This window comes from Microbulbifer sp. SH-1, assembly GCF_011326135.1.
GTDB classification, from domain to species: Bacteria; Pseudomonadota; Gammaproteobacteria; order Pseudomonadales; family Cellvibrionaceae; genus Microbulbifer; species Microbulbifer harenosus.
Window position 1 is genome coordinate 1,086,745 of sequence record NZ_CP046948.1, and the last position, 115,343, is coordinate 1,202,087.

Consider the following 115,343-nt stretch of genomic DNA (forward strand, 5'->3'; position numbering starts at 1 on the left):
TCGTACTCAGTGCGATAGAAACGCTGGGGTCGTTTGAAATATTCCTGCTGGCGGTAGTAATCGGCGGGCTGATACAGATCCTGCTCGGCCTGCTGCGCGCTGGTGTTTTCGGCTATTTCTTTCCCTCATCCGTCATCAATGGAATGCTCACCGGTATCGGCATAATCATCGTGTTGAAGCAGATTCCGTACGCGTTCGGACTGGATGATGGCCTATCCATGAATGACGGCGTGCTTGCGTTGCTGGGAACGATGCATCTGGGTGTGCTGACTATTTTTGCGCTGTCGCTCGCGCTGTTGATTGCCTGGGAAACTCCGCTGGTAAAGCGTTCGCGCTGGCTGGCGATGGTGCCGGGCCCGGTGGTCGCGGTGCTTTCTTCGGTTGTGTTGTATGTATTGTTTCAAAGCTCCGAGAGCCTCGGGCTGAGCGAGTCACACCTTGTAAGTGTGCCGGTGGCCACCAGCTTCGATGAGTTTGTCGGCTTGTTCACACTGCCAGATTTTTCACAGCTGGATAATCCACTGGTGTGGACCGTGGCGGTAACCATTGCGGTCGTAGCGAGCCTCGAAACGCTGCTCAGCGTGGAAGCCATCGACAAGATGGATCCACTGAAGCGCACCACACCCACCAACCGCGAGCTGGTGGCGCAGGGGATGGGTAATTCCATTTCCGGCTTGATCGGCGGTCTGCCGGTAACCCAGGTCATTGTGCGCAGCTCGGTCAATTTACAGACCGGCGCGCGCTCGAAGGCGTCGACCATCTGCCACGGCATTCTGTTACTGGTGTGTGTGGCGACGCTACCCACCTGGCTCAATATGATTCCGCTCGGTGTTCTGGCTGCCGTGCTGATTCTCACGGGGTACAAGCTCGCCAAGCCGGCGCTGTTCCGCAAGGTTTGGGACAGCGGACTCGAGCAGTTCCTGCCGTTCATGATCACCGTGCTTGGCGTGGTGTTTACGGATTTGTTGACTGGCGTCGGTGTCGGTATGGTCGCGGCAATTTTTGCGCTGCTGCGGCGCAATTACCTCAACTCTCACTTCCTGCACAAGAAGCAGGATACGGAAGAGGGCGATCGCATCCGTATCAGAATGCAGCTGGCGGAAGAGGTGACCTTTCTTAACAAGGGTGCCATCCGCAAGGAGCTGAGTGAAATTCCGGACAACGCTCACGTGATTCTCGATAAACGCAATTGTGTATACGTGAATCACGATGTTGCAGAGACCATAGCCGACTTTATTGCCACGGCGTCTTCCCGCGGAATCGACGTTGATGTGATCGAGCGCAGAAATGTGGTGCCGATCTGGGATGTAAAAGACCTACGAGAAGTGGCGTAGACCTGGAGAAATCCGATTAGCTTTAAAAAAGGCCCTGGCTGCAATTGCAGCCAGGGCCTTTTTGATGGCCGAGATAACCATTCAGTGAATACAGGATCTGTAATCAGCGGTTCCAGTCGTCGGCATTTTCGCTGGGTTCGTGCTCGTTCAGGGTGAGATCCATACGCACATGCGGAATATCCGCTTCCATAAATTCTTCGCCGGTGACAGAAAAACCTGCTTTCTCGTAAAATGGCACGGCGTGAACCTGAGCATTGAGATATACATTTTTCTGCCCGGACACCCGGGCAAATTTGCAGATACGCTTCAGCAGCTCCAACCCGGCGCCGTGACCGCGTGCGTCCTTGAGGATCGCCATGCGGCCGATCTTGCCACCGCCGGTCAGGCGACCGGTGCCCACGGCCTTGTCGCTCTGGTAGACCAGAAAATGCTGGGCGCTTTCTTCCAGCTCATCCCACTCGAGATCCTCCGGGACCTGCTGCTCTTCCACGAACACTTTCTGGCGGATACCGCGGATAGTGTCCCGATCCGTCTGCCAGTCGGCGAGACGCACAAACAGAGTCATCAATCGCACTCCTCTTCATCATCCATGTCGTCTTCTTCGAGGAGCCCAGGGTAAATGAGACTGCCCTGGGAAACCAGCAGGTCAATCAGCGCGCCTTTGGCGGCGAGTTCGGGGTAGGCGTCTACATCACTCTGTGTCACCTCGCGGGACTCGCAGAGGCCTTCGGCAAATAACAGCGGGGTGGAGAAGGACTCGCCGTCCACGAACAGCGTTGCCGGATCGCGACAGAAAGCGCAGCGCGAGCCCGGATTCAGAATCAGGCCGCCACCATCGGCCAGCTCTTCGCGCCAGTCGTCAGCGGCGCCGGCATCCAGCGCAATGGTGTCTGGGTATTTGGCCTCGGTCATGATGGCGCCGAACCACTGGGCAATGTTTTGCGGTTGCTGCAGCCACGCCGCCAGTTGTCGCTGTACCCTCGCCACGGTCGCGCCGTCGATTTCCGCAGGGTTGGCCGGCAGACTCAGGTCGGCGTCGGTATAGCGATAGTGGTCGGGCAGTCCCGCGCCCAGCTCTGCGGCCAGATCCTCGAGCATGGTGCGCGCGGATGGCGCGCGGAAGCCGACGGAAATAGTGGTGCAGCCGCCTTCCGCAATCCCCCAGTGGCTGTACTGCGGTGGCAGGTAGAGCATGTCACCGGGCTCGAGCAGCCAGCTGGCCTCGGATTCGAATTCCCGCAGGATATTCAGTGGAGTGCCTTCTACCCGCGGGCTGCTGGCGTCCGCCTTGGGCCCCAAGTGCCAGCGTCGGTTACCCTCAGCCTGTAGCAGGAACACATCGTAGAAGTCGTAATGGGGGCCGACGCTGCCTTGATCGGCGGCGTAGCTGATCATGATGTCATCGAGACGCCAGTCGGGAATGAAGCGGAAATAATCCTTGAGCGAAGCCACTTCCGGAATCCACTGGTCCACCGCCTGTACCAGCAGCGTCCAGTGGGTTTTCGGCAGGGAAAAGAAGTCCTCTTCGGTAAACGGGCCGTTGCGCAGCTGCCAGGGACCGTCGATGCCGTGTTCCTCAATGAGGCGGGATTCGATCTGCTCTTCCAGCGCCATGCCGGCGAGTTCTTCGCCGGAAATAGGTGCCTCGAACCCGGGAAAGGCATTGCGGATCAGCAGTGGCTTTTTCTGCCAATACTCCCGCAGGAAGGTTTCTACCGGGATTTCTCCCAGGTGGGTCAGCGGTTCAACGGAGCGATTCACCGATGCCATCATGGAAGATCTCCCGGATCAAAAGGCGGAGCCAGAGTTTTATTCAGATATTTTTTGCTTGCTCAATGGCATTGCCAATGTAGTTGGCGGGGGTCATTTCTCGCAGCGCCTGTTTGGCATCTTCCGGCATGTCCAGGCCGTCGATGAATTTGGCCAGGGTTTCCTTGGTGATGCCCTGGCCGCGGGTCAGGGCCTTGAGCTTCTCGTAGGGTTCTTCGATGTTGTAACGGCGCATGACGGTCTGGATTGGCTCGGCGAGTACTTCCCAGGCGTTGTTCAGGTCTTCCTCAAGGCGCGCGCGGTTGATTTCCAGCTTGCTGAGGCCCTTCAGGGTGGCGGCATAGGCGATCACGGAGTAGCCGGCGCCCACGCCCATGTTGCGCAGTACGGTGGAGTCGGTGAGATCGCGCTGCCAGCGGGAAACCGGCAGTTTGGCAGCCAGATGCTGGAATACCGCGTTGGCGATGCCCAGGTTACCTTCGGAATTCTCAAAGTCGATGGGGTTGACCTTGTGCGGCATGGTGGAGGAACCCACTTCACCGGCGACGACTTTCTGCTTGAAGTAGCCAAGAGAGATGTAGCCCCAAATATCCCGGTCAAAGTCGATCAGGATGGTGTTGAAACGCGCGATGGCATCGAACAGTTCTGCAATGTAGTCGTGGGGTTCGATCTGGGTGGTGTAGGGGTTCCAGCTGAGGCCCAGTGAGGTCACGAATTCCTCCGCGTTCGCCTGCCAATCCACGTCCGGATAGGCAGACAGGTGAGCGTTGTAATTGCCTACGGCGCCATTGATCTTGCCGAGCAGCTCCACGTCACGTATCTGTTTGACCTGGCGGCGCAGGCGCGCGACCACGTTGGCCATCTCCTTGCCCACGGTGGTGGGGCTGGCAGTCTGGCCGTGGGTGCGTGACAGCATTGGCACATCGGCGAAGTTTTTCGCCAGGGTCGCGATCTCATTCACGATCTGGTTCATTGCCGGCAGCAGTACCTGATCGCGACCTGCGCGCAGCATCAGGGCGTGCGAGAGGTTGTTGATGTCTTCGGAGGTGCAGGCAAAGTGAATGAATTCGCTCACGGCGGCCAGTTGTTCGTCGCCTTTCACTTTTTCCTTGAGGAAATATTCCACCGCTTTCACATCGTGGTTGGTGGTGCGCTCGATTTCCTTGATGCGCTCGGCATCCTGCAGGGAGAACTGGCTGACAATATCGTCGAGGATCTGGTTGCTGTTACCAGTAAATGCCTGCACTTCCGCAATTTTGTCGTGGCGCGCCAGCTGTTGCAGCCAGCGCACTTCCACTTCCACGCGCGCGCGGATCAGGCCGTACTCACTGAAAATATCCCGCAGGGCCGCGGTTTTGCTTTCGTAGCGTCCATCAATGGGGGAAACCGCGGTAAGGGCGGATAGCTCGATGGTCATGGTGTGTCTCCGATATCAATATCAGCCGCTTGTGGGCACTTTCCCCGCGGCGGAAAAATAAAAATCAGTGTTCAAGGGTTTCGTACTTGGCCACCAGTGCATCCATGGCGGCAATCAGTTTCTTGCGCTGAAACAGCAGGTGCAGACGACGCCCGCCGAGCTGACGCCAGAGCATGGCGGAGCGCACACCGGCAAACAGCATGGTGCGGATCTGGTTGGCAATGCGCTGCTGTTGCAGGTAATTGAAATCTCCCAGCACCTGGATGCGGAAACGGAAGGTGCTCAGGGTGTCGCTGTAAATACTGGCGAGGTTTGCGTAGACGTTCTCGTGGCCGATGCCAAAGTGGTCGGTCTGGGTGCGGGCCTTCTCCAGGCGGCTGCCAATGATCGACAGCAGTCCGGGTTTTTTCGCCAGTTGGCGCTGAAGGTACAGGATCGAAAGCACATAGCGCAGGCAGTCGGTGTATTCCGGATGGCTGCGGGTGGCGAGCAGCTGGCGCGCGCCGCGCAGGCCCGCGAGCACTTTTTCCACGCCGCCGAAGACGTCCTCGGTGGTTTCGGGATTCTGCTGAAACAGGCTGAAGACAGCGGTTTCCATTTGCTCCGCCGGTGCGGTGCCGGTTTTGGCCAGCCGTTCCACCAGAATGGCCGCCTGGAAAACGCCGGCCAGCGCCAGTGCCTGATCTCGCCAGTTACTCAATTGTTGCTCCCTGCAGCTTGTTTGGTGTTTGCGATGTGCGGCTGTTCGATTTCACCGATGCCGGTCGCCTGCTCGATCACCGCGCCCCCCAGGCATATTTCACCTTGATAAATGACCACGGACTGGCCCGGTGTCACGGCGCGCTGAGGTCTGTCGAAGGCGATCACCAGATCGCCGCTGTCGCCGACGCTGACCAGGCAGTCCTGGTCTTCCTGCCGGTAGCGGGTTTTCGCTGCTGCGCGGAATTCACGTGCCGGCGGAGCGCCATTGATCCAGTGGGTCTGGGAAGCGGTGAGGCCTGTGGAGTAGAGCAGGGGGTGGTGCTTGCCCTGAGCCACGATCAGGACATTGCGCTCGAGATCCTTGCCCACCACATACCACGGCTGGTCGCCGGCACCTTTGACGCCGCCGATACCGAGCCCCTGGCGCTGGCCGATGGTGTGGTACATCAGGCCGCTGTGTTGCCCCATGACTTCGCCTTCGGGGGTCTGCATTTCTCCCGGTTGCGCCGGCAGGTACTGCTCCAGAAAATCCTTGAAGCGGCGCTCGCCAATAAAACAGATACCGGTGCTGTCTTTCTTGCTGTGGGTGATTAAACCGTGTTCTTCCGCAATGCGGCGCACTTCCGGTTTTTCCAGTTCGCCGATGGGAAACAGTGAGCGGGCAAATTCCGCTTCGCCCACAGCGTGCAGGAAGTAGCTCTGGTCCTTGTTGGCATCCAACCCTTTCAGCAGGTAGGTGCGGCCATTTTCATCCCTCCGGCGCGTGTAGTGGCCGGTGGCAATGGCGTCGGCACCGAGCATCCCGGCATACTCCAGGAACACCTTGAACTTGATTTCACGGTTGCACAGGATGTCGGGATTTGGTGTGCGTCCGGCTTTGTATTCCGCCAGGAAGTACTCGAACACGTTGTCCCAGTACTCGGCGGCGAAGTTGGCAGTGTGCAGTTTGATGCCGAGGCGGGCGCAGACCGCTTCCGCATCCGCCAGATCCTGCTTTGCCGTGCAGTATTCGGTGCCGTCGTCCTCGTCCCAATTCTTCATGAACAGGCCTTCCACCTCATAACCCTGCTGCATCAGGAGCAGGGCGGCCACCGAGGAGTCCACACCGCCGGACATACCGACGATGACTTTTCTGGGAGCATCTGCTAACTGGTCAATGGAGCTGGAGTGCACAGAGATATCCGAATCTGACATGGAATACCGGGTCATTACTACAGTGAGGGGCGCGACGGACTTTTCAACCCAAACGCCAAACCCCGAAAACGCCAAGTTTCGCGAAGCCCACCGAGGGGCGGAAAATGGGGGCGCATTTTACCTGCGAATCCGGTTGCTGACCAATCCGGAGAGGCAAGACTTGGTGCGCGCTCTGGGCGCGCAGCTAAAAAAATACGCGCCAGCTCCCTAACAGCCTAGCCGAACGGCTCGAAACCCTTTCCTCCGCGGTCCGATCACTACGTTTCAATCAGCGTTTGCGGCCCCGGTCGGGCCTGGATTTATAACTTCCAGGCCGCGCCGTGGGTCTGTTCTTGCGCTCAGGCTTAGCCGGCATCCGGGGGAGAGCGACCTCGACCTCCCGCTGTTCTCCGGGTTGCAGGCCATTGAGGTTCCAGCTGCCGACCGATTGTCGGATCAGGCGCAGGGTGGGGTGGCCAACGGCGGCCGTCATACGCCGCACCTGTCGATTGCGGCCCTCGGTAATCGTCAGTTCGATCCAGCTGGTGGGAATGGACTTGCGCTCCCGTATGGGAGGGATGCGGGCCCAGACATCCGGTTCGGCGATGACCTGCGCTTTCGCGGGTGCAGTGCGGCCGTCCTTCAGGTCGACTCCATGGCGCAGCATATATAGCGCCTCTTCGGTCACGTCACCTTCGACCTGTGCCCAATAGACTTTAGGCTGTTTGTGCGTCGGGTGTGCAATCTGGTGCTGCAGGCGGCCGTCGTCTGTGAGTAGCAATAACCCCTCGGAGTCGTAATCGAGCCGGCCGGCGGCGTAGACCCCGGGCGTCCTGATGTAATCCGCCAGAGTAGGGCGGCCCTCGGGGTCGGTGAACTGGCAGAGGACCCCGTAGGGCTTGTTAAGCAGAATAAGTCGACTCATGGGGGCTGTCTGGGGCGGACCTACGGCCTCGGTTGTAATGAAACTACAAAAATGGGTGGATGCTGATATAATCCCGCCGATTTTTAGCCGGCTCGGCGTATGCAACGGCGCAAACAATGGGCGGCAACCATGACCGGCAGTGGAAATTTCGGCGCATTATGCCGGTTTTCCCTGGAAAAAGCCGGGCGTTTAGTCAAAGAGTTACGGGAGTCAACTTAATGGGTCATATCCAAGTGCCGGCCAACGGCGAAAAAATCACAGTCAACGCAGATGGTTCTCTGAACGTACCGAGCAACCCGATCATTCCGTTTATCGAAGGTGACGGCATCGGCGTGGATATCACCCCGGTTATGATCAAAGTGATCGACGCCGCGGTCAGCAAGGCCTACGGCAGCGACAAATCCATCGCCTGGATGGAGATCTTCTGCGGCGAGAAAGCGGCTGAAACCTACAGCGGTGACTGGTTCCCGGCGGAAACCCTGGAAGCGATCAAAGATTACGTTGTCAGCATCAAAGGCCCGCTGACCACTCCCGTGGGCGGCGGCTTCCGCTCCCTGAACGTTGCCCTGCGTCAGGAGCTGGATCTGTATGTATGTCAGCGTCCGGTGCGCTGGTTCAGCGGTGTACCTTCTCCGGTGAAAGAGCCGAACAAGGTAGACATGGTGATCTTCCGTGAGAACTCCGAAGACATCTACGCCGGTATCGAATGGAAAGCAGGCACCGACGAAGCGAACAAGGTCATCAAATTCCTGCAGGAAGAGATGGGCGTGAAGAAGATCCGCTTCCCGGAAAACTGCGGTATCGGCGTTAAGCCGGTTTCCGAAGAGGGTACCAAGCGCCTGGTGCGCAAAGCCCTGCAGTACACCATTGATCAGGACCGCGACTCCCTGACCCTGGTGCACAAAGGCAACATCATGAAGTTCACCGAAGGTGCCTTCGCCGACTGGGGCTACGAAATTGCCCGCGAAGAGTTCGGCGCTCAGCCGATCGACGGCGGCCCCTGGTGCAGCTTCAAAAACCCGAACACCGGCAAGGAAATCGTGGTCAAGGATGTAATCGCCGACGCCATGCTGCAGCAGATCCTGCTGCGTCCGGCTGAGTACGACGTAATTGCCACCCTGAACCTGAACGGCGACTACCTGTCCGACGCACTGGCCGCGCAGGTAGGTGGTATCGGTATCGCTCCGGGTGCCAACCTGTCTGACGAAGTTGCCCTGTTCGAAGCCACTCACGGTACTGCACCGAAGTACGCCGGCCAGGACAAAGTTAACCCGGGCTCCTTGATCCTGTCCGCGGAAATGATGCTGCGTCACCTGGGCTGGAACGAAGCCGCCGAGCTGGTTATCAAAGGTATGGAAGGCGCGATCGAAGCGAAGACCGTTACCTATGATTTCGAGCGCCTGATGGATGGTGCCGAGCTGAAATCCTGCTCTGCCTTCGGTGAAGAGGTCATCAAGCACATGGCTTGATTGGTCGCTGACTGAAAAAAGCCCCGCATCGCAAGGTGCGGGGCTTTTTTTTTGCTTAGGGCATTTTTGCTTAGGTCACTGGATGTGGCACGAATGTGCCAGTGCTGGTACGTCAGGGACTTCCTGAGAGGATGGCTCAGTGGGCTCTCGCAGGGGTATTCTCGAAAATCCCTGGATTGTGCCTGGAGATTTTCCGATCAGGCAGGCCTGGTTTCCGGGACCCCCGCGCGGAGGTGTATTCCGGGTAGTGACGGGCCTATGCGCCCGATTTTTCACATTGCTATCAATCGAGTGCTTCTTCGGTCTCTTTCTCACGCACCGCGTGCGCCTGCGGTGCCGGCGCAGGTGTTCGGGGCGTGTTGGCCGTGGCGAGATTAATATTCGCTGCGTGATAGCCTTTATCGCCCTGAATGATATCGAAGATGACTTGCTGGCCGGCTTTCAGGGTACGGTAACCCTCCATCTGAATAGCCGAGTAATGCGCGAACAGATCCTCCCCGCCCTCATCGGCGAGAATAAATCCGTATCCCTTGGCGTTATTGAACCACTTGACGGTACCGGTAGGCATGGCGAAATCCCTCTAAATTGCCGGGGCGACTGCTGGCCGCCTAAAAATTTTCATTATTGTTATCGCGCTTCATGCGCTTCCTTATTCGCAATTCGCACAGAGTCATTTGTACGACTAAATGCTAGTGCTCTCTCATCCGCTTGGCGCGGGTAATACCTCTTGTAGCCAAGACCCTAGTAGTTGTCAAGCGAATCAGCGTTCCCAGACTGTGCCCACTGGCGTTTGGGGTTACAATGGCGTCTTACGATTTTCGCTACAGTGACTGATAGCAGCAAACCATTCCTGATTTGCCCCTGGTTAGAAGCGCCAGGGCGTCAGTACTGTGAACTAATTCCTGAAACCTGATTGACTTGCGCTATGGGAAAATCACAAATCATTAAACTACACTCGAACGATAGCGAGGGAGAGGACGGCTACCAATTTGGCGAGTCCGGTGGCGATACCGCGCTGGCCGAAGCCAGGCCGAGGCTCAAAAGACCACCGATGTACAAGGTGGTCATGCTCAATGACGACTACACACCAATGGAGTTTGTGGTCGAAGCGCTGGAGCTGTTCTTTTATGTAAACCGGGAGCGCGCCACTCAACTGATGTTGCAGGTGCACACTAAGGGAAAAGCGATCTGCGGTGTCTATACTCGGGATATAGCGGAAACAAAGGCCGCGCAGGTAAATCAGTTTGCTAGAGACCACGAGCATCCGCTGCTGTGTGAAATTGAAGCTGACGATGCCGATGAAAACGGCGAGGAGGGTTGAAATAGCAGTTCCGGCGCCTGTGTCCAGTAAGGCGTAAATTTCCCGGCCGTAGGGCGGAAAACATGAATACCGGGTGTTTAATTCCAACCCGGATGACATTGGCCAGTAAGGTTTGAGGTTCAGATGCTCAGCAAGGATTTAGAGGTAACGCTCAATCTAGCGTTTAAAGGTGCACGGGCGAAACGCCATGAGTTCATGACCGTAGAGCACCTTTTGCTGGCGCTGCTGGACAACGAATCCGCGGCGGATGTTCTGCATGCCTGCGGCGCGGATCTCAGTGCGCTGCGGCGGGAGCTACTTGAGTTTGTGGACTCGACCACCCCCTTGATTCCGGAGAATGACACGGAGCGCGAAACCCAGCCTACGCTCGGATTCCAGCGGGTGCTGCAGCGCGCGGTTTTTCACGTGCAGTCATCCGGAAAAAAAGAAGTGACCGGAGCCAATGTGCTGGTGGCGATTTTCTGTGAGCAGGAAAGTCAGGCGGTTTACTATCTGAAGCAACAGAGTGTGGCCCGAATTGATGTGGTGAACTACATCACCCACGGTATTTCCCGTGTCAGCTCTTCCGGCGGCAACAACACCCACCACAGCCCGGACCCCTCGCCGGAGCAGGTGGATGAAGATCTGGGCGCAACATCTGAAGCTGGTGGTTCCGATCCATTGGAAAGTTATGCTACCAATCTCAACCAGGAAGCAATTCTTGGCCGTATCGATCCGCTTGTCGGCCGTGCGCTGGAAGTGGAGCGTGTCACTCAGGTACTCGCGCGCCGCCGCAAGAACAATCCGCTATTGGTGGGGGAGTCCGGTGTCGGTAAGACCGCGATTGCGGAAGGGCTCGCCCGCCGTATCGTTGACGGCGAAGTGCCTGAGCCACTACAGAACAGCACCATTTACTCGCTGGATCTCGGCTCCCTGTTGGCGGGCACCAAGTATCGTGGTGACTTTGAGAAGCGCTTCAAGGCCCTGTTGGCGGAGCTGAAGAAGCGCGACCACGCGGTGCTGTTCATTGATGAAATTCACACCATCATTGGTGCGGGTGCCGCATCCGGTGGTGTTATGGATGCGTCGAACCTCCTGAAACCGCTGCTCTCCAGCGGCCAGATGCGCTGCATCGGTTCCACCACATTTAACGAATACCGCGGTATTTTTGAAAAAGACCGCGCACTGTCGCGCCGCTTTCAGAAAATCGACGTGCATGAACCTTCTGTCGAGGAAACCGTGCAGATCCTGCAGGGGCTGAAGTCCTGCTTTGAAGATCACCACAAAGTGCGCTTTACCGATGCTGCGCTGGAAGCCGCCGCGCAGTTGGCTAATCGCCACATTACCGAGCGCTTCCTGCCGGATAAGGCCATCGACGTGATTGACGAAGCCGGCGCCTACCAGGCGCTGCTGCCTGCCGACAAGCGCACCGATATTATCTCTGTTAGCGAGATTGAGCAGGTCGTGGCGAAAATGGCCCGAATTCCTGCCAAGAGCGTGTCCGCGTCCGACAAGGCGGCGCTGGCGAAGCTGGACGACAACCTGAAAATGGTCGTGTTCGGTCAGGATGTCGCCATTGAGGCGCTCAGTACGTCCATCAAGCTTGCCCGTGCCGGTCTCGGTGCGGAAGAGAAGCCCATAGGCTCCTTCCTGTTTGCTGGCCCCACTGGTGTGGGTAAAACCGAATTGTGCCGCCAGTTGGCGAAGGTCATGGGGATCGAGCTGATTCGCTTTGATATGTCTGAGTATATGGAGCGCCATACGGTTTCCCGCCTGATTGGTGCACCTCCCGGCTATGTGGGTTTTGATCAGGGTGGCTTATTGACAGATGCGGTCACCAAACACCCGCACAGTGTGGTTCTGCTCGATGAAATCGAGAAGGCGCACCCGGAAGTGTTCAATTTGTTGCTGCAAGTCATGGACCACGGCACCCTGACGGACAACAACGGCCGCAAGGCCGACTTCCGAAATGTGATCTTGATTATGACAACCAACGCCGGCGCGGAATTGATAAGCCGCCGCTCGATCGGGTTTGCCAATCAGGACCACACAAGCGACGGGATGGAAGAGATCAAGAAGCTCTTCACGCCCGAATTCAGAAACCGCCTGGATAGTATTATTCAGTTCGGCGCGCTGAGCATGGATGTGGTTAAAACCGTGGTGGACAAATTTGTCGTTGAGTTGCAGGCGCAGCTGGACGAGTCCAGAGTCACACTCGAGGTGGACAATGCGGCTCGTGAATGGCTCGCTGTTAACGGATACGACGAGAAAATGGGTGCGCGCCCAATGGCGCGCCTGATCCGCGAGAAGCTGCGCAAGCCACTCGCGGAGGCTGTGCTGTTTGGAGATCTTTCGGAAGAGGGCGGCAAGGTGGAAGTGACTGTGGAAAATGATCAGCTCAAAATCAACACCGCGGTGCCGGCGCTGCATTGACGCTGTTCTCCATCTGGGCAGGCTCCACAGGAAGAACTGCGCAACCAAAAAAGCCACCTTGAAGGTGGCTTTTTTGTTGTCCGGGTCTTTGCGCTTCAGGATTATCGGCGCGGGCCGGAGCGGTATTCAGCGGGCGCGGTAGGTGATTCGGCCTTTACTCAGATCGTAAGGTGTGAGTTCAACCTTGACCTTGTCACCGGTCAGGATGCGGATGTAGTTTTTGCGCATCTTGCCGGAAATGTGCGCGATTACCACATGTCCATTTTCCAGTTTTACTCGGAATGTGGTGTTGGGCAGGGTGTCGATCACCTCGCCTTCCATTTCAATGTAATCGTCTTTTGCCATGCGGCAGGAACCTTTGATTAATGTGTACTTGCTATTCCGCCAGATAATTATGGCTCGCAAAATTGAGCCCGGCGGTACGACGGGCGTGCATTTTGCACGAAAAGTGGCAGTACGCCAAGTGAAACCACGAGTGCGGCGGAAAAGGGGGAGGATCGTGATTGGGCCTCAGGGTTGCGCCCCGTCTGACTTGAGCGTCCAGCGCCCGCCCTGGAGTATCTCCAGGGGTTGGAACTGGCTCTTATACGCCATTTTCTGGCATGCCGCTATCCAATACCCGAGATACAGACTGGGCAGCCCCAGCCGGCGGGCCCATTCAATCTGGTAGAGAATGGAGTAACTGCCGAGACCACGCTTGATTTCGTCGGGATCGTAGAAGGTGTAAATGGCCGATACGCCGCCAGTCAGAACATCGGTGACCGCCGTCGCCAGCAGCTCTCCGCGCGCGCGGAATTCGAGATAGCGGGTGGTGCCCCATGCATTATTGAGGAAGCTGCGAAACTGCTCCCTGGAAGGGGGGTACATTTCGCCATCCGCATGGCGCTCTTCAATGTAGCGCGCGTACAAATCGTAGTGTTCGCCGGTGTCGATATCGTAACGGTGAAATACGTCCAGGTCGCGATTGCGTCGCCAGCAGCGGCGCTGGGCGCGGTTGGGAACAAACAGTTCCACCGGTACCCGTGCAGGAATGCAGGCCTGACAGTCGGTGCATTGAGGCCGATAGAGATAGTTGCCACTGCGGCGGAAGCCAAGTTCCGAGAGGCGGCTGTACAGTGGCTGATCTACCGGTATTTGCGGGTCGACGAATACGGTGGTGGCTTCCCGGTCATCCAGATAGCCGCATGGGTGAGGTAATGTGGCGAGCAGGCGCACGGAATCCAGCTGGGAATACTGGCTCATGCCCAGGGGCTTCCTGTAGTGGAGTCATATAGCGCGTGTTTTGCTGCCATTGTCGCTCTCTGTTATGTCGGCGTAACTAATTCAACTAGCGAGACCTGGAGTATCGGGCGGGGAGGACGGCGCCCAGCAAGTACCGTTAGACCTGGATTCGAGGGTAATTTGCCGACGTTAAAAACACAAACCGGCAGCTGGTCACTACGTGTCGAAGAGGGATGGTGACAGGACCGCAGGCCACGGATGAGGGAAATCCGGTTTATTCACTTCGGTCTCAAGGATTGCTTCGAACGATTCTCTGGGCACTTCTTCCGCACCGAGGCTCAGCAAATGCGGGTTGCTGACCTGGCAGTCGATCAAGCGGCAATCCCATTCGGCCAACTGTCGCACCAGATAGGCGAAGGCCACCTTGGAGGCATTGGTTGCATGGTGAAACATGGATTCACCAAAGAACATGCGCCCCACCGCGAGTCCGTACAGGCCTCCCACCAGCTCCCCATCCAGCCAGGTTTCCACAGAATGCGCGTGACCAAGACGATGCATGGTTGCATAGGCTTCCACTATGTCATCGGTGATCCAGGTGCCGGACTGCCCGGCGCGTGGGGTCGCAGCACAGTTGCGTACCACACGATCAAAGGCGCGGTCGAATGTGACCTGGTAGCGTCCCTGGCGGATCACCTTGCGCAGGCTGCGGCTGAAGGTCAGAGTTTGCGGGCGCACAATACAGCGGGGCGACGGAGACCACCAAAGGATCGGCTGGTCATCGGAAAACCATGGGAATATTCCCCGGCGGTAAGCCGCGAGTAGCCAGTCGGGCGTCAGATCACCCCCAACGGCCAACAGACCATTGGGGTCTGCAAGCGCCTTGGCTGTGTTTGGAAAGCCAATGCGCTCCGGGTCCAGCAGGGCAAGTATCTCGTCGGTACCTTGGCTCAAGGAAAGCCCCTGTCGGCGGTTTCGTTGTTGATGCGTTCAACATCCACGGAAGAAAAAGGCGGCTACACAGCCGCCTTTGCTGGAACCTGAGTGCAGGCTTATTGGGCGTCGAGATAGCGCTCCGCATCCAGCGCTGCCATGCAGCCGGTGCCGGCAGAGGTTACTGCCTGGCGGTAAATGTGATCGGACACGTCACCAGCGGCAAATACACCGGGGATGGAGGTTTGCGTTGCGTTGCCGTTGAGGCCGCTCTCCACCACGATGTAGCCGCCATTCATTTCCAGCTGGCCTTCGAAGATATCGGTGTTCGGTTTATGGCCGATGGCGATAAACACACCGGACACGTCCAGCTCTTTGGTTGAACCGTCCTGCACATTTTTCAGGCGCACGCCGGTCACTCCCGCGTCATCACCCAGTACTTCCTCAAGGGTATGGTGCCAGCAAAGTGTGATGTTGCCATTTTGCGCCTTTTCCATCAGGCGATCCTGCAGGATCTTTTCTGCACGCAGCGTATCGCGCCGGTGCACCAGGATTACTTCGCTTGCGATGTTGGATAGGTACAGGGCTTCTTCGACAGCGGTATTGCCTCCACCCACTACCACAACTTTCTGATCGCGATAAAAGAAGCCGTCGCAGGTGGCGCAGGCACTTACGCCGCGACCCTGAAAGGTCTGCTCAGAGGGAAGGCCGAGATACTGGGCGGAAGCGCCGGTAGCGATAATCAGCGCGTCGCAGGTGTAGGTCTCGTTACCCTTGAGGATAAAGGGGCGCTGCTTGAGGTCAACCTCGTGGATGTGATCGAAAAGAATATTGGTCTCGAAGCGCTCAGCGTGCTGCTGCATCTGCACCATCAGGTCTGGCCCCTGCAGATCGTGCACGCCACCCGGCCAGTTTTCCACTTCCGTGGTGGTGGTGAGCTGGCCTCCCTGCTGCATGCCGGTGATGACCACCGGTTTCAGGTTGGCGCGGGCCGCATAGATAGCCGCGGTATAACCGGCAGGGCCGGAGCCCAGAATAATCAGTCGGTGATGATTGCTCATGAAGGAACTCTCAATACTTCAATGTATAAAATTTGATCGCGAAAACAGCGCGCCAACGTCGCCGCGGTGGCCAATCATTACGGCGTCCGCGGGAGCAAGGCAATATGAATTGCGGCGAAATAATGGCTTAAACAGCAATATCGAGTCGCCGTTGGCAATATCAAGGTGCCGCCATCGATATACAGGTATGGCCGGCAAAAAACGCCCGCAATAATAGGGGAGGTGACCCGGTGAACCAAATAGTTTGGCCTTATTTATCTTATTGCGGGTCTTTATAGACTGAGTGAATGGTGGGCTGTGACGCTGTTTGCTCGCTTGGATACTGAGACAAGGCTGTCATCTAATTCATCTAGTTTTATGTTAGGAATGCCTTAAGAGCTAGATGTAAGTTATTGTTTTTAAGAGAAAATTTATAAGTTAAAGTGATTTGTTAACTGCGTGTGTGGTGGAAATTGCACCGGGGCTGTAGTACACAGAGTGCTGTAGTGAACCGGCACTGTCCGCGGTGACAACGCAAAAATTGACATTGTGTCGGCGCGCTTGATGCGAGACCGCAGTAAAATCCCGGCATCCGGCGCCAGGTGCGCTGCAAGATAAGTCGAGCGAGCTTCCACTGCCCGCGAAAATGAATATTGAGGTAAGCCATTGAAGGCTGAAAGCGAAACCGAGTCTGGTCCCGCCATTCCAGACTCACTCATGGCACGCATCCTGCGCGAGGGCGCATTGATAGCCCTGTTGGCGGGCGCGCTGCTGGTGGGTATCAGTCTGCTGAGTTACAGCCCTGGAGATCCGGGCTGGTCCCACACCGGTAGCGGTGGCGGTATCGACAATGCCATCGGCCCCACTGGCGCGTGGCTGGCGGATGTCTGCCTGTCGTTGTTGGGATGGATGGCCTATCTATTCCCGATTCTGATCGGCTGGCGTGCCTACCGTATTCTGCGCGACAAAAATGCGCGCTTCCACGGCCCACTGTTTGCGTTGCGGGTTGGCGGCCTGCTACTGCTGCTGGTGTCCGGAGCCGCCCTTGCCACACTGTGTTTTGCGCCATCGGCCGAGCCATTGCCATTCTCAAACGGCGGAATTGTAGGCACCTCGGTGTCAGGTTTCATGGAATCCGGTCTGGGCTATGTCGGTGCCACCATATTGCTGCTCGCCATGTTTGCCATTGGTGTAACCGTGTTTACCGGTATGTCGTGGCTAAAGCTGTTTGAAGATATCGGGCGCAGTGTGCTGTATGTGTTCAGTTGGATGGGGCAGCGCGTGGCACGCGCGCGCAAAGACCGAGAGGAGCAACGGGTTGCCCGCGAGGCGGTGATTGTGCGCAAAGCGGCGGTTGAAGAAGAAAAGCAGCGTACCGCAAAGCGCCAACCGCCGCAGATCGCGCCGGTGGCGCCGCCGCCAAAGCAGAGCCCGCGCGCGGTGAAGGAAAAACAGGGTGAGCTATTCAAGGGCCCGGTGACCGGCGATCTGCCACCGCTATCCCTGTTGGACGCTCCGGAAGCCAACAAAAAGGCCGGCTTCAGTCGCGAAGCCCTGGAGGCCCTTTCCCGCCTGCTGGAACTGAAACTAAAAGACTTCGGTGTGGTTGCTGAGGTTGTCTCGGTATTGCCAGGACCGGTGGTGACCCGATTTGAAATCCAGCCTGCCGCCGGGGTGAAAGTCAGCCGTATCACCAATCTGGCCAAAGACCTCGCGCGCTCCCTGGCCGTGATCAGTGTGCGGGTGGTTGAGGTAATCCCCGGAAAATCGGTCGTCGGGATCGAGATTCCCAATGAAAACCGGCAGATGGTACGCCTCTCGGAAGTATTGGGTTCGGAGCTCTATGAAAAGGCGGGGTCCGCGCTGACGCTGGCACTGGGGCACGACATCGCCGGCCAGCCGGTGGTGGCGGACCTGGCGAAAATGCCACACCTGCTGGTGGCTGGTACCACCGGTTCCGGTAAGTCCGTAGGCATCAACGTGATGCTGCTGAGCCTGTTGTACAAATCCACGCCGGATGAGGTCCGCCTGATTCTGGTGGATCCGAAAATGCTGGAACTCTCGGTGTACGAGGGTATTCCCCATTTGCTCACGCCGGTAATCACCGACATGAACGACGCCGCCAACGGCCTGCGCTGGTGTGTGGGGGAGATGGAGCGGCGCTACAAGTTGATGGCGGCGATGGGCGTGCGCAACCTGGCGGGTTTCAACCGTAAGGTGAAAGAGGCGATTGCCGCCGGCGAGCCGCTGATTGACCCGATCTGGCAGCCGGACCCTATGTCCAGTGTGCCAGAGGCAGAGCAGACTGCTCCGCACCTCAAACCGCTGCCCGCCATCGTGGTGGTGATCGACGAATTTGCCGACATGATGATGATTGTCGGCAAGAAGGTGGAGCAGTTGATTGCGCGGATCGCGCAGAAGGCCCGCGCCGCGGGCATCCACCTGTTGTTGGCTACCCAGCGCCCCTCCGTGGATGTGATTACCGGTCTGATCAAGGCCAACGTGCCCACGCGCATGGCGTTTCAGGTCTCCTCGAAGATCGATTCGCGCACCATTTTGGATCAGGGCGGCGCCGAACAGTTGCTCGGTCATGGCGACATGCTATATCTGCCGCCGGGTACAGCCCTCCCCGTAAGGGTGCACGGCGCCTTTGTGGATGACCACGAAGTGCACCAGGTTGTGGCAGACTGGTGTCGCCGCGGCGAGCCCGAGTTCATCGACGGCATCGTGGATGACTCCAACAACAGTATCCCGGTACCCGGTATGGCCACCGAGGGTGGCGAGGACGACCCGGAAACCGACGCGCTCTACGACGAGGCGGTCGCATTCGTGGCCAAATCCCGCAAGGCGTCCATTTCTTCCGTGCAGCGCCAACTGCGCATCGGCTACAATCGCGCCGCCCGCATGATTGAGGCGATGGAAGCGGCCGGTGTGGTCTCCGCCCAGCAACCGAATGGCAACCGCGAAGTGCTGGTGCCGGCGCCTTGAGTTTCCAATCAGCGAGCCAGGTTCAGTCCAGGTTCACCTGTCGAGGGCTAGGCTTTAGAGACTGGATCAGCAAATCTGGAACGCAACTATGAAATGCACATTTGGGAAACGCGCACTGGGCATTCTTTTTATCGCATTGGGGCTTGGCGTCGGCACGACCGGCGCAAGCGCGGACGCCAGTGACGAGCTGAGCCGCCTGCTGCAGCCCCTTGGCTCCATCTCCGGCGGGTTTCGGCAGACCCTAAAGGACCAAAACGGCAAAACCCTGCAAAAGAGCAGTGGCAACTTTTCCGTACAGCGCCCGGGGAAGCTTCGCTGGCAAACTGGCGAACCCTTTTCGCAATTGCTGGTGACCAATAACCAGAAGCTGTGGCTGTACGACCCGGATCTGGAGCAGGTGACCATACGTCCGGTGGACAATCGCATGAAGGAGACGCCCGCCCTGTTGCTTGGCGGGAAGGTGGAAGAAATCCGTGGTTCGTTCAGCGTGGAAAACAAGAAAGGGGCTTACTACCTGACCCCCAAGCGCGCCTCTGCGCCCTTTAAATCCATAGTGATCCGCTTTGATAGCAAGGGGTTGCCGGCGGCCATGACTGTGCGCGATGGCATGGGTCAAACCACCGACATTCAGTTCAATGGCATGCAGGCCAACCCGAAGCTGTCGTCTTCCATATTCAACTTCAAACCGCCGAAAGGGACCGACATCATCCGCGATGAATGATCTTTTCCAGGCGCCGCCCCGGCACCAGCCTCTGGCCGCGCGCATGCGGCCGCAATCTCTGGCCCACTATGTGGGCCAGACGCATTTATTGGGTCCCGGTAAGCCACTGCGCGAAGCGGTGGAGCGGGGGCAGCTGCACTCCATGGTGCTCTGGGGGCCGCCCGGTGTGGGTAAAACCACTTTCGCGCGCTTGCTCGCGGAAGAGTGCGACGTGCGCTTTGCCACCTTGTCGGCGGTTCTCGCCGGAGTAAAGGAAATCCGCCAGGCGGTTGCCGAGGCTGAGCAACACGCGGCCCAGTTCGGGCGCGGCACCATCCTGTTCGTGGACGAAGTGCATCGCTTCAACAAGGCCCAGCAGGATGCATTTTTACCGTACGTGGAGGAGGGCACGGTAACCTTTGTCGGCGCCACCACGGAAAACCCGTCGTTTGAACTGAACAATGCGCTGCTCTCCCGATGCCGGGTATATCTGCTGCGCAGTTTGAGCCAGGAAGAACTGGTCGGCCTGTTGCAGCGGGCCCTGTCGGAAGATGAGGAGTTGCGTACGCGCAACATCCAAATGACCCCGGAAGTGTTGGAACGCATTACCTTGAGCGCTGATGGCGACGCTCGCAGCGCGCTGAATCTTCTCGAAATCGCCTGCGACCTGTCGCGGGAAGAGGGGGGGCGCCAGGTTGTCGACGACGATGTTCTGGCGGAAGTGCTGAGCGCGGATGTACGACGCTTCGACAAGGGTGGGGATTACTTTTACGACCAGATTTCCGCACTGCACAAATCCGTGCGCGGCTCGGATCCGGACGCTGCGCTCTACTGGTTTGCGCGCATGATCGACGGCGGCTGCGATCCGTTGTATGTGGCCCGTCGGGTGGTGCGCATGGCGAGTGAGGATATCGGCAACGCCGATCCCCGCGCGCTGGAACTAGCGCTCAACGCCTGGGATGTGCAGGAACGCCTCGGCAGCCCGGAAGGGGAGTTGGCCATAGCCCAGGCCGTGGTGTATCTCGCCGTCGCAGCGAAAAGCAACGCCGTCTACAGCGCCTACAAACGGGTGTTGGCGGATATTCGCCGGGAGCCCAGCTATGACGTCCCGATTCATCTGCGCAATGCGCCCACCAAGCTCGCCAAAGAAATGGCCCACGGTGCCGAGTACCGCTACGCCCACGATGAGCCGGATGGGTTTGCCGCAGGGGAAAACTATTTCCCGGAGGCCATTTCCGGGCGCCGCTACTACCATCCGGTTAACCGCGGCCTGGAATTGAAGATCGAGGAGAAGCTCCAGCGCCTGCGCGCCTTGAACCAGGCGAGTCCCTTGCAGCGCTATTCGCCCGAGCGCGCACCGGATACGGATAAGACGTAGCGATATACACGGCGCAAGGGAATAAAAAAGCGCTAAAATCGTCGCCCACTGGCACCCAGAAACGTATCGGCCAGGGGAATAATTAAAGGGGAGTTCCATGCAGTGGATCGCAATTGCGCTGGGCGGCGCCATCGGAGCAATACTTCGGCATCTGGTCGCCATCTGGAGTTTTCCGGTATTTGAAAACCGGCTTCCCCTCGGGACGTTTATCGTCAACCTGGTCGGCTCCCTGCTGATCGGCGTCGCCTACGTGGCGATCGTGGAACGCGGCATGCTCGGGCACGAGTGGCGCCTGCTGATCATGACCGGCCTGTTCGGCGCACTCACCACTTTTTCTACCTTCTCGCTGGAAACCGTGCTGTTGTGGCACAATGGCCAGCCTTTAACGGCGCTGGCCTATATAGCGGTCAGCCTCCTGGCATGCTTGGCGGCCACCGCGGCCACCATCTCGCTGGGAATGAAATATCTGTAACGCGGTAATCAAACCACCATGCTCGATCCCAAACTGATTCGTACCCAACTCGACGACGTTGCAGCGGCGCTGGCCAAGCGCGGTGTGCAGCTGGACAAGGCAAAACTGGAACAGCTCGAAGAGCAGCGCAAGGAGCTGCAAGTGCGCACCGAAGCGCTGCAGAACGAGCGCAACAGCAAATCCAAGAACATCGGTCGTGCCAAGGCCAGTGGTGAGGATATTGCGCCGCTGCTGAAAGAAGTCGAATCCCTGGGCGGTCAGTTGACCGAAGCCAAGCAGGCACTGACCGAACTGCAGGAGCAGCTCGACGATATGCTGCTCGCGATTCCCAACCTGCCGCACGAATCCGTGCCGGAAGGCAAGGACGAGAGTGACAACGTGGAAGTGCGCCAGTGGGGCACACCGCGCAGTTTTGATTTCGAGGTGCGTGATCACGTCGACCTGGGTGCGCGGCTCAAAGGCCTGGATTTCGAAGTGGCGAGCAAGATTACCGGCTCGCGCTTTGCGGTGATGACCGGCCAGGTGGCAAAACTGCACCGCGCCTTGGCACAGTTCATGCTAGATCTACATATAGAAGAGCACGGCTACCAAGAAGCCAATGTGCCGGTCATTGTAAATAGCGATTCCCTGTACGGTACCTCGCAGCTGCCCAAGTTCGCCGAGGATCTGTTCAAACTGGAGGATGAGCGTGGTTTCTACCTCATCCCCACGGCAGAGGTGCCCCTGACAAACCTGTACCGCGACGAGATCGTCGACGCAGCTTCACTGCCACAGAAGTTTGTCAGCCACACCAACTGTTTTCGCTCCGAGGCCGGCTCACACGGGCGCGATACCCGCGGCATGATCCGGCAGCACCAGTTCGAGAAAGTTGAGCTGGTGTGGTTTGCCCACCCGGACCATTCCATGGACGCGCTCGAACAGCTCACCAGTCATGCGGAAAATGTTCTGCAGAAACTGAACCTGCCATACCGCACCGTGGTGCTGTGTGGCGGCGATATGGGTTTCGGTGCAACCAAAACCTATGACCTGGAAGTGTGGATTCCGTCCCAGGACAAGTACCGGGAAATCTCCTCCTGCTCACTGATGGGCGACTTCCAGGCCCGGCGTATGAAGGCCCGCTGGCGCAACCCGGAAACGGGCAAGCCGGAACTGCTGCACACCCTGAATGGATCCGGGCTTGCCGTGGGCCGTACGCTGATCGCGGTGCTGGAAAACTACCAACAGGCCGATGGTAGTATCGAGGTGCCGGAAGTACTGCGCCCCTACATGCGGGGTGCAACCAAGATCGGCTAAGCAGTATGGAATAAGACCTTGCGTTACCTGCCTCTCGCTTTTGATTTGAAAAACCGCCCCTGCCTGATTATCGGGGGCGGTTCCATCGCCACGCGCAAAGCGCGGTTACTGAATAAAGCGGAGGCCCGCCTGCTGGTGGTGGCTCCGGACATTACCGATGAGCTGCGCCAGCTGGTCCTTGCCAGCGGCGGTGAGTACATCGTCGGCCGTTACCGCAGTGACCTGCTGGGTCAGGCAGAGATGGTGGTCGCCGCCACTGCCGACAGCGACGTCAACGCACAGGTCTCCGCCGATGCCCGCGCCCGGCGTCTGCCGGTAAATGTGGTGGACTCTCCGGAACTCTGTACATTTACCTTCCCCTCCATTGTCGAGCGCGGCCCGCTGGCCATCGGCATCTCCAGCGGCGGTTCTGCGCCGGTGCTTACCCGCATGCTGCGGGCCCAGATTGAAACCCTGCTTTCACCCGGTCTCGGCCTGATCGCCGAGCTGTCCGGCCGGCTGCGCGACAGCGTTAAAGCCGCACTGCCGGAGGCCCAGCGCAAAGACTTCTGGCACTGGGTATTCAACGGCCCGGTGGTCGGGCAGATAGAGCGCGGCCACAAAGCCGAAGCGGAACAGGCGGTGCTGGATGAACTGCAGCGCTGGCAGGACAAACCTGCGCCGAGCGGCGAGGTGTATCTGGTCGGCGGCGGCCCCGGCGACCCCGACCTTCTCACCTTCCGCGCCCTGCGCCTGATGCAACAGGCAGACGTGGTGCTCTACGACAGGCTGGTTTCCACGGAAGTGCTGGAGCTGGTACGTCGCGACGCTGAGCGTATCTACGTTGGCAAAATGAAGCAGTTCCACTCGGTGCCCCAGGACGACATCAACCAACTGCTGGTGGATCTCGCGAAAGAGGGTAAAAAGGTGCTGCGTCTGAAGGGCGGCGATCCATTTGTATTCGGCCGCGGCGGCGAGGAGATCGACAAGCTGGCGGAAGCCGGTGTGCCATTCCAGGTGGTGCCAGGTATTACAGCCGCCATCGGCTGCTCGGCGTATTCCGGTATTCCGCTGACCCACCGGGACCATGCGCAGTCCGTACGTTTTATTACCGGCCACCTGAAAGAGGGGGATCTGGTGCTGCCGTGGGAAGAACTCATCACCAAAAACCAGACTCTGGTCTTCTATATGGGCCTGACAGGCCTTCCCACCATTTCCGAAAAACTGATTGCTCACGGCATGGATGCGGATACGCCGGCGGCGCTGGTGGAAAAGGGGACTACCCGCGATCAGCGGGTGATCGTCGGCACCATTGGCACCTTGCCGGAACTGGCGGAAACCCACAAAGTTGAAGCACCGGCGCTGACCATCATTGGTGGGGTAGTGACCTTGCGTGAGAGCCTGGGCTGGTACCAGTAACGCCCCCTTTAACCGAGCATACCGACCGGTCAGGTGCGAGACGCGCCGCTTGCTGACAACAACCCGTCCACTGGCAAACCCCACTCTATACTGTAGGAGTTGTTTGCCAGTGGTGGTTTTATGTTGTGGATACTGCTTCGATTTTATTGCACGCTTCTGGTGCGTGGCTTTATGCCCCGGGAGAGTGAAATTGCACTGCCCAACGAAGAAGACAGCCATCTGCGTCGCTATTCCCGCAAATACCGGGTTAAACGTAACTGGGTGAAGAACCTATGGATTGGCTCTTCACTGCTGATGATCTGCTTCCCGCTGTTGCCTTTTGTTCTCGGGCTGGGGCTGTTTACTTCGTTCCTGTCTTTCGCAATTCTCGACGAAACGGCCTGAACTGAATCTGGTGCCTTGTCGCTCGCGAAGTGGTGACCGAAATTTATTTCAGTGTTAACACATAGGCTTGGGACTGTTCAGAGAAGCTTGAGGGATTACCTTCAACCCAGTCCCGATGGCCATTGCCGAAAAACGGCGACAACGGATGCGCGCTCTGGCCGGTGGCCATGTGGAAGATTCCACGCTCCTCGTAACCGGGCGCTACCACCATGCGCTCGGACGCACCGTTGGTGGATGACTGGAAGCGCGGCATGTGGGAATCGCCCGGTAGATGGTCCTCTGGCATGGCAGTAAACCAATTCACTGCAGCCACTGCGCGTCCAAGCGGGTGCTGGATCTTGGCAGCGTTCTGCGCCCCCCATGTCTGTTTCTCAAAAGGCAAGCCGCCTTCGGACATTTCCTCCAACACCTTGTCCAATGCTGCCAGTTTTAATGCCTTCCAGGATCTGAACTCTGGATTTAACAGGTGCGTCGGTTCGTGGGCCAGCATTTCCCATGCCGGGTATTCCACTTGACGGTTGACCCGCCCGAACTCGAAATCCGGGCTATGGCGCTGCATATACGTCAGCACTGGCGCGGTAGCCAGGTCGATAAAGCGCAGGCGGAAATTGCGCACGATGCGATAACCCACAGAGTCGGCACTGGCACGGCCGCCCCAGTTGATCACCTGGTGGCGCACCTGATCGTAACCGTCGACCGTGGAGAGCAGGGCGCTCAGTTGCTCCTGCCAGCGCTCAAGAAATACCGCGCGGTCGTCAAGCTGGATATTCAGCAGATCCTGCTCGGTAAAACGCTCGCGGGCAAACAGGTCATCACGGATCTGTTGCTGGCGTGCGCCGAGGGCATAGCCCCCGTCTCCCATCACTTTGAGGTATTGACCGTCCATAGTGCGGGAGTTTGCTGTCCAGATCCGATGGGAGGGTGGATTGTAGACATGCGGCTGCTCTTCCAGCGAAAGGTACCCGTCCCAGTATGCGGTGCCATCGGCCCAGCTTATTGAACGACTGCCGTCGAGGCCCACCCGGCGGGGAATTGGCCCGGCCACGGTCCAACCGATATTGCCGTCCACATCACCAATCACAAAATTCTGGTGCGGGAGACCCAGCTCCGGTGCCAGGTTCATGGCATCACGCGTGCTTGCGGTGGTTTCCAGTTTCAGGATATTCATATTGGCGCCGCGAGGATCGTGGGCAACCCAGCGATAGGCGAGGGGAACACCCTTGTGGTTTTCGGCAACCACAGGACCCCAGATAGTCTTGCGCACTTCAAGCCGGACCGGCGGTTTACCTTTGATCGCGATCTGTTCCGCTGCTATTTCGAAATCCTGCCAGCCATCGGGGGTGCGGTACTGTTTGCCGTCGGCGGATACATCCAGCGGAATCAGATCACCCCAGTCCGCAGTGGTATTGGTAAAACCCCAGGCAACCCTGCCGTTGCTGCCGGCAACAACGATGGGTCCGCCGGGCAGGGTGGCGCCACGCATCACGAAGTCAGTGCCGGGCACATTCCAGCCCGCGCGGAACCAGATATTCGGTACCGTGATAGCGAGGTGCATATCGTCGGCCACGATCGCCGCGCCGTGTTCTGTGAGTGCGCCGCCGACTACCCAGTTGTTGCTGCCGAAGATCATGTCTTCGCTTTCCATCTTCTGCTGCGCCATCGGCTCGTTATCCTGAACCAGTGCGGCGATATGAGTTTCCGGTAGCGCCAGAGGTCCGCGGGCGTCACCAATCAGAGGCGCATCCCAGATGCCGCCCTTGGGTACAAAGAATTCGTAAAGGTCAGCGGGCAGCAGATCTGCCAGTGCGTTGTCGCGCAACTCGAAATCGCCGGTATTGCTCTGCAAGGTCAGGTACATACTGAAAATGGCCAGCAGACTGTCGGCGGGAATCCAGGGGCGGGGCTCTGTGCGGAGCAGGGCGTATTCCCAGGGCGTGGCACCAAGCTGTTCCAGGCCGTAGTTCACACCGGAAGCGTAGTGCTCAAGCACCTGCCGTTGCTCTACCGGCATGGCGGCGATGTTGCGCTCGGCGCGGGCGCGGAACTGGTGAATCCGGATTTCCTGGTCGTGAGAAAGTGCCGCTTCACCCACTAGCTCCGATAACTCACCGGCGGAGTTGCGGCGTAGCAGATCCATCTGGAAGAAACGCTCCTGAGCATGCAGGAAGCCCAGTGCAAATGCGCTGTCGTTGCGATTTTCTGCCGTAATGAAGGCGATACCCTGCTCGTCGCGAGCGATGCTTACCGGGTTATCCAGCTGACCGGTGTGCAGCTCTCCATCGAGGAGCGGCAGGCTCTGGCGCAGCCAGATCCAGGTGGCCGCAGCAACTAGCAATAAAAGGACAGCCAGGGCAGTCAGGCCCTTAATCAGGCGGGCCGGCCAGGGGGAAATATTCAACATCGGTGCTTCTCTCGGGAAAAATCCAGAATCGTTATTTTGGGACTTAATCGGTCTTCCATCTATTTGTGTTCCGGCATGCTTTTGCCATCCGCTCCCTGGTACAACGCCGAAAAGTGTCACCGAGTCTAGCAGCGCCATGCTGCGTAAACTGGTTACCGGCGGACCTGTTCTGGTCAGAATACAGTGCTTTGGTTAATTTTAGCGCCAATTTGGCGTTAAAAGCCTCGCAGTAATCATGTAGAACTGACTGGTCACTACAACAAAGTCACAACAAGCTTTTCTTGGGACACGGCTACCCGTAAGATGGCCGAACATAACTATCCATAACAACAATTTTCCATCACGCTTTTCATATAACTAGAACGCGAGGACGCGATGATGTACGACGCCGATCAGTCCGGTAAAAACCGGTTCTTCACCCTGTCCACCCTTTCTGCCGCCATCGCTGTAACTACAGCGCTAAGTGGCGCTGCATCCGCTGCTGAGATTGAAGAAGTAGTGGTAACCGCGCAGAAGCGCGCGGAAAACCTGCAGGATGTTCCCATTGCCATTTCCGCTTTCACCGGCGACAACATGAAAGCGATGGGCGTAAAGAATCTGACCGACCTGGGTAAATTTACCCCGGGTGTGGAAATGAATAATGACACCCCGCTGCAGCCCACCTACAGTATTCGCGGTATCGAAACTGGTGACTTCACCGTAGGTTCTGACCCCGCGGTGGCCGTGTATGTAGACGGCGTGTATACCGGCCGCGGCGCCGGCGCTGAAATCCCGCTGGCGGATATTGAGCGTGTCGAGGTACTCAAAGGCCCCCAGGGCACCCTGTTTGGCCGCAACGCCACCGGCGGCGCCATCCATATCATTTCCCAGAAGCCACAGGCAGATGACACCTCCGAGCTGAATCTGACCGCGGGCAATTACGGCCGTCAATCTTCCGACCTGCTGTTGAACCGTCAACTGAGTGACAATCTGTACGCTCGCTTCACCGCATCCACCAACCGTCGCGATTCCTTCGCCGACAATCTGGCCGGCGGTTTCGATACCGGCAATATCGACACTCAGACCTATCGCGCCTCTCTGCTGTGGGAGCCGAGTGCCAATACCGAAGTTCTGTGGCGCGCGGATTACGGCATCATGGACCAGGGCAGTGCCCTGCGTACTTCCATTGTCCCGTCACTGCAGGCGGAAGCGGGTGGTACCGATGTGTTTGGCGACTACGCACTGGACACACCGACCATCGAAGACCGCGACTCCTGGGGTACCTCTCTGTCTATTGTGCACGACTTCGAAAACGTAACCTTTACCTCCATTACTGCCTATCGCGGTTTTGACGCGCACCTGCAGCAGGACGAAGATGGCACTGCCAACCCTGATTACAAGTTTGGCTCAGCCAACTTTGACGAGCAGACCCAATTTTCCCAGGAATTCCGTCTGAATGGCGCCACCGACACGCTAAAGTGGACCTTGGGCGCATCCTACTCCCGCGAGGAGCTGGAGCACGTGACCGACGCCTACTTTACTCCTGGTTCGCTGGAATCGTTTGCAGTATATGAAGGTGTAAAGGAACAGGTCGACGTGCTTGGCCTTGAGTTGACTACAACTCAAATTGAAAACATGGCGTATCTGCAGCGACAGGCAATGATCGCCGGTGGAATGGAAGGAGCGGCCGTCGCCACATTTGTATACGATCTGATGGTGCAATCCGGACAGGCTGATGGACTTCTTCAGTCATTAGGTGCGCCTACTGGTGTTACCGCTTCAATGCTTAATCGTGACCAAATGATTGCTCAGCTCACTCCCGGCATCCGTGATTGGGTTATGAACGGAGAGGATTGGAACGAATCCGTCATCAATACCGGTGACTACCGCTCTGCAGCCATTTACGGTGACGCGACTTGGTCATTGACCGACAAGCTGGATCTGACGGTGGGTGCGCGTTACACCGCAGATGATAAAGATTTTTCAATTGCGAGTTCCTATCAAAATACCTTGCCTGTCTCGCTGGCTGGAGGCCTAGTAGATGTGATGGGCCCGAATGGTGTCGTACTTTTCCAGATGCCTCTGCCTTCGCTACCTTCTTGTGAGAGTGTGCAAAGCGCACCTTGTATTCCTGCAGAGCGCTTTGGAATGGCGTTCAACAACAACGGTATTGCCGACCTCAAGCAGAAGCTGAGCGATTCCTGGAGTGATGTATCTGGACGTATCGTAGTGGACTACCGTTGGAACGATGACGTGATGACCTTCGTGTCTCTTGCCGACGGTTTCAAGGCCGGTGGTTTCAACAGTTTCAGTGCGGCGCCCGGTATTGATCCGTCCTTCGATCAGGAAGACGTGACCAACCTTGAAATCGGCCTGAAGAGCAGCCTGTTTGACAATGCTGTGCGCTTCAATGCGTCGGTATTCGCCTACGATTACAAGAACCTGCAGCAATTGGATCTGGTAGGGGCACCCATCCCCAACTACTACCTGCGCAATGCCGATGCTGAAGGCCGCGGTGCGGAATTTGAAATCCAGTGGGCGGCAACCGATAACCTGTTTATTGCCGGTAACTACTCGTTCCTTGATACCGAATACACCCGCTACCAGATCATTGAGTCCATCGGTGAGACCGAAGAAGAACATTCTCGCGTAGGTCAGCCCCGCGTTGGCACCCCCGAGAACAAGTTCAACCTGATGGCCGAGTACAGCTGGGAGCTGGCTGCTGGTGGAGATATGTCTATTCGCGGCGACTACAACTGGACTGACGAGCGCGTGGGCTCCATCAGCGATCCGGCCCGTGTGATCCCGGATTACCAGCTGATGAACCTGCGCGCTGGCTGGAACAGTGCGTCCGACCGTTACTCCGCGGCACTGTGGGTGCAGAACGTCACCGACGAGGAAATTGCCGGTGGCTACGGCGGTACCGGTGCGGCCATCGGCGCCAGCCCGGCTTGGCGCTTCATGCCCCGCATGTACGGCGCAGACTTCACTGTTCGCTTCTGATTCTGGCATCGCGCCAGAAATAAGAGGGCCGGCACAATGCCGGCCCTTTTTTTGCCTCAAATTTACGTTGTTCGCATAACAGGAAAATTCCTGGCGTTGTTTACGTCGTCAATTCCTCTGTTCAGATGGGAATCCGCCACAATGGTTGTATGATCAAAGGCAGTTTTCGCAGTTGACCGGGCCAGAGGATGAGTTTGATTTCTGACACAGGTTCAGGGGTATACACCAATGTCGTGAGCGAGCAGGTGTTCGACGACACGAACCGGGATCTCTCACTGGATGAGCGCGCTGCGCTGATTGATCAATTCCACTGGGTCCGCCGCGAGACCGAAAGTCTCACCGATCCGCTCTCCGCGGAAGATATGCAACTGCAGTCCATGGCCGATACCAGCCCGAGCAAATGGCACCTGGCCCACACCAGCTGGTTTTTTGAAACCTTCCTTCTGCGTGATGCACTGCCTGGGTATCGGGTGTTTGATCAAAGTTTTCATCACATTTTCAATTCCTACTACAACTCCCTCGGCCAACCCTTTTCCCGTCCGCAACGTGGTCTGTTGTCGCGTCCATCCATCGAACAGGTATTTTCCTACCGCGCCCATATAGATCGGCATATCGAACAGTGGCTGATAGAGGAAGATGTGACTGCGGCCCAGGCCGAATTGCTCACTTTAGGTATCCATCACGAGCAGCAGCATCAGGAACTGTTGCTGACGGATATTAAACACGCGTTTTCCCAAAACCCTGTATACCCCGCTTATCGCGAAGATCTGGATCAATTCGCGGATGAAGTCGATGGCGGCACACCACTAGAGTGGTTACATGTACCCGAGGATCACTACACCCTCGGTAGCGATGGAGAGGGTTTCGGCTTTGACAGTTTCAGTTTTGACAACGAGGGGCCGGCACACCAGCGGTTCCAGCCGGCATTTCGCATAGCATCGCGACTGATCACCAACGGTGAGTATTTGGAGTTCCTGCAGGATGGCGGTTACCGCGAACCACGGTTGTGGCTTTCAGACGGTTGGAGTCATATCCAGCAAACAACGAAGCCTGGAGTTCAGCAGGCGCCGCTCTACTGGCGGGAAATCGACGGCGAGTGGTTTCAATTCACCCTTGCGGGCTTGCAGCCGCTGGACCTGAATGCACCTGTGTGCCATGTCAGTTTCTATGAGGCAGATGCCTATGCCAGTTGGGCTGGGCGGCGCCTGCCCACGGAATTCGAGTGGGAAATTGCCGCTTGGTTGCACAGCAAAAAAGACGCAGTGCAAACCGCCAATCTGTTGGAAAACAGGCGCTTCCAACCGGTTGCAGAATACCCAACGGATGAACGCGATGTGCAACTGCTTGGCAATCTATGGCAATGGACTGCAAGCGCTTATGCGCCATATCCCGGGTATCGCGCCAGTAGCGAGGCGGTGGGTGAGTACAACGGCAAATTCATGTGCAATCAGATGGTACTGCGAGGTGGCTCCTGCGTCACACCGCGCAGCCATATCCGTATCAGTTATCGAAACTTCTTTTATCCGCACCAGGCCTGGCAGTTTACCGGCATCCGTCTGGCGGGAGATGTCCAATGAACATGGCTATTATCAACGCTAATAGGGTAGTTCCGCTGAGTGGCGAAGACTTTCGCGGGCAGTTCGAGCGGGATGTTCTGGCGGGGCTGTCAGCCTCACAGAAAACCCTGCCATGTAAATATCTTTACGACGAAACCGGATCAAAACTATTTGAAGCCATCTGCGAACTTGATGACTATTACCTTACCCGTACTGAAGCAACAATTTTCGCGCGCAGCCTGCAAGACATGGCAGTTACACTGGGTGATAGCGTTATCCTGATTGAGCCTGGTGCCGGCAACTGCGAAAAAGCCGAGCCCTTACTTGAGGCAATGGATAATCCCAGAGCTTATTTTCCCTTGGATATCTCTTCTGAGATTCTTCTGGCCGCTCAACATCGTATACGACACCGGCTTCCAGATCTGGAGATTGTCCCAGTCATTGGTGACTTTACCAGTGGTGACGCGTGGAGCCGCCTTCCAGTATCCAATGCGCGTAAAGTCATCTTTTTCCCTGGTTCCACCATCGGCAATTTTACGCCCGAGCAGGCTCGAGACTTGCTCGAACGCTTTGCTGAGAACCTCGACTCCGGCGACGGCCTGCTTTTGGGCGCGGATCTGGTGAAAGACTCCGTGATATTGGAGCGCGCCTATCACGACAGCAATCACATCACCGAGGCTTTCAATAAAAACCTGTTAACCCGTATTAACAGCGAGCTGAACGGTGACTTCAACACGGATGCATTCGCTCACCGGGCGTTTTATCACAGCCTGCGCCAGCGGGTGGAAATGCATCTGGTAAGCCTGGTGGAGCAGCACGTTTCCGTGTCGGGCCGGCACTTCTCTTTCACAGAAGGTGAAACCATTCATACGGAGAACAGCCACAAATACACTTTGCCCGGGCTTCAGACACTATTGCGCGATACCGGATTTTCCCCCGAAAAATATTGGACTGACGATAAACAACACTATGCCATCTGCTATGCCCACGTCCGCTGACTGCATCGGATATTCCGCGCGGATTATTCTTCTCGCCAGTCTGTTGTTCCTTGCCGCATTGACCGGTGCGTGTAGTAATACTGGCAACTATGGCGCCGCAAAGGAAAATGGAGCAGGGCGGCCGGAAGACATTATCGTCTACAAGTCGCCATTCTGTTTGTGCTGCAAGGAGTGGATGACTCACCTACAGCAGAACAACTTTTCCGTAGGCAGTGATAACGGGCTGGACACAGCAGCCGTCAAGCAGCGCTGGGGTATTCCAGCCAGTATGCAGGGTTGCCACACCGGTGTTTGGCGCAATCAGTACGTATTTGAAGGCCACGTGCCCGCACGCCTGATCCGCAAGTTTCTCGCCAACCCGCCGAAAGACAGTATCGGCCTGTCGGTGCCGGGCATGCCGAAAGGCAGCCCTGGTATGTACCGTGGCGGCGAGTTTGAACCTTATGTGGTGTATCAGATTCAACGGGATGGGGAATACCGGTTTTACGAAAAGGTAACCGCACCCGAAGCCTCATAAGCACCATTAACGATTGATCCCAATGCCCTGCGGCGCTAGGCTTGCAGCCTGAATTCTCCCAAGCTTTTCTCGCCCGGCGGCAGTCATGATTTCTCCGTTCACACCGGCCATTGGCCTCGGCAACTGCCACCTCCAGACCATTTTTTCCCGGTTTCACCGGCCCGAGCCGTGGATTCGCACCCAGTGCCAATGGCTGGATACACCGGATGGCGACCGCCTGGCGCTACACACACCGGCACAGCTGGTAGATGACCCCGCACGGCCACTGGTGCTGATTTTGCACGGGCTCGAGGGCTCGGTGGAATCGCCCTATGCGCAGGGACTGATGCATTCGTTGCTGGCGCTGAGTTTCCAGGTTGCTGTAATGCATTTCCGCGGCTGCGGTGGTATCCCCAACCTGTTGCCGCGCGCCTATCACAGTGGCGACAGCGAAGACCCTCGCTGGGTCGCCATGCAATTGCGCAACCGCTATCCATCGACACCGCTGATGGCCGTCGGCTACTCTCTCGGTGGCAATGTATTGCTCAAGTGGCTGGGTGAAGACGGAGAGGGCAGTCCATTGACCGCGGCAGTCTCCGTATCCGCACCGTTGGATCTGCATCTCTCCAGCCGTCGAATGAACAGCGGCTTCTCTCGTGTTTACCAGAAGCACCTGCTCGATAGCCTGCGAGAAAGCCTCTCCCGCAAGGCGCTCGATCCAGAAATGGCCCGGCAGATGCCGCCGCTGAACGCACCACATGTCTTCAGTAACTTCCGCCACTTCGACGATCATTTCACCGCGCCACTGCACGGATTCTCGGGCGTTGACGACTACTACACCCGAGCCTCCAGCCGGCCGCTGCTGCGCAAGGTAGCCAAGCCCACATTATTGATCCACGCCATAGACGACCCGTTCGTCTGTCCATCCGCAGTGCCCGGCCCGTCAGATGTGAGTGACCAGGTGACGCTTGCCATCAGCCAAAGGGGAGGGCATGTGGGGTTCATCAGCGGTGCTCTGTGGAAACCGCACTACTGGCTGGAATCGGCAATTCCTGATTTCCTGTCGCAATTCCGGTGAGTGAAACTGTGTCGATTAGACGAGGGGTATAGCTGCCAAAGAACAGAACTTTCAAGTCTATGGTCGGTCAAACCTGTAAACTGCTGAAAGGCCTATGGTGCCGATGGACGTCAGCGCAGTAACCCCTTTTAATACCGGCAGCAGGACGCCCGATACTGTACGTCTGGCGATTGCTTTGGCTGTTGCGCTTAGCGTACATGCTATATTGATCGTCATTCCGATATCACAGAATCCACGCATTCCCAACGCTCCAGCGAACAATCGTTCGCCACTTGAAATTAGGTTAATGCGCAGCGCAAATACCAAAGCCAGAAAAAAGCCAAAGATCAACGCTCTTTCCGTGCCAAATAAAAGCCACAACGCAGAGAATTTCAAAACCGTCGAAGCGGAGCAAACTCCTGCTACCTCAACGCCCGATATAGAAGTGCAGAAAGGTTTAAAAGCTAATCTGCTATCTACTGAGACGGTGGTAAGTCAGTCCACCACCGAGCTAAAACCTGAGATTCATTCAGCGAGGCCCCTCAAGCCAACGGATCAACCGGCTGATTCCGGAGCCAAAAGCCGATCTACTGTATTCGACCCGGAATTGCGGAAAAAACTGGTTCACGAACGCAATAAGATTCAGAAATTCCACGCCAACGATGCAGCGTATATGACGGCCACGGGTAAGTTCGTACAACAGGGGGACCGCTGTTGGGATGTCGTGAAATTAGCGCCCGACGATGAGATCGGTGGCTCAGAGCAGTGGTTCAGAAGGAAATGTCCAATGAATGTTTCCAGGCCTTCATCGGATACTGACCGGCTGGCAGAAAAGTATGGTCTTCCCTAACTTGACATCACTTCGCCCCTCGATCTTCTCACTCTGTGCCCGAACGCGATTTTCTGTCTGAACATAAACGGTATCCGTGGTTGCCATGCTGGAGTGCCTAAGGTCTTCCGAGAGATCCTTGAGCGCGCGCCCGCGCTCAACTTCTAACTAAAGGAAGCAGCCACTCATCTAGCACCACCGAACGGCAGCACTTACTTCAATGGTGAACGGCATAGGCAGGCTCCGGGATGGAGGCATCAACATAAAATGACATGTACTGGCGAAATGCCTTGGTCACAGTCACATCCTGAAGAACAATTCGCTCAGAGTCAGGCTGTTTTGTAATTAATTTCACCAGGCTCAGATGGTAATTACCAGCGCGGTTGGCCTTCAGGTGTTCATCGATAATTCCGACGAGTTGTTCCGCAAGGATGTACTCAGTGCCCTCATTCAGAAAGGCATCTTTCAATGATGTTTTGAATTCTTCCCAGCTAGATAGGGCAACGGAAAGACGTTCAATGGCGTGAAAAATCTGTTCTCCTGTTGTCATAAAATCCCCCTCAAGAAAAGAGGGCGAATCCTACTGGAGAGCGCACTGTTTCCCCAGTGTTTCTGACGCCACAAACAGGAATTTAACGACAGTTTTTTAGTTCACACCTATATACATATTCATTAGGCGTAAAGTTGAGCGGCAGGTTTAGATTTTCACGCCAGTACTTTTCTATCTAGCGTGAAAACCGTTGTTACTTGACATCTCGGTCCTTGCCACTTTGTGCCCGCACGCGATTTTCTGTCTGAACATAAACGGTATCCGTGGTTGCCATGCTGGAGTGCCCAAGGTCTTCGGACAGATCCTTGAGCGCGCGCCCGCGTTCCACTTCCATGCTGGCGCCGGTGTGGCGTAGCCAGTGGGTTGAGGCTTCGCGCAGTTTCCTCGCATTGTCTTCGCCCTCTGCTTGTCGCATTTCGTCGTAAGCGCGGTCGAATACCTGCTGTACGATTCGAGCCAGCTGTCGTGCTGTCATACCGCCCTGGCCGCGTATTTTTTCTACGATAGGATAGTTTTCAGCCACGGAGGGCAGGGGGCTAAGACCTCGGTAATGGCGGTAGCGCTTGAGATACGGAATAAAACTGGGAGGCACGGTGATATCCCGTAGTTTGCGCCCTTTTCCGAATACTTTGAGCCACCAGTTACCGTCGGAATCCTGCCAGAAATGGCTCATTACCGGTGTCCAGTTATTGCGCTCAGACAGTTCAGAAATCCGCAAAAACAGTGTTTTCAGTGCACAAATAACAAACAGGCTGCGCTCATAAATCGGATCCTCATCGGCCATACTGAGTGCCACATCGAACACATATTGCCACTGGACCTCGGTCAGGCGGCGAATTTCCTTGACCTGCGCGTCCTTGATAAAGTATCGGCAGTCGGTTTTGGCGATCTGCGCGGGATTGCCGTACAGGTATTCCTCGTTCATTAGGTACTTGTAAAACGCGATAATGCCGGTAAATACGCCCGCGAGTGTCTGCTGTGACGGCCGGTATTTTTTCTTGTCTGGCTCGGATTCTGATGGTTGGCTGTTTTTCGGTAATTTGAGCCTATATGGTGCCCACGCCAGGTTCTGGACAAAGTGGCCATTGCTCAGCTGAAATTTTTCGTGGTTTGCCAGGCAAATCCAGTCGACCGGCGGTTGCCAGCAAAAGTCCGCATACTCCAGGATGTCCGCCTTGCGCAAACGATCCATTGGAGTTGCTTTTACTTGAAATAGCCACAGCAGGAAGCGCTCGGTCTCGTTGCGAAATCGCGTGAAAGTATGTTCGGATTTGTTGCGCCCGATATAGCTCAAAAATTCCTGCCCCCAAAGCCAGTGCGGCATCCACCAGGATTCGCCGGATTCTAGAAATGTCTTCAGCTCAGGGTAGTCATTGAAAAAGGTCTGATCCGGGTTCACCGGCTTGAAGCCTTTAAGCTCGGTGTAAGTTGGGTACAGCGGTACGGGTTTGGGGATAGCCATGCCTGGGTGCCTGAGCGGAAAAATTCATGAGAACCGTATTCTGGGTGCCCTCGCATACATTGTCAAACACTAAACAGTATTGGACATAGCAAAGGGTCTTGAATTGGTGCCTGATGCCTATCGTCCGCTAACCCCTCGCTACCCCCTCGCTAACCCCTCTCCGGTGCATGAGTATCAACACGGCTGGTTACTCATTGGTTGCAGCAGATAGACGAATGCGGATCTGCTTCTCAATCGCCGGCACTAGATGCCACTGTATCCTTGAGTGTGGTTGGTCTATTACTGAATATTCAAGTTCCAGTTTGAGGGTCTGACACCCCTGCGAATCCCTATGAGTCAGTATATATACCAGCAACACCGCGACGAGCACCTGGCTCGTCGCTATCGCGAGCACGACAGCGAGGCCGCAGATCATCTGACCCTTGCGGCTATGTGGCTTGTGGTACATATGACATACGCCAAGCATGTGTATACCGACGGTCGCCCCCTTGCCGCCAAAGACTTTAAAGCCGACCCCCAGGGGCATACGGGCGGTGCTCTGAATATGGTTCCAGGCTACATTGGCTACCTGGCGGCCAACGCATTATGTGGAATCACCCGCAGTTGGCTGATGGGCCAAGGGCATTGCGTTGCCGCTATCGATGCCTGCAATCTGCTGGTCGGAAATATGGAGAAGGCACATGCCGATCGCTACGACTGGAGCGACGCGGGGTTGTCTCGCTTCGTACAGGATTTTTACTCCTATGCGCTGAATGCCCAAGGGGGGCCAGCGTCACCGCTGGGCAGCCATGTCAATGTGAATACCGCCGGCGGAATTCTTGAGGGGGGCTATCTCGGGTTCGCCGAGTTGCAATATGTGCATATGCCCCTCCCCGGCGAGCAACTCGTGGCCTTTCTCAGTGATGGGGCGTTTGAGGAGCAGCGCGGCAGCGACTGGGCGCCGCGTTGGTGGCGCGCGGAGGATTGTGGGCTGGTGACGCCCATCATGATCGCCAATGGACGCCGCATCGAACAGCGCTCCAGTATGTTTCAACAGGGCGGCCCAGACTGGTTTGCCGCCCACCTGCGCCTCAACGGATTCGACCCGCTGCTCATTGATGGCACTGACCCCGCGGCCTTCGCCTGGGCGATCTTCGAGTCGGAAGAACGGTTACAGGGAAGCGCGGAAGCGATTGCCTGCGGTACTGCACGTTACCCGCTGCCGCTGCGGTATGTCATTGCCACCGCGCCCAAGGGGTTCGGCTTTCCCGGTGCCGGTACTAACCGCGCCCATGGCTTACCGCTGCAGGGAAATCCCGCCGACAACGCAGACGCCCGCAACGCCTTTAATCTGGGTGCAGAAAAACTGTATGTGGCGGCGCCTGTGCTGCAGAGCGCACTGCCCTACTTTCTCACTCACCAGGCACAGAGTCGGGTTCATGAAAAAGATCACCCTCTTGCACGCCGCAATGTCGTGCTTAAGCACTTGCCACAGCCCGAGTGGTGCCAGGTCAATGAAGTTCACTCACCAATGTCGGCACTGGACGCGTATTTTGTGGCACTCACCAAGGCTAACCCGGAGTTGCGTGTGCGCGTCGGCAATCCCGATGAGCTGCAAAGCAACCGCTTCCATTCTACCCTCGCGCATCTGCGCCATCGCGTGTTCGAGCCGGAGGAAGGGAACGACGAAGCGGTAAACGGATCAGTAATTACCGCACTCAATGAGGAGGCAGTGGCGTGCGCTGCGCTGGGTAACAAGGGAGGCATTAACCTGGTGGTCACCTATGAAGCCTTTGCGGTGAAAATGCTCGGCGTCATGCGCCAGCAGCTGATCTTTGCCCGCCATCAAAAAGAGGCGGGAACGCCACCGCGCTGGTTGTCGACACCGTTCCTGCTCAGCTCGCATACCTGGGAAAACGGCAAGAATGAACAGTCTCACCAAGACCCAACGCTGTGTGAGGCTCTGCTCAGCGAAATGTCAGATACCAGCGTGGTACGTTTTCCAGCCGATGCCAATAGTGCCGTTGCCGCGTTGGTGGACTGCTACCAACGGCAGGGCGAGCTGCACACACTAATCGTGCCGAAACAATCCCTGCCGGCATTGCTGGACAGTGAGCAGGCGCAGCAACTGGTGCAGGACGGTGCTCTTTTATTGCGGGGTGACAACCAGGCTACGGTGTGTCTGGTTGCTATCGGCGCCTACCAGTTCCAGCAATGCCAGATGGCGTGGCAGAGACTGGCAGACCGCGGACTCAAGGCGTCGCTGATTTACCTGATGGAGCCCGGACGCTTCCGCAGACATTTCCGTGACGCCTGGGAACGCCAGGCCGGTGCCAGTCCCACCCTGATCGCGCAGCTGTTTCCTGCATCTGTGAAGACAACACTAGTCGCGACTCACACTCGCCCGGAGGCCATATTCGGGCTGATTCCCATCCCGCCCGCACAGTGCCTGGTGCATGGCTATCGCAACCGCGGCGGCACTCTGGATACTGAGGGTATGCTGTTTACAAATAGTTGCAGTTGGTTGCACCTGCTGCAGTCGCTCGCTGATGCGCAACAAACGCCACTTACCAACTGGCTTGATCCATTAGAAATTGCAGCACTGAACGGAAGTGAAGATCCACGCCCGATGGTGCAATTCAACATCTGATTAAAGTGGAGTTCTTGTCTCGAACCCTGAGGGTGCTCGCGGGCAGCCGCTGCTGCCCGCGGGGTACAGATTAATTGGCTACGTAGAAGGACAGCATATACTTCCCTGCCCTACCACCCTGTCCGTTTTACACGTAACGCTGGTAGCTCCAGGTAAAACGAATAGCTTCGAGCGCTGCATCAGACTGATAGCCATCGATCCGTATGAGAGCGGCATTGACGCCCTGGGGAGCGAGAGCAATGAAATAGTTGCCTCCTGATCCTCCGGTTCCGATCTCCCGGCCCAGGTTGGTGCGAAAAACCAATTGGTTAATGGCGCCGCCGGCACCGCCAAAAGCGCCAACAATCGATTCATTCTCTTCCAGATCCCAACGGTGGCTCTCGCCACTGCTTGGGCTTCCATGCACCGGCCCGGGTTCGCCTCCGTAGATCATCTGGATTGAATCGATGAGATCACCGCTTCGTACAATAAGGCCTGTTACCGGCTCACCATGCGGGTCGTCACTGAATGCGGTATCTGATGGGTTGTTGTTCGAAAGGAGAAGGCTCTGGACCTCGTGGGTCTCCTGAGTGGGAATCAGCGTATTATCAGGGGCGAGGTATTTCCACAGTCGAACCGGTCCCAGCAGCGCATCGAGCTGGATTCTGTATTCATTCGCGACGTAAGCCCGGCGCCAGGCGAGTGCGTCATCTGCCCGGTCTCGCCCGGAATAAGACGGAGACTTGTAGTTGGCGGGAGGGTCCACGACATAGTAACTGCTACCTTCAGCCACTACGTCGATCTGATCTATTCGCCAGCTCATGGCTTCACTGGCTCCCTGGTTGGCCAGCCGGGTGAAGTTATCAATATGTTCGACAACCGACCTTTGGTGCATTTCAGGACTGGGGTCGGGATCACCATAGATATCTTCGTAAAAGAGAGCCTGCTCCCGGAGTACCAGCAACATAATGGTCCCCATGGGAACCATGAAGGTCAATGTGCTCGAGGGGTCTTCCTGGTCTATGAAATATGGGGCGTCTCCTCTCAACTCTGTTAACAGCGCCGAGAACAGGCTGCCTTTCTGGTCAGTGCCATAGTCTGTATGGTTATAAGCTACCAGGGAGCGGTAGAGTCCATTAAGGGTATTTTTCAAGTAGTCGGCTTTGTCTTGGTCAATCAGGCTGCTAAGCAGGGCATCTATATAGAGTTCAATGCTGTCCCATACTTCCATCGGCTCTTCCTGATTGGGCCACAAGGCTCCCACAAGACCTCTCAGCGCCGATCCTACTTCGGGAACCGACCCGGCTATTCCGGCAATCAATGACTCCATGGAAGCACTGGAACCTTGCGATTCAAGACTCAACAGGGTTTCCACATTCTCGCTATTGGGGACACTGGGCTTCCAGTCTTTGGGCTGCGCGTCGAATATTTCCAGGCTCTCCAGCGTAGACATCGCGAACCCGCTGTTGAAGTTTTGAATCAGGGAGTTGGGGCCGAGGCTGATCGGTGAGCCATCCAGATTCTGCTTGGGATAGAGCTTCACCCAGGTTGATGGCCCTGTAGTGAGTGACCAGGGAGCATTTGTTCCACCCCACAGGGAGAAAGTATCGGTGGAGCCGGGTCCGTTGATTCTTGTTGGGTTGTTGCTGCTGAATCGGGGGGCGCCATAGAAGCGCACCCAGCACTCTCCAGGGGCGTTGATATCGGACGCCGGCCAGGAGATTGGGCGCTGGTTAAAAAGGCGAAAACTGTTGGTGTTGTCGCCCATATTGTAATCGTCGAGGTTGGGAAGGTTTGAACCTGGGTAGACGCGCAATACATTACCTGTGTAATTCTTGCCTTGGTACAACTCCAGCCATCCAGAAGGACCGGTTTTCAGTGAATCTACCTGGTCATCCAATCCTTTATCCAAACCATTGGGGTTATTGAGTTCGTAGTCATCCATGTTGGGAACATCTATTGGCTCGTCAAACTTCAACGTGCCCTTTTCATAGTCGGGATTTTCCCAAAACTGAACCCAGGTATCAGAGTTTTCCATTCTGCCTTCTCCATGTTGGCATCGACGCTTGTTAATACAACTTGCGCCGAGCGGGCATCCTAAAAGGGATTCAGACGCCTTCGGGAGAAAATATACTTATTGAAATATATTTCACTATTTTCATCTAACCCCTAAGCATCGAAAGTGATTGATTCTGTACTAAAAAGCGGCCTTAAGTTCTCGAAAATCCTCAGGCGAAGACCGCTTGTGCTGGAGTCTATCAATACAAAAAAAATTTATAAATCAGAATTCAATCGCAGAAGGAAGGATGAATAGATTTTAAGAAAAAGTGTGAAAATCCGCGCCCGTCGGTGCTATTCGGTGCCTGATCGAATGCGCCTGCTCTCACCTCAATCTATGGCGCGCCGAGTACAGCCGCCATGATTGACCCATACTTACTCTCGAGTGCCCAGCGGGGCTGATTCGGGAAAGTGATTATGCAACTGATGGCGGGTGACCTTGCGATTGAGAAACTCGGGCTTGAGCATCTGAGAGAGGCTGCGGCGCTCGGCGCCCTGACAGATCAGGCAATTACGTACCTGATGGAGAAGGGAAAAATACATACTCTGCGCAAAGACGATGTCCTGATTGAATCCGGTAGCCCTTCCGGTTCCTTTTTTATCGTCCTCAAGGGCGCACTGGCCTATTACCAGACACTGGACAATGGCAGCCTCGAGTATATCTATGACTTCCACTTTGGTGAGGCGATCGGCTTCGTCAGCATGATCGCTTTGACACCATGGCCGGGAACAACCATTTCCAAGGACGACAGTCTGGTATTGGAGATCAACTCCGATCTGTTTTATCAGCTGCATTGCGAAATGCCCCTGGACTTTGGTGTGCTGCTGATCAATCTTTCCCGGGAGCTGGCGCGGAAGATTCTCAACCTTATTCAGATGGTGGGAGAGTTAAAGCGCAATGGTCATTGATCATTGCCTATGGAATGCTCCCACTCCTATTCAGACATAACATTCTCGCCGCGAACTTTCGCCTTAATCGCGTCGTGTGCAGCCTCCTGCTCGTGCAATAGTTTGCGGCGCAACATGGCGGCCTCGAAACGCTGCTTTTCAACCACTGTTTCTGGTTCGAGTGGCGGCACCGGGACCGGTTTGCCACTTTCGTCCAGCGCCACCATCGTGAAGTAGCAGCTGTTGGTATGGCGTACAACCCGCGTATGGATATCTTCCGTAATGACCTTGATACCCACTTCCATGGAAGTATTGCCGGTGTAGTTCACCGACGCGAGAAAGGTTACCAGCTCCCCAACATTGATCGGCTGGCGGAACATCACCCGATCCACCGATAGCGTTACCACGTATCTCCCAGCGTAACGGCTGGCACAGGCGTAGGCCACCTTGTCGAGGTACGAAAGAAGCTCGCCACCGTGAACCTTACCGGTGAAGTTCGCCATATCGGGCGTCATTAGCACGCTCATACTGAGCTGGTGATCGCGGGTGTGTTCCATGTGTGCAGTCCTTGATAGTGGTGTGGTGGAACTTAGAGCCAGTCGCCGTTATACCACCGGCGCCTGATTTGTGCGCACAAGCTGTATCAGCTGCCCCTCCAGTTCCGCTCTTTGTTGAATTGCTAGCTGGTGCTCTGCACTCAAAGACGCAAGTGCATCTCGCTGCCGCTTTATCTCACTTTCGAGCTTGTTACGGGCTTCGCGCTGGAGTTCCGATTCTCTGGCAAGAACCGCGTTGGTGTTCGACAGTATGGCGACCTGTTCACGCAGGTCCCCGCCTTCCGTCGTCACTTGCTGAAGCAACTCCTGTTGCTGGGCGAAACTCCGCTGCAACGACTCAAACTCTGCGCGATTTGTCGCGAGTGCCTGCTGTGTCCCTCGCAGTTCAGACAGCTGTTGTGCGAAATCCGCGCGCAGTTCTTCGATCTTCTGCTCCCGGTTGGCAATCCTCTCGCCGGCGAGCGCAAGCTGCTCGTTCAGGTTCGCGATCTGGTTGTTCAGTTGCCCGTTGGACTGGCGGAACTGGTCGCGCTCCTGCTGGCGATCATCTGCAGTGCGCTGCTGATAGTGCTCGAAGTGTTCGCGTACTGTGCGATTTTCCTGTTTGAGTTCGTCCAGGTCCGCCCGCAGCTCAGCGACCCGCGCACTGCCCTCTTCCCGTTGGTACTCACTTTTCGTCAGGGCTTTTTGTGTATCTTCCAGCGTTTTTCGCAGATTCCGGTTTTCTTCATCGGAGGATTGCAACTTTTGCTCCAGCTCTCGCAAGTTGTCGTTGCGCTCGTTGAGCGTATTGCGCAGCTGGGCAACTTCTCGCTGCACCTGCTCTACCGTTGTCGCGCATTCTTCACGCGCGGCATCCACCTTGCGGTCGGCCTCCTCCTGTACCCGCTGGTGCAGTGCTTTCAATGCATCCAGCAGGTCTTTTGGCAGGCCAGATGTATCGACCGAAGTGTCTCCGGTCTCGCTCTTCCAGCGTTTCAGCAGGGGGGCAATAGTGCTTTTGCTTCCAGTCCCGAGTTCCTCGCGCACGCGATCCACAGTTGGTTCATCGCCGCGGTGCCGGATGGATTCCGCCGCCTGGGCAATATCGAAGTAGCTGACGCCTGTGCGAGCCATCGGGACCCCTCGTATATCCGGACCGGATTAGTGTGAATATCGTTACGTATTACGTGTTACGTAATAATACATAATTTCTAGAATTATGGAACATCGTATGAACCTGTCTTATAACCTTCGATAATCAAACTTATCGTTCGTTATAGATTGCAGGTGTGAGAGAATGATGGCCATTCCGGTACAGATACCGCCGTTTCGCGAATGCCTCAAAGTATGAAAAAACAAGCACCAGACTCGCCGCGCAACACGCCTGCCAATTTACACAGCTCTGACTCCAGGGCGCTTGTATCCCGGGAAACTGTGCAGGCCTACCTGAATGCCGCCACCTCCGACAGCACCCGCAAGGCCTACCGGTCCGCAATCCGCCAGTTTGAAAAATGGGGCGGACGCTTGCCGACCGACAGTGAAACTCTGGTGCACTATCTGCTGAGCCGCGCGGAATCGCTCAACCCGCGCACGCTGGAACTGCACCTCACCGCCATCGGCCAGTGGCATCGCTACCAGGGCATCGCGAACCCGGTGTTGGAACCACTAGTACAGAAAACCATGAACGGCATCCGCCGGGTGCATGCCAGGCCCAAGCAGAAAGCCAAGGCGCTGCGCCTTGAACACATCGACGCAATGGCCCGCCACCTGCGCGCTCAAGCGGAGAGCAAAAAGAAGTACCGCGACCTGGCGCTGGTATTGATGGGCTTCTTCGGGGTATTCCGGCGCGGCGAACTGGTGGCGATCCGGGTGGAAGATCTGACATGGGAAGAAGAAGGACTGATCGTACGCCTGCCGCGATCCAAAACAGACCAGACCGGACAAGGGCTGTTGCGCGCCCTGCCCTTCGGCGCCAAAGTGGTTTGCCCGGGTACTGCGCTGAGAAACTGGCTAGATGCGGCCGGAATAAAAGAAGGGTCAGTGTTCCGTGCGGTCAACCGCTGGGATCAGGTACAGCAGAAGCCACTCAACGCCGGCGCCGTCAATCAACTGCTCAAACAACTTGGTAGCGAATGCGGTTTCGATTTTGTCGACAACCTCAGCAGCCACAGCTTCCGCCGCGGCCTTTCCACCTCGGCGGCGCGGGAAAAGGTGGAGTTTGAACTCATCAAGAAACAGGGCGGCTGGAAAAGTGACGCAACAGTGTGGGAGTACATCGAAGAGGGGCAGCGGCTTACCGATAACGCCGCGACGGTGCTGATGGAAAAGCTGGCGGCACTCTCTGAGGTCGATTAGGCATATCGCACAGCCGTTCGGGGGCGACAGCAATCGAATCAGCAGATTCTCGGCAGTTGCTCGCCCGGAAGCAGATCGAGCAGACGTTCGCAGCCGAGCAGGTTTCGCAGGATTACTTCCGGCCTGCCCGAGGTGCATACCTGCCCTATAGTCCGGCTGGCTGCGGAAACGGTATGGCGGCGCAGAATCTCCAACGCGGGTTGCTCCTGCTCCGGCGCCACAAAAACCGCGAAGCGCCCTTCATTGGCGACATACAACGGGTCGAGCCCCAACAGTTCGCAGGCACCTTCCACCGGTTCACTGACAGGCACCGCGCTCTCCTCAATCACAAACGAGGTGCTGCTTGTTTGCGACAGTTCGACCAGCGCCGTGGCAAGGCCACCGCGGGTGAGATCCCGCAGGCAGTGTACGCGTATGCCGGCTTGCAGCAGATCGCGCACCGGTGCATGGAGTGGCGCGCAATCGCTTTGCAGCTCGGTCTCGAACGCGAGACCTTCGCGGCTCGCCATCACCGCCATACCGTGGCGGCCGATATCGCCGGAAAGCAGTATCCGGTCTCCCGCGCGAATGGACGCGGGGCCGATCTGCCATTCGCGTTCCAGTACCCCGACACCGGCGGTATTGATGTAGAGCCCGTCACCCTTGCCCCGTTCCACCACCTTGGTGTCGCCAGTCACCAGCTGCACGCCGGATTGCGCCGCCGCACGTCCCATGGATGCCATGATGGTCGCCAGGGTGTTGAGTGGAAACCCCTCCTCCAGTATCAGGCTGCAGCTCAGATACAGAGGGCGGGCGCCGCTCATAGCCAGATCATTGACGGTGCCGAACACCGCCAACTCACCGATGTTGCCGCCGGGGAAAAACAGTGGCGAAACCACAAAGGAGTCGGTGGTAAACACCAGGCGCGCCCCACTGACAGGAAGCACGGCGGCATCGTGCATCTGGTCCAGCCAAGGGTTTTTGATGTGCGGGTAAATATAGTTCTGGAACAGATGCTGGCTAAGCGCACCGCCGCTGCCGTGTCCCAGGCGAATGGTTTCTTCGGTCTCCGCCGGAAGCGGGCATTCAATATTCATGGCTGGATTTCATCACTGGTGGCGATCTGGTTGCGGTAGCGGTAATAGGCGGCGCAGGGGCCTTCCGAGGACACCATGGGCGCCCCCAGAGGATGTTGAGGTTGGCAGCGGCCAGCAAAATGCGGACAGTCCGCGGGCTTTTTCCGTCCCTGCATGATCTCGCCGCTGATGCAGCCGCTGTCGTCACGGGTCACGGAACGCTCGCGGGCAAATATGTTTCCGGCATCCAGCCGGGAAAATTCCGCGCGCAGGCGCAAGCCACTGGCCGGAATTTCGCCAACACCGCGCCAGGACTGGGACGCTACCTCGAACACCTGCTGCAGCATGTCCTGCGCGCGCTGGTTCCCCGCGCGGGCGACGGCGCGCGCATACTGGTTTTGTACCCGGTGTTCCCCGCGCTCAAGTTGCCGTACACACATCAGAATGCCCTGCAGGATATCCAGCGGTTCAAAGCCTGTGACCACGATGGGCACCCGGAATGTGTCGGCAAGCGCGTGGTACTGCGCATAGCCGGTTACTACGCACACATGGCCGGCCGCCAGATAGCCCTGCACACGGGTATCGGCGGCGCCGCTGACCGCGGCAATCGCCGGTGGTACCAGAAACTGTGAGACCAGCAGGGAAAAGTTCTGTAGCCCCTGTTCGCGGGCCAGGAACGCCGCCATGGCGTTGGCAGGCGCGGTGGTTTCAAACCCGATGGCGAAGAACACGACCTTGCGCGTGGGATTCTGCCGGGCGATTTCCAGCGCGTGCAGCGGCGAGTAGACCATGCGCACATCACCGCCCTGCGCCTTGACCGCGAGCAGATCGCGCTTGCTGCCGGGGACCCTGAGCATGTCGCCAAAGGAACAAAAGATAACGTCAGGGCGCGCAGCGATTGCGAGTGCCTGGTCGATGATTTCAAGCGGCGTGACGCAAACCGGACAGCCCGGGCCGTGTACCAGCGCGATCTGGGTTGGCAGGAACTGCTGCAGGCCGTACTTGACGATAGCGTGGGTCTGCCCACCGCACACCTCCATGATGGTCCATGGACGCGTGGTGGTGCGCGCGATCTCCCGCGCAATCCGCTCGATGTCATTGCGCTGGCGGTATTCGTGCAAGAATTTCATTGGTTATTCCAGTTCATCCAGTTCCCCGATTTGGGCAAGGTATTCAAATACCCGCTGCGCTTCGCGCTCGTCGATCCGGCTGATGGCAAACCCGACATGCACGATCACGTAATCACCCACCTCGGCGTGCGGTACATAGGCAATATTGATGTCCTTGCAGATGCCGCCAAAACTGACGCGCGCCGTACGCTCCAGCGGAGAACCGTTGAGGACTTCCTCAATCCGGCCGGGGATTCCTAGACACACAGCGCACCTCCTTGGCCATATGCCTCTCTGCAATGTGCCATGCAACGCGCGTAATACAGCTGACCCAGGGCGATGCCGCCATCGTTCGGCGGCACCTTGCGATGGGAAAGGACCTGAAAGCCGTTCTGTCGCAAAAGCGCGGCGGTACTTTCCAGCAGACGCCTGTTCTGGAACACGCCTCCGGACAGGAATACATGCTGTTCACCGGCACGGTGCACTGCAGCCAGGGCCATGTGTGCAAGGGTAGTGTGAAATGCTGCGGCCCTGTCGGCGGAAGACGTAGGGTAATTTGGGGCGAGTAGTGACATTAGCAGCGGCTCCCAGTCCAGCGCAGCGGTTGTCTCTGCATCACCCTGGATCTGGAACGGGTAACACACATCGGTAACCGCTGGCTCCGCGGCGTACTCCACGGTCATGGCCGCCTGCCCTTCAAAGCTAACCGAATCCACCAGCCCGAGAATTGCCGCCACTGCGTCAAACAGCCGCCCCATACTTGAGCAACGTGGTGTATTGATGCCGCGTTCGAGCGCCGTGCGCACAATAGCCAACTCGCCGATGTCGAAAAGTTGCTGCAACCTTGGGTTGGAAAATGCCTTCTCGCCCAGGCATTCAAAGAGCAGCCCGGCGAGTACACGGCGCGGTTCACGAATCGCTTGCTCACCGCCGGGCAGCGGGAATTCCCGCAGGCGCGCAATGCGATTCACGCTGCCCTGGCCATTCCAGTGCAGGCATTCGCTGCCGTAAATGCGGCCACCGTCGCCAAAGCCGGTGCCATCCCAACAAATCCCCGCCGCAGCGCCACGAAACTGGTGCTCCGCCATGCAGGAAAAAAAGTGTGCAACATGGTGTTGTACCTGCATCGGAACCGCCGATCCTTCCCCGGCGTTGTGTGCATATCGATTGTGTGCGTGTTGGTTGTGAGCCCAGCGCGTCGATACATAACCAGGGTGTTGATCACACAACACGTTCTCCGGCTGCAAACCGTGAACATGTGCTATGTCGGCAATGGCGCGTTCAAACTGTTGCAGCGTAATGCGGTCTTGCAAGTCGCCAATATGGGGACTGAGGTAGGTGGTGTTGCCATGGCATACCGCCACGCAATTTTTAAGGTCTGCACCCAGCGCGAGCCACGGCTGTTCGTCCGCGGCGGCGTCCAACGGCAGAGCCAGACCAGCAGGAGCGTAGCCGCGCGCCCGCCGCAGCAGCACCGGTTGCCCGTCCATTACCCGCACAACAGAATCGTCCAGTGGGCGAAGAATGGCGCGGTCGTGAAGCAGAAAGCGGTCGGCAATGTTGCCGAGCCGGTGTATCGCCTCGTCGTTGTCAATGCAGATCGGCTCACCGGACAGGTTGCCGCTGGTGGCTACCACGGTTCGCTGCAGGGTCTGCAGCAACAAATGATGTAAGGGGGAACTGGGCAGCATGGCGCCGAGATCCGGATTTGCCGGCGCCACCGCGGCGCTGATCGATGCACGCGCTTCCGGTCTGGCCTTCAGCAGCAGGATCGGGCGCTGCGGGGAGCACAAACAAGATTCTTCCAGCTCGGAGATGAGACAGTCTGCGCGCAGGCGTTGAATATCCGGATACATCAGCGCGAACGGCTTGTGCGGGCGGCGTTTGCGCGCCCGCAGTTGTTCTACGGCAGCGGTATTAGCTGCGTCCACCAGTAACTGAATACCGCCGACGCCCTTTATCGCGACGATTTGACCCGTGGCAATGTCGGCGGCAGCCTGCATAAGCGCATCGTCTCCGCTAGCGAGAACATTGCCGAACTGATCCTGAAGCAGCAACCGTGGCCCGCAGTCCGCACAGGCAATGGGCTCGGCGTGAAAGCGCCGATCCGCAGGATTGTCGTATTCCCGCTGACAGGCCGCACACAGGTGGAACGGCTTCATGGCAGTGTGGGTGCGGTCGTAGGGCAAATGCTCAACAATACTGAAGCGCGGGCCACAGGCGGTACAGTTGATAAACGGATAGCGAAAGCGGCGATTGCCCGCATCGAAAAGTTCCCGCAGACAGTCGTCACAGGGGGCAAGATCCGGTGGAATCCCGGCCATCGGAGCAGAACCGGTTTCACTGGCGCGAATGCGAAAACCGCTGTCCTGCTGTAGTGGGATCGACGCACTGGAAAGTGACTCAATTTCCGCCAGCGACGGTTTCTCCTGCGGCAAGGCTTGCAGGAAGCGGCAAAGATCCACACTGCGCCCCTGTACCTCCACACTCACGCCCGTGCCGTTGTTGGCTACCCATCCGCTAAGCCCGCAATCCACCGCCAGGCGATAAACAAATGGCCGGAAGCCGACCCCCTGTACCAGCCCGCGTATATCGAGCAGCAGCCGCTGCGGGGTTTCAGCTTTCATCGGGCTGCTCGAATTCAAGACTGTCGAGGACAATGTCCTGTGCTTCCGGGTGATGGATATCCGGCTGCTCTTCAATGTGTAACCTCAGTCCGTGAAGGCTGGTACCGATGGTCGCCTGCTCAAAGTGTTCGCGCAGATGGTCTGCCGAGATATGGGCGAGTGCGCCCAAACGAAGCCTGACCGCAACCAGCCTGCCGCCTTCACCTACCGCGAGCCGATGGATTTTGTCGAGCAAGTTGTTGATCAGCGAGTGCTCGTGCATGGCGCACCTCCGTTGTGCGTGTTGATCAGTGCAAGGATTTCCTGCGCTACAATATCCGCGGTCGCCTGTACCGCCGCCGACAGCCCGGCGCTGATGGCAAAGTGCCCACCGCAGATCCCGTAGATGTCCAGGCGGAGTGGCATTGCCTGTACCAGGCGTCCCAGATCCAATGCTTCCTTCAAACTGAATCCGTGGCTGGAAGACGTGCAGTGACTCGGCAATACAGACGCCGAAAGCCCGTCGCAGCGCACAATTGCGCCAATCTCAAGGTCACTGGCATCAACCGCGTCGACCAGGCACACGCAACGGTCTCTCCACATTTCCAGCAGGTTCATCAGGTCACCGCCACTTTCAATACAGGGAACGGCAGGTTCGATGTAGGGCCGCAGTCGATCGAGTACGTAGGGGCCGACGCCGTCGTCGCCGCGAAAGCGGTGGCCGAGGCTGATTACCGCCCAGTTGCTCACGCCCCGCGCTCCACATTGTGTTCGCCGGGGTCTATTCTCCCCGCGGTATTGCCGCTGCCCGCCTTGTCCAGGTGCAGTTGCAGGAAATGGGTGGAGCAGGAAATACAGGGGTCGTAGTTGCGGATGGCTTGCTCACACTGCGCCTGCAAATTTTTTTCCGGCAGATGCATGAACTTCGGCAGCATCAGGCGCAGGTCATCCTCGATAGTTTTCTGATTCTGCGACGTCGGCGCGACAATTTTTGCCTCGGTAATTTTGCCCGCATCATCTATCGAGTAGCGGTGATACAACAGTCCGCGGGGCGCCTCGGTAGCGGCAAAGCCGGTACCGGCCCGCGGTGCTGTCGGCACGCAGGCAATGTCCGGCTTGCGGTAATTGTCGATAAGCCGCAGGGCTTCATCGAACGCGTAGAGGACTTCCAGGCTGCGCACCACAATGCTCTGGAACGGGTTGGCACAGAAGGGTGCAAAGCCGACGTCATCGGCCAGCTGACGCACCAGTGGCGAGAGTCGATCAAAGTTGAGGTTGTAGCGCGCCATCGGGCCGACAAAATAGGCCCCGCGCCCAACGAGGGTACTGTGCAGCGCACTGCTGTACTCGATGTGTTCCTCGCGGAAGTGCTGGTCGTACTCGCGCACCGGTATCGCCAGGCCGCGGGTCGAGACTATGGAACCGCGGTTCATTGGATATTCACCGGCATCGGAGAGTGCGACAAATTCGTATTGCTCCGATTGCGCCCGCTCGAATTTCGGAAACGGCAACGACGCGGCCCAGCGCACCGTTGCCATGGCCATGTCCCGCGCGCACAGCAGTTGCTCGCGCAGCGGCTGTAATTCGTTGCGTGTCGGCACGCGGTAAAAGCCACCGACCCGCACGTTGATCGGGTGCACCTCCCTGCCCCCCAGCAGGCTGACGATGGCATTGCCGGCCTTTTTGATGTTGAGGCCATCCTGCACCAGTGTCGGGTGGTCTTTGGCCATGGCCACCGCACCGGTGTAGCCGAGAAAGTCCGGTGCGTGCAGCATATAGATGTGGAGTGTGTGGCTCTCGATCCACTCGCCGCAATAGATCAGGCGGCGCAGCGCCTGCAGCTCTGCTGGTAGGCTCAACCCTAGAGCATCTTCCATGGCATGCACGGCGCTCATCTGGTAGGCAATCGGGCAGATACCGCAGATGCGCGCAGTAATATCCGGCGCTTCGAGATAGTCCCGACCGCGCATAAAGCCCTCAAAGAAGCGCGGGGGTTCGAAAATTTTCAGTTTTACGTCGTGAACACCGGCGTCGTCGTAGCGTACATACAGTGCCCCCTCGCCTTCCACCCGCGCCAGATAATCCACCTTGATGGTCTTACTCTTGGTCACGTTCACCTTCCTGCCGTCGGCTGGCTTCCGCAAACACCGGGGCGGCCGCGTTGAAGTTGCGCAGGTTTTCGATCACCTGCACCTTCTCCGCGCCCAACTCCTCCTGCCACCAGTGGCAGAGCGACGCCGTATTAGGGTTTTCTTTTGGGCCATAGCAACCGTAGCAGCCGCGAGTATAAGTGGGGCAGATAGCACCGCAGCCGGCATGGGTAACCGGCCCCAGGCACGGTGTTCCATGCGCGACCCAGACGCACACATTGCCGCGCAATTTGCACTCGATGCACACCGAGTGCGGGGGCACCTGGGGCGGTCGCCGGTGCAGAAAAGCGCTGATCACTTCCAGCAGTTGTCGTTTGTTGATGGGGCAACCCTGCAGTTCAAAATCCACAGGCACGTGGGCACTGATCGGCGTCGACGTTTTGAGTGTCTCGATGTATTCCGGGTGTGCATACACCGCGGCGATGAAGTCATCCACATCGGCGAAATTGCGCAGCGCCTGGATACCACCGGCGGTGGCACAGGCGCCAATGGTGACCAGTGTGCGGGACTGGGCGCGAACTTCGCGAATGCGCCGCACTTCATCCGGTGTGGTTATCGAGCCCTCCACCAGGGAAAGGTCGTAGGGGCCAGACTGCGGCGCACTGGACGCTTCCATGAAATATGCGATTTCTACCCGGTCTGCCAGTTGTAACAGTTCGTCTTCGCAGTCGAGCAGGCTCAGCTGGCAGCCATCGCAGGAAGTAAATTTCCACACCGCCAGGCGCGGCTTTTCATCAGATGTAGCTACAGCGCGCGCAGGTTGAACCACGATCGCACACTCCCATAACAGAATACCGGCCCGTCTTTGCACACAAAGTTGGGCCCCCACTGGCAGTGGCCACACAGCCCAGTGGCACACTTCATATTGCGCTCCATCGACAGGTAGATGGCGGATTCCGGCAGTCCCTTTTTCAGCAACGTGTGAATGCAGAAACGCATCATCACTTCCGGGCCGCAAAGAAAGGCGATGGTTCCTGCGCTTGAAATTCTCGCGGCTTCCAGTGGCTCAGTGATTACGCCCACCCGCCCTTTCCAGGCGCGATCCACATGATCCGCGTGATCCACGGTCACCGTAATATCGAAAGCATCCGCCCAGCGCTCGAACTCCCGATAATAGAGCAACTCCCGCGGCCGGCGCGCTCCGTAAAACAAGCGCACCCGGCGTGCGCCGTGGTGCCCATTGAGCAGCTGGTAAATCACTGGGCGCAGAGGCGCGAGGCCAAGTCCTCCCGCGATGATCAGCACCTCTTTTCCCGCGATAGTATCGAGGGGCCAACCGCACCCAAAAGGACCGCGCACACCGATCACGTCTCCCTTGTTCAGACGCTCGATTGCGCGAGTAGCCAAACCCTGACAGCGAATGGTATGTACATAGGCGTCGTCATCGTCCAGCGAGCCGCTCATGGAAATCGGCACTTCGCCAGCACCAAACGCGTACAGCATATTGAACTGACCCGCCGCAAACGCGGCGGGCCTGTTCCCTGTCGGTGTGCACAGACGCAGGGTAAAGGTACCCTCGAACTCATCATTGCGTTCATCGATGCGAAACAGCGTCGGGATCATTGCCCGCGATCCAGTGGCGGCCGCTGCAGACTGTAGACGTCCATCAGCTGCATGCGCGTGGCGCGCAACCGCTGGGTAACGATGCGCGCAAACCGCTTCATCAGCTCATAGCCCATGGCGGGATCCGTCTCGCATTTTTCCCTCAGGCACTTGCCGTCCAGGCGGATAGCGTGCACTTCATCCTCGGCGCGGGCGTCAAAGGTCCACATATAGGGGGGAAATAGCCACGACCAACCGAAGATTTCACCATCGTGCAGGGTCTGCAGGCAGAGCGCCCCGTAGTTCGGCACAAAGCATTCCACCGCGACCTGGCCATCCCGAATTAGAAAGAAGTGATCGGCCGGTTCATTTTCCCGTGCGATATACTCCCCCGTATTGTAGATGTGGTTTTCTCCGCATCCGGCAATGAAGTCCAAGTGTTTTTCCTGCATGCCTGCGAAGAACGGGTGTTCGTGCAGCAGCTGCGCCATGCCTTTCATTGGTTCTCCATTTCCCGTATACGCAATAACTCTTCCGTAAGGTCGATCCCGACCGGACACCAGGCGATACAGCGGCCGCAGCCGACACAGCCGGATGAGTCAAATTGGTCGTGCCAGGTTGCCAGTTTATGGGTCATCCACTGGCGGTAGCGTGAACGTGTATCTGCGCGTACGGCACCGCCCGTGATGTAGCTGAAGTCTGCAGTAAAGCAGGAATCCCAACGCTCCCAACGCTCGGCGTTTTCACCCGTGAGATCCGTAGTGTCCTCCACCGTCGAACAGAAGCAGGTCGGGCACGCCATTGTGCAATTGGCACAACTCAGACAGCGATCCGCCACCAACTCCCACTCCGGGCTTTCGTAATTGCGATACAGCAGATCTTTCACATCGGAGCTGTCAAAGCTTCTCGGCCCCTGCTCCATCTGTTCAGCGGCATGCTGGATGGATTTTTGTGCCAGTGCCTGCTGCCTCGCTTGCGCCGGCGTTAGAGGCAATTGCTTGAGAATATGTTCTCCTCGACCAGTGCCCGCGTCGATCAGAAAATAGTGCGCATCACCGTCCATGACTTCGGTCATGGTCAAATCGGCCGGCAAGGTTACTTCGGGCCCCGTATTCATCGAGGTACAGAAACAGGTCGCTGCAGGTGCGGTACAGTTCACCGCGATCAGCAGTAGTGGTTGGCGTCGCTTGTCATAATCGTCATTGCGGAATGGGCCCTCTAGAAATACCCGATCCTGAATCGCGATGGCGTGCAACTCGCAGCTGCGTACCCCCATAAACGCCAGCCGCGGTGCCATTTCTTCAATCGCAATGATCTGAACCCCGTTCGCATCTCGCTCAGCGCGCCACACCGGTCTGCGCGGAAGCTGCAGAAACTGTTTCCACGAGTGCGGGCCAGCCGCGTAGCCAAAGTAAGCGCCGTCACCGCGCTTCCTGAGTCGATACCGGCCTTTTTCCTGATCGTCGGTCCAGTCTCGAGGTAGATCGCTGACGCTATGAATGTCGTCGTAGACGATTGCACCATCTCGCAGAGTAGGCCCGATCAGGCGGTGTCCTTCCCGTGCGATGACCTGAATGAGTACATCCAGGTCATCTGCCTGCAGCAGGAACTTTTGCATGTCACCACGCCCTATCCCGCCGAAGATTAAGCACGAATTGCTACGGCGGTTTCGGTGGTAGCAAACGTGCGGAACTATTATTCAGGCAGAGTGTAGGAACTGATGGTCTGACTTGAGAGGAGACAGGTGACAATGTCGAATGAAAAGCATCGCGAGGCACTATCCAGAACGGTCACTGAAAAATTGCGCAATGGTCAGGTGGTGGTCATTCGGCCGTTAGACCGGAGCGATATTGACCTGGAGCGTGAGTTCATTACCAATCTCTCACCAGAATCGCGCCATTTTCGTTTTCTCGGTGGCGTCGGTGCGCCGAGTGAAAAGCTGCTCCAGCAGCTGACAGACATCGACCATGACCAGCGGGAGGCTTTTATCGCCACCATCGACGAGGATGGCCATGAAGTGGAGATTGGGGCATCCCGCTATGTCCTGGAGTCCACCGGTAAAGCTGCCGAGTGCGCGGTGGTGATTGCCGATGCGTGGCAGATGCAAGGGCTGGGAACACTGTTGCTGAACCGCCTGATCGAGTCGGCGCGCGCGCGCGGTATTGACCACCTCTATTCCATCGACTCGGCATCCAACGCAAAACTGCGCGAAGTGGCACGCAATATGGGCTGGGATTGCCGCACCGACCCGGAGGATCACACCCAGGTAATCTATACGCTCGATCTCACAGCCGTATAGCCGCACGCACATCAGGATAGAATGATGAGAATCGGCATTAACGGACTGGGACGAATTGGCCGGCAGGTACTGCGAATTGCCCTTGAATCACACCAGGGTGGACTGGAGGTGGTTCATGTGAACGACCTGGCCAGCGTGGATAACCTCGCCTACCTGCTGGAACTGGATACCACCTACCACACAAGGGATCTGGCGGTACACGGCGAAGACAATGTTTTGATGATTGACGGCCTGGCTATTTCCGTCAGCGCGGAAGAGGATCCTGCCCGCCTGCCCTGGGGCGAGAAAGGTGTCGATGTCGTATTTGAATCCACTGGTATGTTCCGCACCAGAGCGGGCGCCGCAAAACACCTTGCCGCCGGCGCCAAAAAAGTGCTGATATCCGCGCCCGGCAAGGGCATGCTCGACGGTCACTTCGTTGTTGGTATCAATGACCACCGCTATGACCGCCACAGACACAAGATCATTTCCACCGCGAGCTGTACAACCAATTGCCTGGCACCTGTGGCAAAGGTACTGGACGATGAGTTCGGTATCGAGCATGGAATGATCAACACCATCCATGCCTACACCTCTTCACAGAATCTGCTTGATGGACACAACAGCAAGTTCCGCCGGGGGCGCGCCGCCGCCGCCAATCTGGTACCCACAACCACCGGTGCGGCAGCAACCATTGGCCTGATTCTGCCGGCGCTTGCGGGCAAGTTGCACGGCTGCGCCGTGCGCAGTCCACTGAAGTGCGGTTCCCTGCTTGACCTCACCTGCACGCTGAAAAAAGGGACCAATGTCGATGAGGTCAACAACGTATTCCGACACTGGGCGGAAGGGCCGTTGAACGGCATCCTAGCGGTCGACGACCGGGAGTTGGTGTCGAGCGACATCGTCGGCAAACCGTACAGTGCGATTGTCACCACCAAAGATACGCTGATGGTGGGAGACCGATTTCTCAAGGTGTTCGCCTGGTATGACAACGAGTGGGCGTTTTCGCAACGCTGCGTGGATATGATTACGCGGATGCTGTAGCAATCCGCACGTTTGCCGCGCTTATGAGCATTGCAACCATTACTCTGAACCCCTGCATCGACAATACGGTGCGCGTTCCGCAGATCATTCCCGACTGCAAATTGTCGTGCACCAACGTGCGTGCCTATCCCGGAGGCGGAGGTCTTAACGTCGCACGTGTCATCCACCGGTTGGGTACCGATGTGCACGCCTACTGGACCTGCGGTGGTGAGAATGGTCGGCGTCTCGCCCAGTTTCTCGATGATGAGCATGTCCCGAACACACCGGTCCCGATCAGCGAGTCTGTGCGGGAGAATCTGATTGTGCAGGAAGAATCCAGCGGAAATCTGTTCCGATTTGGCATGCCCGGCCCCCTACTCTCTGACACGGAGCGCGACCGCTGGAAACGCCAGGTTCGCGAGATCCCCCCATCCTCTGAGTTCGTCGTATTCAGCGGCAGTTTGCCGGAGGGAACACCGCCAGAGTGGTACGGCGAACTGTTGCGCGCTGTGCCCGCTGGAATACGAGTGGTCGTCGACACAAAAATGGCCGCGCTGCGCCATGCACTCAAGGTTGGTGTCTACCTGATCAAACCCAACGTGCGCGAAATGGAAGAGCTGGTTGAGCACGAACTACGCGATGACGCCGCCATCGAGCGTGCGGTGCGCGACGTAATCGAGCGCGGCGGCGCTGAAGTTGTAATCCTGTCCCAGGGCAGAGCCGGAGTGCTGCTCGCGACCGCAGACAGACTGGAACGGATAAGCGCGCCGTCGGTACGCTTGCGCAGTAAAGTCGGGGCCGGCGATGCGGTGGTTGGCGGATTGCTCGCTGCCCTGTCCCGCGGCAAGGCGCTGCCCGACGCGGCGCGATTTGGTGTGGCCGCCGGCGCGGCCGCGGTCATGACAGAGGGCACCGAACTCTGCCACCGCAAGGACGTCGAGCGACTGTACAGAATGATGAGATCAAACAAGAAAAAGGGCCATGCTGGCCCTCATTTCCCTTCGAGCGAATGATGCAGAAAGCAGCCCAGAAGCTACTGCCTGAATCTACTGAATGTTAATCCGCTTTGGTTTCGAGACTTCCCGCTTGCCAATGGTCAAGGTAAGTACGCCATCCTTTCCCTTAGCGGAAATATTTTCCGGATCCGCGGTTTCAGGTAGGTTAAAACGTCGGTAGAAGGTGCCATGAGAGCACTCTGTGCGCATGTAACCTTCCTTTTTCTCTTCCTTTTCCCATTTGCGTTCGCCGCGTATTACCAGGCAGCCATTGTCGAGGGTGACCTCAATATCCTTCGGGTCCACGCCCGGAATGTCGGCTTTTACCAGGAAGTGGTCGTCTTCTTCCATCACATCCACGGATGGCCGCCACTGATGGCCCGACATTTCACCTTCTTCATCAAATATCGAAGGCCAGCGATCTCCCATGGCCCGTGTAAGCTGATCGAAATCGTCCTGGAAACGATGCCAGATATCCGTTGGTCTTCTGCTGGATGGTAGTTTCATTTGGTTCATTCCTCAGTTGATCGGGGGCCTGCCCCGGCAAGTTGGCTGACGAAAAAATTATAGGAAAACACATCCGGTCTCCACATACCTGGTGCGCACACGGCCGCCAAATTTCCGCTATCCGGCGCGATCTGCCTGTGCGGTATCAAACACGCACACGACCTTGTGGGTCGCACCATCGTCGATGAGCGAGATATCCCCGGCGGGTACGTTTTCTCCGTCCACAGTCAACGCGGTGATTTCACCCAACGCCCCACCGCAATGTTGCACCTCGATGTGGTAGCGGCTGTTTCCGAAGCGCAGCGAGAGCTGGTACTGATTCCACGATTGCGGCAGGCAGGGCTGGATTTGCAGTCGGTTTCCGTCGCAGATTTTTATACCCAATAACGCTTCCAGGGCGCCGCGATACAGCCACCCGGACGCACCGGAATACCAGGTCCAGCCGCCGCGGCCGACGTGAGGCGCCACACCATATACGTCGCCGGCCAGTACATACGGCTCAGTGCGATAGCGCGCAACACCCGCCGCACTATCGGTGTGGGTTATCGGGTTTATCAGGCTGAACAGGTGGTGCGCACGCTCGGTGTGGCCGAGACCTGCGGCGGCCCATACCGACCAGGTGGCGGCATGTGTGTACTGGCCGCCATTCTCGCGAATGCCCGGCGGATACCCCTTGATATAGCCAGGATCTTTTTTTGTTTTATCGAAGGCGGGTTTCAGCAACAGGATCTGCCTTGCATCTTCCTGAACCAAATGCTCATAGGCCGACGCCATGGCCTCTCGCGCGCGCTCGGTCGGCGATTCCTGAGACAGTACCGACCAGGTCTGCGCGATCAGATCAATCTTGCACTCGTCGCTTTGCTTGGAACCGACCGGTGTACCGTCGTCGTAATAGGCCCGCCGGTACCAGGCGCCATCCCAGCCACTGTCTTCCACCTGCTGGCGGAAGTTCTCGCCGAGTCGCCGGTAGTAGTCAGCGAGGGCGCTATCGCCGATGTGTTCGCACAGAGGTGCCATGTCGCGGCAAACCCGCAGCAGAAACCAGCCCATCCACACACTCTCACCGCGACCGGTTGTACTAATGCGGTTGAAGCCATCGTTCCAGTCGCCGTTGCCAATGACCGGTAAGCCGTGTGGGCCGACCGCACTCGCTCTTTCAATGGCGCGGCAACAATGCTCATAGAGGGAGCCGGATTCGTCGCTGGTATCGAAATCTGCATAGCGCTCGTGCTCGTCTTTCTGCAGTGGTGCGCCTTTGAGATAAGACACGGACTCGTCAAGGATCTCGTAATCGCCCGTGTGGCGAATGTACTGTGCGGTAACGAACGGCAGCCACAGCAGATCATCGGAACAGCGGGTGCGCACACCACGCAACGGATTCTCATGCCACCAGTGCAGTACATCGCCGTCCTGGAACTGGCGCGACGCAGCGCGCAGGATATGTTCACGGGTCCATTCCGGATGCGTCCACAATAGTGCTTGCACGTCCTGCAATTGATCGCGAAAACCAAATGCCCCGCTGGACTGATAGAAGCCACTGCGTCCCCACAGCCGGCAGGCGAGCGTCTGGTAAGGCAACCAGCGATTGACCATGAGCTCTGTGGCTTTGTCCGGAATCTCGACCTGTACACTGCCGAGGTAGTCTTCCCAGAATTGTTCGAAGGCCGCGCCTGCCGCTTCCGCCCGCTGTGGTTGTCGAAATTCCTGAGCGAGTGCCAGTGCGTGGGCGCGGTCTGTCCCCTCGCCCATCACAAAATACACCTGCTGGGTTTCTCCCGGGCCCAGATCAATGTGCACCTGGTAGGCGGCGCAGGGATCGCCACCGCACTGCACACGCCCTGAGAGTCCGATGCGGAAGAGCGCCTGTGGCGCTTCCAAACCAACCGCGTCGCCGAGAAATTCGTGGCGGTCAGTGGTCAATCCATGCGGAGGCAGATTGGAGGTAAGAAACGCTACCCCGGGTTTGGTATCGGGCACGAAGGCATTGCGGGCAAGAAGCGCGGCCGTTTCGGCATCGTATTCGCACACGAGATATGGCCAACTGTTCGCTCTGACCAACCCCTGAACCCACTCCACGTAGTATGTGGCGGTGAGCCGGCGCGGCCGATCCCAGCAGTTGGTGAGCGTCAGGCGCCCAATTTTTACCGGTGCTTCACGGTCCACTGTTATCCGCCAGATCTGCACAAGACCGTGGCTGTTGTGGTGGTATTCCGTATAGCCTGCACCGTGGCGCACCTGGTAGGCACCGTCGCCAGGGCGCGGCGCCGGTGTGGGTGACCAGACCTCTGCGGACTCCTCATCCCGCAGGTACAGCACTTCTCCGCTGGGATCGCGTACCGGATCGTTGTTCCAGGTAGTCAACCGGTGCTCGCCGCTGTTGCCGGCCCAAGTGCAGCAGGAACCGCCCTCCGACACCAGGCAACCGAAGTCCGGATTGGCAATCACATTTACCCAGGGCGCCGGTGGGCGCTGACCCGGCTCCAGGTGCAGAATGTACTCGCGCCCATCCGCGGAGAAACCGCCGAGCCCGTTGTCGAACTGCAGATCCTGTGGGCGCACCAGCTCAGGTGTTGTTTGCGGCGCATGATCGGCGGGCCCTACGGGCACAAAAGGAGGAAGTGGTTGTTTTAGCGCCTGCCAGGCAGTTTCGGCTTTTTGCAACTGTGCGCGCACCGTACCCGCGCCGGAATCCAATACCACCCGCGCAGCCGCGAGCAGTTGAATACGAGCTTCTCCAGACAACTCCTGCCCCGGTACCATGACCACAACACCTGCCAGCTTGCGCAACGTGCGCCCGCGAACCTCCACAATCCGCTCCTGCAACCGATCGCGAATCTGCTGCTCGTAACCAGCCGACTCTTCGTCGATGATCACCAGGTCAATACCCACACCGCGCCCACACCAATAGGTATGTGCCTGCAATATTGGCTCCGCAAAATCGAGTTCATGAGAATTGCGGATATGAATTAACAAAATTGGGTTATCGCCGGAAATACCCCGGCTCCAGAGCGCGGGCTGAATATGGCGGCTGTGCGCGAGCACCCGGGACGGCGCCCGCAACGTTGACACTGGCGCAAGCACGGCCGACAGCAGATCCGCCATCCAGCGCATTTCACCGGCGGTGATATGAAGATTGCGCAGCTCCTGTTCAGACTGCATGCGCGCAAGATCAAACACCCAGCGCGCTTTCGGCCTTGAGCGATAGCCACTCAGCATCGACAGCAGTTCTCGGCGGGACTTGCTGATACCGGTCAGGTACACGACCTCAATTTCCGACTGGGGTGGAATCACCACTTCCTGTGCGGCAGCGATGACCGGATCGAGTACAGGCCCGGTCGTGCCGCTGAACCCCATCAGACCGTCCCGCATCGCTTTGGGATCCGCGGCGGTGCCGCCGCGTCCGAGAAAGCGCACGCGGTCTGTTTCCCACGCGAGTCTGTGGCGCACACCCGACTGAACCAATACGGAATGCGCAAGATAAATCGGTTTTTCGTTGCTGCCGCGCGGACGGCGCCGGTAGATCATCACCTGCTCTTCCGGCAGGTACTGGCTTTCCACAAACAGCTTGGCAAATGCGGGGTGCCGCTGATCCTCGCGCTCCGGCGCCAACACCACCTCTGCAAAATCAGCCAACAACAGGCGGCGCTCACGATTGCTCTCATTCTTGATGATCAGACGGCGCGCTTCCACATCGTGCTGTGAGCTCACGGCAATGTGCATCCGGCAGAAAAGTTCTGCTTCGCGGCGCTGGAATTCGACACTTTGCGGTGAAAAATGGGCGGTGCATTGGCCTTGTTCGGCGCCGCATGGCGATTGGCCGACAGAGAACAGGTGATCACTATCAAGATCGCGCACATAGCAGAAACGCCCCCACTGGTGGTGCGTCGGATCGGGTTGCCAGCGCGTCAGCGCGATGTTGTTCCAGTAAGCACCGCCGGCGCCATCGGCGGCGAGTACCAGGGAATAATGCCCATTGGAGAGCAGGTTGTATTGCGGGAAGCCCCGAGCCGGCGCGGCCGCCCAGGTTTCCAGCACCACTTCACTGTGGAAGCTGCGCATGACCCCCGGGCGACGCCAGGGCGTGAGAGCCTGCGGCGCAACCGGCATGCGCTCATGCAGCAGCGGTGTGATACCGGCAATGCGCACGTCGCTGTGGAAGCGACGCAACATAATGTCCCCGTGAAGAAAGTTGTTTACCGCCAGTAAAATCATTCCCTGGTGGTGGCTCATGTACGAGCGCACTGTGCGCGCGCGCCGCGGTGCCGGTTTGGCGGTGCGGCCAAAATCAATCGCCTCATGCAGCCCGAACTGGCCGTACCCTCCATGGCTGCGCAATTGCCGCAGGTTTGTCATCACCCGGTCCGGACAAAACGGCAACGCCATCATGGAAGCATAGGGTGCGATCACAAGTCGCTCGCCGAGATCCCGTTTAAAACCAATACCGGGCACACCAAAAGCGCGGTACTGATAGTGCAGATGGCTGTCGAGCTCATAGAAGCCCGATTCGGCAATCCCCCAGGGCACCCCGAAGCGGTCGGCAAAATCTCGGTGAATATCAATGGCATTGCGACAGGCTCGCCCCATCAGGCTATGATCGGGCGTTTCCATCAGGAGCCGCGGCATCAGATACTCAAATAATGTAGCGCTCCACGACATCAACGCCACCCGCCGCTGAATGTGGCGGAAAGGACGTTCCAGATGCCGCCAGTGCCGCGCGGGGATATCACCCTTGGCGATGGCGATGAACCCGGTCAGACGGGATTCGGAAGCCAACAAATCGTAATAGTTGGGGTCTAGGGCTGCGTCGTTGACGTTGTAGCCGATATGAAACAGGTGGCGATCCGAGTCGTAGAGGAAAGCGAAATCCATTTCCTCCGCCCAACCCACCGCCCGCGCAGCAAGCCGGGAAATATCACGACGGTAGCGCCCGGCGCTGTCTTGTGCCACGGCCAGTGCGCGCTGCATCTTGTCACACCAGGCATCGGTCTCTTGTTGTGCATGGTCACCAGCGCCGGCAAGCTCCCGTTGCAGCGCCCGCAACTGGTCTCCGGCACGTGTACAGACCGACGCCAGCGACGACAGAGTGATCGGCCCGCGCAACGTATCCGCCAGCGCCCGGAAATTCTCCGCAGTGAGGCTGCCCTCCTCCCGGCAAGCACGCGGCGGCGCAGCCAGCAGCCGTTGCCAGGGTTCGAGATTGTCCTCATAGCGCCTGGCGGCCACGGCATGCTGATGTAGTTCGTCGAGCCAGTGACGCAAACGCCCCAGGGATTCCGCACTGAAATCTTCATCGCGCTCGATCATCGTCAGGACCCGGTCCTGCAGCGAGGGCACTTCCTGCTCATAGACATCGTCAATAATTTTCCACCACGGATCTCGCTCGGCGCGCACTTCCAGACGGGCGCGCAATCCGGTGATCGTTTCGACAATCTCGCGCACTTCGACGGCCGCCGTATCTGGATCAGACGGCTGCAGCGTCTCCGCCACAATACCCAGGGTATCGGCGATACCCATCACTAACTGTCGACCGCTCAATTCCGTGTTGTGTAAAGAATTGAGGCCACTGGCAAGAGCCAGCAGACTGCCGGCGAGATTTCCGCTATCCACCGTGGATACGTAGCGCGGATTCAGTGGATGCAGCTCGCGGGTTTCATACCAGTTGAGGAAATGTCCCCGGTAACGCTGCAGGCCACGCATCCGCTCAAAGCTGTTGTTCAGACGAGCCAGCAGTTGTGTGAGGTCGAGATAACCAAAGTCATAAGCGCTGAGTGTGGCGAGGAGCCCGAGCCCGATATTGGTCGGGGATGTGCGTCGCGCGAGCACCGCAACGGGTTCTTCCTGGTAGTTATCCGGAGGGAGCCAATGATCATCCGGCCCCATGAAATGTTCAAAAAAATACCAGGTGCGCCGTGCCAGCAGTCGCAATTCCTGGGTGTCTTCTTCGGAGAGATCCGGTATGGCAATTTTGTGCGGGCGATTAATGCGCAGCGCCAGCGACGGCAGTAACAACCACACGAGAAGTAGCGGCGCCGCCACCAACAGGCTGGCGGGGGCGGAAACTGCCAGCCAGACTATGATGCCCACTGCCAGTACCGGCGCTATCCAGAGTTCACGCCAACACTTGATGGCCGCATTGTTATTCCCGATCGCTCTGTTTATATGCGCGGCCGACGTCCACTGCAGAAGATGTTTGTGAGAGATACCGAGCCGGTACAGCGTTCGCACAATGGCGTCGAGCGAGTTCAGTGACTGAACTGGAAGCAGCGCCAGCGACAGCAACCAGTGCAAGGCGCGTTGGTGCAACGCGGCGGGCCCCGCGCCCAGATGACGGCGTACGCGGCGCGGATCGGCCACACACCGCCACAGTAAAGAAAGCAGTTCAAGCCACAGCGGTGCGGCGGACAGCAACAGCAAACCACATGTCCAGCCCCAGGCCGTGCCGGGCAGGACGCCGCTCCAGGCCAGAACGAACAGCAGTAGCAGACTGGGTGCTTCCAGGCTGCGACGCAGATTATCCGCGACTTTCCAGCGGTGAATAGCGGGTAGCGGATTCAGTATTTTCTCGCCACCTTCAATACTGACCCGCTTGCACAACCAGGGCAGCAGTTGCCAGTCGCCGCGAATCCAGCGGTGCGAGCGACGCAGCAGCGCGAGTATGTTCGGAGGGTACTGCTCGTAAAACACCGAATCCGAAAGCAGTGCGGCGCCGCCGATGGCTCCTTCGAGCAGATCGTGGCTCAGGATCGCATTCTGCGACAACTGCCCGGCCAGGGTGCCGGAAAACACCCGTGGATCGTAAATGCCCTTTCCGGCAAATATTGCTTCGCCGAACAGGTCCTGATACGCGTCAGAGACCGCGTGCGTGTAAATATCCACAGTGCGGTCACCGGAGAAAATCTCACTGAAAACCGTATCCGCAGCGCCAACGGGATCTGTTTCCAAGCGCGGCTGCAGGAAACCGTGGCCTGCCACAACCCGGCGACTGCACTCATCGATGACAGCGTGGTTCAACGGATGCGCCATGGTGGCGATAAGCCGTGCCGCTGTACCCGGCGGCATTTGGCTGTCGGCATCAAGAGTGATAACAAGCTGAATTTTTTGCAGTTCATGCCGGTCACCGGTACCACTGATGAAACTGTGATCCTCGTGGCCTCGTATCAGGCGATTGAATTCCAGCAGTTTGCCGCGTTTTCGCTCCCATCCCATCCAGCAGTTTTCCGCCGGGTTCCAACGCCGTTCACGGTGCAATAACAGAAATGGCGCCCGGCCCTCGCTGTCGGAATAACGTTGATTCAGGTTGTCGACCGCTTCCCGTGCGGCCTGCAATAGCACCTCGTCTTTGTGGTGAATCTGGCTTGGTGCATCGGAAAAGTCGCTCAGCACGATATACACCAGGTTTCGATCACCATTATTGAGGTAATTGATTTCAAGGCACTGCAGTACCCTTGCGATGTCTTCTTCATCTGCGAACAATACGGGCATGACCACAGCTGTGCGATACTCTGCCGGAACGCCCCGTTCAAAATCCATCTTGGGTAATTTACTGGGAGGGAGGCCGTGGGTTATTAACCCATTCAACAGCGCCAGCGCGACACCTACCAGCAGTACTCCCGCCGCCGCAAGCGTCAGCAGTGCAATGTGGGGGGCAGTGCCTTTGCCAATCAGATACACTGCCAGCAAGACAATGGGCGGAACAGAAAACAGGGCCAAGGTGCCGAAATAGAAGCCGGATGGGTGGTCAAGTAGCTTTTGATGAAGCCGCTGATAGGGCTCGGCGTGGTAGCCGACCGCCTCTTCCAACACCGCGCGCCCTTCACCGATCAGGTAATAGCCTACGTGACGCCGGCGCACATCCTCCGTTTCCTGTTCGCACAGCCTGAGCACCTGCTCGGCGACGCGATGCTCCGCCAGCGCGCTGCCGCGAGAGAGCATCTCGACGACACCGCGATACTGGTCTCGGGTTTCGAAATCCATTTTGTCGTAAGCGCCGGTAGGGTCGGCTGCCAGTATTCGTTCAACGCGACTCAGGGATTCAACGAATTTTCGCCAGTCGTGGGTACGCAATTCGCGAAGACTGATAACCACGCTGGCGATGCCGACGCTTTCTGCATCGGCTCCTGTCTCAACCTGTGTAAGTGCCACGTCGGCAAACTGTACCAGCTGATCCAGCAGGCTCAGGCGCAGTAAAGCCGCCAGTGCCCACAGTTCGCCAGTGGTGAGAATGCACTCGTTCTGATAGAAGTCGACAAGTTCGTATACCGTTTCAAGATCCAGCGGCTGCCGGACAGGACCAATCAGTGCCACAGCGAGCGCATGTGCGCGTAGATCCACCCCACCGTCTTCGGCGGCAATCTTGGGTAACTGCCGGAGATACTTGCGCGGCAGAGATTCGCGCACGAGTTCGAGGGCTTCCTGCACGACATGGCGGTTATCCAGCAACCACTCTTCGCTGCGGCTTCCTTTTTCACCACTCTCCACACGGGCAGACAGACGCTGATAAATACGCTGAAATTCCTGTTCCAGACGCCGTAGTTGTGTGCGCAGAGGGTAGTAGCGTGCGGCGGAAACCAGGTGCCGGTGGCGCCGCGACAAAGCCAGGATATCGGCATGGCGTTGGCGGTCATCATCCACGGCGGGATCATTTTCCCTATCTGCGTCTACAGAGACCGGCGGTACCGGGCTTCGGGATACATATTTGCGCGAGAAAAATTTGCGCGCACGGCTGAATCGGTCAGATTTTCCACGGCGCAATTTCATGAATGTGCAGAACCATCTTGTGCAAGTGCCAAATGGGACTGCTGGCAGAACTCACCGCCGGTGCGCAACGACTGCAACTGGGCATCGGGCAAGTCCTGAAAAACGAGGACCGGAAGATTGCTTTGACAAATAACCGTGTGGCAAAGCGTTCCTGTAACCTGTTGCGCGCCGGTGTGCCAGTCGTGGGCGCTCATGGCGATCAGATCAACCCCCTCTTCAGCCGCCGTTGCGTATATACGTTCGGCAACATTCTGCGCAATTAGAAGCCGCGGTCGCACCTTAATACCATTTTTCAACTGATTGGCAATCTCTTCCAGATATGCCTCGGCGGCACGTCGGTTACACTCGACGAATTTCTCGCGTGTTGCATGTTCCTCACGGGTGATTGGCATTCGCCTCGGCATTTCCGGTACCGCAATTACCTGCAGCAAAATGATCTCTACTTCCTGTCCTCGCATAAGCGAGGCCACATGGCACGCTACCCACTCCGAACGAGGAGAACCATCCATGGACACCAAAATACGCTTGTAAGCCGTTTTCTCTTCCGCCAGGGACGCTTCCCCCGGCCGCACAACCAGGAAAGAGCGACCGGCACCAGAAAAGACCTTCTGCGCCGTGCTGCCGAAATCGAAACGGCTGATACCCCCTTTCCCGTATGCTGTGATTACCACAAGGTCGATAGAATTTTTTTCACAGTATTCAACGATCTGCTCCGCAGGGCGCCCCTCCACAATGGCCAGCGTCACATCAACGCCCTGAGCGGTAATTTTTTCTGATACCCCGTTCAGATAGCTGCGTATTTCCGCCCGTCGCAAGCGCCAGTCTACGGGGTCGGCACAGTGTTCATCGACATGTGAGGGGGGTTTCTGCACATGCAACAGGTGGATATCAGCGCCGCATTGACGCGCCAGTGAGATTGCATGGGTTATGGCCTGTTCAGCCAGTGCGGAACTATCCAGCGGCAACAGTATGTGCTTGAAAGGCATAGTGGCTCCCCCGAGCGAATCGGCAGCAATATCGTCGGTGACAAGTTTTCTTCAGGTATGACACAGGCGCCGGCGGAGTTATACGAGCATGTCCTGCTCCGTTTATACCGGTGTCCAGTATGTGAAATGCGGGAAATCAAAACGCGCTTAGAGCTTAGCTCGACTATTTTGAGAAATACAAAAATTCCCCTAACTCAAGTGCAGATGTGCGCCATAATCCAAGAGCACTTTCCCTATGAAAGATCACCAGTACATTCGATGGTTCAAGGACATCGGCCTAGCCAATCTCGCCGAAGTCGGTGGCAAGACTGCCTCGCTGGGTGAAATGTACCGTTCGCTTCAGCCCTTGGGCATACGCGTCCCCAACGGATTCGCGATCACATCCGCCGCTTACCGCGACATGCTTGATCGCGCCTATGCCTGGGGGGCACTGGAATCGGTTCTGAAAACAAGTGCCGACGGTGATCCCGGTCAACAATACGATGCTGCCGAACAGGCGCGGAGCATCGTCTACGAAGCGGGATTGCCCGACGAACTGGTGCAGCAGATCACAGCCGCCTACATCGAACTGTGCGAGCAGTATGGGCCTGATTTGCGCGTAGCGGTGCGTAGCTCAGCCACAGCGGAAGATTTACCTGACGCGAGTTTTGCCGGTCAACACGACAGTTTTCTCAACATCGGTAACAAGGAAGGTCTGCTGGAGGCTTGTCGGAAATGTTTCGCCTCGTTGTTTACTGCACGGGCAATCAGTTATCGGGAAAAAAACGGGTTTGACCACTTCAAAGTATCGCTTGCAATCGCCGTCATGAAAATGGTGCGCGCCGATCTTGCCTCAAGCGGTGTGATGTTTTCCCTGGATACGGATAGCGGCTTCCGCGATGTCGTGTTTATTACTTCGGCATATGGCCTCGGAGAGAATATCGTTCAGGGTACCGTCGACCCAGATGAGTTCTATGTCCATAAACCGACGTTCGCCCTCGGGCATCGCTGTGTACTGCGCCGGCAACTGGGCGCCAAACAGCAGACACTAGTGTGCGATGACGATATCAACAACCAGAAACTGCACAATATCGACACCCCCGAGGTTAAGCGGGGCCGCTTTAGCCTGAGCGATGACGACGTATTGACCCTCGCACACTATGCAATTGAAACCGAAAATCACTACAGCGCGCGGCGCAGCGAGCACTGCCCGATGGATCTGGAGTGGGCCAAAGACGGTGACGACGGCCAGTTGTACCTGTTGCAGGCGCGCCCGGAAACTGTCGCCTCACGGAAACCGCGCAACCTGCTGAAACGCTATCACTTGCGCGACAAGCCGGATAAGGCTGCACTGTTGGCCAGCGGGCGCGCCATCGGCAGCGCCATTGCCAGCGGTACGGTTCGCCGCGTGGCCGACGTGAGCGCGCTGTCGTCATTCCGCGATGGCGAGATCCTGTTCGCGGAAAGCACCAGTCCCGATTGGGGCCCTGCGATGCGGCGCGCGGCGGCGCTGGTCACCGAGCGCGGCGGGCGCACCTGCCATGCCGCCATTGTTGCCCGGGAATTCGGCATTCCTGCTATTGTCGGTATCGGCAGTGACCACCAGCTGGACGACGGCGCTTTGGTGACGCTGTCCTGTGCCGAAGGGGATACCGGTCGAGTCTACCGCGGTGAAATTCCCTTTGAGGTGACCACCACCCAGCTCGACCAGCTGCCGACACCCAAAACAAAAGTGATGATCAATCTCGGCAGTCCGGAACAGGCATTCCGGTTGAGCGCGCTGCCCTGTAACGGTGTCGGCCTCGCGCGTATGGAATTTATTGTCAACGAATACATCAAGGCGCACCCGATGGCGCTGGCGTGTCCGGACAAGGTCCCGGAAGAAAGCGCGCGCCAGGCACTGAAAGCCCTGACCGAACACTATGCCAGTGGAGCCGATTTCTTTATCCAGAAACTCTCCGAAGGCATCGGTACCATCGCCGCCGCTTTTTATCCGCGCCCGGTGATCGTGCGCACCTCGGACTTCAAGACCAATGAATACGCACGTCTGATCGGCGGCAGCCACTTCGAGCCCCACGAGGAGAACCCGATGCTCGGCTTTCGCGGTGCCGCGCGCTATGCGCATCCCGCCTACGCGGAGGGCTTTGCGCTGGAATGCGCGGCACTCAAACGCGCGCGCGAGGATATGGGGCTGACCAACATCAAGGTGATGATTCCCTTCTGCCGTCGCATTCCCGAGGGCGAGCAGGTATTGCAGGCCATGGCGGAGCACGGCCTCAGGCAGGGCAACAACGGTCTCGATGTCTATGTGATGTGTGAAATACCGAACAACGTGGTGCAGATCGACGCCTTCAGCCAATTGTTCGATGGCATCTCCATCGGCTCCAACGACCTCACGCAACTGGTACTCGGTGTGGACCGCGATTCCGATGTCGTCGCGTTTGATTTCGACGAGCGGGACCCCGGGGTAATGGAAATGATCCGCCTCGCCGTGGAGGGCGCACAGCGCAATGGCATTCCCGCGGGTATCTGCGGTGAAGCCCCATCCAACTATCCTGAAGTGGCGGAGTATCTGGTGAAACTGGGCATCACCTCCATCAGCCTCAGCCCCGATGCGTTGCTGCGCACCATCGAAAAAGTGGTGGTAATAGAACAGCAGGAACAGGTCAGCTAGCAGCTATTGGCTGGGTCCGTATTCATTCAATGATCAGAGCGAGGCGATCACCATGCACGCAACCAACTGGTATCCCAAGCTCGCCAAATCAGCGGCGCGTTTCTGCGGTCGGCCAAAAATATTTGCGCCCGCCGTCGCGACCACCTTGCTATGGGCCATCGCCGGATAACTGGTAGATATGCTGGCAATACCGCCCATGATCTGGATCTGGATTGCATTCATCGCGTTTGTGCTGCTAATGCTGGCTCTGGACCTGGGTGTGTTTCATCGCCACGCCCACGAGGTTAATTTGCGCGAAGCGATGCTGTGGTCGGCGGTCTGGATAACCCTGGGTTTGCTGTTTTCCGTCTTCGTCTACTTTGCTTACGACGCCAAACTGTTTGGACTGGGTACCGAGCCCGACGCGGTCGATGGCCTGTTGAACAGCGGCGCCAGTGCCACCCAGAAATATCTACTTGGCTACGTGATTGAAAAGTCCCTCAGTGTGGACAATATCTTCGTCATCGCGATCATTTTCGATTACTTCCACATACCGAGAAAGCATCAGCACCGGGTACTTTTCTGGGGCATCCTCGGGGCACTGGTACTGCGCGGACTCATGATCGCGCTGGGCGCCAGACTGGTGGCGGAATTCCACTGGATTCTCTACTTGTTCGCGATTTTCCTGATTCTGACCGCGCTGAAAATGTTGCTGTTGACGTCGGAATCCCCGAAACCGGGCCGCAACCTTTTGGTGCGGCTGATCCGGCGCGTACTGCCGGTCACCGAGCGCTTGTATGGCCAGCGGTTTGTCCTGCGCGCATCTACCATTGCTGCGCTCTCGAAAGGGAGGCGGGATGGGCCGGATCCTGCGCTCGAACACGTGCAGCCGGGTAAGCTCCTGTTGACGCCGCTTGCGCTGGCACTGATCGTCGTCGAGACAACCGACGTGATTTTCGCGATCGATTCCATCCCCGCCATTTTTGCCATCACGGCCGATCCGTTCCTGGTGTTCACCAGTAATGTGTTTGCGATCCTCGGCCTGCGCTCATTGTACTTCGCCTTGTCCGCCGTTATCGCCAGGTTCCATTACCTGAAAACCGCGCTGGCACTGGTGTTGATAGTCGTGGGCATAAAAATGCTGCTGGCAGACTGGTTACATGCACTGGTCGGGTCACACTTCAATCTGTATCTGCTGGTGGTGGTGCTGGCGATTCTCGCATCCGGCGTACTGGTGTCCCTGATCGTAGAGAATCGCACCAGACAGAAATAGCATCCTGTGGATACAACGCGACAATATGAATGCGAGAGGGATTTTCCGATCCACAGCAATAGCCTCCCGAGCGCATAGTGACGGTCGCGGAAGATGTGCCGGTCCATTGTGCGGCTGGTGGACTGCAGGGGTTCCACCGTTAAAGTAAAGGTCACGCTAGGCACACTTTGACACATGGTCGCCGCAACACATTCGCCATCCCATCACACAATGGCATTTGCCAGGATGATCACCACCCCATAGGACGCGACACCGACAAACACCGGCCATCCCAGCGATCTGGTCCAGCGCCACACCAACAGGGTCACCATGGCACCCAGCGCCGTCGCGAGCCAGGATGCGAGGCCGGCCTCTCCCGGCACAAGCGATACTCCAAACATAGCCGCGATCATCAGCGGTCCAAGCACACTGAGCCAGGTGGGCATGGATTCCAGCGTATTTTTTGCTTTGCGTTGAACCAGATGGCGCTGCATCCACACCAGTGGCAGGGCCCGCAAAAGAAAGGTTCCAAGTGCGCATGCAAGCAACGCAACCCAGACACCAATGTTCATTCCGCTATTCATTCCCTGACCTCCCCCACTACCTGAGCGCGCCCATGCCGAAAAAGACCACAGCCCCAGCGACGGCTGCTACCGGAATCGCCGCGTTGGTCATACCCATCAGGGTAAACAACAGGGCAACCACTGCGGTACAGCCCAGTGCCAACGACCACAGCCACGACGTAAACCGCGGGGCCAGCAGCACCAGAAACAGCGCCGGCAACGCAAACGGCATAACGTCGCCAAGCAGCGGCCACTGCTGTGTCAGTTCCTTACCGGCAATGGCGCCCACTGCGGTACCGCCAATCCAGCTGAACCAGGCCACCAGCATTGCGCCGATAAACCATCCCAGGCGGTCAGCAGACGGCAGCTGCGGCAGCCGGGTATGGGCCAGTGCAAAGATCTGGTCTGTTAGACCATGCATCAGCCACGGCCACAAACGGCTGGTCGAAAGCCATGGCGCCAGATTGGGTCCATAGACGACATGGCGGGCATTGATCAGCAACGTCATCACCACGACGAACCAAAGAGGCGCGCCCGAGGCGATCATCGCCACAAACAAAAATTGCGATGCACCGGCATAGACCAGTGTCGAGATTGCCACCGCTTCCCAGCTGCTGAAACCAGACTGTAGCGCAATCAGCCCAAATGAAATGGCCACCGGGATATACCCCCCCAGCAACGGGATGGATTCGCGGGCCCCCAGAAGCGACGAATGGTAATTTGAGGTGGCGACTTGCTGGCTCACAGAGTGCCACCTTTATACAGGTCGACAATTGTGTTCAGGTTGCGGTCATGTCGACCGTCGCGGAAATGCCATCTCCTCGTGTCGAGAGACGAATTACTCACGGGTACCTCTTTGATTGTGTGGCAAAAGAAATGCTTTATATGAAAAATGCTCCGTGAAAGAAACACCCGGCTATCCATCTAACAGCCACAATTCATATGACCACTAACGGAATGTCCGGTCGCGATCCCATTTGTTCCCCTCGCCCAAGTGCTGTATAACCATCCAGTTTCATCCAGACAGCATCTGATCATACGCCGCAACCATGTCCGCCCCTGTTGAACTACCTTCAGACTATTACCTGGCGAACTTCCTCGCCCTCCTTGACTTCGTGATGTCTCGCTACGAGGACCTGCTATCGGCGGACGAGCGCGGGTTTTACGCAGATTTCCGAGCGCTGGATGTGGACAGCCAACGGCTGTACGTGCGGCTGCTGTCGCGCAAAGGCAGGCCCTCCGCAGCCGGCGCTCTGTTTCGCCAGCGCAAGCTCGCCTACGCCGAGATTGGCGACCTGCCTGCGGCCGCAGAGCGGCTGGTGCAGGTGGGATTGCTGCTGCGCAACCCCGATCTGGTGATTGCGGAAATTCTACCGCTGTTCAGCAAAGCGGAGCTGCTGCCACTGAGCGAAATACCCCTCCCCCAATCCGTCAAGCGGCCCGCGCTGGAACAGGCGCTGCTGGCGCAGGACATACCACCAGCAACCCTGCTTGCGGCCGAGCCGATTCTCGCGGTGCAGGCTGCCGCGCATTTTGACACATTCAAGTTGTGCTTTTTCGGCAACCTGAACCAGGACCTGACCGATTGGGTACTGCGGGATCTGGGCCTGTACCGCTATGAGCACTACCCGCTGGATCGCGAAAATCTGCCGTTCCAGAGCCACGCGCAAATCGAGCAACATCTCGGCTATTACGCTGCACTCGTGCACTTTGAGGAAGCCATTGAGGCAGGGGCCGATGCGATTGCGGCCCTGGCGGCGCAGCTCCCGGTAAACACGCAGCAAGACGCCACTCTGCAACGCCGACTCGACCGTCTGCGAGTCGCCATGGCCCGGCAACTGGAACGGCTGGATGCACTGGATGCGGCGGATCAGATTTACCGGGCCTGCGCGCACCCACCGGCACGGGAGCGGCGCGCACGCATAGCGGTAAAACGCGGCGATAGTCAGGCGGGGTTAGCGCTGTGCCGGGAGATACTCGCGGAACCTCTCGATGAAGCGGAAGCGATCTTCGCGGAGAGCTTCGGTTACCGCACCGCCAAACGGGAAAAAAACCTGCACGGATGGGAGGCGCCCGCGCGCTACCGACCGCCGACCGAGACTGTCGCCCTGCCCGCCGCCGCGGAGTGCGTGGAGCTACTGGCGGCAGCGTGGCTGCAACAGCTCGGCGATTGCCACTACGTAGAAAATACCCTGTTTAACGGCGTGTTCGGGCTATTTATTTGGGATATCGTGTTTGCGCCGGTTGCCGGGGCCTTCTTCAACCCGTTTCAGGTGGCGCCCAGCGATTTCCGCACCGCAGACTTCTATCGCACTCGCCGCACCGCGTTAGAGCAGCGCCTCGGCGAACTGGCGGATGAGCGTTTTGCGGAGCGGGTCTGGCGAAATTTTGATGCGAAATACGGTATCGCCAATCCGCTTGTCGCCTGGGAGGCGTTGTCCGAGCCGCTGCTGCGTCTGGCGCTCACGCGCATCCCCACGGCGCACTGGCTGGCACTGTTCCGACGCCTGCTGAGCGACATCACCAGTCACCGCAGCGGTCTGCCAGACCTGATCCTGTTTCCGGAAACCGGCAGCTACGAGCTGGTGGAGGTGAAAGGCCCCGGCGACCGGTTGCAACAGAACCAGCAGCGCTGGCTGGCATACTTCGCCCGCCACCGGATACCGCACCGGGTACTGCACGTCGAGTGGCAGCAGAATGACGGCAACCAGGCATGACAACGCGTGAGACACTAAAGCTGTCGGTGGGCGAGCTGGTGGCATTTTCCTGCCGCCGCGGCGATCTGATGGCCGACGCCCCCGCCGGCCCAACGGCGCAGGAGGGCATCCGCGCACATCAGCGCTTACAAAAAAAGCGACCGGCGGGCAGCGAGGCAGAATACCGGCTGCAAGTGGCCTGCCCGCTGGATGGCCAAACCGTACAGCTGAGCGGCCGCGTGGATATCCTGCACCCACTGCAGGATTTACATCGCCCGGCGCAACTGGATGAAATCAAGACCACCTACTGCGCGCCGGATAAATTGCCGGAGGCGGTGCGGGACCTGCACTGGGCGCAGTTGAAAATCTATGGTTTCTGCTATCTGCTGCAGCGCCAGGAGGAAACCGGAAAGCGCCCTGCCCCGCAGGATCGCCTGCTGCTGCAGATGCTGTGGTACAACCTCAAACAGAAAAAATCGCACCCGGAACGACGCGAATTCAACTGGCCGGAGCTGGAAGACTTTGCCCACAATGCCATGCGCACGTACCTGAACTGGCACCACGCCTGGCAGCAGCACCGGCTGGCGGTGCGCACCAGTGCGCGCGCTCTGGAATTCCCCTTCCCGGATTACCGGCCGGGCCAGCGCGAACTGGCCATTGCCGCCTACCGCTGTCTGCGCGACGGTGGCGAGCTGGTGGTAGAGGCGCCCACCGGCATCGGCAAAACCGTGAGCACGCTGTTTCCGGCCGTCAAGGCGTTGGGGGAAGACCATCTGGATCAGCTGGTGTATCTCACTGCAAAAAATTCCGGCCGCCAGGTGGTGCGGGAAACTACGGCGCGTTTGCAGGCCCTCGGACTTGCGCTGTCGCTGCTGGAAATCCAGGCGAAAGACAAAACCTGTGCCTGCCGCCAGGGGCTTTGCAGCCCGGACGCCGACGGTATCTGTCCGCGCACCGTCGGTTTCTTTGACCGGCTGCCGCAGGCCCGCCAGCGATTGCTGGGAGTATCACGTCTCACACCCGACACCCTGGCAAAAGTGGCAGACGAGTTTCAGCTGTGCCCGTTTGAGCTATCGCTCCAGATGCTGCCCTGGGTGGATCTGGTGGTGTGCGATTTCAACTATGTATTCGACCCTCTGGTACGCCTGAACAGCCTGCAGACGGGCGACCGGCGCCGCGCGCTGTTGGTGGATGAAGCCCACAACCTGAGTGAGCGCGCCCGCGGCATGTACACCGCCGAGCTGACGCGCAAAGAGAGCCGGCAGGCGGCGCGGGATTGCACGGGTCTGCCGACGCTACGCCGGTCGATACAAGCGCTGGTACGCGCGCTGGATCAGTGGGTCGGAGAGCGTACCGACGCCGAACGCTTTGCGGCAGGGGCGGATCGGGACAATACCGAGGTGTGGGTGTCGCCGCTGACTAATCCGCCTACGCAGAACGCCGACGCGAAGCATGTACAACGCCCCGAAAGCGTAATGATGGCCGCGCACAAAGTGATGGCCACAGTCAGCCAGATGTGGGAGCAATCGCAACCACCACCGGAGGAAATCCGCGAATGGCTGCACAATCTGTATCGGTTTCTGACCATTATTGGACTGCCCGCTCTCCAGCATCGCTGCCTGACCCGGAGAGCGCATCCGGATACGCCCTGGCAGAAACAGGCACTGAAACTGTTCTGCCTCAACGCCGCGGAGTATCTGCAGCAGTGTTACCAGCATTTCCAGGGCGTGATTCTGTTCTCCGCCACCCTCCGCCCCGCGGGTTATATTCTTCCGCAGCTCGGGGTCGCGGCAGATGCTCCCTACTTCGCACTGCCGTCGCCGTTCGTCCCAGAGCAGATGGGCACTTTCCTGTGCCCCTTTGTTGATACCCGCTACCGCGCGCGGGACAGTGCCGCCGATGCATTGGTGGATCTGATTGCGCGGGTGTATCAAAGCCGCCCCGGCAATTACCTGGTATTTTTTCCCTCCTACCGGTTTCTGCAACAGGTGGCCGAGCGTTTCTCGGCACAGCATCCACAAGTGGATATCATCCAACAGACGGCCGCCGCCGGCGAGCTGGAGCGTGCAGCCTTTCTCGAGCGTTTCAGCGAAAACCGCCGCAGCCTGGGTTTCGCCATCATGGGTGGCATTTTCGGCGAGGGCATTGATTATGTGGGTGAGCAACTGGTGGGGTGTATTCTCGCCGGGGTCGGATTGCCGCAGATCAGCGAGGAACAGGAGTTATTGCGACACGCGATGGCGAGCACGGGCGGGAATGGTTTCGATATCGCCTACCGCTATCCCGGTCTCACCCGGGTGCTGCAGGCGGCGGGGCGCGTGATCCGCACCGAGACGGATCGCGGCGTGGTGATTCTGGCGGATACCCGCTTTGCCGAGCCATTTTACCAACCGCTGCTGCCGGCGCACTGGCGATTGCAAACCTGCGCCACCGGTGAGGCGTTATCGAACGCACTCGGAAATTTCTGGGCCTCAGCCAAAGGTATTGACCTGGCACCCACACTCAGGGCGGAAGTTGAATAGTCATGGTATCGAAACGCGAGTTCTACCGCCGGGGCCCAATACACAGCGACAGACAGCGCGACGGCCCCCCTGTGAGTTTTGTAGATGTGCGACGGAAATTTGGTTTCCGCGCCATCAGCATCGGCCGCTGGGTAACGGAGGCGGAGCGCGACCGCGCCGCGGGATTGTTCTACGACGCCCTGGCGGACCTGATGTCGATCCTGCGCGGGCCGGAGATTCTGATCTCCCTGCGCGAGACCCTCGCCTTCCAGTACGGTATCGGCGGGCGGCCGGGCACCATGGCCTTTTACGAACCGGCCACGCGTACCTTTTCCCTGGCAAAAAATGCCGGACCAGGCTCCATCGCGCACGAGTGGTTCCATGCGCTCGATCACTACCTGGCGGACAAGGCATTCGCGGATGCAGTTGGCCGCCGCGAACCCAGGCATATCTATGCCTCCGATGCCTGGTTGCGGGACGCGACACCGGTTCCCCACGGTATCAACGATCTGCTGTTCGCCTGCTTCCGCGCCATCATGCTCGACGAAAGCGGGGAAAATCCTAGTGCGCTGTTCCGCGTTTCCTGTGCCGCGGACAAGGCCAATGGCCGTGTGTATTACAGCGACCCCGCAGAAATCTGCGCGCGCGCCTTTGAGGCCTTCGTTCAGGACGCGAGTATCAGCAACAACTTTCTGGTCGCAGGCACCAAAGCCAGCGAAGAAGCGCGCATGGGGCTGTATCCAACAGGCACGCACCGGCAGAACATCAACGACGCGTTCGAGCGCTATTTTTTCCGCTTGGGGGGTGCGCTGCGCGCGGAGCAATTGCGCATTCCCTAGAAAAACGACTGCGCGGGCGCCTCTCGACCACCTCCTGCCACCTGCTCACTGCATTTTCAGTGGTCCCGTTGCCCCTCGCGGCTTCCCTGGTTGCGGCAATTTCCTCCAATCAGCTACACTGCCGCCGGAATTAACCCACGCCAGCTGTGACCGCGCCATACTCTGATTCTCACCCCGGCGAATTGCGTTTGTGCCCGGAGAACACCATGCGATTGGCGACGCCTCTTCCCGATTACCGTATTACCGAGCCGTTCATGAGTAGCGATTTATTACGCCAATTACTGCACAACCAACTGGTCTGGAGCATTCTCCTGATTGTGGGTGTGGTGCTGGCGCGATACCTGCTCTCGCAGATGTTCAAGAATTCCAGCTGGGCGCGGCAGGATATCCGCCGCCGGATTCACATGGTGCACAACTTCGGCAACCTGGTGATGGTGGTCGGGCTGTTCGCCATCTGGGTCTCCGAGCTGCGGGATTTTGCCCTGTCGATCGCGGCGTTTTCTGTGGCGATTGTGATTGCACTGCGGGATGTGGTGCAGTGTCTGGTGGGAGGCATCTACCAGGCGAGCATGCGCTCCTTCACCATTGGTGACTGGGTACGTATCGGCGACCAGTTTGGCGAGGTGATCGACAACAACTGGCTCAGCACCACCCTGCTGGAAATTGATCCCCACGGCCTCGGCAACGGTTATACCGGCACCACGCTGTATGTGCCGAACAGCGTGTTCTTTTCCCAATCGGTAAAGAATCTCAACTTCATGCGCCGCTATATCGAGCACACCTTTTCCATCGTGCGCGAGAGCAAAGGGCAGAATCCGTTTGTGGTCAAGCAATTCATCACTGACCGCGTGCTGCAATACTGCGAGTCCTTCAAGGACGTGGCGGAACGCTACTGCAAACTGATTGAAAACCGCATGGGCGTGGAGCTCGCCAGCACCGAGCCGAAAATCGAGTTCCGCACCAGTGATATCGGCCACGACGTGCTGACCATCACCCTGTTCTGCCCGCGCGAAGCCGCCACCGAGATCGAGCAAAAGGTAACCGAAGACTTTTATCGTTTCTGGTACGGCAACACTGGCAGCAATACAGAAGCCGGCCAAGCCGCGGCCCCAGTCAAAAACTGAACGTCATCTGACTGTAGATATAGCTCGTGGGGGCGGTATTATCCCCTGCGTTATCGGCACTGTGCGCCGCATAGGCGTCGCCTTTATCCAGCAGCGCCAGGCCAAATTCCGTCTGCCACTGCTGCCCGATAGGAATCTGCACACGTCCCTATGCTTGATCTGGCCCGCTATATACATGACTATATAGCGGTGGCAGATTATTTAGCCACGCCTGTCCACTCAAGGAGAATTGAAGTGCGAAGGTCACTGTGGGGTATTGTCATGCAGCGCAACATGCTGGTGATGAAAGGTCTGCTTGCGCTTGCGGTGATACTGGCAGGCAGCGCGCGCGCTGACGAGCTGACCCTGGCCGTGGCTTCGAATTTCACCGCGCCGATGCAGGAACTTGCGCGGCAGTTCGAGGCCCGCAGCGGGCACAAGCTCAAATTATCCTTCGGCTCATCGGGAAAGTTCTTCGCGCAAATCAGCCACGGCGCTCCCTACCATGCGTTCTTCTCTGCGGATCAGGCGAAGCCCGCCAAATTGGTAGAGCTGGAACTTGCCGATGCCAGTAGCCGCTTTACCTATGCAGAAGGCAAGCTGGCTCTGTGGTCCCGGAAGCCCGAGCTTGTTGACGCCGAGGGTGAAGTGCTAAAACGCGGCGAATTCCGCAAACTCGCACTGGCCAACCCGAAGCTGGCGCCGTATGGCGCAGCGGCGGTCGAAGTGCTTCAGCACTTGCAGTTGGAAGAGCAAACCAGAGCGCACTGGGTACAGGGGGAGAACATCTCCCAGACCTACCAGTTTGTCGCGAGCGGTAATGCGGACCTCGGCATGGTGGCACTGTCGCAGATTCTGGAAAACGGAAAGGTCGCGGAGGGCTCAGCCTGGATTGTGCCCGCACAGCTCTACAACCCGATCCGGCAGGATGCCGTGGTACTGAAGCGCGGCGCCAACGCGCCAGCACTGCGTGAATTCTGGACTTACATACAGAGTGCCGAGGCGAAGGAGATCATCCGCGCCTACGGATACAGTACTCCGCCACAAGACGGTAACGGGCGCGATAATGCTGACAGATGACGACCTCGCGGCCATCTGGCTGACGCTGCGCCTGGCCACCACCGTTACAATCCTGCTATTGATTATTGGCACGCCTCTCGCGTTGTGGCTCGCAAATACCCGATCCCTGGCAAAGGGCCCCGTGAGCGCCCTGGTAGCACTGCCACTGGTGTTGCCGCCCACCGTGATCGGATTCTACCTGCTTATGTTCATGGGACCATCCGGCCCCATTGGCCAGCTTACCGAGACGCTGGGGCTCGGCACCCTGCCGTTTACATTTTGGGGGTTGGTGGTGGCTTCCGTAATTTATTCACTGCCGTTTGTGGTCCAGCCGATCCGCAACGCCATTGAGGCGCAAGGCGCGCGCCCTTCAGAAGTCGCGGCAACACTGCGCGCCAGCCCCTGGGACCGGTTCTGGAGTGTAACGCTGCCACTCGCCAAACCCGGTATTCTCACCGCGTCCGTATTGGGTTTTGCTCATACGGTGGGTGAATTTGGTGTGGTACTGATGATCGGCGGGAATATTCCCGGTGAAACCCGAGTGGTATCGGTACAGATCTACGATCACGTGGAAGCGCTCGAATACGCTCAGGCACACTGGCTGTCTGCGGTGATGGTCGGCTTTTCATTTGTCGTGCTGCTTGCACTGTACCTGTTGCAGCAGCGCAAATCTGCTTTAGGAACGCCCTATGGGATCTGATCCCGACCTCCTTACCTCACCGGCGACAAGGATTCGCGGGTATTTCCACCTTCCCCTGCCACGGGGTGACAACAAGCGGCAATTCACCCTGGACGTGAAGCTGGATATTCCGGGACGCGGTGTGACCGGCATCTTCGGATCCTCCGGCTCCGGCAAGACCACCCTGCTCCGCTGTATCGCCGGGTTGCAGTGTTGTAAAAACGGCAGCCTTTCGGTCAAGGGGGAAGTGTGGCAGGGAACGGAAAAAACACTGCCGGTACACCAGCGCCCGCTGGGGTTTGTCTTCCAACAACCCAGTCTTTTTCCCCACCTGACCGCTGAACGCAATCTGTTGTTTGCGCGCAAGCGTGCCTGGAAACCGGTGTCACCGGCGGAATATGAACAGATCATTGCACTGATGGGAATCGAGCATCTACTCGGCCAGCGGCCTGCGGCGCTATCCGGTGGCGAGCAGCAACGTGTTGCCATTGCTCGGGCATTGCTGATCAAACCCAGCCTGTTGTTGATGGATGAACCACTCGCGTCCCTCGACCAGATGCGCAAACGGGAAATCCTGCCCTATCTGGAAAAACTGCACCGCACGCTGGATATCCCAATACTCTATGTCAGCCATGCCGTCGAGGAAATTGCCCGCCTCGCAGACCACCTATTGCTGATGGAAGACGGCAAAATTATACGCGAGGGACTGGCATCCGCGGTTCTCTCGCGCACAGATTTTCCAGTCCCAATGAGCGATGACCTGGGAGTAGTGGTTGACGCGCGAATTGCCGAGCGCAGCAGTGAGTGGCACCTGGCACGGGTGCAGTTTCACGGCGGGGACTTGTGGCTGCGGGACAGCGGTGAGGCGATTGGTGAACCTATTCGCGTGCGTATTCTCGCCCGCGACATCAGTCTCTCCCTGGATGCCCATACGCGCACCAGTATTCTCAATCGGTTGCCGGTGCGGGTACAGGAAATAACGGCGGACAGCGACCCAGCCATGGTTTTGATGCGCCTTGAACCAAAAATGCAAAACGCCAGCACAACCACAGAGACGTGCCTGATTGCACGCATCACCCGCAGATCCCTACAGCAATTGGAAATCACGAAAGGAAGTGAACTCTGGGCGCAGATCAAATCCGTCGCCATTGTTCGTTAGCTACAGAAAATCACTCCATCATCAAAATCACGCTAGACGCCTTGAAGAAAGCACTGACCTCATCCCCCACCGCCAGCGCCATCTCATTCACACTTTCGTAGGTGATGATGGCACCGATGGATTTGCCATTGCCGAGATCGAGGGATACATCGCTGTTCACTGCACCCGGTTCGATACGGCTCACACGTCCGCGGAACTGATTGCGCGCGCTGGTTTTCAGGGCCGCCTCTTTGGCCAGGATGACCCAGGAGGCTTTGACCAGTGCCAGCGCGCTGATACCGGTTTCCAGGCCGAGCGTGCTGACACTTTCATTCGTGATTACCGCCACGAGAGGCTGCCCGGCACCGATATCTAGGATCACCTCGGCATTCACCGCACCGGCTTTGATCTTGGTTACCGTGCCGCGAAACTGGTTGCGCGCGCTAGTCTTCATTGTCATGGCTCCCGCAAATTCGGCAACGTCCGCAAACTCCCGCACCTTGCGCCCGAGGCGCTCGACAAATAGCGCGTGCTCTTCTTCCAGTGCGGAAAATCCGCGCAACACTTTTTCCCCCATCTCCGTGAGTGCAGTACCGCCACCCAGAGAGCCACCAGCACTGCGCACCACCAGCGGCGCACTGGAGAGATTGTTCATTGCGTCGATGCGATCCCATGCGGTTTTGTAGCTGATGCCCACCGCCTTTGCCGCGGCAGAGATCGAACCACACTGCGCAATGGCCCGCAGTAATTGCGCCTGCTGGCCGGCGAACGAAGCTTTGCCGTTGCCACCAATCGCGAGGTTGCCGTGTAGTTGAGAGTGTTCGGATTTCTTTGTCATCGCTGCAGTCTACCGGGTTTACGAGTGTAAATCTCACGGACAATTTGGAGCCCTGGAAAATAAAGCTACTGCCTGGCTGCAGTCATCGTGGAACAAAAAAGGCCGGGCTGCTGAAGCATTACCCGGCCAAGGTTTACAGTCTGGTCAATTCCGCCGCGGCGGTTTCCCGTTACGCGGTCTCTGTGCGCGGTTCGGGCGATTTGGTGTCCAGCGCGAGCTTAGCGGCAATATCTTCGCTGTCGCTCGCGGCCTGTTTGCCACCGAACAGTTTCTGCACCACCACAAAGAACAGCGGGATGAAGAAAATACCCAGCAGTGTGCCCACGATCATGCCCCCCAGCACGCCGGTACCGATGGCCTGCTGCGCGCCGGAGCCGGCGCCGGAGGCGATCGCCAGCGGCAACACACCGAGACCGAACGCCAGCGAGGTCATGATGATCGGGCGCAGGCGGTCGCGCACCGCGTGCATGGTGGCCTCAATCAGCTCCATACCCGCTTCCAGGTTCTGCTTGGCAAACTCCACAATCAAAATCGCATTCTTGCTGGTCAGGCCCACGGTGGTGAGCATGGCCACCTGGAAGTAGATGTCGCGTTCGAAGCCGCGCAGGTTGCTCGCAAGAATCGCACCGAGGATACCCAGCGGGGCAACCAACAGAACCGCGGTCGGTACCGTCCAGCTCTCATACAGTGCCGCGAGGCACAGGAACACGATCAGCACCGACAGCACATACAACAGCGTGGTCTGCGAGCCGGCCTGCTGCTCCTGATAGGAAAGTGCAGTCCACTCGAGGCCGAAGCCTTCCGGCAGCTGGCTGACAAGACGCTCCATTTCCGCCATGGCTTCACCGGAACTCACACCGGGTGCGCCCTGCCCCTGGATCTGTACCGCCGGTACACCGTTGTAGCGCTCCAGGCGCGGCGAGCCGTACTCCCAGTCAAATGTGGCGAAGGAAGATACCGGCACCATCTCGCCGTTGCTGTTGCGCACGGACCACAGACGGAAGTCTTCCGGGTTCATACGGAACGGTGCATCCGCCTGCATGTACACACGCTTGATACGGCCGCGGTCGATGAAGTCGTCGATATACTGACCGCCCCAGGCAACGCCGAGAGTGCTGTTGATATCGCCGATGGAAACACCCAGCGCAGACGCTTTGGCATTGTTCACTTTCAGTTTGAACTGAGGTGTATCCTCCTGGCCGTTCGGGCGCACGCCGGTCAACAGCGGGCTCTGTGCGGCCATTCCCAGCAACTGGTTACGCGCGTTGATCAGCGCCTCGTGCCCCTGGTTCGCATTGTCCTGCAGGTACATGGCAAAACCGGCAGAGGTGCCCAGTTCCGGCATGGCAGGCGGCGAGAAGGCGTAGGCAATCGCGTCCTTGATCTGGCTCAGGGCGCCCATGCCGCGCATGGCTACAGCATTGGCCTGCTCGGACTCTTCTTCGCGTTCATCCCAGTCTTTCAACTTGATGAAGGCCATCGCGTTGTTCTGGCCACTACCGGCAAAACTGAAGCCCTGCACCGAGAATACGGACTCCACCAGGTTGGCTTCATTGTTGAGGAAGTGATCCTCGAGTTTCTCGACCGATTCCATGGTGCGCTCCTGGGTCGCGCCCACCGGTGTCTGTACCAGCGAGAACAGCACGCCCTGATCCTCTTCCGGCAGGAAGGAACTGGGTGAGCGCACGAACAGGAATACCATCACCGCGCTCAACAGCACAAAGAGCACCATAAACCGGCCACTGCGGGCGAGAATACCGCGCACACCGCGCTGATAAGAGGCCGCGCTGCGGTCAAAACTGCGGTTGAACCAACCGAAGAAGCCTTTCTGGCTGCCGTGGGAACCCGGTTTGAGCATAGTGGCGCAGAGCGCCGGCGTCAGCACGATGGCAACGATCACCGAGAACGTCATGGCGGCAACAATGGTTGCCGAGAACTGGCGATAGATAATGCCGGTGGAGCCATCCATAAACGCCATAGGCACGAATACTGCCGACAGCACCACACCGATACCGATCAGTGCGCCGGTAATCTGCTTCATGGATTTCTTGGTCGCTTCCTTGGCAGAGAGTTTCTCCTCGTGCATCACCCGCTCGACGTTCTCCACCACCACGATGGCGTCGTCCACCAGCAGGCCAATCGCGAGCACCATGGCAAACATGGTGAGCATGTTTACGGAAAAACCGAGTACCGAAAGCACCCCGAAAGTACCCAGCAGTACGACAGGCACCGCGATAGTCGGAATGATGGTGGCGCGCAGATTCTGCAGGAACAGCAACATCACCAGGAAGACCAGGATGACCGCTTCCACCAGTGTCTGGATCACGCCCTTGATCGATACTTCCACAAACGGAGTGGTATCAAACGGAATCACCGTTTTCAGACCGGTGGGAAAGTTGGGGCTCAACTCCGCCAGCTTGGCCTTGACGGCCTCGGCAGTTTCCAGGGCATTAGCACCGGTGGCCAGGGAAATCGCCACACCGGTAGCCGGCGCACGGTTATAACGGGTCAGGAAGTCGTAACTCTCAGTACCCATTTCCACCCGCGCCACATCACCGAGCGTCAACACGGAGCCGTCGGGGTTCGCCCGCAGAACCACATTGCGGAACTCTTCCGGTGTCTGCATACGGCTCTGCGCGGTGATGCTCGCGGTAAGCTGTTGGCCGTCCACCGCCGGGGTGCCGCCGAGGCTGCCGATAGCCACCTGGGAGTTCTGGTTGCGCACAGACGTCATAATGTCGGTGGGCGTGAGCTTGTAGGCATCGAGCTTGTTTGGGTCCAGCCAGATACGCATGGCGTACTTGGAACCAAACACCTGGATGCTACCCACGCCGGGCACACGACTGAGCGGGTCGACGAGGTTGGACACCACATAGTCTGCAATGTCCTCTTTCTTCATGCTGCCGTCGGTAGACACAAAGCCCGCCACCATCAGGAAGCCGGCGCGCCCTTTACCTACCGTCAAACCCTGGCGCTGCACGATCTCCGGCAACAGCGGCATGGCCAGCTGCAGCTTGTTCTGCACCTGAACCTGCGCAATATCCGGATCGGTGCCATTGGCGAACGTCAGGGTGACTTCCGCCGTGCCGATGGACTGACTGGTGGCAGACATGTACAACAGGCCATCGAGGCCTTTCATATTCTGCTCGATCACCTGGGTGACCGAGTCCTCAATCACCTTGGCGGAGGCACCCGGATAGGCGCCACTGATGGAAACCACTGGCGGGGCGATATCCGGGTAGCGCTCTACCGGCAATTTGGATATCGCGAGGCTGCCAAACAGCATCACGACTATAGCGATCACCCAGGCAAAAATCGGGCGATCAATGAAAAATCCTGCCATCGCTATTACCCCTTGCTGGCGTCGCTCTGTGCTTGTTCGGTTTTGCGTTCCGCAGATTGATTGGATGGTGCAGGCAGATCCACCGGTGCTGGAGCGGCGGCCTCACCCGGATTCACTACCACACCGGGGCGAACTTTCTGCAGCCCTTCAACGATCACGCGATCGCCCTCCTTCAGGCCGCTTTCCACCAGCCAGGAACTTCCCACGGTCTGGGATACCTGCACCGGGCGCACCTCTACGGTGTTGCCTTCGCCCACCACCATCGCAGTGGTATTGCCCTTCGGATCGCGGGCAATGCCCTGCTGCGGCACCAGGATGGCGTTTTCACGCTGGCCACTGCCCACCGAGGCGCGCACATACATGCCCGGCAGCAGCGTGTGTTCCGGGTTCGGTACCACCACACGCAACCGCACACTGCCGGTAGTCGGGTCGACACTCACTTCAGAGAATGCGAGTTTGCCAGCGTGGGGATAGGGACTGCCGTCTTCCAGCAGGATGGTCACTGGCAGATCGTCGGTGCTCTCCATGGTGCCCGCTGCCAGCGCCTTGCGCAGGTTGAGCAGCTCGCTGACCGACTGGGTCAGGTCCACATAGATAGGGTCCAGCTGCTGGATAGTCGCCAGCGCGGTCGCCTGATTGGTGGTCACCAGGGCACCCTGGGTAACGGAAGAGATCCCAATGCGGCCGCTGATCGGCGCACTGATCCGGGCGAAATCCAGCGTCACCTTGCTGCGCTGCACCGCGGCCTTTGCCGCCGCCACATCGGCCTTGGCCTGTTGCAATGCGGCAACCGCGGAATCGTTGTCCTGCTTGCTCACAGCGCCGGTCTTTACCAGGGCTTGAGTACGATCCGCCTGCAGCTTTGCAACATTCAGCGAGGCTTGTGCTCGCTCCAGCGAAGCGCGGGCGCTGTCGTAATCCGCCTGGTAGCGGGCATCATCCAGTTGATACAGGGCGCCCCCCGCCTCTACCAGACCGCCTTCTTTAAACAGCTGGCTTTTGACGATGCCGTCCACCTGGGGACGCACTTCCGCCACCTTGTAGGGATTGGTGCGCCCCGGCAGTTGACGGGTCAGGGTGACGGGTTCGGTGGTGAGGGTAACGACGGTAACCTGTGGCGCGTGTCCCTGCATGGCCTGCTGTTCTTCTCCGCAGGCTGACAACAGTGCTACGACAAGCAACAGGCTGCCGGAGATCAGCGACTTCTTCTTCTGCAACATGACGACCTCGTAATTGCATCCATACCGGCGCCCAGGCAGGCACCACTGAAGATTAAATTCTTGATAAAAAACAGCGCCCTCGGCCTGGACCTGATGGACCAGTCCGAGAGCGATGCACTCAAACGACCGTGACGGGCTGACTGAATACCCGGTCAGTTCGAAAGAGAAATGAGTCACCAGACATATATGACTTAATGACGACTTGGCCCGAATTTAAATACATTCATGAATGAATATCAACTATTTATTCATGCGTGAATGTAAAGTAAGATCAACGCCGCGCTCACTGGCCCCTCCCGGGCCCGCTTGAACTTCCACGCAACTGGCCGAGCCGGTGTGTGGGCAGCCCACACCGATCAATCAGGTAGTAACAATGGCCAAACGCACAAAGGAAGACGCACAGGAAACCCGCGAACGGATTCTCGACGCGGCAATTGAAGTCTTTGACCAGCGGGGCGTTTCCCGCCCCTCCCTCTCGGAAATCGCCGAGTTGGCGGGCGTCACTCGCGGTGCGGTATACGGCCACTTCCAAAACAAGACCGATCTGTTCAGTGCTCTTGCCGATCGCATCCAGCTGCCAGACGAATCCCTCTGCCAGGCGCCGCAGCAGTCCTGCGACCCCCTCGGCGAACTGCGTACACGCTGGCTGTTCCTGTACCGGGAACTGATGGCCAATGAGCAGTTACGCAGAATTTTCACCATCATCCTGATGCGCTGCGAATGGGTGCCGGAAAACGGTGAGATCAACCAGCGCTGTGCCCAGGGGCACGCGGAGGGCACTGTGCGCCTGCGCAACCTGATTGAAAACGCCGTGTCCGTCGGGCAGTTGCCAGCAGACCTGGATATCCAGGTGGCGGTACCGGTAATACACGCCGGTATTCTCGGCCTGCTACAGGAGTGGCTGATGAATACCGAGGCGTTCAACATCGCCGAGGTGGGCGCCCGCCACGTGGAGGCCATGATCGAGATGCTGCAAACCTCCCGCCACCTGTGTAAACAGGCCATTCCCGCCTGATCCGCAGGGTCTGACCGGCACTTGCCAGCGGGCAACGGCGTGAGGGGGTATTGTGCAGGGCAAATATGGCCGTGGCGCGCGCCCTGTCGCAGAACAGTCTCGGTTGATCGAGTTTTGTGCACCGGCCCCGAGGTTTGCTGAAATTTTGAACACCCGTCAGTGGCAGACCGAGTAATTTCCCATCGACCACTCGCTGGTGGCGGCAAAAACGTTTTACGGATCAGCGCAAAGAGGACACCTTTCGCCTTGTATCGGAAGCATTGCATGCCTTTCGGAGCTTTCAGCCTTTATACTTGTCCTAAGCTATAAGTCGCCACTGCCCGGAAGCCCTCTTCCGGCCGTTCAGCCAGTGGGGCGCCTTGAAGTAGGACGTATAAAGAGACTCCTTATGCTTAGCAACCGAATAGCCGCATTGGTTTCCGGCCTTTCCTTTTCCTTCCTGGTACTCATCTCGCCACTCGCACTGGCGGAAATCGAAGATCTCAAACCCCATCAAGACCAGGGGGGCACCGCCCGCGAGATCGTCAGCAAGCTTGAGATGCTGCACTACAACAAGCTCAAGGTGGGCGACGAAATGTCCTCGGGGCTCTGGGACGAGTACATCGACAGTCTCGATCCGAGTAAAAGCTACTTCCTCTCTTCAGATATTGATGAGTTTCGCCAGTGGCGCACCAAGCTTGACGACGACCTGAAGGCCGGCAATGTGGATCGCGGATTTGCGATCTACAACCGCTATCGCCTTCGAGTGTCTGATCGCCTCAATAACATCATTTCCCAGCTGGACAACGGCCTGCCGAAATACGACTTCAGCGTCAACGAATCCCTCGAACTGGACCGGGAAGACAGCCAGTGGCCGCAGTCCATAAGCGCTGCGGATGATCTCTGGCGCAAGCGTATGAAGGGCAGCGTGTTGAGCCTGCGTCTCACGGGAAAAACCGATGATGAAATCGCCGACTTGCTGAAGCGCCGCTACAAGGGCCAGCTCAAGCGCCTGGGCCAGCAAAATTCAGACGACGTGTTTGAGCTCTACATGAACTCCCTCACCCGCCTGTACGACCCGCACAGCAATTATCTGTCGCCGCGCTCGCTGGAAAACTTCAACATGAGCATGTCGCTGTCGCTGGAAGGTATCGGCGCCGTGCTGCAAATGGAAGACGAGTACACCAAGGTTGCACGCCTTGTGGCCGGTGGCCCCGCCGATCGCACCGGCAAGATCAAGCCGAACGACAAGATCGTGGCTGTGGGTCAGGACAAGGAAGGCGAAATGGTCGACGTGGTCGGCTGGCGCCTGGACGACGTGGTGGACCTGATCCGCGGCGCCGCTGGCAGCTACGTCCGCCTTGAAACCATTCCCACCGGTGGCGACGGCACGCACCGCACCATCACCATCCAGCGCAGCAAGGTGAAACTGGAAGACCAGGCGGCGAAGAAAGCCGTGTTTGAATTCACCGAGGGCGACCAGACCTACAAAGTCGGTGTGATCAACCTGCCCACGTTTTATATCGATTTCGAGGCCTATCGTCGCCGCGATCCGAACTACAAGAGCACCACCCGCGACGTAGCCCGCCTGCTGGATGAGCTGGAAAAAGAAGGTGTGGACGGTGTGGTATTGGACCTGCGCAACAACGGCGGCGGCTCCCTGCAGGAAGCCACCATGCTGACCGACCTCTTTATCGATCAGGGCCCGGTGGTGCAAATTCGCCACGCCAATGAGCAGATCTCCCGCCACAACCGCTCGCGCTCCCGCGCCATGTATCGCGGCCCGCTAATAGTCCTGATCAACCGTCTGTCTGCATCCGCATCGGAAATTTTTGCCGGCGCCATTCAGGACTACAATCGCGGCCTTGTAGTGGGCAACCAGTCATTCGGCAAAGGCACGGTGCAAACTATGGCACCGCTCAAAGAAGGTCAGCTGAAGATCACCCAGTCGAAGTTCTACCGGGTTTCCGGTGACAGCACTCAGCACGCGGGTGTGTCTCCGGATATCAGCATGCCGCAGTTGATCGACAGCGAAAGCGTCGGTGAGAGCGCCTACGATACCGCCCTGCCCTGGGACCGTATCCACGCAGTGCGCCACGCCAAGTATTTCAACCTGAAAGAAATGCTGCCTGAGCTGACCCGCAAGCACGAAAAACGCACGGAAACCGATCCGGATTTCGTGTACCTGCGCGAGCAGTTCAAGTATCAGATCGACCAGACCAACAAGAAAGCCGTATCCCTGAATGAATCGGTGCGCGAACAGGAGCGCGAACAGATGAATCAGGACGTCCTGGCGATGGAGAACAAACGCCGCCTCGCCAAAGGCCTTGAGCCTTACGAGAGTTTCGAGGCGCTTGAGAAAAGTGAATCCGAAGATACCGAGCCAGTTGGCGGACCAGTGGAAATCACTCTGGAAGATGACCCCGTGCTGAACGAAGCCGGCTTTATCATGGCGGACTTCATCGGGCTCACCAAACGCAGCAGTTCGCCGCAGGTTGCCAACTTCGACTGAGTTGTAAACAAAAACAGGCCGGGCAAACCGGCCCCGAATCACGCCAGGCCCGGCATTCGCACGACGAATCCCGGGCTTTGGTTTTTTGAGAATTTAGGGGAGGGAAGAATTGAAAGTCATCTCATTTAACGTCAACAGCATTCGTGCACGCCTGCATCAGATGGAAGCGCTGGTGCAGACCCATTCGCCGGATATCATCGGCTTGCAGGAAACCAAGGTTACGGACGAGGAATTCCCACTCGATGTCATGCGGGATCTCGGGTACGAGGTGATCTACTTCGGCCAGAAAACCCACTACGGTGTCGCCCTGCTCTCCCGCTACCCATTTCTGAAAAAGCAATATGGTTTTCCCACCGATACCGACGATGCCCAGCGCCGCCTGGTTGCGGGACAGTTCGACATCGGCGCCGACAAGCCACTTACCGTGATCAACGGCTACTTCCCGCAGGGAGAAAACCGCGAGCATCCAATCAAGTTTCCGGCCAAGCGCAAGTACTACGCCGACCTGGATGCCTACCTGAATAGTGAGTGTGACAAGAATGCACCGGTGCTGGTGGTGGGGGATATGAATATTTCCCCCACTGACCTCGACATCGGCATTGGCGAGCCCAACCGCAAACGCTGGTTGAAAGATGGAAAGTGCAGCTTTCTACCGGAAGAGCGCGAATGGCTGGAAAAATTGCAGGGCTGGGGATTGGTCGATACCTTCCGGGCCCAGAACCCGGAAACCAATGACCTGTACAGCTGGTTCGATTACCGCAGCCGCGGCTTTGAGCGCGAACCACGCCGGGGCCTGCGCATCGATCTGATTCTCGCCAGCCAGTGTCTTGCCGAGAAATGCGTGGCAACCGGCATCGACTATGATATCCGCGGAATGGAACGCCCCTCGGATCACGCGCCGGTATGGGCGGAATTCAAGCTCTGATTCACTGTTTGGCTATCAGGGTGCTATCGCGGCCCGCGAAATAGCACCCTTTTGCCGATACGGTATCGGTCACTCCCCGAGCCAACGCTCCAGGGTTTCCGACAGACTGTCTTTACTGAGGGGCTTGGTGAGGAAGTCATCCATCCCCGCCGCCAGACAACGCCCCTCAAACTGCTCTTCCGTGGTACTGGTCAAGGCGATAATCGGCAGACGGTCATCGGGGGAGAACTCACTCTCCCAATGGCGCAGCCGCTCGATGATCTCCGCACTGTGAGCGGTATTTTGCTGGCAGTCCACCAACAGAAGGTCATAGCTCTTGCCTGGCAACTGGGCGATGGCCGCGTCCACCGACGGCACGACCTCCACCTGATATCCCAGCGCCTGCAACATCTCTTCGGTAACTCCCTGGTGCTGGCGGGACTCTTCAATCAATAACAGCTTACGCTTGCGACTGGTCTCCGCACCGGAGCAGACCACCCGGCGGCTGGTTTTCTTGGCACCGCCGAACAGGCGCACGACCAGCGCATCATGGAATTCTTTGCGAGTCAGCGGGCGCGGCAAATACTGCGCTTCCGGAGACACTGCGGCGAGCGGCGCAAAATGCTTTTTGTGCCCCAAACTCCCCAGGCACAACAGCGGGAATCTCACTGCAGACTTACCTGAGGCGGAACTGATCACCTGCGCCACCCCGCTCAGTAGTCTAGAGTCGCTCATGGCCGGCGCCAGAATCACCAACTGCCCTCGCGCCGCAGCCTGCAATAGCTCGTCAGTGGGCTCGGTACTGCCATCCGCCCAGTTCTTGCTGGTCACTTCCATGCCGAATGACTGCAGCATCTGCGCAATTCCAGTAACGAACAGACCCTTTTGGTGCAATAGCAGCACCTCTGTGTCCTGCAGGCGCCGATCCGGCTCGAGATAAATACGCTGATTGGGTTCAATCTCGAATTTGATCACCGCGAGATAGCGGTTGCCGTCGTCTGACGAATGCAATTGCAGGAAACCGCCCATGGCTTCCGCCAATCCCCTCGCAATATTCAGGCTGAGACCGGTCGTGACCTGAGTGGTGTCCTGCCGCGAAAACGCGCCGAACAATTCGGACTCGTCTGGCAAAATTTCACCGCAGCCGTTATCGCTCAGCTTGACGGTCAACTGCCCTTCCCCGGCGCTCAGCTGCTCGAACGCGACCTCACCCCAGAGCTCGCCGCTCTGGGCGATTACCGTCGCAGAGTCCACCAGATTGCGGATCAGCTGGGCGGTCTTGCGATTATCGCCAGTCACCATCACTGGCAGATCCTCGCTTATCTGAAAATTGAACTCGAGGCGCTGACGTTGGGCGGCGCGGGCGGCCACTTTGAACGACTTCTCCAGAGTGCGCACCAGATTGAACGGCGCCCTGCGCAAGTGGATATCCTTGCGGGCCACTCGGGTGAACATCCCTACGTTGTCGACCAGTTTGAGCTGCTGGTTATTGGCGTATTTCGCCAACCGCAGCCACTCCCGCTGACGCTCAGACAGCCGATCGCCCTCCAGTAGTGCCAGCGCACCCAGTGAGTCCGACAGCTGACTGCGGAACTCCTGCCCTACGTTGACCAGAAACTCATTGGTGACTTCCACGGCGGCATCTGAATTCTTACGTGCCGCGGCAAGCTTGCTTGCCTTTTGCTGCAACTCCTGCATCGCCGCCACCCGATCCCAGTAGTTTTCCGACTCGCGACGCGCCTGGTGGGCCATCAGCCACACGAAGGCGAGTGTCAGCGCACCGTAAATCGCCCCGAGGAGCTCCCCGGTCATAAACCCCTGCAGTGCAACGGGAATCAGGGAAGCCGCAAAAAACCAGGTAAGAAAACGGTAATAAGGTGCGAATACCGAAGCCACACTCGCACAGAACACGACCGTGTACAGCCACAGGAATTGGGTGGAAGGTGAAAATCCCAACAGGAATACATGGCAGAACAGAATGATGCCCCACCAGATAGCGCCAATTGTGGAGGCGAGGAAGTAGCGGTGCCGCCAGCGCTTCGGGCCGGTGGCATAGATTTGTTCAAAGCGGAACACATAGTAGCCGCGCACCAGAGTGACCAGCACCAGCCCTATGGCCAGGACCAGTACCAGCCTGGGAGCCATATTGCGCAGCTCACCGATGGCGATGGCGATAGCAAATGCCGCCAGACTGAACAACAAACCCCGGCGACTGTACTTTGCGATGCGGGTATCGGTGTTGCGGCAGACACGACGGTCCTTCTGGACCTTCAGTTCGGGGTGATCAAATAGCGGCATAAGACAATTCCGGTGAACGCTCCCTGTACCCAATCCCGCGCGGATGGCGCAGGGGCAGCGACTGAGGCCTTACTGGCCGCCCAATCCCATAACTTCAACCAGTACGGTTTTCACCACAAAGCCCAGCAAACCCAGGCCAAGGGCGATAAACAGGATGAAAGTCCCAAAGCGCCCCGCTTTGGACTCCTTGGCCAGATTCCACACGATAAAGATCATGAACAGGATCAGGCCGCCAATTCCCAGCACCAGGGAGTACTCTTCAAACAGCTCAAAGCTCATGGCACAAATTTTCCGCTTCGGTTCCCGGACTCAAAACACCCCCCGACGTCCAGCAGCCGGAGAAAAATTGGCGCGTATTGTATAGGAGGTATTGGTACGAAACCACGAATTAGCGGCAGATGGGAAATGGATCGTCGAGTACTCACGCGCCTTGATAGTAGTCGCTGTCGTCAACACGGGTACCACATTTAATGCGGCGAACCTCCCGGTCCCGGTAGCGGCTGTCGTGCCAACAGCGCGGCAGCGCCTCGCCAGACAGGAATTGCAGTTGCGCCTTGTCGAATACCTCAGGATCCTGCACCTCCTCCCCCCAGAGATAGCGTCCGACCACGGTCAGCTCATAAGGATTGGTAAGGGTAACAACATCGGCAACGTCGACAAGATGGTTGGTTCCGGAATCTCTTAACAGCATTATCGGCCCCTATATCGCATCAGTATCCCTGAGTATAGGGAGAATCCGGTGCCATCTCCGCTGGAATTTCGCACCGAGCTTGCACTGTATCAGGCGCAAAGCCCTCCGTCGGAACGACAAAGAACCCAAAAAACCAGATCCCCCCCTAAAAGAATCAACCAAAAGAACAAAAAAATAGAAAGGTTGAACGAAAGAAGGCCCTTAAAAACAGAAGGAAGCATTTGGGGGCCCGCAACGGGAAGCGTACAGGCCACTCTTCCAGAACTGCCGCGGCAAAAGCCTTTGCGCAGCCCAGCCACCAGCAGATTTACGCCGCGCGCGCAAACCCCTCAGCGGAACAGCGCTCGGAGTCACCGTTCCAGCGTCAGGCGCGCAGACACCATCCCCTCTTCGGCTAGAGCGTCAACACTGACGGAGCGGATGATAAAGCGCTGTTGCAACAGTGTGTTGAGCCAGGGCTGTAGATCCTGGTAGCGGGCTTCGTCAATCCAGAGGCGGATACGCCCATCCCCCTCGGGCTCAAATCGCTTGATCGTGACCTTGTGGTTGTTGGCCGCGGCCGTCACTCGCTGCAACAACGTCCCCTGGCCCTGAGCTTCGCCACCACTGCTGCGCTGAATGCGCTCGAGCTGCGGACGCTGCTGCTCAATCCACGCCAATAGCTCCCGCGACTGCTCAGCTTCCGCGCGGGCATTGTCAAAGAATGACTGCGCCGGCTTGAACAGCCCAAATACGATGAATATGGCACCAAGGAATAACCCCAGCATTCCCAGCGCGCGCTGGTCGTTGGCGGGCAGAGCCGCCCATTTCCGCCGCCACTGTTCAATGGTCTGTTTCATATTGATTGGTCGATCATCATTCTGGTTACTTGGCATACTCGGCAAGCGACGGCCGAAATAAGGGTTCAGCGCAGCCGGATACGGCCGGATACGCCATCTTCCAGTTCATTCGCCGCGAGCAGCTCGGCCTTGAACTGGCTGCCGCCGTTGAGCTTGCCGACTACCGTATCCAGCTGCCCGAGATTGGCGGCACGCAACTGCAACACCAGCTCTCCACGATTGCCATCGAAACGCAGTGACTGCAGCTTCAGCTCTCCCGCTTTGCCGGAGTTCCATACGGTGCTCAGTTGCTGTAACTGACTGGCAAATTCGCCGCCGCCCCCGGATGCCTGATTCAGATAGCCAGTGACCTGGCGGCGCAGATCCGCACTGGGGGAATCACCGGGGAAAATCTCGCTGAACAGATTGCGGGCGGCGTCATCTGCCCGGCCGGCCTGTACGCTGTAATAGATTCCACCGCCCACAAAGAAGATCAGCTGAAGTACAAAGCAGGCCGCAACGGCGATCGCCGGCTTCATCCACCAGGGACCAGCGTCGGTTTTGCGGGAAATCTGGTAATCCCCGGTCAACAGGTTGCCCGGAACCGTATTGCCCTGAGCGTTCAGCCACGTCGCCTCCGGCCCATCCTCAGTCACCTGCACGTCGCCCAATTGCTGAAACGTGGCTAGTTCCAGCTCGGTGGCATTTCCAAGCACGCGCAAGGACGTTACCTGATCACTGCTAGCGGAAGATTCATCCTCAGCATCCTGCGCAAACAGGCTCTCGGCAATGATCCCGGCAAGCGGGCGACTAACCGTCAGACCGCGCCCGGCGGCATGCCAAAAGTGTGCGCTGTCACGCTCCAGCCAGATCGCAGACTCGGCGCCAGCAAGCAATCGGTACTCAGGGATGGCCGCAATCACCGGCCAGCCGAGGCGCTCAAGCTGATGCTTGAGTATGCGAAGCTTTTCGCTGGCGACCGCCATTACGCAGCAGAGATCACCTGCCACCGGCTCGCAGACAAAGTGCAGGTCATCCACATCTTCCGCCAGCTGCTCTTCGACCATATAGCCAAGTGCGCTGCTCTGACGCCGCGCCGCGCGGGGCACCACCTCGAGGCCACTCCAGACCCAACTGCCAGGCAGGATCAGCACCGCCTGCTCAGCGGGCTCAAACGCAAGCAACGTCTCCGCAGATGGGGATGATTCATCTCCGGCTTCCGCCGTGTCGACAGCCCCGCCCTCTGTTGCCCCGTCTGAGTCGGCCGCCACCGCCACCCCAGGCATAGAATCAACTTCTTCAGGGACAAATGCCCGCTGGAACTCGTCGTCGGTGGCAACCGTGCACCAGCCGCCGGGTTGCCAACACTGCAGGAGCACGCTGCCAGCGGGCAGCGCCCGGTCACCGGCGTGCGCGCCGGCGCCCGGCTCCCACAGACGCAATAATTTCAGTTCCTGGCTCAATCAATCCCCCAGTAATTCCTGCAAAAACTGCCCGGAAAATTCACGCCGCTGGCGCTGTATCACTTTCACACGACCGGTTCTGGTGTCCAGTTTCAATATCGACTCCCAGTACTGGCGATGCTCAAGTCCCAACTGCACCGCGATATGCGCGACATAATACGCGCTGTTGAAATCCACTTCCCCCCCGCCGGAGATCCCGAACCCGGACAGATCCGACATCTGCGCAAAGGGGGTGCCGCTTTCCCGCTGCGTAATCAGCCCGGGAATATTTGCGCTCGGGAATATGGCCTCCAGCAGTTCCTGGGAAGCAGTATTCGCATTGACCTTGGTGCCCGCTTCCGGAAGCGCGCACAGCTGCGGCTCGATCAGTCGCCACTCTTCGGCCTCCAGCCCCTGTACGGCACTCAGTTCAGACACATCGGTAATCAGGGTGTCCGGGGTGCGGTGCGCCAGCTCCAATCCTAGATAGCCGGTATCTTCAGTGTCCGATGCCAGGGGCGTGTCGCCTGGATCGACCCAATCCTCAATGGCCAACGCACTTTCTTGGCGCCCACCCAGGTTGCGCACCAGGCGCTTTAGAATCTCACTGCTCTCATTGCTGCCGCCGCCAGCTCGACGCAGAGTTAAATTATTTACATTAAAACATGCCTGCATATCTTTGATTTGTATGCGTATTTTCCCATTGCTCGGATTGAACTCCGCCAGCCGTTGGGCCCACGCCTCCGCCAAATTGTCACTGGCATTGCCGGCATTGCGATCTTCCTCGAAGTCCTTCTCCAGCGCGATGATGGCCCAGGCCTCGGCGCCCTGAACGAACTCTGCCAACTGGGTATTGGCGAGGATCGCGCTGGTGCGGGAAATCGCCAGGCGATTGCGGGTCACTGCATGGGTAACCGCGGCAATGGCAATGACCATGACCAGCAGCACGGTGATCAGCGCGACGCCGCGCTGCTTTAGGAGACCGGCGCGCATCACTGCGAATCCCCCGGGTTTTCACTGCCCTCGCCGTCCCTGCCACTGCCACCGCTGTCGCCACGATCGCCATCGTCGCCAGTACTGTCTTCCCCGGTACTGTCTTCCCCGGTACTGCCTCCCCCGTTGCCGTCTTCGCCATTTTCACCACCGCTGCCGCCACCGGAACCCGAGCCACTGCCCGATTCGATAACGTATTCAGGCAGTGAAAACACGCGCCGCATCTCACCGGCACTGCGAGTCAACAGGGTAATTTCGATCGCTTCGGGGAGCCGCAGGTCTGCTTCACCGGGTGTGGTAGTGGACGATGCTGGCGGCCACTGAGCCAGCCAGACCTGGGTATCGGGATCGTAGTAACGCACATTGAGATCGAGAATCCCGTCGAGAATGGGTTCCGCGACGGGTTCCGAGTCCGGCCCCCGGTCAAGAACCCGCCAGCGGCTGCGCAACAGCAGCGCAGTATCGTCGTCCTCATTGATCTCGCGCCCGCGCACCGAGTCCTCTTCCGGGTAGCCAATACCGTAGTGCAGACGCAACAGGTTGCCGCGGGGTTCACCGGTCAGATTGGCGGCGCCCAGGCGGGTAAACTCGAATTCGTTGGCCACACCCTGAAACGCCGGCTCATAACCGCTGTACGCGTTCTTCACCGGGCGCACGGTCAACTGCCGCAGGTCGTCATCCAACCGGTACATGGCCATGGACAGGCGGCGCATCTCTTCAGCGCGCCCGGTGAGTACGCGGTCGGTGGTGAAAAAGGACTCCAACAGAGAATATGAGCCGATACCGATGATCGTCACGATCACCAGTACCACCATGACTTCTATGAGCGTGAAGCCGCGACTGCGACCCAGGTGCGGGCTGCTCATGAGCTCACCGCTGTGGGGTCGGCCTGAGCGACCCAGGAATCAATGGTGAGAATCGGCGGTTTGTCCGGCCAGCCCACCTGCACGACGATATGGCGCATGCGGGGTTCGCTGGTAGCTTTCACTTCGGCACTGACCTGCCACTCGCGCTCAGACAACACCATCCTTTCCGTCTTCTTGCCGATAGGCGGCCAATCGGTGCGCAAGCGAATTTCCGCCAGCGCCTGCTGCGCCACCCAGTTGGCGGCAAGGCGCTCTTCCAGCGCCGTCTGTTGTCTCACGCTGTCCTGCATAGTCTTCAGGACACTCGCGGCAATTACCCCGAAAATCACCAGGGCGACCAGCACCTCAACCAGCGTGAAACCACGCTGGGCATCTGGGGCACAAGAGCGGGCAAAACGGGGCTCAGTAATCATCCGCCTGCCACTCCAGTTCCATACCATTCAGCGTGCTGTAGGAAATAATCGCGCCTCGGTCGATGTCACCGTCTCTCAACAAAAAGAAACCGATCTCTACCGGCAACACCTCTCCACTGGAGAGCGCGGCAAACTGTGGCAGCAACTCTTTCTCGTCTTTCTTACCGCGCGAGCCACTACTGCTGCTACTGCTGCGCTTTCCGCCGAAGCTCGACTGCTCACTGGTGTCGCCGGGTAGCTCCGTCTGCGACAACACCTCAATACGCATGTTGGGCGGCACCTCATGGGCAGTAAAACGGCGGGCATTGTTGGCATTCGGCACGGCAGAAAAGTCAATCTCCTGCCACTTCATGGTGCTGGAGTCGTAGCGCACCACCTGGTAGCTGCGCTCTTCAAACACCACCCCGTAATGGGCCTTGTCGATCAGCGCTCGATCCGCCACCAGATTGAGAAGGTTACCAAGCCGCTGGACCTCTCCGGTCCAGTGACGGCTGTCGGTATTGTTCAGCGAGAGCGTCGCCATACCCGCCAGTGAGGCGATGATCACGATCACCACCAACAGTTCGATCAGGGTAAACCCCTGCTGATACCGGGCGACAGCGCGCATGGGGGAGCCGAGTCAGACTCAGAGTTCGGAGGCGACGAGGTCAGCGGACTCGCCTTCGCCGCCCGGCTTGCCATCTGCCCCAAGGCTGAACAGATCGTAGGGGCCGGAGCTACCGGGGCTGATGTACTGGTACTCGTTGCCCCAAGGATCTTTCGGCGCTTTCTTCAGATAGGGTTCATTCCAGTTCTTGGCCTCCGGGAAACCGGACGGTTTGGTCACCAGCGCCTCCAGCCCCTGATCAGAACTCGGGTAGACAAAGTTGTCCATGCGGTACATGTCCAAGGCGGTGGAAATAGCCCGCAGATCTACGGTAGCGGCCTTGACCCGCGCCTCGCCGGTACGGCCCATGATATTCGGCACTACGAGTGCGCCCAGCACGCCCAGAATCACGATTACCACCATGATCTCGATCAGGGTAAAGCCCCTGCTCTTGCGCATGTTTTTCATCTTCCACCTCGCTATAAAGGATTGTGCAGCAACAAGCTGTGTACTTTGCCGCATTGCTCGTCTTTTGAACAGATCTGAAGGCCGTCAGACCACCAGCTGGTTCATGCTCATAATTGGCATCATGATGGCCATTACAATAAACAGTACGATTCCCGCCATCACCAGCAGCATGATGGGCTCGAACAGGCTAACGAAGGCCGTTACCGCCCCCTGTAGATCCCGCTCCTGGTTTTCCGCCGCACGCACCAACATCTGGTCGAGGGTACCGGAGGATTCGCCACTGGCAATCATGTAGGTCATCATCGGCGGGAAGTACTCTACGTCTTCCAGCGCCCGCCGCAGGCTACCACCCTCACGCACGAACTTCTGCGCGACCTGCAACCGCTCTTTCAGGTAATCGTTACTCATCACCCCGCTGGCGATCCCCATGGCCTGCACCAGTGGCACGCTGCTGCCGGTCAGGATCGCCAGGGTACCCACATAGCGTGCACTCTGCCCGCCGCGCACCAGCCAGCCGATCACCGGCATTTCCAGCAAACGGTGGTGGAAACGATAGCGGAACCCGTCCCGCCGCAACAGCAACATCCAGCACACCGCCAACAACACCAGGGCCGGCGGAATCATCCAGCCCCAGGCGGAGATAAAATCGCTGATGGAAACAAGAATTCGCGTGGCGAGTGGCAGCTGCTGGCCGGTACCAGTGAACACCTCGATCACATCCGGCACGACGTAGACCATCAGGCCCGTGACCACCAGTACACAGATAACCACCAGCACCAGCGGATAGATCAGCGCCAGCTGCACTTTCTGCCGAAATACCTGCTGGTTTTCGGTGTAGTCGCCAAGGCGCTCAAGCACATCATCGAGATGCCCGGAGTGTTCACCGGCCTCAACGGTGGCGCGGTAGAGCTTGGGGAATGCGCGTGGGAAACTGCCCAGCGCCTGCGCGAAACTATGGCCTTCCAACACCTTTGCGCGCACCGCGAGCACAATGCGACGCACTTTCTGGTTGCGGGATTGGTTGGCGATAGCGCCGAGAGTTTCTTCCAGGGGAATACCGGCGCGCAGCAGTGTGGCGATCTGCCGTGTCAACAGTGCCAGCGCCTTGATGCCAAGCCCGGGACTGCCGGAGAGCACACTGCCCGATGCCATGGCGCCGCCGGACTCAGAGGCCGGTGCGACCTCCAGCGGGATAAGACCCTTCGCCCGCAGCTGCTGTCGGGCCGCCTTGGCGCTGTCGGCCTCGAGCGTCCCGCGGTTTTTGCGCCCACCGCTGTTGAGCGCTGTGTACTCGAACGCACCCATGTCAGGACTCCTGGGTTACCCGCAGAACTTCTTCCAGTGAAGTGGTTCCCGCCAGCACTTTTGCCATGCCGTCGTCGCGAATGCTCGGCCCCAGTTTACGGGCCTCCTGAACCAACGCGCTTTCGGAAGCGCGATCGTGAATCATCTGGCGCAGCCTCTCGTTCACCGGCACCAGCTCATAGATACCAATACGGCCAAGATAACCGCTGTGATTACACTTGTCGCAACCTCCGGGGCCATAAATGGTGGCGCCCTCCCCCTCCGGCAGGCCGAGCACGCGGCACTCGAAGGCGTCCGCGGCGTGCGGCTGTCGGCACTCGGGGCAGAGTACCCGCACCAACCGCTGGGCCAGCACACCAATGACACTGGACGACAACAGGAAGGGCTCAATACCCATGTCGACCAGGCGAGTGACCGCCCCGAGCGCGGTATTGGTGTGGAGCGTAGACAACACAAGGTGACCCGTCAGACTCGCCTGGATGGCGATCTGCATCGTCTCCAGGTCGCGGATCTCCCCGACCATCACCACATCCGGGTCCTGGCGCAGGATCGCGCGCAGGCCACGGGCAAACGTCATGTCCGCCTTGGTATTCACCTGGGTCTGGCCGACGCCCTCCAGGTTGTACTCCACCGGATCTTCTACGGTAAGAACGTTTTTCTCGCGATTGTTGATACTGGCGAGACCCGCATAGAGAGTGGTGGTTTTACCGGAGCCGGTGGGGCCGGTCACCAGCAGGATACCGTGAGGACGCCCCAGCAGGTCCATCATCACCTTGAGATCCCGCTCGGCCATGCCCAGGTTGCGCATGTCCATCTTGCCAGCCTGCTTGTCCAGCAGACGCATCACCACCCGCTCGCCGGCAGAGGACGGCATGGTGGAAACCCGCACGTCCACTTCGCGCCCCCCCATCAACAGGGAAATCCGGCCATCCTGGGGCACGCGCTTTTCCGCGATATCCAGTTTCGCCATTACCTTAATACGGGATACCAACAGTGGCGCCAGGGCGCGACGGGGCTGCAGCACTTCACGCAGCACGCCGTCCACACGAAAGCGCACAACGAGGCGCTTTTCAAAGGTCTCAATATGGATATCCGAAGCCCCCTGCTTTAGGGACTCGGCAAAAATAGCATTGATCAACCGGACGATCGGGGCATCGTCCTCCTGCTCGAGAAGATCTTCGGTTTCCGGCAGTGAGTCTGCCACCGCCGCCAGATCCATATCTTCACCGAGACTTTCAACGTCGGAAAGGTTGCCGCCCTCGCGGTTTTCGTACTGGCGCTGCAGAGACTGCTGGAAACTGTCCTGATCCACCGCGGTAACACCCAGCGGCAGTTCGCACAGCCGCTGCACCTCTGCCAACACACCCGGGTTCAACGGCGCAACATATTGCAGCACCGGCGTCCCCTCCACTTCCGCCAGCAGCACTTGATGACGTTTGGCAAAGGCGTAGGGCAGACGTTTGACCGCAATCACCGCCATTACTTGAAGTCCTCAGGCTCCACCGGAGGAACCTCCTCCTGTTCCATACTGGCGGGAGGCGGCAGAAGATCCGGGAGTACTTCACCGCGGTTCCAGTCCCACACGCGGCTGGTGTTGTCACGCAGATACAGTTGTTTCTCCTGCATGTCGCGATAGCGACGGCGGGTCTCCTCGTAGCCGGCTACTTGAGAACTAAGAATTTTCGGGCGCAGGAACACCATCAGGTTAGTCTTGTCGACGGATTTGTCCGAGTTGCGGAACAGGCGGCCAATACCCGGAATATCCCCGAGCAGCGGCACCTTTTGATTGATTTCTGTAACTTTGTCTTCAATCAGACCGCCCAGCACTAGAATGGCACCGTCGTCGATCAGCACCTTGGTGCGGATCTCGCGCTTACTGGTAACGATATCCGCGGCCCCTTCGGACGACGGCAATACGTTCTCTACCGTCTGTTCGATTTCCAGGGTCACGGAGTTGTTATTGTTGACTCGCGGCGTCACCTTCAGCGTGGTACCAATGTCCTGGCGCTGAATGGTGGTAAAAGGGTCGTTGTTGCTGCCGGAAAGCAGCTGCTCACCGGTAATAAATGGCACGTTCTGGCCGACGAGAATCTCCGCCTCCTCGTTATCCAGCGCCATGATCGTGGGCGTGGACAGGATATTGGCGTTGCTTTCACTGGCCATGGCGTTGACCGCCACCCGCACATCGGTGCCACTGAGGAAACCCAGGTTCAGGCCAGAGCGAGCCAGATTGGCGGGCGCCAGTGAAAAGGGGTTGAACTCTGAGAGCACATTACCGTCGGAGTCAACGATGGGGGTTTCCGCAAAATCATTCTCAAAGCCGGCGAACACATCGTCGTCGTTGCCGGCGATCCACTTGACGCCAAGCTTATTGCCAGTACCTTCGGTGACCTCGACGATAATCGCTTCAATCAACACCTGGGCACGGCGCACATCCAGCTTGGCGATCACGCCTTTCATGGTTTCCAACAGCGACGGCGGTGCCGTGAGAACGAGCGCGTTAAGCTCTTCGTTCACCTGAATACTCACCTCGACATCGGCGACCTGCTGATCCTTCTCGGTCTTCTGGATGCTGCCGCTCATCCCCTCAAGGATGGGTTTGAGGTCCGCCGCGCTGGCGTACTGCACATATATCACCGCGGTGTTACCTTCACCGGAGAGCGGTTGATCCAGGCGTTCGATCACTTTTTTGAGTTGCTGGCGGGTAACCGGATCGCCAGTCAGCAGAATCGCATTGGAGCGCTCGTCCACGGCAATCCGCAGCGGCTGCACGTCATTGCCCGCCTGCTTGCCGCCCCCCTGGAGCAATTCGTTGATTACCTGCTTGACCTCCTTGGCAGAGGCAAATTCCAGCGGCACCAGCTCGATGTCGATCGCACCGGCGCGGTCCAGTTGTTTGATCAGGCGGACTATCTGTTCGATGTTGGCGGCGCGGTCGGCAACGATCAGGGTGTTGGTATCGGCGTAAGCCGCCAGGTGGCCGGTCTGGGGGATCAACGGTCGCAACATTGCAATCAGTTGAGCCGCGGAGATGTTCTCCACTTTAACAGTGCGCACGACCAATGCTTCGCCAGGAGCCCGGGTAAGCTCGTCGACCACCGGGATGGCCTGTTGCTTGGCCAATGCATCCGGCACCACTTTCCATGCGTCGCCCTGCTCCACCAGGCTGAAGCCATTTACCTGCAAAACCGACATGAATACGTCAAACGCCTGCGAGTGGGTCATTGGGTCGCCGGCAACGACGGTGACCTTACCCTTCACATTGGGGTGGACGATGATGTTCTTGCCGGTGAAATCCGCCGCCCAGTTAATCAGGTCGCGGATGTCGGCGTTGTCCAAAGAGAGCGTCACACGCTCAGGAGAGGGCTGCACCCTTTCAGAGGAGGTCTGAGCCAGCACCGAAAACGACAGTAAAAAACCCAGGGCGACCGCTACCAGCCGTCGGTGAAGCACGCAAATCATTATAAATCTGGCTCTAATTCTTATAAGTGTCAGTTACATGGTGGTCTTGAACAAAGCGCCCCAATGCCCCCGGGCGCCGCGCGAATGACTAACGCGTGGATTGTCCGCCCTGCCGTTCTCTCGCCATTTCCCGCAGCTGCTCCAGGCGCTCGCGAATGGACTGCTGCTTGTCCGCCCGGTCAGACGCCGCGCTGGCGCTAATGACTTCCGCAGCCTGGCGCGCGTAATTGGCGTACTGCTTTGGAACAGTAGGCCGACCATCCGCATCCGGATAGGTCAGTTTTTCCATCTGCCCGTTGCGTCGAAGGATAATATGGTCGACCTCCACAGAGTAAACTTCTGCGCCACCCGGCAGCTTGTGCCCGACATACACCCGCTCGGCGGGCTTGCCGCGCTCGGACACCAGCGCACTGGCGCGATCGTTAACGCTGCTGCTGAGCACGCCGGAAAGTACCAGATTCAGCTGTGTAATGGGAATGTTGGTGAGGTCAATTTCGGGAGCGTCTTCACTTTTTACCGCGGCAACACCGAAAAAAGCCGTGGCCGGAAGAGAAACAGCGGTATTCGCGCCGACACTTCGTGCACTGCGCTCGGCGAGCAAGCCGTCATCGGCTTCGGAAGGTACTGCCAGATGGCCGTACGCCATAAGATTGACCGCCAGCCAGCCGCCGATGACCGCGCTGGTCGCCAGCAGACTGCGCCGTGCGGCACCATTGGCTCCGCCTGTAGAACCCTGCAGAGCGGAGGTGATTGTGCGCTTCACTAAAGACATGACTAAACCCGTCTTATTCGCTCCCCGCTATACCGCGGGCAGCTCATTCTTCCTTATTGGGCGCCTATTCTCGGGGCTCGAACCGATAAAGGCAATGTTACAGGCCCCAGAAGAACAAAACTTAACCAACAAAACACTATCGCAGCGCGAAACCCAATAAGCTTCAGCAATAAAAAAGGCGGCTCACGCCGCCCTTTCACTGATCCCAGTATATGGATCCTGGGTTACAGCTTTGTTTCAAGCTCTGGCACGGCATCGAACAGATCAGCCACCAGGCCATAGTCAGCTACGGAGAAGATGGGCGCCTCTTCATCCTTGTTGATGGCCACGATTACCTTGGAATCCTTCATGCCCGCCAAATGCTGGATGGCACCAGAAATACCAACGGCGATGTACAGGTCCGGAGCGACGATCTTGCCGGTCTGCCCTACCTGCATGTCGTTGGGCACAAAGCCCGCATCCACCGCCGCGCGGGATGCACCGACCGCCGCACCCAGCTTGTCGGCAACCTTGTACAGCAATTCAAAGTTATCGCCATTCTGCATGCCGCGGCCACCAGAAATGACAACGCGCGCAGCGGTAAGTTCCGGACGGTCGGATTTCGCCAGCTCTTCGCCAACAAACTGGGAGAGGCCAGCATCGTCCACAATGTCGACAGACTCTACGGCCGCACTACCGCCCTCGGCAGCTACCGGGTCAAACGCGGTGGTACGCACGGATGCGACCTTGATGGCATCGGAACTCTGTACTGTAGCAATCACGTTACCGGCATAGATCGGACGCTTGAAGGTATCCGGGCTTTCAACAGCAATGATGTCGGACAGAGGCTGAACATCCAGCAGCGCGGCAGCGCGCGGCAGCATGTTTTTGCCGGTGGTGGTGGCCGGAGCCAGCACATGGCTGTAATTCTTGCCCAGGTCGGCTACCAGCTTGGCTACGTTTTCTGCCAACTGATGCTCATAGGCGGCGTTGTCGGCCACCAGAACCTTGCTCACCCCTTCCGCTTTAGCGGCAGCTTCCGCCACGGCACCACAACCGCTACCGGCAACCAGCACGTCGATATCACCACCGATAGCTTTGGCGGCGGCCACGGTATTGAGGGTTGCGCCTTTGAGTTCGGCGTTATCGTGCTCTGCAATTACAAGAATGCTCATCAGATTACTTTCGCCTCGCTTTTCAGTTTTTCCACCAGTTCCGCCACATCAGCGACCTTGATACCCGCCTGACGCTCCGCCGGCGGCTCGACCTTCAGAGTCTTGGTGCGCGGGGCAATATCCACGCCCAGTTCATCCGGGGTGGTGGTATCGAGAGGCTTCTTCTTGGCCTTCATGATGTTGGGGAGAGAGGCGTAGCGCGGCTCGTTCAGGCGCAGGTCGGTAGTGACAACCGCGGGCAGCTTCAGCTCAACGGTCTGCAAACCACCATCGATCTCACGGGTTACCTTAACCGAGGCGTCTTCCACATTCACTTCGGAGGCAAAAGTGCCCTGCCCCATGCCAGTGAGAGCAGCCAGCATCTGACCGGTCTGGTTGTTGTCACCGTCAATGGACTGCTTACCGAGAATAACCAGTTGCGGAGATTCTTTCTCCACCAACGCCTTAAGGCACTTGGCCACCGCCAAAGGCTGCAGCTCGGCATCGGTCTCTACCAGGATACCCCGGTCAGCACCAAGTGCCAGCGCAGTGCGAATCTGTTCCTGACACTGCTTGGAGCCCATGGAAACAGCGACGATTTCACTGACCACACCCTTCTCTTTCAGGCGAACCGCTTCTTCTACCGCGATTTCGCAGAAGGGGTTGATGGACATCTTCACATTGGCGGTGTCCACGTCCGAACCGTCCGCCTTAGGGCGAACTTTCACGTTGTAATCCACAACGCGTTTCACAGCTACAAGAACTTTCATGAAAATCCCGTCTCAGTAGTCTACTTGGAAGTTGCGACCCGGCAGCCAAAACAGCGCTGACGCAACATGGGTAACTCGGGCAGCCTCCCGGCCGAGTGCGATGGCGGCCCTGCCAAACCCCCGCAGCGCGGGCAATTTTCGGCACCAGCGAGCCAACCAAAAGTTCAAACAGTTGTTTGAGCGGCGTGTATGTTGGCGCTTTCAACAGGCAAAATCAATAGTTGAATACTAAGCCTAGCAGCCATTCACAGGATCAATTTCAGGCCATAATTTGGGCGTATTTTAACGGGCTGAAGCTCGGTATTTGCGCTGCTTTTGCCACCGGAAATGAAAAATCCTGCAATTGGTAGGAGGAAGGTATCGCCGATATAATGCGTCGGCTTATAAATCACCTGCCATAATTCGGCGGCTGAATAACTACACATGCTGAGGAGTGACCTGTGGAACGCGAGTCAATGGAATACGACGTAGTGATCGTGGGCGCCGGCCCCGCCGGACTTGCCGCCGCGTGCAAACTGCGTCAGATCAACGAAGACATTTCCGTTTGCGTAGTGGAAAAAGGCTCCGAGGTTGGTGCGCATATTCTTTCCGGCGCAGTCTTCGAACCTACTGCGCTGAATGAACTTTTCCCTGACTGGAAAGAACGCGGCGCGCCTCTGGAAACCGTAGTAAAGGGTGATGACATCTACGTACTGCGCGGCCCCGAAAAAGCAATCAAGGTCCCCGGCATGCTGGTGCCCAGCACCATGCATAACGAAGGTAACTACATCATCAGCCTGGGCAACCTGTGCCGCTGGCTCGCAGAGCAGGCCGAAGCCCTGGGCGTTGAAATCTTCCCTGGCTTCGCCGCCGCAGAAGTACTTTATAACGAAGACGGTTCCGTAAAAGGCATCGCTACCGGCGACATGGGCGTCGGCGCCAACCGCGAGCACAAAGACAGCTACATGCCAGGCATGGAACTGCACGCGAAATATACCCTGTTTGCCGAAGGTTGCCGCGGCCACCTGGGCAAGCAGCTGATCGCCAAATTTTCCCTGGACGCAGGCCGAGATCCGCAGCACTACGGCATCGGCATCAAGGAAATCTGGAAGGTCGACAGCGCCAAACACCAGCAGGGCCTGGTAATACACACCGCCGGCTGGCCGCTGAACGAATCCGGTTCCGCCGGTGGTGGCTTCCTGTATCACCTGGAAGATGATCAGGTGGTTGTCGGCCTCATCACCGATCTTGCCTACAGCAACCCGCATGTCAGCCCATTTGACGAATTCCAGCGCTACAAGCACCACCCGGTGATCAAGCAGTACCTGGAAGGCGGTCAGCGCGTGGCTTACGGCGCGCGCGCCATTACCAAAGGCGGCCTGCAGTCGCAGCCAAAAATGACCTTCCCTGGCGGCCTGCTGATCGGCGACGACGCCGGCACCCTGAACTTTGCCAAGATCAAGGGCAACCACACCGCAATGAAATCCGGCATGCTGGCCGCAGAATCCGTGGCCGAAGCACTGGCCGCAGAGCGCGCTGGCGATGAGCTCACCGATTACAGCGAGCGCTACAAAAACAGCTGGGCCTGGAAAGAGCTGCACATGCAACGCAACTTCGGTCCCGCACAGCACAAGTGGGGCAATATCCTCGGCTCCGCCTATGCGTTTGTCGACATCAACCTGTTCAAGGGCAAGCTGCCCTGGACCCTGAGCGACAGCAAAGCAGATCACGCGCAGCTGAAACCCGCCGCCGATTGCAAGAAAATCAGCTACCCCAAACCGGATGGCAAACTGAGCTTTGACAAGCTCTCCTCGGTATTCATTTCCAACACCAACCACGAGGAAGACCAGCCCTGCCATCTCACATTGAAAGACAGCGACATTCCGCTGAACCACAACCTGCCGATCTACGACGAGCCCGCGCAGCGCTACTGCCCGGCCGGCGTATATGAGGTGATTGAAGAGGCGGGCAACAGGCGCTTCCAGATCAATGCGCAGAACTGCGTACACTGCAAAACCTGCGACATCAAAGACCCGACCCAGAACATTGTCTGGATCGCACCAGAAGGCGGCGGTGGTCCCAACTACCCCAACATGTAAAGACTGTTGCAGTGAGTTTTCCTGGGCGCCAATGGCGCCCTTTTTTACACCCATCCATTTCAATTCCACAAAGTTCAAAACGAAAAAAGCCAGCTGCCGGTAATGGCAGCTGGCTTATCAAGCGATCCCTGTTGGTTTGTAGCTTCCAGGAATGTTTTTGGTGGTTTTAGAATTGGTATTGGGCACTCAGCGAGAACGACTGACCGGGCTTCTCTTCGAACACAATCACGTTCGCACGCTCAATCTCAATGGCCTCATCCAACAGGTTCTGCATTTTGGCCTTGACGGTGATTTCCGCGGTCGGATACCAGGAGTAGGTCAGATCCAGGGAGTGGAATGGCTGCTCGTAGGCATCCGGCGCCCCGTTACGGCCGGCCAGGTACAGGCGGTCGCCGAACACGTTATAACCCAATGTCGCGGAGTGTTCGCCATCCGGGGAGTCGAAGCCAAGCATCATATTCACTACATACTCGGAAGCGCCAGTCATCTCCCGTACAGGATTGGTGGGCAAGTCGGCTTCGGAACCCGCGGTCAATTCTGTATCCTGGAATGTCAGGTTGCCCTGAACAAACAGGTTATCCATGAACCCACCGAGGAAGCCGAGGTTTTTCAGCCCTTCAATTTCCATACCGACAATTTCACCGGACTCCGCGTTGATGATCTCGCGCGCGACGTTGGTATCACTGGAACCCGCTTCAAAAAACTCGATCGGGTCCACAATGTCTTTGTAATAGGTGGACAGTGTCAGGCTGTCGCCATCGTCAAAGAACCACTCAGCGCGAATATCGAAGTTGGTGATTTCAGACGGGCGGGCATTGGGGTTACCTTTGACCTGCTCATCGGTAATCGGGTCGATATAGATTGCGTCGGTAATTTCACGCAGATCCGGACGCACCGCGGTCTTGCTGGCACCGAAGCGCAGCTGGAAGGTTTCGGCCCAGAATGCCCCCATGTAGGTCAACGACAACGACGGGTACACTGCATCGTCGGCATAAGTTGCATCCGCCAGCTCTTCGGGGTCCATGGGAATCTGAGGGTCATCAATGGTGTAGCCGTAGGGATTCCAATCCAGCGCCACCTGATTGTAATCTTCCCAACGGGCGCCGGCAGAGATGCGCCAGGTTTCATTCAGCGTCCAATCCACCTTACCAAAAACGGCATCTGTCAGGGTCGCCGCAATATAGCTCTGCTTGTTGGTGTTGCTACCCTCACGGTCGAATAAAAAATCGTTCGCCGGGTCGGTGATGCTCTCATCGCTGAAGACATCGCCAAGCTCCCCGCTCATCGAGCCGCTGTCGGCAACATTGAATGCGTCCAGTCGCAACTGAGTCTGCTTGTAGCTCCGACCTTTCTCGGTACGGGCAAAGCCGCCGCTAAGTTCCAGAGTGGACTGGCTGAATTCTACGGGGAGCGTTGCGGACCAACCATAGTTGATGACGCTGTCTTCAAGTTCGGTGAAACGGTAGTCCGCGCTCTTGCTACCAACACTAACGGATGAACTGAGCACCTCTCCGGTGACCGTATCGGTAATGGTATCCGCATAGACATTCACCTCGTTGGGGATGTCTGTGGTGGCGACCGAGTCAGAATAAAACCAGTCGACCACCAGCTCTTCAGGCGCCCAGTCCAGCATTCCACCGGGCACCACGGCCTTGGTTTCCGGGCCCATACGATGTTCGCCCGCTATCTGGTTTACACGCATTTCCCGCTGTTCAAACTTCAGAGCATACTCGCGCTTGCCACGCCCATCAGACAGCAGACGGTTGGCGTCAAAGTAATTACGAATTGCTGTTTCGTCGTCCGTATTGCGCAGGAAAAGGCTGGTTGTCGAAATGCTGTGTTCATCAGAGTATCGCAGACCAAGATTGAGATTCCCGCTCAGGTCGACCGAGTAAGTAGACTCATTTTTAGTATCGAATTGCTGATCCGGCTGACCGTAATCCCGCGCGATACGCACACTCTCACTCCAACGATTTTTATAGGAGCCGCCGGCAAGGAAGCCCAACTCCCAATTGTCGCCCAGAATAAAACGATTACCTATCGCTGCTTTGGCGTCGTATTGAGGATCAACGGAGTCATTCTCGATACTGACATCGCGGTTGAGACTTGTCGCCAGCTCGCGATTCAACGCTTTAGCGGCGGCATCAGCGGCTGCGGTACTTTCAAACTGCTGCCCTTCTGCAATCAGGGTATTGCGGATATTGGTAAGGCTGAGATTACCCTTGAAGCGCTGAAGTGCGGACTTGATTTCTCCGGACATGGCGCGGGTGCCATCATCGGTGCCAAGGTTATCGTCGCTGCCGCCGCGGTAACTGATTGCGTCACCGCTGGCTTCGGTATTCATACCCGTACCCAGCTCAACGAAGTACGTCAGTGAATCTGGGATGGATTTAGTACGGATATCCACATTACCACCACCAAAGGTTGCGGCCTTATCGGCGGAATAGCTTTTCTGAACCGCCAGGGAATCCACAACAGATGTAGGGAACACATCCAGGGGCACAACGTTACGTGTGAGATCAGGGGAAGGCACCGTGGCGCCATTGAGGGTGGTACTGGAATAGCGTTCACCAAGGCCGCGCACATAGACGAACTTGTCGCTTACCAATGACAGACCGGAAACGCGGCGCAGTGCCGCAGCTACGTTGGAATCCCCTACCCGGCCAATCATTTCGGAACCGAGAATATCGGTTACCACTTCTTCTTCGAGGCGCTCAATGACAAGCGTTTCAGCGGAATCCTGCAGACGCCCCTGCACCATAACTTCTTCAATCTGCTGTGCAGATGGCGCGGGAATATTATCTACGACGATGGCTTGATCCTGCGCCCAGACCTGGGACGCAAAGGTTGAGGCCGTGGCGATAGCCAGTACCAGCGGCGCTCTCTGAAATTTCATGTTCTTCATTCTCCAGGCCTCTTTATTTCCTGTCGTTCACTGTGGCAGAAGCAAAGAGGGCGCCGACTCCCATTGCGAAAGTGGCGCCCTGCAGATCAGGGCCTGCGCCCCAATCCGTCTCGCGACTTATTCAAACCACAGCGGCTTGGCGCGACTGCCCTGGTGCAGGCCGTAGGTCCAGCCCTGGGTCCAGTCGACGCCATTCACAGACAGAGCTCCCAGGTAGGCGCGCTCAACCGGGCTTACAGTGGTAGCGGCATCGTCAACGATCATGCTATCCACGGAGTAGATAGCCGGAACACCACCCAGCAGCTGGAGTTGAGTAGCAGTATTCACAGTCGGGTTCACTACGTTATCGGCGAACTGGTTACCATTGGCTTCCGCCCAGGTTTCCAGATCCGCCTTGTCCCCTTTGGTTTTATCCACGCACGCGAAGATATTGGAGGTAATTAAAGCATCACCGGCCTCAAGCCCCGCCACAGTTTCAGCGCTCTCAACGCGCAGACAAGGGTTGCCGTCTTCTTCACCGTTCTCATCGTCTTTAAAGGATGCAACAACCAGTGAATTGGTAATTGTTGGGTAGATACCTTCGCGGAAGCGCCAGCCTGCACCCGGATCGTGAGTACCCGCAGCTTGCGGAGAAATAATGCAGGTCAGACCATCAATTACCGGACGGCTGTTGATGCCTTTGGCAATAATGTCGGCGTTGCGAGCCTCACCAGCCTTATAGGAGCCGATACCGTCAGATTCGATGCACTGGTTGCCATCGGTTTCACTCTGGATAACCAATGCGTTGGTGATGGTGCCGCGATACCCTTCGTCGATGTCAATGGAGTCATCACGCACATACAGGGCAACGTAGTTTTCGATATTGACCGCGCCACCAAAGAATTCGATACCGTCGTCGTAAGTGGAGTAGGCCTGCAGATTCTTGACAACAGTGCCACTACCGACTGCGTTAAATGCAACGCCGTTCAGCTCGTCGCCGTTGGCAACCTGGGCACCAGTGTGTTTGACGCGAACATAGGTCATCTCGCCGGAACTGTCTTCGTTGTTGTCGCCACCGTAGTTCGACTGATCATCACCGGCGGCACCTTCGGCAAGAATGTGGCATTCGCCTTCCAGAGTCAGCGTACCGGCATCCAGGTTTCCTTTATATGCACACTTGTTGGTTACCCCATAACCATTGATTACCATACCGCCCCACTGGGAAACGTCTTCAGCGCCAACGGTGCCACGCACGTCGGATTCGGAGGTAAAAGTAATCGGAGCCGCTTCTGTACCGCGAGCAAAGAGCTTGGAGCCGCGGTTAACAACCATAAAGGCAGAATTGTTTTCGAATGCAATGGTAGCACCGGCCTGAATTTCCAGCTCTACGGTAGCCGCATCCGCTTTTTCTGCATCAGAGTCGAAGTTCTCACCCACGAACAGACTGCCGGCAAAAATGTGCGCTCCACCATTTGGCAAAGCGGGCAGGTACAGGTCTTCAACCAGCGGGTTGGCAGAGGACACAAAATCGGTGCCATAGGAGCAGTTGGTGCCGTTGTAAGAACCCTGAACACCAGTGCTCTCGATAGTGGCGCAGGGGTTGTTATCATCACCGCCGCTGCCCGGGTTGGTCACGGAGTTATCAACGGAGTTATCGACAGTCTGCGGCTCGATGCTGATACCACCACTATCACAACCAGCCAGCAAAGCAGAAATCGCAGCTGCCAGCAGCAGCTTGTTGGATACAAGTTTCATGAATCCCCCTAACAAGGATGAAGTGAGTTAATCCGTGACTATTTTTTTAAAGCCAAAGCAATTTGGACGAGGGGGAGTCTAGGAAGGGAGTGTTGCGAAAATGTTACGGATGAAAGGCGCAAAGAAAAAAGTGGAAGAAATAATTCAAAAATATTTCAACATGAAATATTTATTTCAAATTAATTTCTGAATCATTTCTAAATTGTTTCGGAGAGATTTGGA

At 57.8% G+C, this 115,343-nt stretch carries 92 protein-coding genes (1 of these 92 running past the window's edge); 36 read left to right on the top strand and 56 right to left on the bottom strand.

The window, feature by feature from the left end:
* Positions 1–1,334, top strand: partial view of a SulP family inorganic anion transporter gene (locus GNX18_RS04890; RefSeq protein WP_166215801.1) — the 3' portion only. It extends 205 nt beyond the left edge of the window; only the last 1,334 of its 1,539 coding nucleotides appear in the window; its start codon lies off the left edge, out of view; its stop codon occupies positions 1,332–1,334.
* Between the two features lie 103 nt (positions 1,335–1,437).
* On the opposite strand, the gene GNX18_RS04895 is transcribed toward GNX18_RS04890, so the two are convergent.
* The 6 genes from GNX18_RS04895 to GNX18_RS04920 all read right to left on the bottom strand — a co-directional run bounded on the left by GNX18_RS04895 (position 1,438) and on the right by GNX18_RS04920 (position 7,321).
* On the bottom strand, positions 1,438–1,899 hold the full coding sequence (locus tag GNX18_RS04895; RefSeq protein WP_166220376.1) for a GNAT family N-acetyltransferase: 462 nt from the start codon (positions 1,897–1,899) through the stop codon (positions 1,438–1,440).
* Complete coding sequence (locus GNX18_RS04900) at positions 1,899–3,107, bottom strand: cupin domain-containing protein (RefSeq protein ID WP_166215804.1); 1,209 nt, start codon at positions 3,105–3,107, stop codon at positions 1,899–1,901. The genes GNX18_RS04895 and GNX18_RS04900 overlap by 1 nt, the downstream gene beginning before the upstream one ends.
* 40 nt (positions 3,108–3,147) lie before the next feature.
* Complete coding sequence (gene purB / locus GNX18_RS04905; RefSeq protein WP_138236378.1) at positions 3,148–4,515, bottom strand: adenylosuccinate lyase; 1,368 nt, start codon at positions 4,513–4,515, stop codon at positions 3,148–3,150.
* Positions 4,516–4,585: 70 nt separating this feature from the next.
* The gene (gene hflD / locus GNX18_RS04910) at positions 4,586–5,221 is read right to left on the bottom strand and encodes a high frequency lysogenization protein HflD (RefSeq protein WP_138236287.1); all 636 of its coding nucleotides are present in this window, start codon (positions 5,219–5,221) and stop codon (positions 4,586–4,588) included.
* Positions 5,218–6,417, bottom strand: a complete 1,200-nt coding sequence (gene mnmA / locus GNX18_RS04915; RefSeq protein WP_166215807.1) for a tRNA 2-thiouridine(34) synthase MnmA — start codon at positions 6,415–6,417, stop codon at positions 5,218–5,220. Before mnmA ends, hflD begins: the two co-directional genes overlap by 4 nt.
* Positions 6,418–6,685: 268 nt before the next feature.
* Positions 6,686–7,321, bottom strand: coding sequence for a pseudouridine synthase (locus tag GNX18_RS04920; protein WP_138236289.1), 636 nt, complete (start codon positions 7,319–7,321; stop codon positions 6,686–6,688).
* 218 nt (positions 7,322–7,539) lie between these two features.
* On the opposite strand from GNX18_RS04920, the gene icd reads away from it, so the two are divergent.
* Positions 7,540–8,790: an NADP-dependent isocitrate dehydrogenase gene (icd, locus tag GNX18_RS04925; RefSeq protein ID WP_138236290.1), complete on the top strand. Its 1,251-nt coding sequence runs from the start codon at positions 7,540–7,542 to the stop codon at positions 8,788–8,790.
* Positions 8,791–9,073: 283 nt separating this feature from the next.
* On the opposite strand, the gene cspD is transcribed toward icd, so the two are convergent.
* Entirely contained in the window at positions 9,074–9,358 is a 285-nt protein-coding gene (cspD, locus tag GNX18_RS04930) for a cold shock domain-containing protein CspD (RefSeq protein WP_166215809.1), read from the bottom strand.
* A gap of 357 nt (positions 9,359–9,715) precedes the next feature.
* Here cspD and clpS point away from each other — a divergent pair, with 357 nt between their 5' ends.
* Complete coding sequence (clpS, locus tag GNX18_RS04935) at positions 9,716–10,111, top strand: ATP-dependent Clp protease adapter ClpS (RefSeq protein WP_138236292.1); 396 nt, start codon at positions 9,716–9,718, stop codon at positions 10,109–10,111.
* A 123-nt stretch (positions 10,112–10,234) separates the two neighbouring features.
* Entirely contained in the window at positions 10,235–12,523 is a 2,289-nt protein-coding gene (clpA, locus tag GNX18_RS04940) for an ATP-dependent Clp protease ATP-binding subunit ClpA (protein WP_138236293.1), read from the top strand.
* 126 nt (positions 12,524–12,649) lie between these two features.
* On the opposite strand, the gene infA is transcribed toward clpA, so the two are convergent.
* The 4 genes from infA to trxB all read right to left on the bottom strand — a co-directional run bounded on the left by infA (position 12,650) and on the right by trxB (position 15,735).
* A complete protein-coding gene (infA, locus tag GNX18_RS04945; RefSeq protein ID WP_010130378.1) occupies positions 12,650–12,868 on the bottom strand; it encodes a translation initiation factor IF-1 in 219 nt (72 codons plus the stop codon).
* 165 nt (positions 12,869–13,033) lie between these two features.
* Entirely contained in the window at positions 13,034–13,765 is a 732-nt protein-coding gene (locus GNX18_RS04950) for an arginyltransferase (protein ID WP_166215812.1), read from the bottom strand.
* A 195-nt stretch (positions 13,766–13,960) separates the two neighbouring features.
* Positions 13,961–14,695 (bottom strand): leucyl/phenylalanyl-tRNA--protein transferase, encoded by a 735-nt coding sequence (gene aat / locus GNX18_RS04955; RefSeq protein ID WP_205828069.1) that lies wholly within the window; start codon positions 14,693–14,695, stop codon positions 13,961–13,963.
* Between the two features lie 98 nt (positions 14,696–14,793).
* Positions 14,794–15,735 carry a thioredoxin-disulfide reductase gene (gene trxB / locus GNX18_RS04960; RefSeq protein ID WP_138236295.1) on the bottom strand — a complete coding sequence of 314 codons (942 nt, stop codon included), beginning with the start codon at positions 15,733–15,735 and terminating at the stop codon, positions 14,794–14,796.
* 696 nt (positions 15,736–16,431) lie between these two features.
* On the opposite strand from trxB, the gene GNX18_RS04965 reads away from it, so the two are divergent.
* The 7 genes from GNX18_RS04965 (at position 16,432) to GNX18_RS04995 (ending at position 24,327) form a co-directional block, all read left to right on the top strand.
* Entirely contained in the window at positions 16,432–18,702 is a 2,271-nt protein-coding gene (locus GNX18_RS04965) for a DNA translocase FtsK (RefSeq protein WP_166215815.1), read from the top strand.
* A gap of 88 nt (positions 18,703–18,790) precedes the next feature.
* On the top strand, positions 18,791–19,423 hold the full coding sequence (lolA, locus tag GNX18_RS04970; RefSeq protein ID WP_166215818.1) for an outer membrane lipoprotein chaperone LolA: 633 nt from the start codon (positions 18,791–18,793) through the stop codon (positions 19,421–19,423).
* Positions 19,416–20,780, top strand: coding sequence for a replication-associated recombination protein A (locus tag GNX18_RS04975; RefSeq protein WP_166215821.1), 1,365 nt, complete (start codon positions 19,416–19,418; stop codon positions 20,778–20,780). The genes lolA and GNX18_RS04975 overlap by 8 nt, the downstream gene beginning before the upstream one ends.
* Before the next feature lie 97 nt (positions 20,781–20,877).
* Complete coding sequence (crcB, locus tag GNX18_RS04980) at positions 20,878–21,252, top strand: fluoride efflux transporter CrcB (protein WP_138236299.1); 375 nt, start codon at positions 20,878–20,880, stop codon at positions 21,250–21,252.
* Positions 21,253–21,270: 18 nt separating this feature from the next.
* A complete protein-coding gene (gene serS / locus GNX18_RS04985; RefSeq protein ID WP_138236300.1) occupies positions 21,271–22,545 on the top strand; it encodes a serine--tRNA ligase in 1,275 nt (424 codons plus the stop codon).
* 18 nt (positions 22,546–22,563) lie between these two features.
* Positions 22,564–23,943, top strand: a complete 1,380-nt coding sequence (gene cysG / locus GNX18_RS04990) for a siroheme synthase CysG (protein WP_166215824.1) — start codon at positions 22,564–22,566, stop codon at positions 23,941–23,943.
* Positions 23,944–24,114: 171 nt separating this feature from the next.
* Positions 24,115–24,327 (top strand): hypothetical protein, encoded by a 213-nt coding sequence (locus GNX18_RS04995; protein ID WP_240914244.1) that lies wholly within the window; start codon positions 24,115–24,117, stop codon positions 24,325–24,327.
* Between the two features lie 43 nt (positions 24,328–24,370).
* Here the strand turns inward: GNX18_RS04995 and GNX18_RS05000 are convergent, their stop codons facing one another.
* Positions 24,371–26,728: a penicillin acylase family protein gene (locus GNX18_RS05000; protein ID WP_166215827.1), complete on the bottom strand. Its 2,358-nt coding sequence runs from the start codon at positions 26,726–26,728 to the stop codon at positions 24,371–24,373.
* Positions 26,729–27,106: 378 nt separating this feature from the next.
* Between GNX18_RS05000 and GNX18_RS05005 the strand changes: the two genes are divergently transcribed.
* The 6 genes from GNX18_RS05005 to GNX18_RS05030 all read left to right on the top strand — a co-directional run bounded on the left by GNX18_RS05005 (position 27,107) and on the right by GNX18_RS05030 (position 34,667).
* Complete coding sequence (locus GNX18_RS05005; RefSeq protein WP_166215830.1) at positions 27,107–29,710, top strand: TonB-dependent receptor; 2,604 nt, start codon at positions 27,107–27,109, stop codon at positions 29,708–29,710.
* A 188-nt stretch (positions 29,711–29,898) separates the two neighbouring features.
* The gene (gene egtB, locus GNX18_RS05010; RefSeq protein ID WP_166215833.1) at positions 29,899–31,287 is read left to right on the top strand and encodes an ergothioneine biosynthesis protein EgtB; all 1,389 of its coding nucleotides are present in this window, start codon (positions 29,899–29,901) and stop codon (positions 31,285–31,287) included.
* Positions 31,284–32,264 (top strand): L-histidine N(alpha)-methyltransferase, encoded by a 981-nt coding sequence (gene egtD, locus GNX18_RS05015; RefSeq protein ID WP_240914246.1) that lies wholly within the window; start codon positions 31,284–31,286, stop codon positions 32,262–32,264. The genes egtB and egtD overlap by 4 nt, the downstream gene beginning before the upstream one ends.
* The gene (locus GNX18_RS05020) at positions 32,248–32,781 is read left to right on the top strand and encodes a DUF411 domain-containing protein (protein ID WP_166215836.1); all 534 of its coding nucleotides are present in this window, start codon (positions 32,248–32,250) and stop codon (positions 32,779–32,781) included. Before egtD ends, GNX18_RS05020 begins: the two co-directional genes overlap by 17 nt.
* 85 nt (positions 32,782–32,866) lie before the next feature.
* Positions 32,867–33,838, top strand: coding sequence for a hydrolase (locus GNX18_RS05025; RefSeq protein ID WP_138236307.1), 972 nt, complete (start codon positions 32,867–32,869; stop codon positions 33,836–33,838).
* A gap of 94 nt (positions 33,839–33,932) precedes the next feature.
* Positions 33,933–34,667 (top strand): hypothetical protein, encoded by a 735-nt coding sequence (locus tag GNX18_RS05030; RefSeq protein WP_138236308.1) that lies wholly within the window; start codon positions 33,933–33,935, stop codon positions 34,665–34,667.
* Positions 34,668–34,863: 196 nt separating this feature from the next.
* On the opposite strand, the gene GNX18_RS05035 is transcribed toward GNX18_RS05030, so the two are convergent.
* Positions 34,864–35,196 carry a hypothetical protein gene (locus GNX18_RS05035; RefSeq protein WP_166215839.1) on the bottom strand — a complete coding sequence of 111 codons (333 nt, stop codon included), beginning with the start codon at positions 35,194–35,196 and terminating at the stop codon, positions 34,864–34,866.
* Positions 35,197–35,389: 193 nt separating this feature from the next.
* Positions 35,390–36,658: a site-specific integrase gene (locus tag GNX18_RS05040; RefSeq protein WP_138236310.1), complete on the bottom strand. Its 1,269-nt coding sequence runs from the start codon at positions 36,656–36,658 to the stop codon at positions 35,390–35,392.
* A gap of 331 nt (positions 36,659–36,989) precedes the next feature.
* Between GNX18_RS05040 and GNX18_RS05045 the strand changes: the two genes are divergently transcribed.
* Positions 36,990–39,287: a xylulose 5-phosphate 3-epimerase gene (locus GNX18_RS05045; protein ID WP_166215842.1), complete on the top strand. Its 2,298-nt coding sequence runs from the start codon at positions 36,990–36,992 to the stop codon at positions 39,285–39,287.
* 127 nt (positions 39,288–39,414) lie between these two features.
* On the opposite strand, the gene GNX18_RS05050 is transcribed toward GNX18_RS05045, so the two are convergent.
* Positions 39,415–41,304, bottom strand: a complete 1,890-nt coding sequence (locus GNX18_RS05050) for a jacalin-like lectin (RefSeq protein WP_166215845.1) — start codon at positions 41,302–41,304, stop codon at positions 39,415–39,417.
* Between the two features lie 437 nt (positions 41,305–41,741).
* On the opposite strand from GNX18_RS05050, the gene GNX18_RS05055 reads away from it, so the two are divergent.
* Entirely contained in the window at positions 41,742–42,233 is a 492-nt protein-coding gene (locus GNX18_RS05055) for a Crp/Fnr family transcriptional regulator (protein WP_166215848.1), read from the top strand.
* A 26-nt stretch (positions 42,234–42,259) separates the two neighbouring features.
* On the opposite strand, the gene GNX18_RS05060 is transcribed toward GNX18_RS05055, so the two are convergent.
* Positions 42,260–42,769, bottom strand: coding sequence for an acyl-CoA thioesterase (locus GNX18_RS05060; protein WP_166215851.1), 510 nt, complete (start codon positions 42,767–42,769; stop codon positions 42,260–42,262).
* A 48-nt stretch (positions 42,770–42,817) separates the two neighbouring features.
* A complete protein-coding gene (locus GNX18_RS05065; RefSeq protein WP_166215854.1) occupies positions 42,818–43,885 on the bottom strand; it encodes a DNA-binding protein in 1,068 nt (355 codons plus the stop codon).
* Between the two features lie 213 nt (positions 43,886–44,098).
* Here GNX18_RS05065 and GNX18_RS05070 point away from each other — a divergent pair, with 213 nt between their 5' ends.
* Positions 44,099–45,106, top strand: coding sequence for a site-specific integrase (locus GNX18_RS05070; protein WP_205828070.1), 1,008 nt, complete (start codon positions 44,099–44,101; stop codon positions 45,104–45,106).
* A gap of 38 nt (positions 45,107–45,144) precedes the next feature.
* Here GNX18_RS05070 and hypE read toward each other — a convergent pair whose 3' ends face one another.
* The 11 genes from hypE to GNX18_RS05125 are packed head-to-tail and all read right to left on the bottom strand — an operon-like array spanning position 45,145 to position 55,186.
* Entirely contained in the window at positions 45,145–46,182 is a 1,038-nt protein-coding gene (hypE, locus tag GNX18_RS05075; protein WP_138236317.1) for a hydrogenase expression/formation protein HypE, read from the bottom strand.
* Positions 46,179–47,291: a hydrogenase formation protein HypD gene (hypD, locus tag GNX18_RS05080; protein WP_166215860.1), complete on the bottom strand. Its 1,113-nt coding sequence runs from the start codon at positions 47,289–47,291 to the stop codon at positions 46,179–46,181. Before hypD ends, hypE begins: the two co-directional genes overlap by 4 nt.
* A gap of 3 nt (positions 47,292–47,294) precedes the next feature.
* Complete coding sequence (locus tag GNX18_RS05085) at positions 47,295–47,537, bottom strand: HypC/HybG/HupF family hydrogenase formation chaperone (protein WP_138236318.1); 243 nt, start codon at positions 47,535–47,537, stop codon at positions 47,295–47,297.
* Positions 47,528–49,897 (bottom strand): carbamoyltransferase HypF, encoded by a 2,370-nt coding sequence (gene hypF, locus GNX18_RS05090; protein WP_138236319.1) that lies wholly within the window; start codon positions 49,895–49,897, stop codon positions 47,528–47,530. The genes GNX18_RS05085 and hypF overlap by 10 nt, the downstream gene beginning before the upstream one ends.
* Entirely contained in the window at positions 49,887–50,159 is a 273-nt protein-coding gene (locus GNX18_RS05095) for a hydrogenase/urease maturation nickel metallochaperone HypA (RefSeq protein WP_138236320.1), read from the bottom strand. The genes hypF and GNX18_RS05095 overlap by 11 nt, the downstream gene beginning before the upstream one ends.
* Positions 50,141–50,626, bottom strand: coding sequence for a hydrogenase maturation protease (locus GNX18_RS05100; protein ID WP_166215863.1), 486 nt, complete (start codon positions 50,624–50,626; stop codon positions 50,141–50,143). The genes GNX18_RS05095 and GNX18_RS05100 overlap by 19 nt, the downstream gene beginning before the upstream one ends.
* The gene (locus tag GNX18_RS05105; RefSeq protein WP_138236322.1) at positions 50,623–51,987 is read right to left on the bottom strand and encodes a Ni/Fe hydrogenase subunit alpha; all 1,365 of its coding nucleotides are present in this window, start codon (positions 51,985–51,987) and stop codon (positions 50,623–50,625) included. The genes GNX18_RS05100 and GNX18_RS05105 overlap by 4 nt, the downstream gene beginning before the upstream one ends.
* Positions 51,974–52,795, bottom strand: a complete 822-nt coding sequence (locus GNX18_RS05110; protein WP_166215866.1) for an oxidoreductase — start codon at positions 52,793–52,795, stop codon at positions 51,974–51,976. Before GNX18_RS05110 ends, GNX18_RS05105 begins: the two co-directional genes overlap by 14 nt.
* On the bottom strand, positions 52,771–53,589 hold the full coding sequence (locus tag GNX18_RS05115; RefSeq protein ID WP_166215868.1) for an FAD/NAD(P)-binding protein: 819 nt from the start codon (positions 53,587–53,589) through the stop codon (positions 52,771–52,773). The genes GNX18_RS05110 and GNX18_RS05115 overlap by 25 nt, the downstream gene beginning before the upstream one ends.
* Positions 53,586–54,068 carry a cyclic nucleotide-binding domain-containing protein gene (locus GNX18_RS05120; protein WP_166215871.1) on the bottom strand — a complete coding sequence of 161 codons (483 nt, stop codon included), beginning with the start codon at positions 54,066–54,068 and terminating at the stop codon, positions 53,586–53,588. Before GNX18_RS05120 ends, GNX18_RS05115 begins: the two co-directional genes overlap by 4 nt.
* On the bottom strand, positions 54,065–55,186 hold the full coding sequence (locus GNX18_RS05125; RefSeq protein ID WP_138236326.1) for a 4Fe-4S dicluster domain-containing protein: 1,122 nt from the start codon (positions 55,184–55,186) through the stop codon (positions 54,065–54,067). Before GNX18_RS05125 ends, GNX18_RS05120 begins: the two co-directional genes overlap by 4 nt.
* 132 nt (positions 55,187–55,318) lie before the next feature.
* Between GNX18_RS05125 and GNX18_RS05130 the strand changes: the two genes are divergently transcribed.
* The 3 genes from GNX18_RS05130 to GNX18_RS05140 are packed head-to-tail and all read left to right on the top strand — an operon-like array spanning position 55,319 to position 57,882.
* Positions 55,319–55,867, top strand: coding sequence for a GNAT family N-acetyltransferase (locus GNX18_RS05130; protein ID WP_166215873.1), 549 nt, complete (start codon positions 55,319–55,321; stop codon positions 55,865–55,867).
* Between the two features lie 24 nt (positions 55,868–55,891).
* Complete coding sequence (gene gap / locus GNX18_RS05135) at positions 55,892–56,890, top strand: type I glyceraldehyde-3-phosphate dehydrogenase (protein ID WP_240914247.1); 999 nt, start codon at positions 55,892–55,894, stop codon at positions 56,888–56,890.
* A gap of 23 nt (positions 56,891–56,913) precedes the next feature.
* A complete protein-coding gene (locus GNX18_RS05140) occupies positions 56,914–57,882 on the top strand; it encodes a 1-phosphofructokinase family hexose kinase (protein ID WP_166215876.1) in 969 nt (322 codons plus the stop codon).
* A gap of 33 nt (positions 57,883–57,915) precedes the next feature.
* On the opposite strand, the gene GNX18_RS05145 is transcribed toward GNX18_RS05140, so the two are convergent.
* The 3 genes from GNX18_RS05145 to GNX18_RS05155 all read right to left on the bottom strand — a co-directional run bounded on the left by GNX18_RS05145 (position 57,916) and on the right by GNX18_RS05155 (position 68,114).
* The gene (locus GNX18_RS05145) at positions 57,916–58,371 is read right to left on the bottom strand and encodes an Hsp20/alpha crystallin family protein (protein ID WP_166215879.1); all 456 of its coding nucleotides are present in this window, start codon (positions 58,369–58,371) and stop codon (positions 57,916–57,918) included.
* Between the two features lie 117 nt (positions 58,372–58,488).
* Entirely contained in the window at positions 58,489–67,002 is an 8,514-nt protein-coding gene (locus tag GNX18_RS05150) for a GH36-type glycosyl hydrolase domain-containing protein (protein WP_166215882.1), read from the bottom strand.
* Between the two features lie 122 nt (positions 67,003–67,124).
* On the bottom strand, positions 67,125–68,114 hold the full coding sequence (locus tag GNX18_RS05155; protein WP_166215885.1) for a universal stress protein: 990 nt from the start codon (positions 68,112–68,114) through the stop codon (positions 67,125–67,127).
* Positions 68,115–68,349: 235 nt separating this feature from the next.
* Between GNX18_RS05155 and ppsA the strand changes: the two genes are divergently transcribed.
* The gene (gene ppsA, locus GNX18_RS05160) at positions 68,350–70,767 is read left to right on the top strand and encodes a phosphoenolpyruvate synthase (RefSeq protein ID WP_166215888.1); all 2,418 of its coding nucleotides are present in this window, start codon (positions 68,350–68,352) and stop codon (positions 70,765–70,767) included.
* Between the two features lie 33 nt (positions 70,768–70,800).
* On the opposite strand, the gene GNX18_RS05165 is transcribed toward ppsA, so the two are convergent.
* Positions 70,801–70,989 carry a hypothetical protein gene (locus GNX18_RS05165; RefSeq protein ID WP_166214646.1) on the bottom strand — a complete coding sequence of 63 codons (189 nt, stop codon included), beginning with the start codon at positions 70,987–70,989 and terminating at the stop codon, positions 70,801–70,803.
* Here GNX18_RS05165 and GNX18_RS05170 point away from each other — a divergent pair.
* Positions 70,964–72,019: a TerC family protein gene (locus GNX18_RS05170; RefSeq protein ID WP_240914248.1), complete on the top strand. Its 1,056-nt coding sequence runs from the start codon at positions 70,964–70,966 to the stop codon at positions 72,017–72,019. The two genes, GNX18_RS05165 and GNX18_RS05170, sit on opposite strands and share 26 nt — an antisense overlap.
* A 203-nt stretch (positions 72,020–72,222) precedes the next feature.
* Here the strand turns inward: GNX18_RS05170 and GNX18_RS05175 are convergent, their stop codons facing one another.
* A complete protein-coding gene (locus GNX18_RS05175; protein WP_138236334.1) occupies positions 72,223–72,570 on the bottom strand; it encodes an AzlD domain-containing protein in 348 nt (115 codons plus the stop codon).
* Positions 72,571–72,598: 28 nt separating this feature from the next.
* On the bottom strand, positions 72,599–73,306 hold the full coding sequence (locus tag GNX18_RS05180) for an AzlC family ABC transporter permease (RefSeq protein ID WP_166215894.1): 708 nt from the start codon (positions 73,304–73,306) through the stop codon (positions 72,599–72,601).
* A 304-nt stretch (positions 73,307–73,610) separates the two neighbouring features.
* Between GNX18_RS05180 and GNX18_RS05185 the strand changes: the two genes are divergently transcribed.
* From GNX18_RS05185 to GNX18_RS05200, 4 genes are all read left to right on the top strand, one after another.
* Positions 73,611–75,278 carry a VRR-NUC domain-containing protein gene (locus GNX18_RS05185; protein ID WP_166215897.1) on the top strand — a complete coding sequence of 556 codons (1,668 nt, stop codon included), beginning with the start codon at positions 73,611–73,613 and terminating at the stop codon, positions 75,276–75,278.
* Entirely contained in the window at positions 75,275–77,779 is a 2,505-nt protein-coding gene (locus GNX18_RS05190; RefSeq protein WP_166215900.1) for an ATP-dependent DNA helicase, read from the top strand. Before GNX18_RS05185 ends, GNX18_RS05190 begins: the two co-directional genes overlap by 4 nt.
* Positions 77,780–77,781: 2 nt before the next feature.
* On the top strand, positions 77,782–78,597 hold the full coding sequence (locus tag GNX18_RS05195) for a CLCA_X family protein (RefSeq protein ID WP_166215903.1): 816 nt from the start codon (positions 77,782–77,784) through the stop codon (positions 78,595–78,597).
* A gap of 206 nt (positions 78,598–78,803) precedes the next feature.
* Positions 78,804–79,721: a mechanosensitive ion channel family protein gene (locus GNX18_RS05200; RefSeq protein ID WP_240914250.1), complete on the top strand. Its 918-nt coding sequence runs from the start codon at positions 78,804–78,806 to the stop codon at positions 79,719–79,721.
* On the opposite strand, the gene GNX18_RS05205 is transcribed toward GNX18_RS05200, so the two are convergent.
* Complete coding sequence (locus GNX18_RS05205; RefSeq protein WP_166215906.1) at positions 79,711–79,863, bottom strand: hypothetical protein; 153 nt, start codon at positions 79,861–79,863, stop codon at positions 79,711–79,713. The genes GNX18_RS05200 and GNX18_RS05205 overlap by 11 nt on opposite strands.
* A 92-nt stretch (positions 79,864–79,955) precedes the next feature.
* Between GNX18_RS05205 and modA the strand changes: the two genes are divergently transcribed.
* From modA to modC, 3 genes are read left to right on the top strand one after another with little or no spacing between them, the layout of a single operon-like run.
* Complete coding sequence (gene modA, locus GNX18_RS05210; protein ID WP_240914251.1) at positions 79,956–80,780, top strand: molybdate ABC transporter substrate-binding protein; 825 nt, start codon at positions 79,956–79,958, stop codon at positions 80,778–80,780.
* On the top strand, positions 80,767–81,459 hold the full coding sequence (gene modB, locus GNX18_RS05215) for a molybdate ABC transporter permease subunit (protein WP_205828071.1): 693 nt from the start codon (positions 80,767–80,769) through the stop codon (positions 81,457–81,459). Before modA ends, modB begins: the two co-directional genes overlap by 14 nt.
* Positions 81,449–82,597, top strand: a complete 1,149-nt coding sequence (gene modC, locus GNX18_RS05220) for a molybdenum ABC transporter ATP-binding protein (RefSeq protein WP_166215908.1) — start codon at positions 81,449–81,451, stop codon at positions 82,595–82,597. The genes modB and modC overlap by 11 nt, the downstream gene beginning before the upstream one ends.
* A gap of 10 nt (positions 82,598–82,607) precedes the next feature.
* Here the strand turns inward: modC and GNX18_RS05225 are convergent, their stop codons facing one another.
* The 3 genes from GNX18_RS05225 to GNX18_RS05235 form a co-directional block, all read right to left on the bottom strand.
* Positions 82,608–83,414, bottom strand: coding sequence for a TOBE domain-containing protein (locus GNX18_RS05225; RefSeq protein WP_166215911.1), 807 nt, complete (start codon positions 83,412–83,414; stop codon positions 82,608–82,610).
* Positions 83,415–83,583: 169 nt separating this feature from the next.
* Positions 83,584–86,757 carry an efflux RND transporter permease subunit gene (locus GNX18_RS05230; protein WP_138236341.1) on the bottom strand — a complete coding sequence of 1,058 codons (3,174 nt, stop codon included), beginning with the start codon at positions 86,755–86,757 and terminating at the stop codon, positions 83,584–83,586.
* A gap of 5 nt (positions 86,758–86,762) precedes the next feature.
* A complete protein-coding gene (locus GNX18_RS05235; RefSeq protein WP_166215914.1) occupies positions 86,763–87,977 on the bottom strand; it encodes an efflux RND transporter periplasmic adaptor subunit in 1,215 nt (404 codons plus the stop codon).
* Positions 87,978–88,350: 373 nt separating this feature from the next.
* Here GNX18_RS05235 and GNX18_RS05240 point away from each other — a divergent pair, with 373 nt between their 5' ends.
* From GNX18_RS05240 to xthA, 3 genes are all read left to right on the top strand, one after another.
* Positions 88,351–88,992: a TetR family transcriptional regulator gene (locus GNX18_RS05240; RefSeq protein ID WP_166215917.1), complete on the top strand. Its 642-nt coding sequence runs from the start codon at positions 88,351–88,353 to the stop codon at positions 88,990–88,992.
* 388 nt (positions 88,993–89,380) lie between these two features.
* Positions 89,381–91,483 carry a carboxy terminal-processing peptidase gene (locus tag GNX18_RS05245; protein WP_138236344.1) on the top strand — a complete coding sequence of 701 codons (2,103 nt, stop codon included), beginning with the start codon at positions 89,381–89,383 and terminating at the stop codon, positions 91,481–91,483.
* A 109-nt stretch (positions 91,484–91,592) separates the two neighbouring features.
* Positions 91,593–92,408 carry an exodeoxyribonuclease III gene (xthA, locus tag GNX18_RS05250; RefSeq protein ID WP_138236345.1) on the top strand — a complete coding sequence of 272 codons (816 nt, stop codon included), beginning with the start codon at positions 91,593–91,595 and terminating at the stop codon, positions 92,406–92,408.
* A gap of 69 nt (positions 92,409–92,477) precedes the next feature.
* On the opposite strand, the gene GNX18_RS05255 is transcribed toward xthA, so the two are convergent.
* The 16 genes from GNX18_RS05255 to GNX18_RS05330 form a co-directional block, all read right to left on the bottom strand.
* Positions 92,478–94,685 (bottom strand): hybrid sensor histidine kinase/response regulator, encoded by a 2,208-nt coding sequence (locus tag GNX18_RS05255; RefSeq protein WP_166215920.1) that lies wholly within the window; start codon positions 94,683–94,685, stop codon positions 92,478–92,480.
* A 69-nt stretch (positions 94,686–94,754) separates the two neighbouring features.
* Complete coding sequence (locus tag GNX18_RS05260; RefSeq protein ID WP_138236347.1) at positions 94,755–94,964, bottom strand: DUF2788 domain-containing protein; 210 nt, start codon at positions 94,962–94,964, stop codon at positions 94,755–94,757.
* A gap of 142 nt (positions 94,965–95,106) precedes the next feature.
* On the bottom strand, positions 95,107–95,376 hold the full coding sequence (locus GNX18_RS05265; protein ID WP_138236348.1) for an acetyltransferase: 270 nt from the start codon (positions 95,374–95,376) through the stop codon (positions 95,107–95,109).
* A 350-nt stretch (positions 95,377–95,726) separates the two neighbouring features.
* On the bottom strand, positions 95,727–96,215 hold the full coding sequence (gene gspM / locus GNX18_RS05270; RefSeq protein ID WP_138236349.1) for a type II secretion system protein GspM: 489 nt from the start codon (positions 96,213–96,215) through the stop codon (positions 95,727–95,729).
* A 65-nt stretch (positions 96,216–96,280) separates the two neighbouring features.
* Positions 96,281–97,657 (bottom strand): type II secretion system protein GspL, encoded by a 1,377-nt coding sequence (gene gspL, locus GNX18_RS05275; protein ID WP_166215923.1) that lies wholly within the window; start codon positions 97,655–97,657, stop codon positions 96,281–96,283.
* On the bottom strand, positions 97,658–98,629 hold the full coding sequence (gspK, locus tag GNX18_RS05280) for a type II secretion system minor pseudopilin GspK (protein ID WP_138236351.1): 972 nt from the start codon (positions 98,627–98,629) through the stop codon (positions 97,658–97,660).
* The gene (gspJ, locus tag GNX18_RS05285) at positions 98,629–99,495 is read right to left on the bottom strand and encodes a type II secretion system minor pseudopilin GspJ (protein ID WP_138236352.1); all 867 of its coding nucleotides are present in this window, start codon (positions 99,493–99,495) and stop codon (positions 98,629–98,631) included. Before gspJ ends, gspK begins: the two co-directional genes overlap by 1 nt.
* Positions 99,492–99,908 carry a type II secretion system minor pseudopilin GspI gene (gene gspI / locus GNX18_RS05290; RefSeq protein ID WP_138236353.1) on the bottom strand — a complete coding sequence of 139 codons (417 nt, stop codon included), beginning with the start codon at positions 99,906–99,908 and terminating at the stop codon, positions 99,492–99,494. The genes gspJ and gspI overlap by 4 nt, the downstream gene beginning before the upstream one ends.
* Positions 99,898–100,515, bottom strand: coding sequence for a type II secretion system protein (locus GNX18_RS05295; RefSeq protein WP_166215925.1), 618 nt, complete (start codon positions 100,513–100,515; stop codon positions 99,898–99,900). Before GNX18_RS05295 ends, gspI begins: the two co-directional genes overlap by 11 nt.
* An 18-nt stretch (positions 100,516–100,533) precedes the next feature.
* Positions 100,534–100,962: a type II secretion system major pseudopilin GspG gene (gene gspG / locus GNX18_RS05300; protein WP_138236355.1), complete on the bottom strand. Its 429-nt coding sequence runs from the start codon at positions 100,960–100,962 to the stop codon at positions 100,534–100,536.
* Between the two features lie 84 nt (positions 100,963–101,046).
* Positions 101,047–102,267 (bottom strand): type II secretion system inner membrane protein GspF, encoded by a 1,221-nt coding sequence (gene gspF / locus GNX18_RS05305; protein ID WP_166215928.1) that lies wholly within the window; start codon positions 102,265–102,267, stop codon positions 101,047–101,049.
* 1 nt (position 102,268) lies between these two features.
* Positions 102,269–103,747 (bottom strand): type II secretion system ATPase GspE, encoded by a 1,479-nt coding sequence (gene gspE, locus GNX18_RS05310; RefSeq protein ID WP_138236357.1) that lies wholly within the window; start codon positions 103,745–103,747, stop codon positions 102,269–102,271.
* On the bottom strand, positions 103,747–105,729 hold the full coding sequence (gene gspD / locus GNX18_RS05315; protein ID WP_166215931.1) for a type II secretion system secretin GspD: 1,983 nt from the start codon (positions 105,727–105,729) through the stop codon (positions 103,747–103,749). Before gspD ends, gspE begins: the two co-directional genes overlap by 1 nt.
* Before the next feature lie 88 nt (positions 105,730–105,817).
* Positions 105,818–106,501: a type II secretion system protein N gene (locus tag GNX18_RS05320; RefSeq protein WP_166215934.1), complete on the bottom strand. Its 684-nt coding sequence runs from the start codon at positions 106,499–106,501 to the stop codon at positions 105,818–105,820.
* A gap of 224 nt (positions 106,502–106,725) precedes the next feature.
* Positions 106,726–107,655 carry an electron transfer flavoprotein subunit alpha/FixB family protein gene (locus tag GNX18_RS05325; RefSeq protein WP_138236360.1) on the bottom strand — a complete coding sequence of 310 codons (930 nt, stop codon included), beginning with the start codon at positions 107,653–107,655 and terminating at the stop codon, positions 106,726–106,728.
* Positions 107,655–108,404, bottom strand: coding sequence for an electron transfer flavoprotein subunit beta/FixA family protein (locus GNX18_RS05330; RefSeq protein ID WP_138236361.1), 750 nt, complete (start codon positions 108,402–108,404; stop codon positions 107,655–107,657). Before GNX18_RS05330 ends, GNX18_RS05325 begins: the two co-directional genes overlap by 1 nt.
* A 440-nt stretch (positions 108,405–108,844) precedes the next feature.
* Between GNX18_RS05330 and GNX18_RS05335 the strand changes: the two genes are divergently transcribed.
* The gene (locus GNX18_RS05335) at positions 108,845–110,482 is read left to right on the top strand and encodes an electron transfer flavoprotein-ubiquinone oxidoreductase (protein ID WP_166215937.1); all 1,638 of its coding nucleotides are present in this window, start codon (positions 108,845–108,847) and stop codon (positions 110,480–110,482) included.
* Positions 110,483–110,648: 166 nt separating this feature from the next.
* Here the strand turns inward: GNX18_RS05335 and GNX18_RS05340 are convergent, their stop codons facing one another.
* Both GNX18_RS05340 and GNX18_RS05345 read right to left on the bottom strand, forming a co-directional pair.
* The gene (locus tag GNX18_RS05340; RefSeq protein ID WP_240914252.1) at positions 110,649–113,378 is read right to left on the bottom strand and encodes a TonB-dependent receptor domain-containing protein; all 2,730 of its coding nucleotides are present in this window, start codon (positions 113,376–113,378) and stop codon (positions 110,649–110,651) included.
* Between the two features lie 126 nt (positions 113,379–113,504).
* Complete coding sequence (locus GNX18_RS05345; RefSeq protein ID WP_166215943.1) at positions 113,505–115,121, bottom strand: serine/threonine protein kinase; 1,617 nt, start codon at positions 115,119–115,121, stop codon at positions 113,505–113,507.
* Between the last annotated feature and the right edge of the window lie 222 nt (positions 115,122–115,343).

Excerpts from the sequence above, each read along its gene's own strand:
- GNX18_RS04895 (WP_166220376.1), bottom strand. The coding sequence starts at position 1,899 with ATGACTCTGTTTGTGCGTCTCGCCGACTGGCAGACGGATCGGGACACT.
- GNX18_RS04900 (WP_166215804.1), bottom strand. The coding sequence starts at position 3,107 with ATGATGGCATCGGTGAATCGCTCCGTTGAACCGCTGACCCACCTGGGA.
- mnmA (WP_166215807.1), bottom strand. The coding sequence starts at position 6,417 with ATGTCAGATTCGGATATCTCTGTGCACTCCAGCTCCATTGACCAGTTA.
- GNX18_RS04920 (WP_138236289.1), bottom strand. The coding sequence starts at position 7,321 with ATGAGTCGACTTATTCTGCTTAACAAGCCCTACGGGGTCCTCTGCCAG.
- icd (WP_138236290.1), top strand. The coding sequence starts at position 7,540 with ATGGGTCATATCCAAGTGCCGGCCAACGGCGAAAAAATCACAGTCAAC.
- cspD (WP_166215809.1), bottom strand. The coding sequence starts at position 9,358 with ATGCCTACCGGTACCGTCAAGTGGTTCAATAACGCCAAGGGATACGGA.
- clpS (WP_138236292.1), top strand. The coding sequence starts at position 9,716 with ATGGGAAAATCACAAATCATTAAACTACACTCGAACGATAGCGAGGGA.
- clpA (WP_138236293.1), top strand. The coding sequence starts at position 10,235 with ATGCTCAGCAAGGATTTAGAGGTAACGCTCAATCTAGCGTTTAAAGGT.
- infA (WP_010130378.1), bottom strand. The coding sequence starts at position 12,868 with ATGGCAAAAGACGATTACATTGAAATGGAAGGCGAGGTGATCGACACC.
- GNX18_RS04950 (WP_166215812.1), bottom strand. The coding sequence starts at position 13,765 with ATGAGCCAGTATTCCCAGCTGGATTCCGTGCGCCTGCTCGCCACATTA.
- trxB (WP_138236295.1), bottom strand. The coding sequence starts at position 15,735 with ATGAGCAATCATCACCGACTGATTATTCTGGGCTCCGGCCCTGCCGGT.
- GNX18_RS04965 (WP_166215815.1), top strand. The coding sequence starts at position 16,432 with ATGGCACGCATCCTGCGCGAGGGCGCATTGATAGCCCTGTTGGCGGGC.
- lolA (WP_166215818.1), top strand. The coding sequence starts at position 18,791 with ATGAAATGCACATTTGGGAAACGCGCACTGGGCATTCTTTTTATCGCA.
- GNX18_RS04975 (WP_166215821.1), top strand. The coding sequence starts at position 19,416 with ATGAATGATCTTTTCCAGGCGCCGCCCCGGCACCAGCCTCTGGCCGCG.
- crcB (WP_138236299.1), top strand. The coding sequence starts at position 20,878 with ATGCAGTGGATCGCAATTGCGCTGGGCGGCGCCATCGGAGCAATACTT.
- serS (WP_138236300.1), top strand. The coding sequence starts at position 21,271 with ATGCTCGATCCCAAACTGATTCGTACCCAACTCGACGACGTTGCAGCG.
- GNX18_RS04995 (WP_240914244.1), top strand. The coding sequence starts at position 24,115 with ATGCCCCGGGAGAGTGAAATTGCACTGCCCAACGAAGAAGACAGCCAT.
- GNX18_RS05000 (WP_166215827.1), bottom strand. The coding sequence starts at position 26,728 with ATGTTGAATATTTCCCCCTGGCCGGCCCGCCTGATTAAGGGCCTGACT.
- GNX18_RS05005 (WP_166215830.1), top strand. The coding sequence starts at position 27,107 with ATGTACGACGCCGATCAGTCCGGTAAAAACCGGTTCTTCACCCTGTCC.
- egtB (WP_166215833.1), top strand. The coding sequence starts at position 29,899 with ATGAGTTTGATTTCTGACACAGGTTCAGGGGTATACACCAATGTCGTG.
- egtD (WP_240914246.1), top strand. The coding sequence starts at position 31,284 with ATGAACATGGCTATTATCAACGCTAATAGGGTAGTTCCGCTGAGTGGC.
- GNX18_RS05020 (WP_166215836.1), top strand. The coding sequence starts at position 32,248 with ATGCCCACGTCCGCTGACTGCATCGGATATTCCGCGCGGATTATTCTT.
- GNX18_RS05025 (WP_138236307.1), top strand. The coding sequence starts at position 32,867 with ATGATTTCTCCGTTCACACCGGCCATTGGCCTCGGCAACTGCCACCTC.
- GNX18_RS05030 (WP_138236308.1), top strand. The coding sequence starts at position 33,933 with ATGGTGCCGATGGACGTCAGCGCAGTAACCCCTTTTAATACCGGCAGC.
- GNX18_RS05035 (WP_166215839.1), bottom strand. The coding sequence starts at position 35,196 with ATGACAACAGGAGAACAGATTTTTCACGCCATTGAACGTCTTTCCGTT.
- GNX18_RS05040 (WP_138236310.1), bottom strand. The coding sequence starts at position 36,658 with ATGGCTATCCCCAAACCCGTACCGCTGTACCCAACTTACACCGAGCTT.
- GNX18_RS05045 (WP_166215842.1), top strand. The coding sequence starts at position 36,990 with ATGAGTCAGTATATATACCAGCAACACCGCGACGAGCACCTGGCTCGT.
- GNX18_RS05050 (WP_166215845.1), bottom strand. The coding sequence starts at position 41,304 with ATGGAAAACTCTGATACCTGGGTTCAGTTTTGGGAAAATCCCGACTAT.
- GNX18_RS05055 (WP_166215848.1), top strand. The coding sequence starts at position 41,742 with ATGCAACTGATGGCGGGTGACCTTGCGATTGAGAAACTCGGGCTTGAG.
- GNX18_RS05060 (WP_166215851.1), bottom strand. The coding sequence starts at position 42,769 with ATGGAACACACCCGCGATCACCAGCTCAGTATGAGCGTGCTAATGACG.
- GNX18_RS05065 (WP_166215854.1), bottom strand. The coding sequence starts at position 43,885 with ATGGCTCGCACAGGCGTCAGCTACTTCGATATTGCCCAGGCGGCGGAA.
- GNX18_RS05070 (WP_205828070.1), top strand. The coding sequence starts at position 44,099 with ATGAAAAAACAAGCACCAGACTCGCCGCGCAACACGCCTGCCAATTTA.
- hypE (WP_138236317.1), bottom strand. The coding sequence starts at position 46,182 with ATGAATATTGAATGCCCGCTTCCGGCGGAGACCGAAGAAACCATTCGC.
- hypD (WP_166215860.1), bottom strand. The coding sequence starts at position 47,291 with ATGAAATTCTTGCACGAATACCGCCAGCGCAATGACATCGAGCGGATT.
- hypF (WP_138236319.1), bottom strand. The coding sequence starts at position 49,897 with ATGAAAGCTGAAACCCCGCAGCGGCTGCTGCTCGATATACGCGGGCTG.
- GNX18_RS05095 (WP_138236320.1), bottom strand. The coding sequence starts at position 50,159 with ATGCACGAGCACTCGCTGATCAACAACTTGCTCGACAAAATCCATCGG.
- GNX18_RS05115 (WP_166215868.1), bottom strand. The coding sequence starts at position 53,589 with ATGATCCCGACGCTGTTTCGCATCGATGAACGCAATGATGAGTTCGAG.
- GNX18_RS05120 (WP_166215871.1), bottom strand. The coding sequence starts at position 54,068 with ATGAAAGGCATGGCGCAGCTGCTGCACGAACACCCGTTCTTCGCAGGC.
- GNX18_RS05125 (WP_138236326.1), bottom strand. The coding sequence starts at position 55,186 with ATGCAAAAGTTCCTGCTGCAGGCAGATGACCTGGATGTACTCATTCAG.
- GNX18_RS05130 (WP_166215873.1), top strand. The coding sequence starts at position 55,319 with ATGTCGAATGAAAAGCATCGCGAGGCACTATCCAGAACGGTCACTGAA.
- gap (WP_240914247.1), top strand. The coding sequence starts at position 55,892 with ATGAGAATCGGCATTAACGGACTGGGACGAATTGGCCGGCAGGTACTG.
- GNX18_RS05140 (WP_166215876.1), top strand. The coding sequence starts at position 56,914 with ATGAGCATTGCAACCATTACTCTGAACCCCTGCATCGACAATACGGTG.
- GNX18_RS05145 (WP_166215879.1), bottom strand. The coding sequence starts at position 58,371 with ATGAAACTACCATCCAGCAGAAGACCAACGGATATCTGGCATCGTTTC.
- GNX18_RS05155 (WP_166215885.1), bottom strand. The coding sequence starts at position 68,114 with ATGCCTTTCAAGCACATACTGTTGCCGCTGGATAGTTCCGCACTGGCT.
- ppsA (WP_166215888.1), top strand. The coding sequence starts at position 68,350 with ATGAAAGATCACCAGTACATTCGATGGTTCAAGGACATCGGCCTAGCC.
- GNX18_RS05170 (WP_240914248.1), top strand. The coding sequence starts at position 70,964 with ATGATCTGGATCTGGATTGCATTCATCGCGTTTGTGCTGCTAATGCTG.
- GNX18_RS05165 (WP_166214646.1), bottom strand. The coding sequence starts at position 70,989 with ATGAATGCAATCCAGATCCAGATCATGGGCGGTATTGCCAGCATATCT.
- GNX18_RS05175 (WP_138236334.1), bottom strand. The coding sequence starts at position 72,570 with ATGAACATTGGTGTCTGGGTTGCGTTGCTTGCATGCGCACTTGGAACC.
- GNX18_RS05185 (WP_166215897.1), top strand. The coding sequence starts at position 73,611 with ATGTCCGCCCCTGTTGAACTACCTTCAGACTATTACCTGGCGAACTTC.
- GNX18_RS05190 (WP_166215900.1), top strand. The coding sequence starts at position 75,275 with ATGACAACGCGTGAGACACTAAAGCTGTCGGTGGGCGAGCTGGTGGCA.
- GNX18_RS05195 (WP_166215903.1), top strand. The coding sequence starts at position 77,782 with ATGGTATCGAAACGCGAGTTCTACCGCCGGGGCCCAATACACAGCGAC.
- GNX18_RS05200 (WP_240914250.1), top strand. The coding sequence starts at position 78,804 with ATGCGATTGGCGACGCCTCTTCCCGATTACCGTATTACCGAGCCGTTC.
- modB (WP_205828071.1), top strand. The coding sequence starts at position 80,767 with ATGCTGACAGATGACGACCTCGCGGCCATCTGGCTGACGCTGCGCCTG.
- modC (WP_166215908.1), top strand. The coding sequence starts at position 81,449 with ATGGGATCTGATCCCGACCTCCTTACCTCACCGGCGACAAGGATTCGC.
- GNX18_RS05225 (WP_166215911.1), bottom strand. The coding sequence starts at position 83,414 with ATGACAAAGAAATCCGAACACTCTCAACTACACGGCAACCTCGCGATT.
- GNX18_RS05230 (WP_138236341.1), bottom strand. The coding sequence starts at position 86,757 with ATGGCAGGATTTTTCATTGATCGCCCGATTTTTGCCTGGGTGATCGCT.
- GNX18_RS05235 (WP_166215914.1), bottom strand. The coding sequence starts at position 87,977 with ATGTTGCAGAAGAAGAAGTCGCTGATCTCCGGCAGCCTGTTGCTTGTC.
- GNX18_RS05240 (WP_166215917.1), top strand. The coding sequence starts at position 88,351 with ATGGCCAAACGCACAAAGGAAGACGCACAGGAAACCCGCGAACGGATT.
- GNX18_RS05245 (WP_138236344.1), top strand. The coding sequence starts at position 89,381 with ATGCTTAGCAACCGAATAGCCGCATTGGTTTCCGGCCTTTCCTTTTCC.
- GNX18_RS05255 (WP_166215920.1), bottom strand. The coding sequence starts at position 94,685 with ATGCCGCTATTTGATCACCCCGAACTGAAGGTCCAGAAGGACCGTCGT.
- GNX18_RS05260 (WP_138236347.1), bottom strand. The coding sequence starts at position 94,964 with ATGAGCTTTGAGCTGTTTGAAGAGTACTCCCTGGTGCTGGGAATTGGC.
- GNX18_RS05265 (WP_138236348.1), bottom strand. The coding sequence starts at position 95,376 with ATGCTGTTAAGAGATTCCGGAACCAACCATCTTGTCGACGTTGCCGAT.
- gspM (WP_138236349.1), bottom strand. The coding sequence starts at position 96,215 with ATGAAACAGACCATTGAACAGTGGCGGCGGAAATGGGCGGCTCTGCCC.
- gspK (WP_138236351.1), bottom strand. The coding sequence starts at position 98,629 with ATGCGCGCCGGTCTCCTAAAGCAGCGCGGCGTCGCGCTGATCACCGTG.
- gspJ (WP_138236352.1), bottom strand. The coding sequence starts at position 99,495 with ATGAGCAGCCCGCACCTGGGTCGCAGTCGCGGCTTCACGCTCATAGAA.
- gspI (WP_138236353.1), bottom strand. The coding sequence starts at position 99,908 with ATGATTACTGAGCCCCGTTTTGCCCGCTCTTGTGCCCCAGATGCCCAG.
- GNX18_RS05295 (WP_166215925.1), bottom strand. The coding sequence starts at position 100,515 with ATGCGCGCTGTCGCCCGGTATCAGCAGGGGTTTACCCTGATCGAACTG.
- gspG (WP_138236355.1), bottom strand. The coding sequence starts at position 100,962 with ATGAAAAACATGCGCAAGAGCAGGGGCTTTACCCTGATCGAGATCATG.
- gspF (WP_166215928.1), bottom strand. The coding sequence starts at position 102,267 with ATGGGTGCGTTCGAGTACACAGCGCTCAACAGCGGTGGGCGCAAAAAC.
- gspE (WP_138236357.1), bottom strand. The coding sequence starts at position 103,747 with ATGGCGGTGATTGCGGTCAAACGTCTGCCCTACGCCTTTGCCAAACGT.
- gspD (WP_166215931.1), bottom strand. The coding sequence starts at position 105,729 with ATGATTTGCGTGCTTCACCGACGGCTGGTAGCGGTCGCCCTGGGTTTT.
- GNX18_RS05320 (WP_166215934.1), bottom strand. The coding sequence starts at position 106,501 with ATGTCTTTAGTGAAGCGCACAATCACCTCCGCTCTGCAGGGTTCTACA.
- GNX18_RS05325 (WP_138236360.1), bottom strand. The coding sequence starts at position 107,655 with ATGAGCATTCTTGTAATTGCAGAGCACGATAACGCCGAACTCAAAGGC.
- GNX18_RS05330 (WP_138236361.1), bottom strand. The coding sequence starts at position 108,404 with ATGAAAGTTCTTGTAGCTGTGAAACGCGTTGTGGATTACAACGTGAAA.
- GNX18_RS05340 (WP_240914252.1), bottom strand. The coding sequence starts at position 113,378 with ATGAAATTTCAGAGAGCGCCGCTGGTACTGGCTATCGCCACGGCCTCA.
- GNX18_RS05345 (WP_166215943.1), bottom strand. The coding sequence starts at position 115,121 with ATGAAACTTGTATCCAACAAGCTGCTGCTGGCAGCTGCGATTTCTGCT.